Here is a 115,343-nt window from a genome sequence, read left to right as displayed (position 1 = left end):
AATCACGGATGCGATTAAATCGGCAGGTGCAGCTAAAAAGGCAGGTTCTTCACCAATCGTTGACGCACTTGGATATGGCCAATACGCAACACAAAAAGGTCTAAACTTAGTTTGCACACCCGGAAATGATGTGTTGGCCACCACCGGAATGGCAGGAGCAGGTGCAACAGTTCAATTGTTTACAACAGGTTTAGGAACACCCACAGGCAATCCAATTAGCCCGATGGTTAAGTTGTCAACGAACACACGGTTAGCAAATAAATTACCTGAAATCATTGATATCGATTGTGGACCAATCATCAGCGGTGAAAAAACGGTTGAAGAAATGGGTGAAGAGGTCTTGGAATATGTGATTAAACTGGCTTCCGGTGAGATTACGACGAAAGCGATGGATTTGGGACAGGATGATTTTATGTTCTGGAGAAGAGGAGTATCGCTTTAGAGGTAAGAGGTGAGAGGTAAGAGGTAAGAGGTAAGAGGTAAGAGGTAAGAAAAAATAATTGCTAGTGACTAGTGACTAGCGACTTAAAATATAAACTATGCTATTTTCATTAAAAGGTAAAAAAGTAGTTGTCACCGGCGGATGCTCGGGTATTGGTAAATCCATTGCCTTAACATTCTTCCAACAAGGTGCGGAGGTAAATGTAATAGATTTACACAAACCAGCTGAACCATTGCCTGATAAAATCAACTTCCATCAAGCAGATATTACAGACCTTGAAATGGTGGAGCAAATAGCGATGCGTTTGACCTCAATCGATATCTTGGTCAATAATGCGGGTATTCCTCAAATTGGAAATTTGGAGAAAACGAGCCCTGCCGACTTCCAGCGTATTTTTGATGTTAATGTAAAGGGCGCTTATCATTGCATGTATGCCTTTATCCCCAACATGGTGAAACAAAAGTCGGGGGTTATTTTGAATATGGCATCTGTAGCGGCATCCGTAGGGATTCCTGATCGTTTTGGATACTCCATGACCAAAGGGGCGATTAAATCTATGACGCAATCCGTTGCGAAAGATTATATCAATCAAGGCATTCGTTGCAATTGCATATCACCTGGACGCGTCCATACGCCATTTGTAGATGGATTTATTGCTAAAAACTATCCCGACAATCAAGCAGAAATGTTTGAAAAATTATCAAAAACACAGCCATTAGGTCGCATGGCTAAACCTGATGAAATTGCCAATTTAGCCTTATATTTATGCTCTGATGAAGCCGCATTCATCACAGGATGTGATTATCCAATCGACGGTGGATTCATTTATCTAAACAATTAAAACCTATGAAAACGAATATTTTAAGCATCATTTGTTTAATCAGCATGAGCCTAAGCTCATACACAACACTTGAAAATCCTACACGTATCGTGTTTTTTGGTGATTCAATCACACAAGCTGGAGTTAACAAAACAGGTTACATTACCAAAATGGCTGAAATGCTCGGCGCACAAGGCCTAGCCAGTAAATACGAACTTATCGGAGCGGGTATTGGCGGCAATAAAATCTATGATTTATACCTTCGTCACGAAGAAGATGTCATTGCTAAAAAACCTAATATTGTCATCATCTATGTAGGAATTAATGACGTATGGCATAAGACATCCTCACGGACAGGTACAGATGCCGACAAGTTTGAAAGGTTCTATAACGCTTTAATTAAGCGACTACAAAATGCTAATATTCAGGTAGTTATATGTACTCCAACGGTCATTGGCGAGAAGTTCGATGCAACAAATGAGAATGACGGTGACCTAAATGCGTATTCAAATATCATTCGGAAAATTGCCACAGATAATCAATGTAAATTGATTGATTTACGTAAGGCATTCTTAAGCTACGAGGAGAAAAACAACATTGAAAATAAGGCTTCAGGCATATTAACAACAGATCGCGTACACCTAAATGAAGCAGGTAACCAGTTTTTAGCTGAGACCATGTGGGAAACAATCAAAAAATTATAGTCGATGCAATTAGTAAGAATAGGAGAATTTGAACAAGAAAAACCAGCGGTTCTTATCGATGGTCGCTATTTAGACGTTTCAGCACATGTTCAAGATTACAATGAGGCATTTTTTGCAGCAGATGGTTTAACCAAACTAGCCAATATAGTCGCTTCAACAGATTTACCTAAAATCAAATCACCAGAGCGAATTGGTTCATGTGTCGCCCGTCCATCCAAAATCATTTGCGTGGGATTGAACTATGCAGATCATGCGCGTGAAACAGGTGCAGAAATTCCAACGGAGCCGATACTTTTCTTTAAGTCAACAACTGCACTAAGTGGTCCATTTGATCCTGTAGTTATTCCGAAGGGTTCAACCAAAACAGATTGGGAAGTGGAATTAGCCATCGTTATTGGCAAAAAAGCCCAATATGTTTCAGAAAAAGAGGCTTATGATTATGTAGCTGGTTATTGTTTACATAATGATTATTCAGAGCGCGAATACCAATTAGAACGCGGTGGCAACTGGTCCAAAGGAAAGGGATGTGACACATTTGCCCCTTTAGGACCTGTCTTAGTGACAAAAGATGAAATAAAAGATGTGCATAATTTATCCATGTGGCTCGATGTAAATGGGAAGCGTTTTCAAACATCAAACACAGATCAATTAATCTTCAACGTACCTCAGGTAGTTTCTTATATTTCTCAATTCATGACACTTTTACCAGGTGATGTGATTTCTACGGGGACACCACATGGGGTAGGATTAGGTTTCAAACCACCCATTTATTTACAACCTGGTGACGTAGTAACACTAGGAATGGATGGACTAGGAGAACAAAAACAGACAGCCGTAGCTTATTCATTATGATTGATTCCCATCAGCATTTCTGGAACTATGATGAAGAACGAGACGCCTGGATAACACCAGAAATGTCCGTAATTCGTGCTGATTTCTATCCTGATGAAGAAACATTTCGATCAAAAGGAATACAAAGTTGTGTCGCAGTCCAAGCTGCATCGTCTGAAGAAGAAACGTTATTTCTCCTGGCTTTAGCAGAACAATCCGATTTTATTCGCGGAGTAGTAGGCTGGGTGGATTTGCAACAACCCAATATTGAAGACCGACTTGCCTATTTCTCACAATTTGAAACAATAAAAGGTTTTCGCCATATCATTCAAGGTGAAAAAGATTCTGATTTTCTAAAGAGACCCGCATTTTTAAAAGGTATTCGAGCGCTAGATGCCTTCGATTATACCTATGATTTACTGATTTTACCACATCAGTTGCATTCAGGCATTAATTTTTGTCAAAGTCTTGAACAGAAAATTGTTTTAGACCATTTGGCAAAACCACCGATTAAATCGGGAGATTTAAACGCTTGGAAAAAAGAATTACAAGCATTTAAATCATTAGATCATGTGTCTGCCAAAATATCTGGTTTGGTGACCGAAGCCAATTGGCAACATTGGACCAAGGATCAAATGAAAGAAGTGATAGATACGGCATTAGCTGTATTTGGACCAGATCGATTGATGTTTGGTACTGATTACCCTGTAGTTAAAGTCGCCGCTGAATTAGATACGTGGATAGACGTTTACACGTCACAAATTCAATCACTAAGCAAGTCGGAGCAGGAAAAAATAAATCAATCAAATTGCATCAACTTTTACGCATTAGACTAATATGAATCTAGGACTCAAAGAAAAAGTAATCATTGTAACCGGTGGCGCAAAGGGGATTGGCGCGGGAATCAGCCAAGCCTTAGGCTTAGAATCTGCCATGGTTGTTATTGTAGGCCGAAGCGAAGCTGACAACCAAGCATGCATCAACATCATCCAAGCCACAGGAGGACAAGCTTTTTCATTTGTAGCTGAACTAACTCGACCGGAGGAATGTACGCGCGTGGTAAAAGAGATAGTAAACATGTTTGGACGCATTGATGGATTGGTAAATAATGCAGGCGTAAATGATGGGGTAGGACTCAAAAATGGCACATATGAGCGCTTTATGCAGTCATTGCATGCCAATCTAGTTCATTATTATCTGCTGGCGCAAGCTTGTTTACCCTACCTGAAACAATCCAAAGGTGCTATCGTAAATATCGGTTCCAAAACTGCAGAAACAGGACAAGGAGGAACATCCGCTTACGCTGCTGCAAATGGTGGAAGAAACGCTTTGACACGCGAATGGGCTGTAGAATTATTGCCATTTAATATTCGAGTTAATTCGGTGATCGTTGCTGAATGCTATACGCCACTATATGAAAAGTGGATTCAAACCTTGCCAAACCCGAAAGAAAAATTAGCAGAAATTGAATCAAAGATTCCTTTAGGCCAACGAATGACTACCGCTGATGAATTGGGAGCTATGGTTGCTTTCTTATTATCACCTAAATCAAGTCACACCACAGGTCAATTAATCCATGTGGACGGAGGATATGTTCACTTAGATCGGGCACTATGATTCAAGAACGTAATTTAGTCAGCCCAGGATTACTCGTAGATCCCAAAATCGTGCAGGCCAATATAGCTTGGATTTTGAATCAAGTGGATAATAATCCACATCGACTAAGACCGCATATAAAAACACATAAAACGCGGGAAGTAAACCAAATGCTTTTGGCAGCGGGGATTTACAAATTCAAAGCAGCAACCATCGCTGAAGCTGAATTATTAGCCCTAGATGAAGCACCAGATGTGTTGTTATCCATGCAACCCACAGGTACAACGCTCACCCGATTCATTGAACTTCAAAAAAAGTACCCCAAAACCTCATTTTCATGCCTTTTAGACGACCGAGTACCTGCAACGCAGTTGGCAGAAATCTCGGAAAACCAAAAAGTCTTCGTCGACTTAAACATGGGTATGAATCGAACAGGCATTCGTCCCGAAGCGGCATTACTACTCATTCGACATATTCAAAGTTTGTCTTCGCTGCAGTTAGTGGGACTTCACGCGTATGATGGTCACATTCGTGATGTAAATATCGAAGACCGCAAAAAACATGTGGAGAAGGATTTTGAGCACTTTTATGACTTAGTAAACCATTTGGATTCCAATTTAGAATTGGTCGTAGGAGGAACTCCTAGTTTTTTAGTGCATCATCAGAATCCAAAATTTGTTTGTAGTCCAGGTACATTTGTATTCTTTGATACGGGGTATGCAAAATTGTATCCCCAAGAAAGCGTTCAATTAGCCGTACAAATAATTGGCAGAATTATATCTAAGCCAACCAACCACACCATTTGCATCGATGTAGGACATAAATCAGTTGCCCCTGAAAATTCGATTGAAAATCGGCTTACCTTCATCAACCATCCTGAATGGAAATTACTTAGTCAAAGTGAAGAACACGGCATTGTGGAAGTGGGAGATAACTCAAGCTATGCCATCGGAGAAGTAATTCGCATGTATCCATACCATATTTGCCCCACAGTAGCTTTGCACCAATCATTGCAAGTAACCGACGGATCCACTTGGAAGGTATTAGCACGTGACCGTAAAATAACTATTTAAGATGTTTATAGTTGACGCACATCTAGATTTAAGCATGAATGCTTTAGAATGGAATCGAGATTTACGATCCTCCATTCAAGAAATCAATGACCGCGAAAGACATTTAAGTGATAAACCAGACAGAGGATTAGCCACTGTATCATTAGAAGAATTACGCAAAGGCAACATCGGATTAATTGTGGCCACACAAATTGCAAGGTTTGTCGACCGCAACTCTTCACTACCTGGATGGCATTCACCCGAACAAGCTTGGGCACAAACACAAGGCCAATTAGCATATTACAAAGCATTAGAGCGCAGTAATGATCTGCGTCCGATCCGGAATCTTCCTGAATTATATACGCAATTAGCGACGTGGCCAACCGATCAACATACCATTGGATATATCCTAAGTTTAGAAGGGGCGGATTCAATCGTGTCTTTAGAATATTTGGAAATCGCTCATGAAGCAGGGTTACGAGCCTTAGGGCCAGCACATTACGGACCCGGTAGATATGCACAAGGAACAAATGCAACCGGAGGTATGGGTCCAAAAGGGCGTGAATTACTGCAAAAAATGCAGGAATTGAACATTATTCTAGATGCCACGCACTTATGTGATGATAGTTTTGACGAAGCGATGGAACACTTTGACGGCCATGTGTGGGCGAGTCATCATAATTGTCGGGCCCTGGTAGATCATAACCGTCAATTCTCAGATGCTCAATTCAAGGAATTGATTCGTCGGGGAGCGGTCATTGGAATGCCATTGGACGCTTGGATGATGGTACCCAATTGGGAACGCGGAAAATCAACCCCAAAATCTATGGGAGTGACATTAAACACCATGATTGACCATTTAAGCCATATTTGTGATTTGGCAGGAAACACAAATCATGTGGGAATGGGTACTGATTTAGATGGAGGATTTGGCAAGGAACAATGTCCGCATGATTTAGAGACGATTGCCGACTTGCAAAAAATTCCCGATTTATTGTCTAAGCGAGGTTTTTCGGAAGATGATATCAAAAAAATCTGCCACCAAAACTGGTTGAATTTTTTAGAAAAAGCGTGGGCTTAATGTTTCGGTGCAGGACTGATGGAAGTCCAACCGCCATCCACGATTAAGGTTTGGCCGGTAATATGTTTGGCTTGATCTGATAAGAAAAATAGGGTGGCAGCAGCAATGTCAGAAACCTCAGCCGCCTTTCCTAAAGGGGTAATTTCCGTCCAATCTGATTGATATTCAGCATTCTTCAAGGTACGTTCGGTAATCGTTGCTCCCGGTGAAACCGAATTAATCCGAATTTGGAAAGGCGATAAATCGATCACTAAATTCTTCACCAACTGATTTAAAGCGGCTTTCGTCATGCCATAGGCAGCTAAATCTGGGTGAGCTTGATGACCCGTAACAGATGACATCACCACAATAGAACCCGCAATCTGCTTTTTACGAAAATGTTGCGCAAGAGATTGAATGAGAAAAAAAGTACCCACCAGATTCACTTGTAAGATTTGTTCCATGGAAGCACGCTGGTATGACCAAAAATCACCAAACGTGGTAATTCCAGCATTACATACGACACCAGCTAATTCATGTGTAGATTGATCTAACACGTGATTTAATTCGATTAGAAACTCTTCTGAACTTGCATCCGCATGAATACACACATGATTATGTAATCCTAAATCATTCAAATGCTGGGTTGTAGCAGCCATGACGTTTGAATCTATTTCATTCCAAACAACATAATGACCATTCGATAAGAGTTGTTTTACTAACTCAAATCCGATTCCTTGCCCAGCACCTGTGATGACGTATAATTTCATTAATGTGAATCTCGCGTGACAACTGACCCTGAACCACCCTTTAAAAAGTCAAAATCCGCACCTTTATCAGGTTGTTCAATATGATCAATGAATAAACTTACATAACCACGCGGATGGGTAGGAGGCACTAACGGTTGAGCTAACTTTCGTGCAGCTAATTCTTCCGCAGAAACTTCCCAATTGATCGACCGATTTTCCACATCTAAAGAAATGTAATCACCATTTTGAACCCAATTCAAAGGTCCTCCAGCCGCAGATTCAGGGGAAACATGTAGGACAACTGTCCCAAAACCCGTACCACTCATACGCCCGTCAGAAATACGCACCATATCTTTGACACCTTTTTCCAAAAGCTTTTTCGGAATACCCATATTGCCCACTTCTGCCATCCCAGGGTAACCTTTCAACCCTACATTTTTTAAAACCATCACCGAAGATTCATCGATATCCAAGTCTGGTAAATCAATTCGTGCGTGATAATCCTCAATATTTTCAAAAACAACCGCTTTTCCACGATGCTTGAACAATTCAGGAGAAGCAGCAGAAGGTTTCAACACAGCACCTTGAGGCGCTAAATTTCCACGTACAACGGCAATTCCAGAATCTGGTTTGAATGGTTCTGCAAATGACGAAATAATCGTAGGGTCATAAATAGGCGTATCCGTAATATTTTCACCAATGGTCTTGCCATTAACCGTAATGCTTGAGGTATGCAAATGTTCCTTCATTTGATTCATTAACGCCGGCAAACCACCCGCGTAATACAAATCTTCCATGAAATGCTCCCCAGAAGGCTGAATATTAGCCAATAAAGGAATGTTTAAAGAGAACTTATCAAAATCATCTAAGTGTAAATCAACACCAATACGCCCAGCAATCGCTAATAAGTGAATGACGAAATTAGTCGAACCACCTGTGGCTGCATTTACGCGAATCGCATTTTCAAAAGCTTGACGCGTTAATACCTTGGACATCTTTAAATCCTCGTTGACCATCTCGACAATTCGCCGACCAGAATGCTGCGCCAATACCTTACGACGTACGTCAGCTGCAGGAATTGCCGCATTCTGAGGTAAACTCAAACCCAAAGCTTCCACCATTGTAGCCATCGTAGAAGCCGTACCCATCACCGCACAATGTCCGGGAGTACGTGCCATACAAGCTTCCGCTTCAATAAATTCCTTTTGAGATAATTCACCTAGTTTATAGGCTTCAGCAAAACGCCACACATCCGATGTTCCGATTTCCTTGCCTTTAAATTTACCTTTCATCATTGGTCCACCTGAGATCACCAATGTAGGTAAATCGACACTAGATGCACCCATCACAAGGGAAGGAGTCGTTTTATCACAACCACACATCAGCACAACACCATCCACTGGGTTTGCGCGAATAGACTCTTCTACGTCCATACTTGCCAAATTGCGATACAACATGGCAGTGGGCTTAATCAACGTTTCACCCAATGACATAACCGGAAATTCCACTGGAAATCCGCCTGCCTCAATAACTCCTTTCTTAACAAACTCAGCTAATTCTCTAAAATGTGCATTACATGGAGTCAATTCAGACCACGTATTACAAATACCAATTACCGGCTTCCCTTGAAAATAATCATCAGGTATTCCTTGGTTTTTCATCCAAGCACGGTAGATAAAGCCATCTTTTCCAGTTTTTCCAAACCATTGTTGGGAACGCAATTTCGAATTACTCATAAGTTATGTTTTCTAGGTCTAAGGTCTTTTTCAAAATAAAACTTTGGTCTTTGCCAAAGGAATAAAAGCATGCCCGATATCCATTACCAAAATCCGCATAAGGATCATTTGCATACTTTACTAATCGTACTAAACTATTCTTTTCAAAATACAGCGAATCTCCACCTACATACCCAAAGGCTTGTCGGCCCTTTAAAGTTGGGAAAGAAATCTCACGTACATGTCCTGAACCATATTCAAAAGCCAAAATTTGAGTTCTTTTACTTGCATTTTGACCATAAATCCAAAATTCAGGCAACTGATTTCCATTTAAATCCGAAGCTAAAATTTGCTTCGCTGGCCATGCCAACTTTTTCGAAAATATCAGTTGGCTACTCTTATAAACTTGAAAAACATTCGAATCTACCTTGGCTTCAAAATCTTCAATAAACGCATTAATGACAGTGGGCTCCGCAGCGAATGTTGCGCTGGAATCTGGTAGAGATTGCTGCCTTAATGAATCAGCAAAGCCACTGGCCATTAAATTATCTTCGAGACTTACCTCGGCGCTTGACTGCTGATCATGCGCAGCGATATACCAAAAGAGAAACCCTAATGCTGCTAAAAGACCAAGAAAAAGTAGGCTTTTAAGCATGCGCATGTACAACTTGTTGAATAATTGAAATGGCTTTTTCTAACTGCACACGCGGACAAGCAAAGTTTAAACGAATAAAATCTCCTCCTTTAAATTGTTCTCCCCGCAACACATGCAATCCAGCATCGAATAAACGCTTCTGAAAATCACCATGTAGTTTTGCATCGTAGCCGATCCAAGCTAAATAAGTTGCTTCTAAGGGCAACATAGTCAAACCAGGAAGACTATTGACTGATGCTAAAAGTAAGTCATGATTAGTCCGCAAATAGGGCAGCAGTGATTCCATCCAATCTGATGACATCGTTAATGAGGTCTCCATCACCTCAATACTATGCCGTGTAAGCATAGGAAAAAAGCCAAAGGTCTTTTTAGTAAACGCATCGCGAATATTTTTATCAGGGATAATTGCAACAGCACCACCTAAACCAGCTGTGTTATATGCCTTAGAAGTCGCAAAGAAATTAATATCACTGGCGATACATAGATGTTTAGTTTGTGAACTAATCTGCAAATCAGCATGAATTTCATCAGAGACAATCAGGCAATCATATTGGGCACATAAGGTACGAATCCGCTCAATTTCATGCGCATTAAATACCGTACCCCCTGGATTATGTGGGTTACAAAACAGAAATACTTTGGGCCCTTTTTTTAGTGCTATTTCAAACGCTTCGAAATCATAGGTCCAGCGATTCCCCTCTTGAACCATAGGAAACGTGATTAAAGGTCGATCGACCCAGCCAGCCACTAAATGAAATGGATGATATACCGGAACGGCAGTTAATATTCCATCCTCAGGAGTCGTAAACGCCGCACAAGCAGCAGCAATGCCAGGAACGATACCCGGTATCCAAACTTGCCAGTCTAATGAGGTATCCCAACCGTAATCCTGTCTGATTTTAGCTTGCATCGCCACTTTAAGGGATTCTGGGACAATCGCATAACCCAAAACGGCATGATCAGTGATTCGATTTAACGTAGCTAAAATTTCATCCGCGACGGGAAAATCCATATCAGCTACTGGCATAGGTAACATCCCCGAAGCAGGGTAGGTTACATTATCCCATTTAAAACTACTTGTATGGGTACGATCAATGACCTGATCAAAGTTGTATTTTTTCATTCCTTAAAAATAGGTCTAAATGCCGAAACACCAATAAATTGTCTGTGCGTTTTCAAGTATTCACCTAAGGTCTGTTGACTGACCATCACACGTTTATATTCCTGTGATGCATGCAGCAGATATACTTTTCCGTCTTTTCGATAGATCATACCGGTATGCAAAAAATCAATCGCAGGATTTTTAGAAACTAATCCCACCAAATCTCCAGATTTTAATAAAGGCAATAAACGATCAATTAAGGCATTAGGCGTATAATAAAAATCGTTATGAGCCAATTGAGTTTCTCTTGAACGAAGCAAAGTAAGATTGATTTGTCCTGGCTGCTTAGAAGCTAAGTAATTACTTAAAAATGAAAATGATTTAGGTAATTTCTGAAGCATATCACGTGTACCTAGCAAAGGATAACCCAGTTGCCGCATGGCATCCGAAAAGTAATGGTATCGTTTTTCGTATTGAACAGAATCACCTGCGTAGCGAAAATGCACCAAAGATTTTCGATATACAGACTCATCGCCAGCAGCATGTGCTAAGGCCAACGAATTTTCAATAAATGTCACACAATCAAAGGATGTTAAATCAGCAACGAGTTCTTCAGGATTGGAACCAGACAAGGCATTAGCTCGATAAGGCTTACCTAGAAACTGTAAACCTATTCGAGTCAAATCATGATTACTTCGGGTTTCTTGAATAGCCAAACGTAAAGCAGGAGTGACTTGACCCAAAGCTGAATAAAAACTACAAAGAAAAAAGAGGACTATTTTTCGCGAATCCATAATACACTGATTGCGCCCGCGATAAAAAATACACCTGCCATAACAATCGCATAGATCGCATTTCCATTATAAAAATACTTCACAATAGAACCTCCAATGATGCCATTGACAATCTGTGGAACCGTGATAAAGAAATTGAAAATCCCCATGTATACACCCATTTTTGACATGGGAATCGAACCGGCCAACAAAGCATAGGGCATCGCTAAGATACTTGCCCACGCCATACCCACACCCACCATACTTAAAATCAGCATTTGAGGATCTTGAATAAAATAGATTGAGATCAAACCAATGCCACCAGCAGTTAACGAAAAAGCATGGGTAGCTTTATTCCCTAAGAAAGCGGCAATACGAGGCAAAAAGGCAGCATAAATAGCCGACACCCCACTGTAAACCCCGAAAATAATACCTACCCAGTTGGCCGCATCCTGATATCCAGCAGACTGATGATCATTTAATTCCAATCCATACACATGATGTGCAATGGCAGGAGTTGAAAAAACCCACATCGAAAACAAACCAAACCAAGAGAAAAACTGAACTACACCCAACTGACGCATGGTCGTGGGCATTTCCTTTATATACCGAAATACAGAAACGAGGGTATCCTCTTTTCCTTCCGACTCAAAACCCATAGCCTCACGCTCCTCAGGAGAATATTCCTTCGTACCTACAATCGTCCAAATAATGGCAGCTATGAAGACAAAAGCACCTACGTAAAATGAGAAACGCACATTATCTGGAATTTGACCTGGCTCTGCCAATTTCGCAACGCCCATCCATTCGCCTAAAATATAAGGTAACCATGAACCTACAACGGCACCAATTCCAATTAAAAATGTCTGAATCGAGAAACCAAGTGTATTTTGTTCCTCTGGTAAATTATCCGCTACTAAAGCCCGGAAAGGTTCCATAGCCACATTAAATGAAGCATCCATCATCATCAAAATACCTGCTCCCACAATCATAGGAGGCAGATATCCCGCTAAAGCACCTGCATGCGGAAAAAATAAAAGCGCAGAGGCCGCCAGAATGGCACCCGTAAGAAAGAAAGGTTTACGACGTCCCAAGCCATTCCAGGTACGATCCGAGTAAAAACCAATGATTGGTTGAATCAACATACCCGTTAGCGGAGCGGCCAACCAAAACCATGATAATTGTTCGACATCCGCGCCAAAACTTTGTAAGATCCGAGAGGCATTTCCGTTTTGTAAAGCAAAGCCAAATTGAATGCCTAAAAAGCCAACACTCATATTAAAAATCTGACCTAAGGATAAGCGTGGTTTTGTTAATTTTTTCATGGTTTATAAATTAAATATCAACGAGCTATTCGCCGGAATATAAATCTTGTTTCCTGTTAATCGAGGCGCATCCGAGGTACTCGGCGGTGTAAAATAGGTGTTTTTGGCTAATTTGGCTGATTTTACCTGCATCATATCTAGCGCTAATTGAGGTAATTGAATCGTAAACTCATGCCCTTGCTTTGCATCAAAATTTGTCACGATTAACAATTTTTCTTTGGCAGTATAGCGTAAATATGAATACACATGTTTGGCATCATACCCAGCATCCTGCGCATATTGTAAATCAAAAAAAGCGCCCTGCTGTATTGCATCCGAAGTATGTACCAGCTTAAATAACTGTTTGTAAAATTGATCAATCTCCTTCTCCGCCGAACTCAATAAGCCACCATCAAATTTCCCTCCGTTCATCCAACGCTGATGCGTCTCCACACGCCAGAAATCAAACATTGAACTTCGATCATCTGCTTCATTATATCCTTCAATCTCATTCGCTTTTTCACCAAATTCTTGACCCATGTAAATCATTAATGGACCATCATGTAAGGTTGAAGTCACAACCATTCCAGGGATAGTTGACCAAAAATTATTCGCTGCAAACGCAGGTGTATTCAAGCGATGTTCATCATGATTTTCCAAAAACCTTAGCATGTGTTTCGCAAAATCACCTGATTCATTTTGCCAAACCCGCGTTATGTCCGCTGTTGTTGCTTCTGGCTTTTCTTGCATCAAGCGACGAATCCCATCGTATAAACCCACTTTATCATATAAATAATCGAATCCCCCTTTAAAAATATAGTCTTTGTATAAGTTGGGTTGATAAATCTCAGCGATGAAAACCACTTGTTTATGTTTGTTTTTAATCTTCGGAATCGCATAAGACCAAAACTCAACGGGCACCATCTCCGCCATATCACATCGAAATCCATCTACACCTAAATCTGCCCAATAATTCAAAACTTGAACCATTTTTACCCATGTATCGGGAATAGGGTCAAAATGCGTTGTATTTCCATGCTGGAAATCTACCCCATAATTTAACTTCACTGTTTCAAACCAATCGTTAATCGAAGGCTGTGAATTAAATACATTATTTCCGGAAACCTTAGCTGGGATTTCCGTGTAAGGAATCGTTACTTGTACTGGAGGATGAACGCCCTCTGGCACTGAAAATTGAGTTCCTGGCAAATAATAGAAATTATTGTTGGCTGCAAATGAAACTTGATTGTTATCACGCGTACCAAAATCCTCAATACCCGCAGGCTTTTGATCGGAATGATATTGCCTTGCCAAGTGATTTGGCACAAAATCAATGACTAGTTTGATGCCGGTTTCATGGAAGCGGGCCAACATACCCTTGAATTCATCCATACGTTTCGCAGGGTTCTCGGCTAAAAATGGATTCACATCATAGTAATCCTTGATGGCGAAAGGGGAACCTGCCCGACCTTTCACAACAGATGGATGATCTAAGGGCGAACCAAATGCTGTCAAATCCTCCATGGTGGCATGTTCAATCAAACCCGTGGCATACACATGCGTAATACCTTTTGCTTTAAGCGCCTTTAATGCTTTCGTAGAAACATTCTTGAATTTAGTCACTCCATTTTGTTGGGCCGACCCATTACGTACCAAATTTGTATTAGTATTCCCCCACAGGTGAAACATCATTTGATACACAATAAATTTAGAGGAGGAATTCGTAGCGTTAGGCATAGTAGATTGGGAATTCAAATTAGGCGATAGGCCAAAGCAGGCCAAAAACAAAAATAAAAAACGGGTAAATCGTAGCATATCGTAAAATAAACAGCCTAGCACAGCAGAAATAGCTTTCTTGGCATAAGTAAATGTAATAATTTTGAACATTCAAATAAACAGATTTTCATAAAATATCACCCAAAATGACTTACAAGGCATGCCTATTTGATTTAGATGGCGTATTAGTTGACACAGCCATTTATCATTTTCAAGCGTGGAAAAACTTAGGTACTAAGTTTGGCTATGCGTTAACAGAAGAGCAAAATGAACTATTGAAGGGCGTATCACGCGTTGAGTCATTGAACCGAATTTTAACTTGGGCAAATTATTCCGCCACAGAGGATCAAAAATCAACTTGGTTAATTGAAAAGAATGAAAATTACTTGGACTTAATTTCGAATATGAATCCAAGTGAAATATTACCTGGTGTATTGGATTTCTTAAATCAAATCAAACAAGCAGGCTATAAAATCGCATTAGGTTCCGCCAGCAAGAATGCTGAAATCATTTTATCCAAAACGGGTCTTATTGAATGGTTTGATTTAATCATTGACGGAAATAAGGTCACGAAGAGTAAACCAGATCCTGAGGTATTCTTAAAAGGAGCAAGTGGTTTAGGTATCTTACCTACCGAATGCATCGTTTTCGAAGATGCACAAGCCGGCGTAGAAGCTGCCAAAGCTGGAAATATGCGTGCTATTGGAATAGGAGATGTGGAGATGTTGCGTCAGGCCGACAAAGTAATTCCCAATTTTGTAGGCATTCAAGCATCCGAATTATTACAATTTTAAGAAACACACTAGCACAGAATTTACAAAAAGCGACATTCGTTTAATTTTGCACGGATTACCTAATAACCCTGAGTTTACATGAAACAATATTTAAAACTCGATGAATGGAAAATCATCGAAGACAAGTTTAATCCTGAGTTCAACGAAATAACAGAATCAATCTTTTCACTAGGAAACGGCCGCATGGGCCAGCGCGGTTCTTTTGAAGAAACATACACAGGGAAAACACTTCAAGGTAATTACGTAGCCGGTGTCTATTATCCGGACAAAACACGCGTAGGTTGGTGGAAAAATGGGTATCCCGAATATTTCGCTAAAGTACTTAATGCCGCCAATTGGAATGGCCTAGAAATTACCATTGACGGAGAACTAGTAGATCTACACACGAGTACAATAAATTCCTTCTACCGTGAATTAAACATGAAAGAAGGATTCATTTTACGCCAATGTGACATTACATTAGCTTCAGGAAAATCAATATCAATTGAATCCATTCGATTAAATAGCATGGCTGATGATGAATCAGGTGTTATTTCGTATCAAATAATCCCACTTAATTTTTCAGCCACAATCTCAATCAAAGCATTCGTTGACGGTGATATAAAAAATAAGGATTCGAACTACGATGAAAAATTTTGGGATGAAGTAAAAGTAGGTGCGAGTGATCATACTTCATTCGTTTGGTCCAAAACGAAGAAAACAGGATTCGAAGTTTTCACAGGTCAGAAAATTGAATTAGCTGTCAATGGACAAAAGCAAGCAATTAACGCAAAGACTGAAACGAAAGAAAAGTATAGTTCGTTAAGCTATTTAGTGCCAACAGCACAAGGTGAAAAATTAAGCATTACCAAATTTGCTGTCAACTTAAGTTCTGAAAATCACCCAGCTGCAACCTTAGAATCTCGTGGAATTGACTACCTAAACCGCATTTGCACCAAAGGATTCGATACCATGAAAAAAGAACAAGCCGAAGCTTGGGAAGCGAAATGGGCGATTAATGATGTGATTATAAAAGGAGACGTGTCGGCCCAACAAGGCATCCGATTTAACATATTCCAGTTGAATCAAACATATACAGGAGCAGATGATCGCTTAAATATTGGCCCAAAAGGATTTACAGGTGAAAAATATGGTGGATCCACCTATTGGGACACAGAAGCTTATTGTATTCCGTTCTATTTAGCTACAGCACCCCAAAATGTATCCAAAAATCTATTAATCTACCGTTGGAAACAATTAGATCGCGCGATCGAAAACGCAGGAAAACTTGGTTTTAATCAAGGAGCGGCCTTATATCCGATGGTTACGATGAATGGTGAGGAATGCCATAATGAGTGGGAAATCACATTTGAAGAAATTCACCGAAATGGGGCTATCGCTTACGCAATTAAGGATTATGTAGATTACACAAACGACCGTAAGCATTTAGTTGACTATGGTTGGGAAGTATTAATCGGCATTTCACGTTTTTGGGCACAGCGCGTGAACTGGTCAGAGAACCAACAAAAATATGTGATGTTAGGCGTAACGGGTCCCAATGAATATGAGAACAACGTAAACAACAATTGGTACACAAACTATTTCGCTGTTTGGTGCTTGAAATATACATTGGCTGTATTGCAGGAAATCAAATCAAATTTCCCAGAAGCCGCCCAAGAGAAACTAGCCAAAACAAATTTCAGGCACGAGGAAATTGCTCAATTTGAACATATCATTCAAAACATGTACTTCCCGCGTAATGAACAAAAGGGGATATTCTTACAGCAAGATGGATTCTTGGATAAAGTAATTGCACCTGTAGATGCTATTCCATCTGGTCAAAGACCAATCAATCAAAACTGGTCGTGGGATCGCATTCTACGTTCTTGCTACATTAAGCAAGCTGATGTATTGCAAGGCATGTATTTCTTTGAGACTGATTTCAGCAAAGAAGAAATTGAGCGTAATTACAATTTCTATGAACCTTTAACTGTTCATGAGTCATCATTGAGTCCATGTGTGCACAATATTCTAGCTGCAAAATTGGGTAAAGAAGACAAATCGTATGAATTCTATACCCGTGCTGCTCGATTAGATTTAGATGATTACAACAATGACACAGAAGATGGTTGCCACATCACCAGTATGGCAGGTACCTGGATGTCCATTGTGAAAGGATTTGGTGGCATGATGCTGGTGAATAACCAGTTAAGTTTTAATCCATTCCTTCCAAGTCAATGGGAAGAATATGCATTTAAGATCAATTTTAGATCAAACCAACTAGCGATTCGGATACTGAATAAAGGAGTTGAAATTACCAACTTATCAGCTAATCCAATCACACTAATGGTCAAAGGTAGTTCGTATACGATACCTGGAGAAAGTACAAAAGTTATCTAACTAAAAGGCCAAGAATTTCTTCTTGGCCTTTTGATTAAAACTAAGTCAATACTGCTATCCAAACAAAATAAGAAAATGTTGACAAAATTTACATGTTTTAAAGCCTTAAAAGTTACCATAAAGGCGACCTAAATGACGATTTAGAGGAATTAATCTTGATTTGTGACAATTTGGCATAAAGTGTCATGTTTGAATAGGGTGGCATTATCCTTGTGTAAAAGGGTGAAAATTAAATTAAATAATCATGGGAAAAATTATTGGAATTGACTTAGGTACCACCAACTCATGTGTGGCGGTTATGGAAGGGAATGAGGCTGTTGTTATCGCTAATTCAGAAGGTAGAAGAACGACACCCTCCATTGTAGCATTTTTAGAAAATGGAGAACGTAAAGTGGGTGATCCTGCCAAAAGACAAGCCATTACAAATCCTCAGAATACGATTTCATCTGTGAAGCGTTTCATGGGTAAAAAATATTCAGAAGTAAGTTCAGAGTTAAAAACAATCTCATATCAAGTTGAGCAAGGAAATAACGACACGCCTCGCGTGCGTATTGGTGATCGTTTGTATACACCTCAAGAAATTTCAGCTCAAATTTTAACAAAGATGAAGCAAACAGCAGAGGACTATTTAGGTCAAACTGTTACGGAAGCTGTCATTACGGTTCCTGCCTATTTTAATGATGCAGAACGTCAAGCAACAAAAGAAGCTGGCCAAATCGCTGGTTTAGAGGTAAAACGTATCATCAATGAGCCTACAGCTGCTGCATTAGCTTATGGCGTAGACAAAGGTGGTAAGGATATGAAAATTGCCGTATTTGACTTAGGTGGCGGTACTTTTGACGTGTCTGTGTTAGAATTAGGTGATGGTGTATTTGAAGTTAAATCAACTGATGGTGATACACATTTAGGTGGTGATGACTTTGATCAGGTAATTATCAACTGGTTAGCGGAAGAATTTATTTCGGATGAAAACATCGATTTGCGTAAAGATCCAATGGCTCTTCAGCGTTTGAAAGAAGCTGCAGAAAAAGCTAAAATCGAATTGAGTTCAAGTGCATCTACTGAAATCAACCTGCCATACATCATGCCAGTTGACGGTATTCCAAAACACTTAGTTCGTTCATTATCCAAAGCGAAATTTGAGCAATTAGCAGATAGTTTAATCCAACGTACCTTAGAGCCTTGTAAACGAGCAATGAAAAATGCTGGTTATACAAATGCTGATATAGATGAAGTAATCTTAGTAGGTGGATCGACTCGTATTCCGCGTATTCAAGAAGAAGTAGAGAAATTCTTTGGCAAGAAACCTTCTAAAGGAGTTAATCCAGATGAGGTTGTTGCGATTGGTGCTGCGATTCAAGGTGGTGTATTAACAGGAGAGGTGAAGGACGTTTTATTACTTGACGTTACTCCACTATCATTGGGAATCGAAACAATGGGTGGTGTATTCACGAAATTGATTGAATCGAACACAACAATTCCTACGAAGAAATCTGAGACATTCTCGACGGCTGCGGATAACCAACCATCCGTAGAACTTAACGTGTTACAAGGTGAGCGTCCGATGGCGAAAGATAACCGTTCATTAGGCCGTTTCCACTTAGATGGTTTGCCACCAGCACAACGTGGTGTACCTCAAATCGAAGTTACATTTGATATCGATGCGAATGGTATCCTTAACGTTTCTGCCAAAGATAAAGGAACTGGTAAAGAGCAAAAAATCCGTATCGAAGCATCTAGTGGTTTGACAGATGAGGATATCGAGAAAATGCGTAACGAGGCGAAAGCGAACGAAGCATCGGATAAATTAGAAAAAGAAAAAGTAGAAAAAATCAATCAAGCAGATGCGTTGATTTTCCAATCTGACAAGCAATTGAAGGAATACGGTGAGAAATTATCGGAAGGAAATAAAACAGCAATCGAAGGTGCTTTGGCAGAATTGAGAGTGGCACACGCTTCTCAAGATTTAGCGGGTATCGATGCTGGATTAGAGAAATTAAATACCGCTTGGACGGCAGCTTCGCAAGAAATGTACGCTGCAGGTGCAACAGAAGGAGGAGAAGGAGCACAACCTACAGATACTGCCGCTGATGGTGGCGCTGAAGATGTTGCCTTCGAAGAGGTTAAATAAACCACCTTCGCTAAAATCAAAAGCCCGATCCTACACAGATCGGGCTTTTTTTATGTCAAATACCTCTTACTTCTTACCTCTCACCTCTATTTAACAATTCCATCCCACAAACGCTTCCGCACTTGTAAAGACTCAATGGCGGCCTGTGTGGCTCTAGCCCATTTATCAGTATCATCACCACATAATTCCTCCATCATACGATAGGCTAATTGGCTATGATGGTCTCCATCCACTTCGATATGACGCTCTAAATAATAAACCAAGGTTTCAATTTTAGCCGGTGCATCTTGTTTTAATTGGTCCACAATGAGTTGGAACATACCTGGAATCAAATCTTCCCGACCAAAGGTAAAAATGGCAGCCACTTCCTCAATGGGTCTATTTTGTATCGATTCGAAGGTAAACGTTAGAAAGTCACGTACAGAATTAGGAATATCTAGTGAAGGCAATAAGGCTAGGACATCCGTAATAGATTGACACTTAGTCAATTCCTTTAAAGCTGGTAAAACATCTATACCTAATTCACGCATCGCGCGAACATATAATTCAAAATGACTCGTGTATTGACCATGTTGGTCTACATCCGACTCTTCGCCCAAGACAATTTCATTAATCAAAAAACGGACTTCAGGAGTTCCCTTAGGTACCCAAGGCTGATCAACCGAGGTTAGTTCTTTTTGAAGTTTCTTGACCAAAGACATAAAGTCCCAAACCGCAAACACATGATGCTGCATGAAATTGGCTAGTTCAGTAGGAGACTGAATGTAACTATTGATTGAATGTGTTAATAAAGCTTGTTGGTGCGGCTCAATCGCCTTTTTAAGTGCTACTAGGGAATTCATAAATGTATACTACCTTTTTTATGTTTTAATGATTGGCCATTTCGACCATTTTTTACTGCTAAAATCTCAGATACGATCGAAATCGCAATTTCATCAGGACCTTCTGCGCCAATATCTAATCCAATTGGACTTGACAATAAATTAACTTGAAGCGTTGGAATTTGTTTTAAGATTCGATCCATTCGTTTATTCGGACCTAAAATACCTACATAAGACCACTTATCTACCGCATACTGGTTGCTTAAAAATTCAACATCCCGATCAAAATCATGTGACATCAGCACAAGGCAGTCCGTATTTCGTACGAGTAAATCATCGTTCCAATCGTAACATGCCTGGACTGAATCACGAACGCTTGGATTCATTTTTAGTTTATTGCCAACCCAGTGAACCTCCCATGCCAATTGCTGACATAGTTGGATTAAACTGATGGCGTCAAATTGATTGCCAACAATCCAAATGCGTGTATTGGCCGGAATTTGTTCAACAAAGATCTGTTTATTTCCTTCCTGCGTAAATGATCCACTTGTATCTGCTACTGCTTGAATGGAAAAGTTTGAACCTTCCCACGTACTCTGTAGCGTATGTGCCAGTCCTGAATCTAAACAAATATGTAATTGCTCAGCAACTTGTTCTACGTGTGCTCGAATAGGATCAATAATAATTTCAATTAATCCCTGACAGCCTAATCCGATGCCCAACTGAAATGGATCATCCTCACGGGTATCATACGTAATATTCTTAATGGTTTGTTGGCGCATCGCCAATTGCGCTTTCTTCAACAAATCACCTTCTAGACAGCCGCCACTAATTCCGCCCCACCAATTTCCATTTTCGTCAATGAGCATCCGAGCACCTGGTCGGCGATAAGCCGAACCTTCCACAAAAACCACGGTAGCTAACGCAAATGATTCTCCTGAGTTTAATAAGCGCTTTAATTGGCCAAGAATTTGAATTAACTCTTTCATATTCAATTCAACTTTTCATGTAAATAGGAAATCAGAAAATCAACATCTTGTGAGGTCGTACCTAATCCCATGGAGATCCGCAAAGTGGCTAAAGCTTCTGCATCAGACAATCCAATCGATTTTAACACATGTGACGGTAAATGCGTTTTGGCATTACACGCGGCACCATTCGAGATGGCTACATTGGGAATACTTTGAAACAAGGTTTCCCAGTCTGTTTCAGGTAACGAAATGCTGAGTATATGAGGAACAGTAGATGCACGCGATACATTCAATTTCCAGTGCGCGGGAATAGCTTTCTCTATACGTGATTTGTACTCCGCTAATGTTTGTGCATGAGACAAGAGTTCAGGAATCAGTTGAAAGGATGCTGCTAAACCTACGATTTGTGGGACGGCCAATGTACCACTACGCATTCCCCGTTCTTGGTCACCACCGAATACCAATGGTTGAATCTGAACTCCCGGTTGGACGATTAACGCACCTATACCTTTCGGCCCATAAACTTTATGTCCTGATACACTCATCAAATGAGGCAAATCCTTGCCTTGAAGGTCTATTTTTCCAATAGCCTGGGTAGCATCTGCATGAAAAATAAGTTGATGAGCATCCGCTAATGCGCGTATTGCTTCATAATCTGTAATCGTGCCCAGCTCATTATTCACAAGCATAAGTGAAATTAAAACGGTATCGGATTGTATCGCAGCCTTGACGTCCTCTACATCGATTATACCGGCTTCATTGGGAGTTACATAAGTAACTGACCAACCGAGCGACTCCATGTGTTGGCATACCGCCAAAACCGCCTTGTGCTCCAAGGTAGACGTAATCATATGACCCGGCTTTCTCCCAGACAAAAAACCTTGAATACCTAAATTGTTGGATTCAGTCGCTCCAGAGGTAAATAAAATACTTGATGCAGGTAAATTGAAATACTTCGCGATGGATGCGCGCGACTTTTGAATTGCTTCTTCGGCTACCCAACCATAATAATGCTGATTAGAACCTGCATTACCGAAATCCTCCGTAAAATAGGGGAGCATATCGTTAAGCACCGCTGGATGAACAGGGGTGGTCGCGGCATAATCAAAATAGATGGGCTTTTGCAACGTTACCAGATTAGGCAACAAAGATAAGGGATAAAAAAAAAGTCCCGAATAAATCGGGACTTTTCATTTGGCTTACGCTAATTTCTTAACGACTGCTTTGAATGCTTCTGGGTGATTCATCGCTAAGTCAGCTAAAACTTTACGATTTAAAGTCATTCCAGATTTATTGTATTTGCCCATGAACGCAGAATAAGACATTCCTTCAGTGCGAACAGCTGCATTGATACGTTGGATCCAAAGTCCGCGAAAATCTCTTTTCTTAACTTTACGATCGCGGTATGCATATTGCAAACCTTTCTCTACTTTGTTTTTGGCTACAGTCCAAACGTTTTTACCGCGACCATAGAATCCTTTCGCTAACTTAAGGATTTTCTTTCTTCTAGCTCTTGAGGCTACGTGATTGACACTTCTTGGCATAATTTTTTGTTTTTTGAAATGAGGCGAATCTCTCGATTACTTTAGCCTACTTTCTGGTTTAACAATAACTGATTTAGTTGATTATAGACCTAGCATTAAGCTAACGCGATCCATATCAGCTGGTGAAACTAAAGTAGCGTGAACTAAATTACGCTTTTGTTTCGTTGTTTTTTTAGTAAGGATATGGCTGTGAAAAGCGTGTTTACGCTTAATCTTACCAGTTCCCGTTACTTTGAAACGCTTCTTCGCTCCAGAGTTGGTTTTAATTTTTGGCATTCTTTAATTGATTAGACATGTAAAAATTGGAACGCAAAAGTAATAAAATTACCTCTACATTCCACGCATATTAAAAATTATTTCTTTGCTGCTTTTGGGGAAAAAATAATACTCATCCGTTTTCCTTCTAACTTCGGCATATCGTCAGGCTTGCCAATATCCTCTAGACCTTTGGCAAAATTCAATAACAACATTTCACCGCGCTCTTTAAAAACGATGGTACGACCTACGAAATGTACGTATGCCTTCACTTTAGCACCTTCTTTTAGGAAGTTAACCGCATGCTTTAACTTGAAGTTAAAATCATGCTCATCTGTATTCGGACCGAAACGGATTTCCTTGATGACTGTTTTAGTGGCATTAGCCTTAATCTCCTTCTGCTTTTTCTTTTGATCATACTTGAATTTCGCATAATCAATTACTTTACAAACAGGAGGGACAGCTTTAGGTGATATTTCAACCAAATCTAAATTTTGAGATTCTGCGATCTCTAAAGCCTTCGCGAACGGATAAACACCAATCTCGATATTCTCACCCACTAATCGAACCTCTTCAACACCACGAATCAACTGATTTATGCGGTAAGGTTCTTCTTCTCTTTTATTTCCTCTGTAATTGTTGTTGGGGCGTAAAGCCATAAATTATAATTTGTTAAAATAAAAATCACTTCGAAGCTAATTTAAAAACCCCATAATTGCAAACAAATGACACTCAAGGGCTTAAATTATCAATTATTCTAGTTGGAATACGACTGTTGGTTTATTTCCTCACCAGCCAATGCCATAAACGCATCCAAGGACATCATACCTAAATCTCCTTCACCTTTTTTGCGAATGCTCACCATACCATCTGCTTGCTCTTTTTCACCCACAATGATCATAAATGGCACTTTTCCAACTTCTGCATCGCGAATCTTACGTCCCATCTTTTCATTCCGATGATCTACATAACCACGTAAATCTGCTTCTTGAAGACGCAAATAGATTTCATTGGCATAATCTTCATACTTCTCCGAAATAGGCAAGACTGCTAACTGATCTGGCGATAACCATAATGGGAAATTACCCGCCGTATTCTCAATCAAAATTGCAATAAATCGCTCTAATGAGCCAAAAGGTGCCCGGTGAATCATCACGGGACGGTGTTTCAAATTATCCGATCCCGTAAATTCCAATTCGAAACGCTGCGGCAATTGATAATCTACCTGAATCGTTCCGAGCTGCCATTTACGACCCAGCGCATCACGCACCATAAAGTCTAATTTAGGACCGTAAAATGCGGCTTCTCCATATTCTACCACAGTAGGCAATCCTTTATCTTTGGCTGAACGAATAATCGCATTTTCTGCACGATCCCAATCCTCATCATTTCCAATGTATTTCTCCCGATTCTCACGATCGCGCAAGGAAACTTGAGCAGAATATTCCGTGAATCCCAAGGCCTTAAATACATATAGTACCAGGTCAATTACCTTCATGAACTCTTCTTCTACTTGATCAGGCCGACAAAATATGTGGGCATCATCTTGCGTAAATCCACGCACACGTGTTAATCCATGTAATTCACCCGACTGCTCATAGCGATAAACCGTACCAAACTCAGCTAAACGCAAAGGCAAATCCTTGTACGAACGTGGCTTCGTTTTATATATCTCGCAGTGATGCGGACAGTTCATTGGCTTCAACAAATACTCTTCACCCTCATCAGGCGTATGAATTGCTTGAAACGAATCCTTACCGTATTTGGCATAGTGACCTGAAGTCACATATAATTCTTTACTTCCAATATGTGGGGTTACGACAGGGGAGTAGCCCGCGCGAACTTGTGCACGTTTCAAGAAATTCTCCAAACGCTCACGTAAAATAGTTCCTTTAGGTAACCACAATGGCAATCCCATGCCCACTTTCTCCGAAAATGCGAATAACTCTAATTCTTTACCTAATTTCCGATGATCCCTACGCTTCGCTTCCTCCAATAAGAATAAATACTCTTCCAATTCCTTTGCCTTAGGAAACGTAATGGCATAAATACGCGTCATCTGCTTACGCTTTTCGTCTCCACGCCAATACGCCCCAGCAACGCTTAATAACTTTACAGACTTAATAAATCCAGTCGACGGAATGTGCGGACCTCGACATAAATCTGTAAAGTTACCCTGGGTATAAAAAGTGATTTTACCATCCTCTAAACCCTCAAGCAACTCTAATTTATATTCATCATTCTTTTCTTTGAAATAAGCAATGGCATCCGATTTAGCCACCGATTTGCGCGCATAGCTACTTTTCTGACGCGCTAACTCCACCATCTTATCCTCAATCGCCTTAAAGTCATCCGAACCAAATTCCTGATCCCCTAAATCAATATCATAATAAAAACCATTCTCAATCGCTGGTCCAATACCGAATTTCGTCCCCGGATAAATTGCCTCAATTGCCTCAGCCATTAAGTGTGCTGATGAATGCCAAAACGTCTTTTTCCCTTCTGTATCATTCCAGGTCAACAATTGTAAAGCCACATCATGGGTAATTGCTGTATCAGCATCCACGACATCACCATCAATTTTAGCAGCTAATACATTGCGGGCTAATCCTTCAGATATGGACAATGCCACATCCATAGGAGTGATTCCTTGTTCAAACTCACGAACCTGACCGTCAGGAAAAGATATCTTAATCATAGAAAAAATTTTTGCAAAGGTACAAATTTAGCGGCAATCTTAACAGCGCTTAATCGCTTTTTTGTGCGGTTGAATCGACTAAAATCGTGGTACTATCTAGGCGCTTACCCAGTAATCGATCACGCAATTGAATAAATCGCAAGTCTGAAACAAATTGCTTTTGCCCAGAATCTAACATAGCGATACTCTTTGATTTTTGGCCCATATTTAAATACACAAGCGCTTGACTAAATAGCGCATCTCGATAGAGACCAGATTGAGTAGGGATTTGAGCTAAGTAAACAAGTGCTTGTTTGTTATTGCCCAACCGTGTGTAAAACTCTCCTAGCTCTAACATAATGGCTGGATTTTGCGGTAATTGGCGAAAAACATTTAAATAAACCTTTTCAGCACGATCATATTGATGTAACTGAACCAAAAAGCGCCCCCAATTTAAGAGCAAATAAGGGTCTAATGGATATTTTTTCAACTCAGCCAAAATCAAATTTTGATAATTCAATTGGGACATTCGCGGCATGTGATACCTAAAAAATGCATCACTTAAATGGCTATGCGTAAGGTCTTTACGTTGAATGGATTGCATGGCCCATAAACTATCACCACGTACCATCTTTTGCAGATAAGACAGATATGGTTTTTCCGCCACTGCTACGCCCATACTTTCTGCTTGGCGTAAATAGGTAGCCGCAATTCGCTTCGAATGTGAGGCTAAATAAATTTCACTTAATGTCAAATACATCGCAGATGAATTATATCCCGATGACTCCAGCGCTTTTGCTTCTTCCAGCGCTTGCGCGTACCAACCTAAATGACTCTTAATCTGAGCAGAAACCAACAAATAATCCACATCACCCGGACTCTTGGCTAGCGCGCGCTTAATGTCATTTTCCGCGTGCAAATAATCACGCAAATCCAAATACGCTTTAGCTCGTAAAAAGTATAAATGAGCATCATCACTATCTCGCAAAAGTTGGGTGATGTAAGAAACCACTAAACCAGGACGTTGTAGTTGGCTATACGCTGATTTGGGCGGAATAACTTCGCCTCGTTGATCTGCTGATGGACCACAAGCAAAAAGCCAAGAAGAACAAATAACGATTAAAAACCGATATCGAGTACCAACGGATACCATGCAAAGTTTTTTGTTTGTGGTAAATAAACTCCTCGAACGCCAAACTCAAACTCTTGAGAAAAACGCATCAAATGTACTTGAAATGACAAATCTACGCCGATTGATTGATAATCACGTGTTAGGGCCTGAGATTTCTGGACAACTTTTCCCCGGCCACCATCAGCAAACAAATCCATATTGATACGCTTCAAATAAAGCCATCTACCCACATTGAAATCTGTTGACGCAACCGGAAACCGGTAATCTAAACTATAACTAAACATCTGATCAAACGAGGCATAGCTAAATCCTCTCGGAAAATACAGATTACTGCCAAAGCGGTAATTACCCTTAGATTCTTGTTGGTAACCAGTCCGAACACTAAATCCGTGATGCTTCAACAACCCAGGGAAGAAGAGCTTCGATTGAATGGACCATATTTCTGCCTGTAAAGATTGAGCAAAAGGCGTTGAGTTAAATCGGCCTACTACCTGAATACCCCATTTCGATTGTAAATCGCGGTAAGTCCGATTAAACAATTTTGAATACGAAATCTGATAATTGACAGAAGTATAGGTCCCATTAAAGGCCTCTGAAATATATCGACGTTGCAAATCATAGCCAGCTACTTGAAGAAAGTCAACTTTCGAACCTATCTCAAGTGATTCCTGAAACACGGAACGGGTTAAATTGAATGGAATACGTACACCAAATGAATACTTGCTTTGCCGCCATTGATCAGAAACTAAGGCAAATTGATTATTCATTGCAGGTAGATTTAACTCCGTAAATCTATTTCCTGATTCATAATTAAAATCAATCACAGGGAAAAATCCCTGATAGGAAAGACGCGCAAAAGAATTCGCCACACGTTCATTTGCATTCCATTGATACCCAAAACTCGCCTGAAGGTTATTCAAAACATCTTTACTCACAATACCCATATCGATGGAATTACCTTGTGCACCCACTAACGGCCCCCAAGCGTATGGATTAAATATTCTCCACTTGGAAAATGTAGTTGTGGGATAGGTTGTGCTTGAATCTCCAGTAGAAACTTTAGTGGCTACATTCAACTGAAAAGATTTCTTTGCCGCCGTATCACCTTCGACAACGTGGTAACCTGAGGCGGTATACTGTGCATATGTCAACTTACCACCTTGAGAAACCCCAAAATAAGCTCCGTATGTATCCGATGTTAGGACATTCACTTGATTCGATTTAGGATCCACTCGAACCACCTGATCAATGCCATCCACAGGTAGATTAAATAAGATATGCTGACCGGCTAAATAGGGGTGAGACCCATTTAATGCACCTAATTGAACAGAATCACGTAAAATATTGTCTTTCCAATTCCAAACAACAATCGTTTTTGATTGACCCTTTTTGCGCACAAAAATAAAATCAGATTCACCCTGTAAACGCGGTTGAACAAACTGCTCACCAGGTTTAACAACTAACTGCGCAACCAACTCACGTGATTCACGATCAATAACCTGCAAAGAAGATGCGCCTGATAAACGGTAAACCAGCGCGCCTATGTACTTTGAATCTGCAGAAATACTTGGATTCGTTGCTTGGCCTAAAGAACCCCATTTGATTCGTTTACCTTGCAATAAATCATATAAGTAAAAAACCGTTTGGTTCTTTTGACCCCACCTTGGATGATACTGGTACTCTGACCAAACGACGAATTGTGACGAAGCCGCTAACATCGCATTATCAAAGTAAGGACCTAAATAAACGAGACGCCGCTCTTGTGAAGGCGTATGCAAGACCAACTGGGTATTGACATCAAATCCATTTTTTAACGCCACAAAAGAAGTGTCACTAACTGGTACAGGGTATAAATAATTCGTAAACCCAGGAGATTTGATTTTTTTCGCTTTCGCATTTGCTTGAAATCCCAAGCTTTCGCGCGAAAAAGCATCCACCGACTTACCTGTTAATTGTTTAACTGATCGGGAAAATGAGAAGGGTCTGGGTGCATTTAAAGTCTTTGACCATAATTGACCTATGACATCATGGCCATATTTCTCTTGCAAACGATACGTTAAATATTGGCCAAAAACATAATGATTGGGCACATATTCACGGTAGGACCGTCCCAACATTTTTGCATAGTTAGGTGCGCCATAGGTATCTAAATACGCACGAAGCGGCATTTGAAATTGCGGAATGACACTTCGGCCAAAACCGGTAACCCGAGTCTCTGTTTCAACCGCGTCTCCTTCCCACAGCCAATTAGGAATCATCAAGTTAGTATAGGCCGTCTGCCCATTACTGCCCCATAAATAATGAAGCCATTTAGAAATACCGGTGCGGCCTATTTCATTTTGATACATGTGACGCGACTCATGTACGGCTAATAAATTGATCCAATCATTGGTACCAATTAAACTAGGATCCTGTGGCGGCATCATAAAATATTCTGCCCTAGGAGCCGCTAGAGAGACAAAACCATTCGAAAGCATTCCTTGGTTCTGTAAAACAACTTTCCAAGGATGTAAGGAAACACCCATGCCTTGGCCAACTTGTGCAAGCGAACGATCTAATGAATTCGCCGTTACTTGAGCCAACGAATCTAGGCCTTCAGGGTAAATAATCTGCACAGGAAACCGCTGCAGTTTAAGTATTCTATGTCGAACCGAAAATGGATTTTGATCTAAAATGGAATAGGTCATCTGTGCCAAACTCAATTGGCCACAAACTAAAAGAATCAATAAGGTAAAACACCTTAGAACCATTTGAGAACCTGTTCAATAAGCCACTTTGTTTTCATCGTATATGGCGGATAAAAATACCGGAGTAAATTAGTCCGCTGAACTAAAACTGATTTGGCATGTGAAAATTCTAAGAACCCAAATTTACCACCCGACTTACCAATACCTGAATTATTTACGCCACCAAATGGCAATTCATCATGTCCAAACTGAATCAAGCAGTCATTAATTAGACATGAGCCTGACGATGTATTTTGTACAATAAAATCAGAGAAGACCTTATTTTGGCTAAACACATACAAGGCTAACGGCTTTTCTTCTTGACTTAAATAGCGCGTGATATCTGCTTCATGCTTAAATGTCATCACCGGTAGGATAGGACCAAAAATTTCCTCCTGCATGATTTGCATGTCATGGGTGCAATTAATTAAAATCGTCGGACTGATAAAACAAGTAGCCTCATCAAATTCCCCACCCGTCAATACTTTTGCGCCTTGAAGGATTGCGTCATCCACCAATGATTTAATTCGGGCAAAATGACGTTTATTGACAATGCGGGCATAATCTTTACTACCTGCGATATCTTTACCCACACCGTAGAAGTTGGCAATCGTCTGTTCCAACGCTTGCAAGAATTGGAAATTCACTTTCTCGTGGATATATAGGTAATCAGGTGCGATGCATGTTTGTCCATTATTTAGGAATTTTCCCCACGCTATTTTTTGAGCTGAAGCAACGATATCAGCAGATTCATCTACGATCGCCGGAGATTTTCCACCTAATTCCAAGGTTACCGAGCAAAGGTGTTTGGCAGCAGCCTCCATCACCTTCTTTCCAATCATCGGGCTACCTGTAAAAAATATATGATCAAATTTCTGCTCCAATAAATAACTGGCCACAGAAGCATCACCTTCAAATACAGCTACCTCAGAAGGGTCGAACAACGAGGTTAACATTTTCTTGATAAAAGCTGACGTATGCTCACTTAATTCAGAGGGCTTTAAGATCACGGCATTACCCGCTGCGATTGCATGAACTAAGGGATTTATAGCCAAATTGAATGGGTAATTCCAAGGAGCAATGATTAAACACATGCCTTTAGGCTCCAGCTGAATATGCCCTTGCGTTCCTAATAACATGAGCGGCGTACCTACTTTCTGAGGTTTCATCCAAGATTTAACATGCTTAATCATGTAATTAATCTCTTTTTTAACACCCAACAATTCAGCTATAATTACCTCTGAACTCGGCTTTTTAAAGTCGGCATACAACGCATCAAACAAATCTTGCTTGTGTGCCAACATATATGTCTCGATTGAACGAAGTTTCTCGATACGTGAAGCAGCACTTGCATTTTTTAATCGCTGCAAAGAAGCCTTTTGTAAGGCATAGGTTTCATTAATTTGCTGTTCCATAGATAGGAATTAAATGGTAAACAATGTGCGTAATTTATCTTCAATCAAATCAAAATATCCTTTATTTCCGGACGGTCTAAACCACGTATCACCAGCTACATACCATTTTCCATCTCCAGGATAAATAGCAAATTCCGTTTTAGGTTTCAATTCTTCCACACCCTTTTCAAAGACAAATTCCCCGATAAACAAAACGGACATCAATTCTTGTAATCCTTTCCAATCATCCGTAAACCGTAACGTCTCATGACCGTCTTTGGAATACCTAAAGCTCAAATCAAAAAAGGATAATTCTCCTTCTATTCGTACCCACATGCCATCTTCATCTGCAAATTGAAATCCTAAATAAAGCGGCATTTCTTTACCAGCTGTCTCCAAAATCGCTTGCATAAACTCCTGAATCAGCGTATCATCTAATTCCAATATAACAGGTAATGCTGTGGTCGTATCTGCTGCTTCCAACGTAATAAATGGTTCCTCATCACGTGGATTACATGAACCAGACTTAAACATACGGAAGGAATCTTCCAGGCGATTACGCCAAGCAATAGGCAAGGCACCTGTCCATTCAAAGCGATCCTCAATATTTAATCCTTCAGCGAGCAATTCCTCACGGGAAAAGTCGTCGCGGTCAATATATTGAATCGTGCATTTGACTGTAGGCGTATCCGTTAGAAAGGAATCAAATTCAAAAGCTGCCTCTAAATGATAGGGCGGAGGTACATTGTTAGGACTCTCATAGAACAACTGAAACTTCTTTTCTAATTTGGCTGGATTCATTTTTGCGCATTAAGGTACAAAGCTACGGATTTAAGTCGGTCCATTTTACCAGAACCCGTAGTTTCAAATTTAGAAAGATAAATCACCTCCTTAGGAATTTCCCATGATTCAAGCGAGGGTACTCGTAAACTATGCTCATCTATGACCGATGATCCCTCCATAAATAAAACTGCTTTCTGGCCTAAAGCGTCATCAGGCAAACTTCCTACAAAAAATGAACGATCTGGTAATAGATACCCAAGTGCTGTTTCAACTTTTTCTGCTTGAATTTTACGCCCTGCGGAGTTAATGACACGGTCTACACGTCCGAGTAGGCTAAAATGCGCATCATCTATTTGCTCAATAATATCATTCGTTTGTATCCATTGTTGCGATGTAGCAGCAGATTTAATGGATACACACCCATTTTCACCCACTTGATGTTTGACACCTGGTAACCAACTAAAATGAGCGGAATACGTGGGACAAAGCTGTTGAAACGCAACATGAGATACGGTCTCAGTCATTCCATAAGTCAAAAAAACAGGAAACTTAAATTCCGTTGTTTCGTCTAAAAGAGATGGACTTAAACCTGAACCTCCCAAAAGCACGCCTTTGGCATTGGAAAAAAAAGCAGCTAAATCTAGCTTGTCTTTCAACATGGCATGCCATTGATTTGGCACAAATGAGGCTAATTGGATAGATAACGGAGATATTCCTTGCAATGGATTGACGGATGGCTCTACTAAAACAAGCGATAAATCTAATTCCAGCGCTCGTACGAGTACCATGGCTCCGGCGATGTAATGAACAGGCAGGCAAAGCAAAGCCACATCTTGGGGATTTAAATGAAGCCAAGCTCCGGTCAAACGGGCAGAAGCAATCATAGCTTCTCTTGGAATCAGAATGGGTTTGGGTGAACCTGTAGAACCAGATGTCATGAACTCAAAATGCGTCACTCCATCTTTCCACTTTTGACAAAAGTCAAACACCTGTCTTTCGAAATCAGAGGCAGGTGTAGGGTAATCTGGAGCAAGCGGGGAGAAAAGAAGCATAATTCAATAAATCATTCCAAAAATAGCCAAACATTCTCTAATTTCGTGAGTTAAATAAAGGTTAATCAGTTTAACCTTGTGTACATGAGCGAAGATCCATTTGTAAATCCCATTAATCCTGATAAAGTTGCCCAAAATCCGGGCTTGTTGCCCTACGCGCACACAGCGGGTGGCGCCGTCATCAAACCGGAAGACACAGGCAAAACGAGAGGAAGATCCATCTTAGCGATGCGTCAGCAGACGGACCGACAAATGAATCAATTATACGAGCAGATGGAGGTTTTGGCGAAGCAGGCCAAAATGATTGCTGATCGAAAAGAAATTTCAGAGCGTATTTATGACGCCGCCATGGGTTTCGAACCCATCATTAGTGAAACATACTACATGTATGAAAAGGAGGATGGAAGTGACTTACTTTCATTAGTTGCCCCGCACGAATGGGGCCGTTCCTTTAAATATAGCCGCTATTTAGCCAAAGTGATTTTACTCGCAGACCATACGTGGGATGTAACTTATAACGAAGAACCGACCAAACATGATGATTTCTAATTTTCCATGGAAACCAATTAAGGAGTACAAAGAGATTTTGTTCCAACAATACAATGGGATTGCTAAAATTTCCATCAATCGTCCGCACAAACACAACGCCTTCACACCATTGACGGTTCAAGAGATGTCGGAGGCCATGGAACTTGCTAGACAAGATACCTCTGTTGGGGTGATTATATTGACAGGAGAAGGCGGAAAAGCCTTTTGTTCGGGTGGAGATCAAAGTGTCCGTGGAGATGGGGGATATGTAGGAGAAGATTATGTACCTCGATTAAATGTACTTGATTTACAACGTCAAATTCGTACCATTCCTAAGCCTGTTGTGGCTATGGTGGCCGGATGGGCTATCGGAGGCGGACATGTATTGCATGTGATTTGTGATTTATCTATTGCTGCTGAAAATGCTCGTTTTGGTCAAACAGGTCCTAATGTGGGATCATTTGATGGCGGATTTGGCGCTTCTTATTTAGCGCGTGTGGTAGGACAGAAAAAGGCCCGTGAAATTTGGTTTCTGTGCGATCAATATGATGCACAAGATGCATTGCAAATGGGATTGGTCAATAAAGTTGTCCCCTTAGAGGAGTTGGAAAATACGACCGTTGCCTGGTGTGAAAAAATATTAGAAAAGAGCCCATTAGCGCTTCGTATGTTAAAATCAGCCTTCAATGCTGAATTAGATGGTCAAGCAGGTATTCAAGAATTAGCTGGAAATGCGACTTTATTATATTATTTATCTGATGAAGCCAAAGAAGGTAAAAATGCCTTTTTAGAAAAACGCAAACCTGATTTTTCAAAATTTCCTAAATTCCCATAAACATGAATTATTGGTTAGTTAAATCAGAACCATTCAAATATTCTTGGGATGATTTCGTTAAAGAAGGGAAATCTGTTTGGGATGGGGTGCGTAATTACCAGGCACGCAATAACCTGAAAGCCATGCAAACGGGTGATTGGGTGTTTTTTTACCACTCAAACGAAGGTATGGAAGTAGTAGGTTTGGCTGAAATTTCAAAAGAATTTTACCAAGACCCTACCACAGAAGACCCTCGCTGGGTAGTTGTCGAATTAAAACCTATCAAAAAATTAGCCAAGACGGTAACGTTAAAGGCCATGAAATCGGATGAGAGGTTAAGTAATTTGGCATTAATTAAACAATCGCGTTTATCCGTTACGCCCGTTTTAAAAGCAGAATTTGACATTATTTTAAGCCTAGCCGAATAAATTATGAAAAGGTTAATCTTGCTTTTATTGATGCTTTGTGGCCAATTAAGTTTGGCTCAGCGAATAGAAATTCCCCAATTAAACAGCAATGTTAATAATTTTACAATTCCTATCGGGGAACAAGGAGTGGTGCTCCTAAGTCAATTAAACAATCAAGATTTTAACATTCGAAAATTAAATACGAATCTAGAGCAAACCTGGTCGGCGAATGCAGCCGTTGAAGCTTCGCAAGATTATGTAACACACAGTTACGATGGTAAAAACTTATTTTTACTCTTCAGTCGCTTTAAAAGCAATTCATACATCATTTTTCGCGTCAATACGTTAAGTGGCAAAATTGAAAAGTTCCAAATTATATCCGTTGACCGAATTGAAATATCCAATTTCAAAGCATTCAATGCCTCTTTATTCATCGGTGGTGTCGTAAATAGCCAAGCCGTCATTCTTTTTACCAATCTGAACGAAAAGAAAACACGCATTCTTCCTTCAGTTGTCAAGGGAGAAGCTGAAATTCAATCCATGGATTTGGATACGGCATTCCAACAGGTAAACGTCACCTATTCAGTTGGCAAAAAAGCAAAGGATTATCAATTGTTGATTCGCTCATTTGATGAAGACGGGAATCTATTGGGATCGGTTCAGATGAAGCCAACCGAGGAATTTGCCATGATGAATGGAAAATTAAGCCAAATGAATGATTCATTGCAAATCGTTGTCGGCACTTACGGTCACAAAAATACCATTGGATCATCCAAAGGACCTAGTTCACAAGGATTCTATTTTCAATCATTCATCGATGGCGAATTACAACACACGAATTTTCAGTCATTCACTAAATTCACCAATTTCTTTGAGTTCTTAAGTCCAAAACAACAAGAGCGGCAGGCGAAAAAAATCAAAGAAAAAGCAGCCAAAGGCGAAGAACTACGTTTGGATTACCGCTTGTTGATGCATGAGGTCATTCGAAAAGGTGATCATTACATCGTCGTGGCTGAATCATTTTACCCAGATTACAAATACAATAATATGGGCCTTTATGGACCGGGAATGCTAAATATGGGAGGATTCAATAATTTCTATTCACCATGGAGCATGTTGTATAATCCGTACCGCTGGGGATATGGGTACTATGGATTATACTCGCCATTTTCGAGTTACTACAGTCCATGGGGATATCGAGGGTACAACTTTTATGGCAGTAATCAGCAGTTTGACGGATGGGTGTATACGCATGCAATTGTCGCTGAATTAGATGAAAATGGACATGTGCTTTGGGATCATTCCATTCCATTAAATGACACCAAAGAAGAGAAGTTAACGCAAAAAATAAAAACCTCAGTTGTGGGTGATCAAGTCACACTTTCATATAGTAAGGATAACCAAATTATCAGTAAAATAATTAGTCAGTCCGGAACCGTTGAACAAGAGCGGATAATCAATATAGAAACTGAAAATGAGGCAGACCGGGTGCGAAAATCATCCAAAGTAGATCTTAATTACTGGTACGGTCCTTATTTCATTGCCCATGGTACGCAATCCATCAATAATAATGAAGATGGAAAAAGAGACGTATTTTTTATCAACAAGATTCAATTCAATCCCTAAATTTTGGAAAACAAACAAGCCGCTATTGCCATCGAAACGCCCGAATTTTGGGGTAAAAGTTATGAGTTAATTGATTCAGGTAATTTTGAAAAGCTTGAGCAGTTTGGAGATTTTTGTGTGAGAAGACCTGAACCTCAGGCACTTTGGACGAAATCATTATCTGAAGAATTCTGGACAGTTAAGGCAAATGCACACTTCAAAAAGGAAAAAGGGAGCACAGAACGAGGCGTTTGGGATATCAAAAAAGGAGTACCCGATAAATGGTTTATTCCTTACACATCTAAAAATCTTAATTTAAATTTCAAAATAAGCCTTTCATCCTTCAAGCATGTTGGCCTATTTCCTGAGCAAGCATCCAATTGGGAATTCTTAGCCAAGCATATTCCATTACTCAAGACTCCCAAACCCAAGTTGCTGAATCTATTCGCGTATACAGGCGGGGCGAGTTTGGTATGCCGACAAATGGGTGCGGATGTAACGCACGTAGATTCGGTCAAGCCCGTATTGTCTTGGGCCCGTGAAAACATGGAGGTTTCTAAGCTTGATTCGATTCGTTGGATGGCGGAAGATGCTTTAAAATTTGTCAAGCGTGAAGCTCGCAGAGGTAATATTTACCAAGGTGTCTTGTTAGATCCACCCGCTTATGGTCGTGGTCCAGATGGAGAAAAGTGGGTATTAGAAGAGCAAATAGATGATTTATTGCGCTCCGTTAAAGAGATTTTAGATCCCAAAGAGCATATTTTGCTTACAAACGTGTATTCCTTAGGTTTCTCTACGCTTGTAGTTGAAAATCTGGTCAATGGCATATTTAATGTCCCGTCAACTGCGGAGTCAGGTGAATTGTACTTAAATGACCAATACGACAAAAAACTCCCATTGGGAGTTTTCCATCGATATTTATATCAGTCTTAGTTTTTCGGATAAATGACTCCTTTTGCAGCTAGGAGTGTGTTTTTCATAAGAGAAACGATGGTCATCGGACCAACACCTTTAGGTACTGGTGTCAGATAAGAACAGATTGGGAAGACCGAATCAAAATCCACGTCACCTTTCAAAGCAAAACCTGATTTTTTGCTAGCATCTTCTACGCGCGTCAAACCTACGTCAATAACCACGGCGCCTGGTTTAACATGTGCAGCGGTGATAAACTCTGGCTTACCTAATGCTGCAATCAATATATCTGCTTGTTTGCACATCTCCTCCAAATTAGGCGTCCGTGAATGCGTTAACGTCACCGTACAGTTTCCTTGCGGATGATTACGTTGCATTAGGATGGACATAGGTAAACCGACGATTTGGCTACGGCCAACTACCACACAGTGTTTACCTGCTGTTTCAATGTTGTAATAGGCCAATAAATCCAACACTCCTTGTGGAGTAGCCGAAATATAGGCTGGTAAACCCTTAGCCATTCGACCGATGTTAATTGGATGAAAACCATCCACATCTTTTGACGGGTGTATCGTTTCCATGACACGATCTGGGTTAATATGATTGGGCAATGGCAACTGAACAATTAAGCCATCCATTTCAGGATTATCATTTACTTCCTGAACAGCCTTTAATAATTCTGCTTCCGTGATTGTCGGATCAAAACGCAATAGGGTAGATGCAAAACCCAATTCACCACATGACTTTACTTTGTTTGCCACGTAGGTCTCTGATGCTCCGTTATCACCCACTAAAATCGCTACTAAATGTGGTGCACGTTTCCCAGATGATACTAACGCGTTAACTTCTTCTGCAATGGCCGATTTCATGGATTCGGCAACCATTTTACCATCAATAATCTGGCTCATAGCTACTTATTTTTTTCTAGTCGTCTTTTTAGGAGCAGGGGCTGCATCACCCAAGGCGATGCAATCTTCAAGCGTTAAGGAAGCTGGATCTTGGTCTTTAGGAATTTTCACGTTGCGCTTCCCAATTTGGATATAAGGTCCATACATACCATTAACCACCTTAATTGCCGCATTTTCAGGGAATTCTTTGATGAATTTGTTGGCTTCCGCATTTCGTTTAGCCAAAATCAATTCAATCGCACGTTCCTGAGTCAAAGAAGTTAAATTATCTGTCTTTCCTAAAGAGACGTATTTTCCGTTATGTTTAACATAAGGTCCAAAACGACCTTTTCCTGTTTCAATTAATTGATCTTCAAAATAACCTAAACCGGCAGATTCAGCTGCAACTTGTGCGGCTTTCATAACCAAAATAGCTTGGTCTAATTCGATCGTGAATGGATCATTTGGCTCAGGAAGACTGATAAACTTACCATCAAACTTAATATAAGGTCCTAATTTCCCAGCACCAATAACCACCGGCTTATCCTCTAAAATCCCGATTTCACGAGGTAGTTTTGGTCGGGCCAACAATGCAATGGCTTGTTCTAAACTTAATGTGGCAATAGATTGATTCTTAGCTAGGTTAGCGAAAACAGGTTTATCTTCTTCACCAGATTCGCCCAATTGAACGAATGGTCCAAACTTGCCTAAACGAACGGATATTTTTTTGCCTGATTCTGGATCAACGCCTAATTCGCGGCCACCGCCCACAGAACTACGGGAAATGGATTTACTATCTTCAATTGTTTTGTGAAAAGAACCATAGAAATCCTTCATCAGTTTCACCCAAGGTAATTTACCTTTGGCAATGTTGTCGAATTCATCTTCCATTTCAGCTGTAAATGTAAAATCGACAACATCCTGGAAATTCTCTACTAGAAAATCAGTGACTAACGTACCGATGTGTGTCGGGAAAAGCTTGGCTTTTTCAGTCCCTACAATCTCAGTCGCATTGACACCTGAAATCTCATCATTTTTTAACGTCCATGTTTGAAATGCACGCTCACGACCAGCACGATCTTCTTTTTCAACATAAGCACGTTTAATGATCGTCGAGATAGTAGGAGCATAGGTAGACGGTCGGCCTATACCTTTCTCTTCCAAAGCTTTCACTAAACTAGCTTCAGTATAGCGTGGTGAAGGACGCGTGAAACGCTCTTGTGCTTTTAATTCATCTAAAGCTAAAACTTGACCAATAGCTAATGGAGGCAACATATCTTTGTTTTCCTCATCATCGTCATCGTCTTTACCTTCTAAATATGCCTTCAGAAAACCTTCAAAAGCAATAACTTCACCTTGGGCCACTAAAATTTCGGAAGCCGTAGATATTTCAATTTGCGCGGTCGTACGCTCTAAAAGCGCATCAGCCATTTGTGAAGCGATGGCGCGTTTCCAAATTAACTCATATAATTTACGTTCCCGAGAATCTCCACCTAAGGTACTTAACGCAAAATCCGTTGGCCGAATAGCCTCGTGAGCTTCTTGTGCACTATCAGATTTAGTTTTAAACTGCCTAGCATGATGAAACTTTTCGCCATAAGCGTTTTCAATCGCTACTTTCGCTTTATCGCGTGCTTCCTGAGATAACATGGTTGAGTCCGTACGCATGTACGAGATTCGACCCGATTCGTATAGTTTCTGTGCAATAGACATCGTTGTCGCTACTGCGTAGCCTAATTTACGCGAGGCCTCTTGTTGGAGCGTGGATGTAGTAAACGGCGGAGCCGGTGTCTTCTTCGCTGGTTTAGTCTCTAAATTCTTAATAGAGAATTGCGCGCCCACACACTTTTTGAGGAATTCCAATGCTTCTCCTTCTGTAGCAAATGCCTTAGAAAGTTCCGCCTTTAATACTTTTTTACCTGGTAGGTCAAACAGGGCAGCTACCTTAAAGGAAGCAGCCGCTTCATGTTTTTCTATTTCGCGCTCGCGATCTACGATTAATCGTACGGCAACTGATTGAACTCGACCTGCAGACAGTCCTTTCTGAACTTTAGACCATAAAACGGGAGATAATTCAAACCCAATTAAACGGTCCATAATACGACGCGCTTGTTGGGCATTCACTAAATCCATGTCAATTTCACGCGGTTGCTCAATTGCCTTTAGGATCGCAGTTTTCGTGATTTCACGAAAAACAATTCGTTTCGTATTGTCTTTTAAATTCAACGCTTCTTTTAAGTGCCATGAAATGGCTTCTCCCTCACGGTCGTCGTCCGTTGCTAACCAAACTTCATCAGATGATTTAGCTAAACTTTTTAACTCTGAAATCACTTTCGTTTTATCAGGAGATACAACGTATGTCGGATGAAAATCGTGTTCAATATCGATGGCTTTATCACCTTTGGTAGGTAAATCCCGCACATGACCGAAGGAAGATTTGACGATGAAATCTTTACCCAAATAACCTTCTATCGTTTTTGCTTTAGCAGGGGACTCAACAATGACCAAATTTTTTGCCATTAGATATAATTTACAAGTTGAATTTTAGAAAAGATTTCAAATATAGAACCTTAAAATGTATTTGTACACAATTCGAGCGAAAGCACTAAAAAAAAACGCTAAAATTATATTTTGGATGACTATTTGTGCGAATTGCTCCTTTAACAAAAACGAAAATGACCAAAAAATAGGCTTCATATCCATTAGATTGCCTATTGAATAAAATGCAGCGCGGGAGAAAATCCAAAAAAAGATAATTATTATAATAAAAAATAAAACTAAGCAAATCAGGTAGTCAAAATTGGCAATTTTGCTTTGAAACTATTAATTTTGCGAGCAATTTCTTATATAAAAACTATTAACATGGCCTTTGACATTGAAATGATTAAAGCTGTTTACGATAAAATGCCTGCTCGCATTGCTGCAGCACGTGCTTTAACGGGAAAGCCGCTTACGTTAACTGAAAAAATCCTATACAGCCATCTTTGGGAAGGAACACCTTCTACGGCACATGAACGTGGTAATTCCTATGTAGATTTTGCTCCGGATCGCGTTGCTATGCAAGATGCGACTGCTCAAATGGCTTTATTGCAATTTATGCAGGCTGGTCGGCCTCAAGTAGCAGTTCCGTCAACGGTTCATTGCGATCACTTAATTGAAGCTAAAGTTGCTTCAAAAACGGATTTAGCTGTTGCAGTAGATAAAAATAAAGAAGTTTACGATTTCTTGTCATCGGTTTCTGACAAATACGGTATTGGTTTCTGGAAGCCAGGTGCGGGTATTATTCACCAAGTAGTATTGGAGAATTACGCGTTTCCAGGTGGAATGATGATCGGTACAGATTCACATACAGTAAATGCAGGTGGTTTGGGTATGATCGCGATCGGCGTGGGTGGAGCAGATGCATGTGATGTGATGGCTGGTTTAGCTTGGGAGTTGAAATTCCCGAAATTAATCGGTGTTAAATTAACAGGTAAATTAAACGGCTGGACTGCTCCAAAAGACGTAATCTTAAAGGTAGCTGGTATTTTAACAGTTAAAGGTGGTACAGGCTGTGTAGTTGAATACTTCGGCGAAGGCGCTACTTCGATGTCATGTACAGGTAAAGGTACCATCTGTAACATGGGTGCTGAAATCGGCGCAACCACATCTACTTTTGGATATGATGATTCGATGGCACGTTATTTACAGTCCACGGGTCGTGCGGATGTTGCTGCTATGGCAGATCAAGTACGCGAGCATTTAACAGCTGATCCTGAAGTTTACGCAAACCCTGAGAAATATTTTGATCAAGTAATCGAGATCGATTTAGATACATTAGAACCACATTTGAATGGTCCTTTCACTCCAGATTTGGCTACGCCAATTTCTAAAATGAAAGAAATGGCTGAGAAAAACGGTTGGCCTACGAAAGTGGAAGTTGGCCTAATCGGTTCATGTACCAACTCATCTTACGAAGATATCGCGCGTGCTGCTTCCTTAGCGAAGCAAGTGGCTGCCAAAGGATTAAAAACAAAAGCTCAATTCACGATCACACCTGGTTCTGAATTAGTACGTTATACAATCGAGCGTGACGGTTTCATTGATACATTCAATACGATTGGTGCGACTGTATTCTCGAATGCTTGTGGACCATGTATTGGTCAATGGGCACGTCCAGGAGCTGAAAAAGGTGAGAAGAACACCATCGTTCACTCATTCAACAGAAATTTCGCGAAGCGTGCGGATGGTAATCCAAACACATTTGCATTTGTAGCATCACCAGAAATGGTTACTGCCTTAGCCATTGCGGGTGACTTAACGTTCAATCCATTAACGGATACGTTGACAAACGAAAAAGGAGAACAAGTTAAATTAGATGCTCCTTCAGGAGATGAATTGCCGAAATTAGGTTTTGCCGCAGAAGATGCAGGATATCAAGCTCCAGCTGCAGACGGTTCTGGTGTGCAAGTTAAAGTTTCGCCAACTTCAGATCGTTTACAATTATTAGATCCATTCGCTGCTTGGGAAGGAACTGATATTTCTGGTTTGAAATTATTGATTAAGGCCAAAGGAAAATGTACAACGGATCATATCTCCATGGCAGGTCCTTGGTTGAAATACCGCGGTCACTTAGATAATATTTCAAATAACATGTTGATTGGTGCTGTGAACTTCTTTAACGAGAAGACAGACAATGTAAAAAATCAATTAACAGGTGAATATGGTCCGGTACCGGCAACCCAACGGGCATACAAAGCAGCTGGTGTGGGTACGATTGTGGTAGGAGATACTAACTACGGTGAAGGATCTTCGCGTGAGCATGCGGCTATGGAACCACGTCACTTAGGTGTTCGTGCGGTATTGGTGAAGTCATTTGCCCGTATTCATGAGACCAACTTGAAAAAACAAGGTATGCTTGCATTAACATTCACTAATGAAGCAGACTATGACAAGATTCAAGAAAATGACAGTATCAATATTGTTGGCCTAGGCTCATTTGCACCTGGAAAAACATTAACGATTGAATTAGTTCACGCAGATGGTTCGAAAGATAGCTTTGCTGTGAATCACACATACAATGAACAACAGATTGAATGGTTCAAAGCAGGTGGTGCATTGAATATTATTCGTGCTTCTGTAAAATAGATTTGATATAAGGCGCAGAATTACTAATTTTGCGCCTTAATTTTTATAATTAAGCCCTTTTTTAACACACACATGGCAGCGATTAACGCAGTTAAAATATTTTCTGGATCAGCGTCGAATTATTTGGCAAAGGATATTGCCAAATATTATGGTAAAGATTTAGGAGCAGTAACGACTTTAAAATTCTCAGACGGTGAAATGTCACCGAGTTTTGATGAGTCTGTGCGTGGGTGTGATGTATTTATTATTCAGTCTACATTTCCAACGGCGGATAATTTAATGGAGTTATTATTGATGATTGATGCAGCTAGAAGAGCATCAGCACATTATGTAACGGCTGTTATTCCTTATTTCGGGTATTCACGTCAAGATCGTAAAGATCGTCCACGTGTAGGGATTGGGGCTAAATTGATTGGAAATTTATTGACTGCCGCGGGTGCTGATCGTTTAATGACGATTGACTTACATGCTGGTCAAATTCAAGGATTCATGGATTTCCCTGTAGACCACTTAGAAGGCAATGCCATCTTTGTTCCTTATTTGAAATCATTGAATTTAGAAAATATCATTTTTGCTTCTCCAGACGTAGGAGGAGTGGTACGTACCCGCAACATGGCCAAATTCTTTAATGCGGAAATGGTTATTTGCGATAAGCACCGAAAACGTGCTAATGAAATTGCATCGATGCAATTAATTGGTGATGTAAAAGGCGCAGATGTCGTTCTTGTTGACGATTTAATTGACACCGGAGGTACTTTATGTAAAGCCGCTCAGTTAATCATGGATAAGGGGGCAAACTCAGTTCGCGCGGTGGTTACACACCCCGTATTATCAGGAAAAGCGTATGAAAATATCGCTAATTCAGTTTTGACTGAATTATTGGTAACAGACACGATTCCACAAAAAAATACGTGCGACAAAATAAAGGTATTATCGGTAGCTGAACTATTTGCTAAAGCTATTGGTCGTATCCGTGATCACGAATCTATCAGTTCATTATTTATTAAATATTAATTTTAACCGTTTTCAGGGGATAGCCCATGTGCGAAAGACTGGAAACACTAACAAAAACAAAATGAAAAAGTTAGAAATTGTAGGATACAAGAGATCTACATTAGGAACGAAAGGTTCTAAAGATTTACGTTTAGAAGCATTAGCTCCATGTGTTCTTTACGGTGGTAAAGAGCAAGTACACTTCGCTGTACCGATGATCCTTTTCCGCGAATTATTATATTCAGCAGATGTATACGAAGTAGAATTAAACATCGAAGGTGATATTCACCGTGCTATTTTGCAAGATGCGCAGTTCCACCCAGTAAACGAGATGATCTTACACGTTGACTTTTTAGAAATCGATTCTAAGAAGCCAATTAAAATTGAAGTACCTATCAAAATCGTAGGTAACTCTCCAGGTGTAATTAAAGGGGGTAAAATGGTGCAAAAATTACGTAAAGTTTCTTTACGTGGTTTAGTAGCTAACATTCCTGATTTTGTTACAGCTGATATTTCAGGTTTAGACTTAGGTCAAACTGTTAAAGTAAACAAGTTAGTAGTTGAAGGTTGTGAGATTTTAAATCCAATGTCCAACCCAGTAGCGACAATCGATATCCCAAGAGCATTAAGAGGTAAATTAACTGCTTAATCTTTTTAGGAAAGAACGATAGATCAAAAAAGCCTGACAAATTTGTCAGGCTTTTTTATGTGCTATAAATAAAAAGGCCTCAATTGCTTGAGGCCTTTAAATAGAATTATTTCAGTTCTTAGCGTTTAGCCATCACCTTCACAATTGGAGCTTTCTCCAAGTGTGATGCATGACCTGCCGACTTCCCTACGTGGATGTAAGGGGCAATCACTAAAGAAACAATAGACATCAATTTAATTAAGATGTTCATCGATGGACCTGATGTATCTTTGAATGGATCACCTACTGTGTCACCCGTAACGGCTGCTTTGTGCGGTTCAGAACCTTTCTTGAATGTTTGGCCATCAATTAACACGCCTTTCTCAAATGATTTCTTAGCGTTATCCCAAGCACCACCAGCGTTTGATTGGAAAATACCCATCAATACACCTGATACCGTAACACCAGCTAATAAACCGCCTAATACTTCTGGTCCCATGGTGAAGCCAACAAGTACTGGAACTGTTAATGCAATAGCTCCTGGTAAAATCATCTGACGAATGGAAGCTTCAGTAGAAATAGCTACACATTTTTCATATTCAGGCTTCGCTTTATATTCCATGATACCTGGAATTTCGCGGAACTGACGACGTACTTCATTCACCATTTCCATCGCCGCTTTACCAACCGCAGAAATACATAATGCAGAGAAAATAAATGGAATCATACCACCCACAAATAAACCAGCTAATACATCAGCCTTATAAATGTCAATCTGCGTAATTCCTGAGATACCTACGAAAGCAGCAAATAGAGCTAACGATGTTAAGGCAGCCGATGCAATCGCAAAACCTTTACCAGTAGCAGCTGTTGTATTTCCTACTGCATCCAAATTATCAGTACGCTCACGTACTTCAGAAGGCAATTGAGACATCTCAGCAATACCACCTGCATTATCCGCAATTGGACCAAACGCGTCAATCGCTAATTGCATAGCTGTTGTTGCCATCATACCTGCTGCAGCAATAGATACACCATAAATTCCAGCAAAGTGATAAGAAGCAATAATACCAGCTGCTAAAACCAAAATAGGCAATACCGTAGACTCCATACCTACAGCTAATCCACCAATAATATTCGTTGCATGTCCTGTTCCAGATTTCTGAACAATTGAATCAACTGGACGCTTACCCATTGCTGTGTAGTACTCCGTAATGATTGACATCAATGTACCTACGATCAAGCCTACGATAATTGCATAAAATACATCCATCGAAGAGAATGTAGTTCCACGTAGTGTTAAGCTCTCAGGTAAGATGTTTGTAACCAAGAAGTATGAAGTAACAAACGTGATAGCGATAGAAGTATAATTTCCTAAGTTCAAAGCATTTTGAACTGAATCCGTTTCCTTAGAGATACGTACAAAAAAGGTAGATACTAAAGAAGCTAGTAAACCCACACCAGCAATTAACATAGGTAATAAAACAGGAGAGAAGCCACCATAGTTGTCAGAAACCTCAATTTCTTGCCCTAATACCATCGTAGCCAAAATTGTCGCTACATACGAACCAAATAAATCGGCACCCATACCAGCCACATCACCTACGTTATCACCAACGTTATCAGCAATAGTTGCAGGATTACGTACATCATCCTCAGGGATACCTGCTTCTACTTTACCTACTAAATCAGCACCCACATCAGCTGCTTTCGTATAAATACCACCACCCACACGTGCAAACAAGGCAATTGACTCAGCACCTAATGAGAAACCAGCTAATACTTCGATAGCCGTTTTCATTTCCACAGATGTTAATGCTTGACCTTGTGCAAAAATTTGATAGAAAGCGATGAATAAACCACCTAAACCTAAAATAGCTAAACCAGCCACACCCATACCCATGACAGAACCACCGGTAAAAGAAACATTTAATGCTTTAGCTAATGATGTACGAGCAGCTTCTGCCGTTCTAACATTTGCCTTTGTGGCAACAATCATACCGATGTATCCTGCAGTTGCAGAGAAAATTGCACCAATTAAAAATGCAACGGCAATTAAAGGGGAAGAGTGAATTGGATTTTCAACTGTACCTGTTTGAGTTCCTAACCAAGCGAGTAATAAAGCAGTCGGAATAGCAAAATAAGCTAAGATTTTCCATTCTGCTTTTAAAAATGCAATGGCTCCATCAGCTATGTAACCGGATAACTCCTGCATTTTTTCATTCCCGGCATCTTGCTTGGATACCCAACTAAATTTCCATGCTGTGTAAAGCAATCCCACCAAACCAAAAGCAGGAACTAAGTAAACAATTTGATTCATAAAGTTTAATTTAGATTATATCAAAAAAATTTAGCACAATTTAGGTAAAAAGGTGCAAATAAACAATTAGAATGGCAATCTGACTAGAACTTTCCATTTTTCAGGAACGACATTCCCCATCGGGTAGACTAAATCAATACCAAAAATTCTTCCAATACCAGAAAGCCCATAAGTAAGCTCTTGGTAATGAATGGTTTGAGCATTCAAAGAAGTCTGAAGGTAAGAGTAACCTACTTTTTCTTTCAGGCCATATAGTGATAGAAAGGCATTTTGAGTAAAGATAAATTTTCTAGGCTCCCATGATAAAAAGGCCTTGAAATGACCTCCAGGATTTGAAAGCGCATAATAGGGCAGGGCTAAAAAGCTATTCTCACCATTGGAAATATTAATCTCATTTCCTTTAAAATGTTGGTAATCTAAAATCAAGGATGGCTTCTGAATAAAATGAGCAGCAGTAAGGCGGTAGTTAAATTCTCCCCAATTAGCTAAAGATATCGACTGAGAAACTTGAAAGGATACTTTTGAAAATGGATTATCCCCTAAAGCCTGTTCGTAACCACCCGAAATGGTAGGTCCTACTTCGTTCGATAATCTCCGAGAACCATTATAACGTCTCCACGTAGCAAATGGTTGATAACGTACAAATACATACGCATAAGCCTGCTTACTTGTCACAAAAGGTAATCCATTAGATGCAAAACGGCGTTCCTTAAAGAATAAACCATGCTCCTCCGCATTTACTAAACTAGTTCGAGACCTTAATTCCAAATCCGTACTTACTCTCCATTTAGCATTCAATTGTAATGCATAAGAACCTTTAATAAAATCCTTTTGATATAGCCTCAAATAATTTTGTGATAAGAATAAGGCATAGTATCGATTAATATTGGCGGAAATGGGCTCTGCCGAATTGATTTGCTCCATGGTGGAACCGCCAGAAAGACTAAACCGTTGTCGATTCTCATCCCAATTACGTACGAAACGTACAGATCCATTCAACGCTTTTCTAGAAAAAGCATAACGAATATCAAATCCAGTTTCCCAGTAATCAGATAATTTATTGGTAAACCGATAATCTAACCCACGACCTAGATGGTATCCATCAACCGCATTATATCCTGACTGAATCCCACTCAATGTCAAACGAGCTCCTAATCCTTGCTGACCATACGTGTAGGTTCTAGCATTCACAATATCTCCAAATCGGAAACGAGGCAATGAGTTAACCGAATCCTTTAAACGTTTTTTCTCGTCTTGTACAGATAAACTATCAGCTTCTTTGTATCCTTTTACCTCAGCTTCTGTTAAAGGAACCTGACGTTCTGCTTCCCAATATTCCTCTTTTTTTATAGAGGCCGACGAATCAACTGTGATGGTATAATCAGAACTAAACTCTTCACTCTTCACTTCTTTCTTCTCTTCCTTATCTATTTCTTTCAGTACTTTCTTTAGCTTTTTACGCGTCAGCTCTTTTCCTAAAGCCAATTTAGGAGCTGATATTTTTTCTTTATTTATTTCTTTTGCCCAGTCCTTATGCAAGCGTTCCTCAATAATCGTTGGCTTGACAACAAAAGCAGGATTAACTTTAATAGAATACTCTTTAACCTGCGTGATATACCGGAAATTCGCCCCGAATCCCATCGCATCAAAATTTATATTCACGTCATAATTAACAGGCATCCAAACTCCTTTAAACAAGGCATTTTGTTGTTGAAACGTGTAATAACCCTGTGAATTTCGAAATGCTAAACTGAAGGAATAGATACTCCAAGTATCTTCTACAATTGAAAGTGTACCTTCAAACAAATCATTCGATCTTGACTTAGGTTTCACTTGAACCTTCGAAACCGTTTGTCCATTTAACTGAAAACTACCCAAATAGGCGAAATTGTAAAAAGAAAACGCAGATGGTGAAATCGGGGAGATCAATGAGCCCCAAACCTTCGGCAAATAAAAATTCGTTTGCGTAATTCGTAAATTGGGAGCTCCCGAATTCTTTATTACAGCAGGTAGATTATTTCGATTTGAAAGTACTTTTTCATCTAATTTATTGGGCCGCGTATAAGTAATCTGATTTATTCCCTCTAATACATAGGTCGATCCCACTTTAATTCCAGCCTCTTTTTCCAACTGTTTACCCACGAGCGCATTCATCACTTTAGATATGGAGGTGATTTTGCCCGCTCCTTTAACATATCCTTTAGCCGAATACCGATCAATTTCCTTTAAATGAAATGGGGCCATGGATATCATCCTGCGCATTATTCCAATCGCAGGATCCTCCTTCAAACCACCTACATTGACATCTTGAAGCGTAACTGCTTCTTCGGTTAGAACAACATCAAGCGACACGTTTCCTGAAATCGTGACTTTATGTGGTTTCGGTGTGTGACCAAGAAACCTGAAAACTACTTCATGCTCACCTTTGGGTAATTGGATAGCATATTTAGCATCTTCATTCGCTAATGTCCCTTTATTCAAGTTGGTAACCCAAATCGTAGCAAAAGGTAAAATTTCTCCATTTTTGTTCTTAACTACACCTGATAATGTTTGACTTAGAACCCAAGAAGATGTAAACAAAATAAGCAATAATGTAATTAGCGGTTTTTTCATGATGCAATACAAAGGAAAATCAGGCAAAACACCATACCAGAAACTGATAATTTGATAAAAGGCTGTAAATTTGGAAGAATGGGACTTACTCACCGACAACTTTTTCAAAAATACGTAGCGCCAACCTCGGATGCACCACTGGCGCTAGAAATTGTATCCGCGGAACATATCTATTTAACAGATTGTTTCGGCAAAAAATACATTGATTTAATTTCAGGAATAGCTGTTTCCAATGTTGGACATCGCAATCCCGCGGTTGTACAAGCCATCAAAGATCAAGTAGATAAATACATGCACCTGATGGTGTATGGGGAGTATATTCAAAGTCCTCAAGTATTGTTAGCCGAAGCTCTCGTTCATTCAACAGAAACCCAACACCTAAATCAAGTATATTTTACGAATTCCGGGACAGAGGCACTCGAAGGTGCAATGAAGTTAGCCAAGCGATATACCCGAAAAACCGAATTTATATCTTGCTTAAATGCTTACCACGGTGCCACACAAGGTGCATTATCCTTAGCCGGGGACGAAAATTTTAAAAATAGCTTTAGGCCACTCTTGCCTGATATCAAACATATCAGACATGGAAATATGGATGACTTAGCTCATATTACGACAAAAACCGCAGCTATTGTTATTGAAATCGTAGCCGGTGAAGCAGGAGTGAAGCAAGCCACAAAATCTTATTTTAAAGCGTTACGTGCAAAATGTACCCAAACAGGTTGCTTGCTAATCATCGATGAAATCCAAACGGGTTTTGGGCGTACGGGCACTTTTTGGGCATATCAGGCCATGGACATTCAACCTGATATTCTTTTAACAGCCAAAGGAATGGGCGGAGGAATGCCAATTGGAGCATTTATAGCCAATGAAAACCTGATGCGCACATTTTCATTTAATCCCGTCTTAGGACACATAACCACGTTTGGAGGTCACCCCGTTTCCTGCGCAGCTTCATTAGCCAACATTACATATATTAAAGAAGCGAATTTATTGGCCAGTGTTCCTGCAAAATCCGACTTGTTTAAGAAACTATTAATTCATCCGATTATTCAAGAAGTAAGGGGAGTGGGACTCATGATCGCCGTCGAAATGAAGGACTTTAATACCGTTAAGGCCGTAATTGATACCTGCATAGGAAATGGACTCATCACAGATTGGTTCCTATTCTGTGATAATGCCCTTCGAATTGCTCCACCTCTGGTTATCACAGAAGATGAAATAAAAATGGCTTGCAACATATTGTTACAAGCCATGGACAAGGTCTATAAAAGATAATTAAGCGTGCTTTAATAAAGTTTCTGACAAAACAGACTTTGGAATATTTCCACCTACTAAACGCTCAACCATTTCACCATTTTTGAATACCATTAACGTAGGAATCGAACGTATGCCTAATGAAGCTGGTACGGCTGAATTAGCGTCAACATTCATTTTAGCTACAATCGCTTGACCCTCCACTTCTCCTGCTAATTCTTCAACAACAGGTCCAATCATTTTACATGGTCCACACCACTCAGCCCAAAAATCAACTAATACGGGTGTTGATGTTCCAATCAATTCTTTAAAGTTGGCATCTGTTGCCTCTACATATTTTCCCATTTGCTAGATTATTTTAAAATTCAAAATTAAAACATTTCAGGTATAAGATTAAGTTCCCTTTCAATAATTTATGAAATTAATTTGAAGGTAACATTTTCTAAGTCAGTCAATTCAGCAATCAAAGGCTTACCGATCCGAATTTGCATCTTACGAGACAGGAAATCCATCTGTAATTTCTCTGCTTCATCAAAAACCTCCACCACTAACTTTTTCGTGCCTTTATTACGTTCGAGTACATCATGCAAATTATCCATTAAGGCAGGATTTAAATAGCGTAAATCTAAGATAAGCTTCAATTCCTTCGTTCTTTCTTCTAGAATCTCTGAAAGCAATTCGATGGATTGAATCTTAAATACCATTTGCTCCATGTAGCGATTTTTTTGTTGGTATGACCCTTGAATATACAACATCCGGTCTTGACCTATAAATCGCTCAAATTCAATGTAATCTTTACCAAACAATGCAAATTCATAATTACCTGAATAATCTTCCAAGGTGAAAATCATGAATTGGTTTCCATTCGCAGAGGTGCGTACGTTTACTTTAGAAACAATTCCAGCGATAGATTGTACCGCATTCGGACGCGAATCCAATAAAGTCGTATTTGAATTCGTAAAATTTTGAATCTCCACACGATACTCATCCAACGGGTGACCGGAAATATAAACACCTACAACCTCTTTTTCATTTCGAAGTTGCTCCATCACAGACCAAGGCTCAGATACGGGAATCTTAGGTTTAACAATATCATTACCAGTTCCTGCTCCCAGTTCACCAAATAGCGACTGCGTAGCTTCCGCTTTTAATTCAGCCATACGAGAAGCATAGCGAACAATCTTTTCAATAAACGTCGTATTCTCGTTATCCAAGGCAAAATAATGCGCGCGCTGCACTTCGGGGAAACAATCAAATGCTCCTGCAAGCGCCAATGATTCTAAACTCTTTTTATTAACCTGACGCACATTAATCCGCGATACAAAATCAAAAATATCTTTATACTCGCCTCGTAGATTGCGCTCTTCAACAATCGCATCGACCGCAGCCTCACCAACGCCCTTAATCGCGCCTAGACCAAAACGTATTTGACCTTTTTTATTTACCGCAAATGAGCGCGATGACTCATTCACATCAGGAACAAGTAAAGTCAAGCCCATGCGTTTGCACTCATCCATGAAAAACGTAATCTTTTCAATATTCCCTAATGAATTTGAAAGAACCGCCGACATATATTCAGACGGATAATTAGCTTTTAGGTAACCCGTTTGATAGGCTACTAAACCGTAACATGTTGAATGGGATTTATTAAAGGCATATTGAGCAAATGCTTCCCAGTCGGTCCAAATCTTTTCCAACTTATCAGAAGGGTGATTATTCACTTGACCACCTTCCATGAATTTACCTTTCATTTTGTCAATCGTCGCCTTATCCTTTTTTCCCATGGCCTTACGAAGCACATCGGCATCACCTTTGGAGAAATTGGCCAATTTCTGCGATAATAACATTACTTGCTCCTGATAAACAGTAATTCCATACGTGTCCTTTAAATACTCCTCCATTTCAGGAACATCGTATTCAATCTTTTCACGGCCATGTTTACGCGCAATGTAATTGGGAATATAAACCATAGGTCCTGGACGGAACAAGGCATTCATTGCAATTAAATCAGAAAACTGATCGGGCTTTAAATCCCTTAAGTGTTTCTGCATACCAGGCGATTCAAATTGGAAAGTCCCATTTGTTTCCGCTCGTTGGTACAATTCATAAGTCAATCGGTCATCCAAAGGCAAATCATCCAAAACAATCGTTTCCCCATGATTCTGCTTAATCAATCGAACCGCCTCTTTCAAAATGGATAAGGTCTTTAAACCCAAAAAGTCCATTTTAATTACGCCTGCATTTTCAATAACTGAACCATCATATTGCGTAATCAATAAACTAACATCTTTAGATGATGCCACAGGCAAAATATCTGTCAAATCAGATGGAGCAATGATAATCCCAGCCGCATGTATACCCGTTCCACGAACGGAACCCTCCAGTACCAATGCATTTTCAATTACTTCCGCAGGTAATCCACCTGCCTCTTTAATTTGTCGTAATTGTTTAACCTGTTCAATCTCATCGGAATTCAAGCCCTCTTTATCGGCCAAACTCTTATCCCCATTTAATGGCGCATTAAATATACGTTCTAAGGTGATTTTGGGCTTTTCTGGAACCAATTTAGCTAACGCATTTGACTCAGATAATGGCAGATCCAACACCCTAGCTACATCTTTTATCGACATCTTGGCTGCCATCGTACCATAGGTCGCAATGTGCGCCACCTGATTTTTGCCGTATTTATCTACAACATAATCAATTACTTTTTGGCGGCCTTCATCATCAAAGTCCGTATCAATATCGGGTAATGACTTACGATCAGGATTTAAAAAACGCTCAAAAAGCAGATTATACTTGATCGGATCAATATTGGTAATTCCCAAACAATAGGCTACCACTGACCCTGCCGCCGAACCACGACCAGGACCCACATAAACCCCTAAATCACGCCCAGCTTGAATAAAATCGGCAACAATCAAGAAATAACCGGCAAAACCCATGGTCTTAATTGTATATAACTCGAACCGAATGCGCTCCTCAACAACCTGGTCTATGTCGACATACCTCTTTTTCGCACCCTCCATAGTTAGATGCTCCAAATAATCATCTTGATTAAGGAATTCGGTCGGAATCTGGAAGTTGGGCAACATCACATCCTTTGTCAACTTCAACGTTTCGACTTTGCCAACAATCTCATTGGTGTTATCAATGGCCTCAGGGACATGCGACCATAATTGGGTCATTTCTTCCGTTGTCTTGAAATAAAACTGATCATTGTAAAAAGCAAAACGCTTTCCCTTCATGTCAAAATCACCTTCAATGTCTTTGTAAGTTGGTGTAGCTTGCTTTTCTCCCGTATTGATACACAAAAGAATATCATGGGCATTGGAATCTTTTTGATCCAGATAATGGGAATCGTTTGATGCGATAACTTTGACATTATACTTCTTAGCAAACTTTAACAAAACCTCGTTAACTGTCTGTTGTTCAGGTATATAATGATTTTGAACTTCGATATAATAATCTTCGCCAAATAGATCCAGCCACCACTTAAATTCCTTTTCTGCTGCTTCTTCACCATCACGTAAAATGGCCTGCGGAACAGATGCGCCCAAACAACAAGTTGTCGCAATTAAACCCTTATGATATTTTAAAACGAGCTCCTTATCAATGCGAGGATACTTGGAATACATACCTTCCATAAATCCAAGCGAACATAATTTGACTAGGTTTTGATATCCTTCTGGATTCTTAGCTAGAAATAATTGATGGTAGCGCTTATCCTTGTCAATCTTCGTAAATGCCTGTTTATGACGATCTTTTACCAGATAAAATTCGCAACCCACAATTGGCTTAACACCTTGTTTCCCAGCTTCCGCCACAAACTGAAACACCCCAAACATATTTCCATGGTCTGTAATCGCAACAGCTGGCATATTGTCCTCCTTTGCTTTTTTAAACATCGAAGAAATCTTTGATGCGCCATCGAGCAAAGAAAATTGAGAGTGATTATGTAAATGCGAAAACTGCATAAAATATTAAGCTTTTAAAAAGGGTTCTTTATCAAAAAATGTGGCATTCAAGAAATCCAAAAATGGTTTTAGTTGCATGGCGGACAACATTAACTTCGAGGTGAAATCTGGTGAGACAATATCTTTGTCTGAAAAATGATGCCAATAAAACAATTGCTTACGTCGTAAATAAACCTCATCAGCTGGATCTGGATCAAAACCTTTGGGGATTTTTTTTAATAAATCACCTTCAGCTTGACCAAAAAGCTCTACAAATGACGCTGCTTCAACGATACCTCGAAGTGTTGCTCCATTATAATCTACTTCTTGGCGGTAAGCAGCTAGCTGTTCAGGTGTGGGATTATACATTCCCCCACCTAAAAATGATTTACCACCGGGCTCGATATGCAAATAATAATCCATGTAACCAGACTTACGACCACCTTCAGAGAAACTCGCCGAAAACCAAGTTTTATACGGATCTTTATTTTTGGAAAAACGAACGTCGCGGTAAAGGCTATAGGAACAGTGTTTCTTCAATACACCATCCATATTTTCAAAGGCGGAAAATTCCTGAATCAATTGTTCAATCAATCCATCAAATAAGGCCTTTTCTGATTCATAACTAGCTTTATGCTCAGCAAACCACTCGCGTGAATTATGCTGTTTCAATTCCGATAAAAAAGCTAAAAGGCTAGGGGAGATAGACATGAATCATTGCACTAAAATAGAAACGAAATTAGCGATTCTTTCCCAAAATAAATTGGGAGAATTGATTGAATTTAATGATTTTTGTGAAATTTATTAAAATAGTCATTATGCGCATTTTAACAGGGATTCAGTCCTCAGGTAAACCACATTTAGGAAATATTTTAGGCGCTATTCTGCCTGCCATAGAACTTTCTAAAAAACCGGGCAACGAATCTTTTTTGTTTATCGCTGATTTACATACTCTGACAAGTTTACGTGATGGGGAACAAATTCGATCCAATACATTGTCCATTGCGGCAGCGTGGTTGGCTTTCGGTTTTGACACCGATAAAAATTACTTCTACCGTCAATCCAAATTAGCAGCATATCATACGGAATTAATGTGGTACTTAAACTGCATTACACCATTTCCCATGCTTGCAAACGCGCATAGTTTTAAGGATAAATCTGCCCAAATGGCGCAAGTAAATGCCGGACTTTTCACCTATCCTGTTTTACAAGCTGCCGACATCTTATTATATGATGCCGAACTCATTCCAGTAGGAAAGGATCAACGCCAGCATATTGAAATGACGCGCGACATTGCGGGAACATTTAATCGCATGGCACAAAAAGACATCTTTGTAATTCCTGAGGCAGCTATTAATGAATCTGTCATGACAATCCCAGGGGTTGACGGCAACAAAATGAGTAAATCCCTGAATAACTACATTGATATTTTTTTACCAGAAAAAGACCTGTTAAAGCAAATCAAAAAAATCGAATCCGATTCAACTCCTTTGGAAGATCCCAAAGATCCAGCTACAGACATTACGTTTAAACTGTTTAGCTTGTTGGCCTCACCCGAAGAAACAGCTGAAATGCATGCCAACTACATCCAAGGAGGATATGGATATGGTCATGCGAAACAAGCTTTGCACGAAATGATGTTGCGTTATTTCAAAGATGCACGTGAGAAATTTGACTTTTATATTAACAATCCTGATGTGATTGAAGAAAAACTAGCCGAAGGGGAACGTAAAGTTGAACCTATAGCTAAACAAACCTTGGGACGAGCTCGGGAACACTTTAAATTTTAAACGATGTTTCCAGCATGGGATGAAAACTTGTTCAGGTTAATCAATGAATGGCATAGCAATTCAGCGGATCTAATCATGCAATTTTTGTCCGACAAATATGTGTGGATTCCATTGTACGCCTTTCTTATTTGGAAATTGTTTCAGCATAATCGGAAATCAATCAAGGCAAGTGTTTTTTATTTAGTACTAACGATTGTTTGGGCGGACCAAATTTCTTCTTCCATATTAAAACCACTTGTTAAACGACTTCGACCAAGTCATGTACCGGAATTCCAATCATGGATACATATGCCGAACGGACCAGGTGGACTTTATGGATTTTGTTCATCTCATGCAGCAAATGCATTTGCAGTTGCGGTGGGGTTCTATTTACTGACTCGAAATAAACCTTTAGGTATAGCATTGCTAATTTGGGCCAGCCTCATAGCGTATAGTCGAATCTATTTAGGTGTCCATTATCCGTTAGATGTCATCACAGGTGCAGTAATCGGCACAACAGGAGCGGTCATTCTGAAACTATTCGTTTACGACAAACTAGTTAAGAACTGATACGTATTGACACCATCTGCAAAATCGTCCAAAGCAGGGTTTTGCGCTTGGCCAAACGGAATGTAGTCTGAGCCTACGACGCACTGAATCTTTTCAACACTACTTGCTAACCAATCAGTAAGCTCACGTTCACCAGCATATCGGTGCACGTGTAAAACGCCAACAGGGGAGACTAGGGCATCGTTTTCGGTGACAATCAGATTACCTAAATCAAAGTGTGGAATTTGATTCAGCAGATATAATGTTTTGTGATACTGGTAATTATTGGAATACTTCGTATGGTCTAAAACCCAATCTTCTAATGTCAATACATCAAACAAAGGGAGTAAATCCATTGAATCAGGAACAGCTATTGTTGACACATTCCGACAACCTAATCCATAATACATAAATATATCAGTAGCCAATTGCTTAAAATCATCAGCACTTTCATTTCCTGAAAGCACAGCTACGGAACTTCTATTTTTACGAATAAGATGGGGTATTTTAGCAAAGTAATTCACAAAATATCCGGAAGAAAAATCTGATCCAGTGGCGATAACCGCATCTGCGCCCGACATACGCTCTTGAATCTCTACGTTTAAATCAGAATCAAATGAATTTATTAATTCGATATACATCGTCATTAAAGACCGATCTTGCGAACTTAACTTAACAATGGCCTGGTGTCCACTCGCCACGGTCATGAGCAGATCATGCATACCTACGGCCGGCAGGTTTCCAGGCAATATCAAACCTACTTTTTTAGGCTTATCTTGTACAGGAGCTCCATATTGATCGAAAAAATTCTCCCAACGCGATGCTTTTAAAAATTGTTCTGCTATTGCCTCCATCGCATTACGAATAAGCAAATCAGAAAACCATGCATTTTCATTTTTAGCTTTTTCTATAAATAATTCTATTTTTTCCTGATTAGATGTATCAGAAAAGTATGCTTTAAGAAATGAAACTAGGTTAATAAAACGTTCTTTCTTCATATTAGGAGACCCATTTATATAAAAATGGAAGTACAAAGTTCTTAAAAAACATGAATAGTCATTATAAAATATTTACTATTCAAAATTACTTGCGTAAATTGCACAAAATTTTTAATACTTGTTATGGCAATTATCATCACTGACGAATGTATTAACTGTGGAGCATGCGAACCCGAATGCCCTAATACAGCCATTTATGAAGGAGGAGTAGAGTGGACTTGGGCTGGCGGAACAGCTTTAACTGAAGTGGAATTAGAAGATGGATCATCTATGGATGCTAAATCACCTGTTGACCCGATTTCAGAAGAGTTCTACTATATAGTACCCGATAAGTGTACTGAATGTACTGGATTTCATGAGGAGCCACAATGTGCAGCGGTTTGTCCAGTTGATTGCTGTGTACCAGATCCAGATCACGTCGAGGATAAAGATACTTTAGAAGCTAAGAAAGCTTGGTTACATGCAGAAGCATAACTGAAACATATTCATATAGAAAAAGCCCATCAATAGATGGGCTTTTTTTTTGCCCTTATCACATAAATATTTAGGAAATAGCATTTTTCATATATTAAAATTTGAGGTTTATATTTTTACTTATTTTTATTAATTTTTTGTAAATTCAACAAAAACAGGTTTAATTTTTAACCTACTTTTTATCTTTATCTGATTTTTTTACAATTATTAGTTAATTTTTGTTCGAATTTATTTGGATAATACAATTTATTGGACAACCTTTGAAATGTAGTCAAGCATTTATAAACACTTAAACAATCGCACACATGAAAAAATCTATCCTAACAGCATTTTTTGCAGCTCTAGCATTTTGTGGATTTTCCCAAGAAAAAGAAGCGGAAGCTCCTAAGTTTTCCTTCTCGGGTTACATTGATTCATATTACATGCTAAATTTCAATAATCCATCATCACGTAGCAACTTAGGTTCTTCTGGATACGAGCGTGCGTTTGATCAAAAATCGAATCAATTTTCATTGGGACTCGTGCAAACCAAATTCGGCTATGCTACTAAAAATGCAGATGTAGTCGTTGACTTAACATTTGGACCTAATGCAGATTTAGGTCAATATGGCAATTTAGTAGGGCCATTAGGAAAAGGAAGCACCTCGTTAGCAATCAAGCAAGCATATTTCAACTGGAAGGCTTCGGATAAATTAACATTCACGATGGGTCAATTCGGAACACATATTGGATACGAGGTAATTGACGCTCCGGTAAACTACAACTATTCACTTTCTAATTTATTCAACAATGGTCCTTTTTATCACATCGGTGCGAAAGCGAATTATTCATTCAGCGACAAATTTTCTGCCATGGTTGGATTGGTCAACAATGTGGATAATTTAAATGACAACAATGCATCTAAAGGATTCATTTATCAAGTATTTACATCTCCAGCTGCTGGTTGGAACGTATATGTGAATGGAATATCTTCCAATGAATCAGCTCCATTAGCGAGCGGAAAAGATGACACAGGTAGTTATAACCTGTTAGACTTAACAACATCTTATCAAATTACACCTAAGTATTTGGTTGGCCTAAACGCAGCATACGGATCACAGACAGGTGATTTTCAAGGAGGCGGAAGTGTTGGTGATAGCAAAACATGGGGTGGAGTAGCCTTATATTCTAACTATGCCTTTACTGACAATTTCAGCTTAGGTGGCCGTTATGAGGTATTCGACAACACTTCAGGTGCTCGTGCATTACGTGCAGCAGATGGTTCGGGAACAGATGTAAATTCATTCACTTTAACTGGAACATTTACAGCAGCGGATGGTCACTTATTAATCAAACCAGAATTACGCACTGATTCATATAAGACAGAGCAATTTGTAGACGGTGATGGTAAAGCCCAAAACTCTCAAACTACATTAGCTATGCACTTTATTTATAAATTTTAATCCTTAACTAAATTTTCAATCATTTTAAACGTACGAACATGACAACACAAAAACCAACTTGGATCCCGCTACTTGTTTTAATCGCCGTAGCCGTACTTGCACTTTTTACAACATCAGTACCAGGCGTCATGCCTACAGAGGGACTTGACACAGGTGATACTGCCTGGATGATTGTTGCATCTGGTCTAGTTTTATTGATGACACCTGGATTAGCTTATTTTTATGGTGGTATGGTCAATCATAAAAACGTTATTTCAACGATGTTGCAATCATTTATTGCCATGGGGGTAATTTCGGTTATCTGGATTGTTTTTGGATTTAGTTTGGCATTTGGCGACTCATTAGGTGGCTGGATTGGAGATCCAAGAACATTCTTTATGTTCAATAATGTATTCGATCACAAATTATCATTGGGATCAACGGACCAACTAAAGTTTACGATTCCATTCGCATTATTCGCATTTTTCCAAATGAAGTTTGCAGTTATTACACCAGCGCTTATTTCAGGTGCTTTGGCAGAACGTATTAACTTCCGTGCATTCGTTTTATTCATGGTATTGTTCTGTGTCGTGGTTTATGCACCATTAGCACACTGGACATGGCATCCAGATGGATTCTTATTCAATTTAGGAGTTCTTGATTTCGCTGGCGGAACGGTTGTACACATGTCGGCAGGATGGGCTGCATTAGCGGGAGCTTTGTATTTACGTCGTCGTAAGTCTCATATTGAATCTAACATCTTGCCTCCAGCTAACATTCCTTACGTATTATTAGGAACAGGTTTATTATGGTTCGGATGGTTTGGATTTAATGCAGGTTCTGCAGTAGGTGCCAATGGATTGGCTGTAACAGCTTTCGCTACTACGCACGTGGCAGCAGCAGCAGCAGGTTTATCATGGATCTTATTTGATGTAACTCGTGGCAAAAAAGTTTCTGCCTTAGGATTTTGTATCGGTGCGGTTGTTGGCCTTGTAGCTATCACTCCAGCATCTGGATTTGTAACGGTTCCGGTTGCCATCTTCATTGGCGTAGTAGCGGCAATTGTCTCAAACATTGCAGCACACTGGAGAGCAAGCTCAAACCTAGATGATACATTAGATGTATTTCCTTGCCACGGCTTAGGTGGTATGGTTGGCATGTTAATGACCGGTATTTTCGCAACATCAGCAGTTAATGCTGCGGTAGCTGAAAATGGTTTATTCTACGGAGAGACTGCTTTATTCTTTAAACACTTATTGGCCTTAGCAATTGTTTCTGCCTTTGCATTTGGCTTGTCTTATATCTTATTAATCGTAACAGATAAAATTATCCCACTACGTGTTAATGAAGAAGAAGAAAGATTAGGATTGGATATTTCGCAACACGATGAGTCGTTGGCCGAATAATCTAACACAACAAAGCCGCAAGTAATGGTTCTTGTGGTTTTGTTTCAATCAAAAAGCCGGAAACTTTTAGTTTCTGGCTTTTTTGTTGTGATAGGTGAGAGGTGAGAAGTGAGAGGTAAGAGGTAACCGACGACTGACGACTAGCGACTAACAACTATTAACACTTCCCCTTTTACATCACCTGTTTCCATAATATCCTTATAACGAACTGGTTGTATCGTATTGATTTGCAATGGATCGTACGGAGCAGATACCCGCACGTAATTTTCAGAAAAACCTTCCATAAATCCAGCATTACTTGATTCCTCAAATAAAACAGATCCCGAATTTCCTATTTGACCTGCATAAAAAGCATGTCGTTTTTTTTCTGAAAGAATATGAAGCATTTTAGATCTTTCTGATTTTTGCATGTTGTCCACCTTGGGCTGAATGTCAACTGCAAAGGTATTGGCACGTTCCGAGTATGGAAAAACATGTAAATACGAAATATCTAATGAATTTAGAAATTCATAGGTCTCCAAAAACAATTCAGGGGTTTCTCCAGGGTGGCCAACGATCACGTCGACACCAATACAGGCATCTGGCATTACGGCACGAATACGGGAAACTCGGTCCACATAAAGCTCTCGCTGATAACGACGCTTCATCAATCGAAGCACTGCATTGGATCCAGATTGCAAGGGGATATGAAAATGTGGAACAAAGCGCGTAGAAGTAGCTAAGAATTCAATCAATTCGGGTGTTAATAAATTAGGCTCTATACTAGAAATTCGAAAACGATCAATGGTGGCTTGCTCTTCAATCGTACGAACCAAATCGAAAAATGTTTCCACGCGCTTACCTTGCTGAATACCAAAATCTCCAATATTAACCCCCGTCAGAACAACTTCTTTTACTCCATTCGCGGCAATTTCTTCAATCAAGCCAAGTACTTTTTCTATGCTATCAGAGCGTGATTGTCCGCGAGCTAATGGTATCGTACAATATGAGCAAGGATAATCACATCCATCTTGAACTTTCAAAAACGTTCGAGTACGATCATTGACACTATAGGATGCATGATAATCCAAATCATACCGTATTTCCGTGGCAATCAATTTAGGTAAATCTTCAGATGACCGATCTAAATAGGGCGGAAGCAATGCGGGCATTTGAAACTTCTCATTAGCCCCAAGCACTAAATCAACTCCCGGAATTGAAGCGATTTCCTCTGGTTTTAATTGGGCATAACAACCAATGATAACAACTGTAGAAGCGGGATTTATCTTCTTTGCCTCTCGGACAACCTTTTTGCATTTTTTATCTGCTTGCTCGGTTACACTACAGGTATTAATAACGAATAAATCTGGCGTATCTTGAAAGTCGGCCCGAACAAAACCCAAAGGCTCCAGGGACCGTGCAATCGAACTCGATTCGGCAAAATTTAACTTACAACCTAGTGTATAAAATGCAACTTTACTCATAGACTAATTTCAGCCTGCAATTTAAAACAAAAATGGCGGGAATCCCCGCCATTTTCAATCATAAAAGTATATAAATGCAAGATTAAAAGAAATTATAATTTAGCTGTTTTCACCGTTTTGATGATACGAGCAGCTACTTTATATGGATCTGCGGCTGAATTTGGACGACGATCTTCTAACCAACCTTTCCATCCTTTTTCAACAACAGCGATTGGAATACGAATTGAAGCTCCACGATCCGAAACTCCATAAGAGAAATCGTGAATCGAAGCAGTTTCATGCTTACCAGTCAAACGCATGTGATTATCGGCACCATACACTTCAATATGTTCCTTAACAAATGGAGCGAATGCTTGACAGATTACATCATACGTATCTTTTTTACCTGCAGTACGCAAGGCTGTATTTGAGAAATTTGCGTGCATACCTGATCCATTCCAGTCTAATTCGCCTAATGGCTTACAGTGCCAATTAACAGCTACACCGTATTTCTCACCTAAACGCTCTAAAATATAACGGCCTAACCAAATTTCATCACCAGCTTGTTTCGCACCTTTAGCAAACATCTGGAATTCCCATTGTCCTGCAGCTACTTCAGCATTAATACCTTCAATATTTAAGCCAGCATCAATACATAAATCTAAATGCTCTTCAATAATCTCACGTCCATAAGCATTTTTAGCCCCCACTGAACAGTAATATGGTCCCTGTGGCTCTGGGTAACCATTCGACGGGAAACCTAGTGGTTTATTGGTCTCTGGATCCCAAAGGAAATATTCCTGCTCAAAACCAAACCAGAAATCATTATCATCATCTTCAATCGTGGCACGACCATTAGACTCATGCGGTGTTCCATCAGCATTCAATACCTCACACATAACCAAATATCCATCACGACGTGCTGGATCAGGGCAAACATATACAGGTTTTAATAAACAGTCAGATGAACCTCCTTCTGCTTGCTGAGTAGATGAACCATCAAAAGACCACATATCAAGATCTTCCAATTTACCGCTAAAATTGTTCTCAATTTTAGTCTTAGAACGCAAACTCTGGGTTGGCTTGTAACCGTCCAACCAAATGTACTCTAATTTAGATTTAGCCATGATTTTATACTTATAATGATAATAAAAATACTTTTTTGCGATTTATTGATACAAATTTAATCCAGATTTTGAAAAAAACAACAGAAAATTTGCCAAAAACACAAAAAACATAACCATTATTCTGAAAATCTGCAAAAATTCAAACTAATACCTACGTTAGTGCAATTTTTAAATATCTAGGATATACGTTTAAATAGTTCGGACATTTTGGCTATTTTTATAAATCTAATTTTCAACGACAAAAAATGGCTATAACTCGATTTAAAGCACTTGAATTAGCTCAAATGCGCGCAGGTACTCCTGTTAAATTACCAACTGAAAAAGTAAGCGATTACTACGGCAGTATGACATTTAGTGATGAAGTCATGCGCTCTTTATTATCTCCAGAGGCTTATTTGAAAATCAATACAGCTATCCAAACAGGTTCAAAAATTGATCGTGATGCTGCAGACGAAGTAGCTGCCGCCATGAAATCATGGGCCATTTCAAAAGGAGCAACTCACTATACGCACTGGTTTCAACCACTTACAGGTACAACCGCAGAAAAGCATGATTCATTTTTTGATATCGACCTAAGTAATGGGAAGGCCGTTGAAAAATTTAAAGGATCTGCATTGGTCCAACAAGAACCAGATGCTTCATCTTTTCCTAATGGAGGAATTAGATCCACGTTCGAAGCACGTGGGTATACAGGCTGGGATCCTTCATCGCCTGCATTCATCATGGAAAATGCAGCAGGAACGGCCACATTGTGTATTCCTTCTGTTTTTGTATCCTACACAGGTGAAGCATTAGATTACAAAACTCCACTTTTAAAGTCGATTGAGTTAATTGACAAAGCATCAACAGCCGTTGTAAAAGAATTTTTTAGCCGAGATGTAAGTAAAGTCATTCCAACGCTTGGTGCAGAACAAGAATATTTTCTGGTAGATGAAGCATTATTTAATGCACGCCCAGATTTAGTTATGTCAGGTAGAACTGTTTTTGGTCACGCGCCAGCAAAAGGGCAGCAATTAGAAGATCATTATTTTGGCTCTATTCCTAATCGGGCCAATTCATTTATGGTTGACTTCGAAATTGAAGCGCTTAAATTAGGTATGCCAGTTCGTACGCGCCATAATGAAGTTGCACCAGCTCAATTCGAGGTGGCGCCAACTTTCGAAGAAGCCAATTTAGCATGCGATCATAATGCCTTGTTAATGGATCTAATGAATAAGGTTGCTTCAAAACACAAATTGAAGGTCTTATTTCATGAAAAACCGTTTGCAGGCATCAATGGCTCAGGAAAGCATAATAATTGGGCACTAGCAACAGACACTGGAGTGAATTTATTAGCTCCTTCATCCAAACCAAAAGAAAATTTACGTTTCCTTACCTTTTTTGTCAATACATTAAAGGCTGTGCACGATCGAGCAGATTTACTTCGTGCTTCTATTGCTTCAGCAGGTAATGAACATAGGCTCGGAGCGAATGAAGCGCCACCTGCAATTGTATCCGTATTTTTGGGATCTACCATGAGCCAAGTTTTGGATGACTTGGAAAACATGAGTGACATTGATGATATCACACTAGAAAAAGGAGATAATGTATACCTAAAGTTAGGTATCAATAAAATCCCATCGTTGATTCTAGATAACACGGATCGTAACAGAACGTCTCCTTTTGCCTTCACAGGTAACAAATTCGAATTTCGTGCGGTAGGTTCTTCTGCCAATTCAGCTGCACCGATGACCGTGCTAAATACCATCGTTGCTGATCAGTTAATTAAGTTCCGCAAAGAGGTTGAGGCAGTCCTAGAAAAAGGCGTAAAGAAAGAACTTGCGATCATGGAAGTACTTAAGCGCTATGTCAAAGAGTCGAAAAAGATTCGTTTTGAAGGAAACGGATATTCTGACGAATGGGTAGTTGAGGCAGAAAAACGTGGTCTATCTAACTTAAAGACTACACCAGAGGCTTTGGCAGTATACGCTCGTCCAGAATCCATTGAACTTTTCACTAAGCATGGAATCTACTCCAAAGAGGAAATGCACGCGCGCCATGAAATTGAGCTTGAAAACTATGTCAAGAAAATTCAAATCGAATCGCGTGTTATTGGAGATATGGCCATTAATCATATTGTGTCGACTTCATTAAAGTATCAAACACAATTAGTAGAAAATGTGAAAGGACAGAAGGAAATTGGCATTGACCCGCAGTATTATGCGCCAACTGTTGAAATGATTAAAAAAATCTCCGAATACACGTCATCTATCGTTAGACTACAAAGCGAAATGACTGAAGCACGCAAGGAGGCAAATAATGTAGAAGGTTTAGAGGAAAGAGCGACCATTTATGGTACCAAAGTAAAAGGTTACTTTGAGGAAATCCGTTACTCTGTTGACAAACTCGAACTTATCGTTGATGATGACGAGTGGCCTCTACCAAAATACCGTGAACTTTTATTAATTAAATAAATATGCCAAATACAACTAATCCAGGCTTTTCAATTGAGGAAATCCAAAATTTAAAAAGCCTGTGTGCGCAGGAAAATAGATCATTTGTTTACATAGATGATGAAAATTTACCCATTGGCAATGATAAAGAAATGGTCCACATTCAATTTGTGGGCCATTACGATAAGCAAGAAGTAATTTACGACGCTATTTTGTGTACGTTACAATTGCATTATTCTAGTGCTGTTTATGAAGCAGCAGAGAAAGAAGTCATGCAACATTTTCCACTATATGTACCCATTGAAAACAGAGATGAATCCTATGTTGAAAATGAAGCATTTGAAGAAGAAGTTGAAGTGATGATTCTGGAGATCATTGATGAGCTCGAGGAAAATGATGAAGTCAAAGTAAGTGAATACATTGAAATCGATGAAAATTTTGAATTTGGCGTAGGACTAGATGTCGCACTTTATGTACCCGCATTCGAAATTGACGTAATTGAAAAATTTATTACTGATTTCAATGGTGGCACGTTATCATTAGATCCATCTCGATTCTCATTCCGTTCAGAAGACCCTGAATTTTAATGAGTAAGTATATTTTTTACGCACCTAATCCGACCAGTGAGAATCGACTCAGCGAAGAAGAGTCTTTTCACGCTAGTCGGGTTTTGCGTTTAAAATCAGGAGATCAAATTAATTTACTGGATGGACAGGGTGGAAGATATGCCGCTTTACTTGATCAGGTAGATTCGAAAAAAACCACATTCACGCAATTATCCTTGTTAGAGAAGCAAGCGATCATACCATACCAAATTCACATCTATGTGGCACCTACAAAACAAATGGAGCGCATGGAATGGATGGTAGAAAAGTGCTGTGAATTTGGCATCCATGGAATCCATTTTTTCCATTCGCGTAATTCAGAACGTAAAGAAATCAAACTAAACAGGCTAGAAAAAATAGCTGTTTCGGCCTTAAAACAGTCAAAAAACCTATACTTACCAGAAATTTCGCCGATTAAACCCTTGTCAACTTACATGGATTCACTTGTTGAATCCGCATCGACACAACGGCTATTCGCTCATATTTCTGATCCACCTGTAGAAAACTTATCAAAACAGTTAATACAGAATAAGAGTTATCATGTTTTAATAGGTCCGGAAGGAGATTTTACGCCAACAGAATCAGCAGATTTATTACGCGCGAACTGGACTCCATGTAGTCTGGGTAAATCAATTTTGCGAACAGAAACAGCTTGCATTGCAGCAACCATGGGAATTCACATGGTGCACGAATAAGTACAAATCTGATAAAAATCAGAAAAGAAATTGCCTTTAAAAGGATTTAAAGGAAAAATGATGTTTAAATTTGCACTGTAAAAATTAAAATTCTTTATGCAATTAGTACTTCCCGCATTTATCATTCACTGGTACATTTCGTTATTTAGTCAGACCTTTTTCCTACATCGTTATTCAGCGCACAAAATGTTCTTAATGAACAAATTTTGGGAGAAATTCTTTTACTTCTTAACCTATCTTTCACAAGGTTCTTCTTTCTTAAGTCCACGTGCTTACGCTATTCTTCACCGCATGCACCACGCTTTTTCAGACACGAAAAAAGATCCGCATTCGCCCATGTTCTCAAGTAATGTTTTTACGATGATGTGGAAGACAAAAGATATTTATAATGCCGTATTAAATCGCAAACAAACAATCGAGGATCGTTTTGAGCACGATTACCCCGTGTCAAAAACAATTGAAAAAATTGGAGACTCTTGGTTGTCACGTATCGGATGGGGCGTAGCTTATGCTTCACTGTATATTGTAGGGTTTGTATATTTCGATATGCATTGGGCATTTTTCTTTTTGTTACCCGTACATTTTTTAATGGGTCCAGTACATGGAGCAATTGTAAACTGGTCTGGACATAAATACGGATATCAAAATTATGATAACCATGATCACTCGAAAAATTCGCTTGTATTTGATGTCATTATGATGGGAGAGTTATTTCAAAATAACCACCATAAATTACCCAATCGAGTGAATTTCGCTACGAAATGGTTTGAATTCGATCCAACCTATCCCATGATCAAAATTTTAACTTGGCTTCGAATTATTCGTCCCAATGTAAAAGATCCAAATGCAAAGTTTTAACTAAGTAAAAAGGCCGTCACTAGACGGCCTTTTTTTATATTGTAAAATCTGCTTGAAACTTTTCTAGGTATTCTGCCACTCGTTTAAGAAATCCACCTCCCAAAGAACCATCCACAACGCGATGATCATACGAATGTGAAATAAACATTTTTTGACGTATTGCAATTTGATCTTCACCCGTTGGCCCAGTAATAACCGCAGGCTTCTTTTCAATAATACCAAAGGCCAATATTCCCACCTGTGGTTGTACAATAATTGGCGTACCCATCAAATTACCAAAACCACCTATATTGGATATGGTATAGGTGCCACCTTCTAAATCAGCCGGAGTCAATTTGTTTTTTCGTGCACGGGTCGATAAATCGTTTACCTTTTGCGTTAATTCAACTAAAGATAATTGATCGACATTGTGAATAACGGGAACGATTAAATTACCATTGGGCAAGGCAACTGCCATACCAATATTGATTTGCTGATGTTGAACAATATAATCGCCTTCTACAGAAATGTTAATTCCCGGGAAATCTTTTATTGCCTTAGCCGTAGCCATAAATAGGAGCGGAGTATAGGTAATCGGCTCCTTATAGGTATCCAAAAACTTCCCTTTTATCTGCTCACGCCACTGAACAATATTCGTCAAATCAGCTTCTAGAAATGAAGTTACGTGAGGTGAAATTCGCTTAGAATCAGACATACGCTCAGAAATCATTTTGCGCATTCGATCCATTTCGACCACCTCGTCACCTGGTAAACGCAAACCTGGACCTTGACTTAAGGTACCCGAAGCAATCATGCGCTTCGAATTCCGAACAGCGATGTAGTTCAACACATCTTTCTTCGTAACTCGGCCATCCATACCTGAACCACGTATTCCGCTTAATTCACGCTGAGAGACGCTTTCTTGTTGGCAAATCTGCTTAATCAACGGTGACACCCAAGGATTTGATTTTACCTCAGCACCATCAAAATTCCCTAAACTTAAATCTAGCAAAGCATTCAATTCTGGTTCTGGATGAAATACTTCTTCGCTTGAAAAGCCCTTTGATTCTACGACCAAATCTTCACTGGCGTCAATTAGACAAAAAGCTTTACCAATCGTGACAATTTGACCCTCAGGAACTAAAATTTGCTTCAAAATTCCAGCTATAGGAGATGGAACTTCCGTATCAATTTTATCTGTGGCAACTTCTAAAATGAATTCATCTGCTTCGACAAAATCACCAGGCTGTTTTAACCAAGTTAAAACAGTTGCCTCCATGATACTTTCGCCCATTTTAGGCATGATTATTTCTGTTAGCGCCATATCTATTCAGCCAAATCGTTTAGTAAAAATCTTCTCAATAAATTAATTGCGGTCAGAGACGTCAAATGTATATTCTGAACACGTGTTCCTCCTAAAGTTAATTTACGCGTAATAACACCTGTGGGATGAGCTAATGCAATCCAAATGGTTCCAACAGGTTTCTCCGGAGTGCCCCCAGCTGGACCCGCAATTCCAGATGTAGCTAATGAATATACACTGCCAGTCAAATCACGAACTCCGGTAGCCATGGCTCGAATACACGCTTCACTAACCGCACCATCATTACTCAATATTTGGGCAGAAACGCCTAATTGACTCATTTTTACATCATTTGCGTAGGCAAGTACCCCTCCTAAAAAATAGTCAGAACAACCTGCATGCTGCGTGAATTGAGACGCTAAATATCCTCCTGTACAACTTTCAGCGACTGAAAGAGTCGCATGTTTTGAAACCAATAATTTACCTACAACGTCCGCTAATTCATCCTTCTCATAACCAAACACATAGGATTTGATCAATGGCATAACCTGGGCAAATGCTTCAGAAATTTGCTGGTGTAGATTTTCAGCTGAATCTCCAAATCCTGTTAAGCGCAGTTTCACAATACCTAATGAAGGTAAATAGGCTAGCTTTAGGTGTGCAGGTAATTGCAATTCCCAGTCTTGAATTAAATCCGACAAATAAGACTCTCCAATCCCTACGGTCTTCACTACCTGATGTACAATAACGGGCAATTTAAAGTGATTAACCAAACGAGGTAAAACCTCCGTTTCCATAATCGACTTCATTTCAAAAGGAACTCCTGGCATCGAAACCCAGATTGTTTCCAATTCATCAAACCACATCGCAGGTGCTGTGCCTTGCTTATTAGGTATAAAAGTACATTTAGCGGGTAGCAATGCCTGATCACGATTTATATCGCTCAATTCCCGACCGCGCTTAGCAAAGAATTCAGTGACATCTTGCAAGGCCTGCGCATGATAAGCAAGCGTACAATCAAAAAAATCAGCCAGTATTTTTTTCGTTAAATCATCTTTTGTTGGCCCTAAACCACCCGTAATAAAAACCACATCCGCACGCTTTTGGGCTTCTTGCAATATCTGAACGATCTCATCTTTTTGATCCCCTACAGAAGATTTCCGCACGGTTTTGATGCCTAACTTATCAAGTTCAAGACTGATCCATTGGGTATTCGTGTCAAGAATTTGACCGTATAGAATCTCATCGCCAATGGTAATAATTTCTGCTCGAACCATTTAGTTTTCTTACTTTTGTACGAAAATACGATTTATTTGGTTTGGAATCACATCAAACAATCGAAAAACAAACGCCTGAAATGAAACATTCTGAAATCCATTTTGATATCAAACTTGACGAAAATAGTATCCCTGAACAAATCTCTTGGTCAGCCACAGATAACCCTAACGAAGGAATTGAGGAGACCAAAGCCATTTTAGTTGCCACATGGGATCCCTATCACAAAGGTACTCTAGCCTTACCTTTATGGACAAAGGATATGGAAATGCTTGACATGAAGCGCTTTTTCATTGAAATCATGGGAACTGTGGGTGATGCCGCTTTACAAGCAACGGGAGATACCGAGTTTGCATTTGAGGTAGAGCAGGTTTGTAAAAAGCTTTCTCAAAATTTGAAAAAAGAAATCACGGCTGCATCTAAGGGCCAATAATCTAAAAATATGCGTCTGCTCAAATCAATTTTCCTTTGTATCATTTTCGCCACGAACGTGCAGGCGCAAAAAGGAATAAACTTTATTAAATCGGCCAACTTACAAGCGGCGATCAATGCGGCTAAACAACAAAATAAGTTGCTATTTGTAGAGGCATATGAGCCCACTTGCCATGTGTGTAATTCATTTAAAGGGACATTTGCGCAGCCACAAGTAGGTGCATTGTATAATGCCAACTTTGTTAATTTTCAATTAGACGTACGCAAGCCTGAAAATTTAAAAGCATTACAACAGTTAAAAATCAACATTAACGCGACCCCTACATTTTTATTCTTTGATCCCAAAAGTATGAAATTGCTTCAAGCAAAAGCATTTGGCGAAAAGGAAAATACGATCATTAATGTGAACAGCATTGCCCAAAAAGCTTCTAATCCTGCTGAGCAAGCCACTAATTTCGCGAATAAATTCAAAGCCGGTGAACGCGGATTTGCCTTCTTACTAAACTACGCCCAAATAGCGCGTTTGACTGCAGATACGATGACCAATATCAAGATGGTCAACGAGCTGGTTAAAGTCATGCCGACCAACCAATATGTAAGTCAAAGTGCATTAAACATCATCCAAATGGTCATGATGAATAATAACAATGCGCTTTTTGATTATTACGTGAGTCACTTAACGCAATACAACCGGATAGCAGATCCCTCCTTGGTTAAAATGATTTATGAGAATATTTTTCAGATTGTCATGACCAGTTCTCAGGTCAATAAGCTATCAGCTGCTGAAATTGCAAAATTAAAAGATCAAATGGCGAAGACGGGAATCGATAAAGGTTCTATTGTGCGTCGAACCTGGATGGCTGAAAGTATTCTTTTATTCAAGCAAAAGAAGGCAATGGCGGCTATCAATGTCATCAACGAACTTATCGATGCACTACCAAGCGCACCTGGTCCGAAAGAATACCAATATTTATGTGATTTTGTCAAATCGAAAACGAAAGACAAAGCGGCTCTTAAATTTGCACAAACGAATTGGTGTAAATTTGGGCTACGTTAATTAGCGTAAAAACGCACGATAAAGCATAACAAGCACACAAAACAAAAACATAACGATCGATATCTTGTTGATCGTGTGCATCGTACGGATGTTAAAGTTTGTTGGCGCACCCGGTTTAGGCTTTTGAAAAACTCGAATGAAATAGGTGAATATTTCGCCAACTTTAAATTGTTCCTTTAATCTGCTCATAATTAATTCGTTATCTGTGGATCTCTCCAATTACCATCATCTTTAATTAACTGAATCAATTCATCCACCGCAGCATCTGCAGGAACTGATTTTTTCACTACTTCTTGGCCTCGATATAGGGCAATTTTATCTTTTCCAATACCTACATAGCCATAATCAGCATCTGCCATTTCGCCCGGACCATTTACAATACATCCCATGATACCAATTTTAATGCCTTTGAGATGATCTGTCACTTGGCGAATCTTAGCTGTCGTTTCTTGTAAATCAAACAAAGTTCGACCACATGAAGGACATGATATATATTCCGTTTTAGAGATACGCATGCGGCTGGCTTGCAAAACTCCAAAAGCCGTTGCATTTAATAATGCCTGCTTATCTAAAACATACGGCATGGAAAGCATAATACCATCTCCAAATCCATCGATAAATAATCCACCTGCGTCCGTAGGTGCAAATAATTGCAACTGATCCGCGTCCACATTGGAGTAAGCTAATTGAATAACAACTGGAATCTGAATATCATGCTGAATCAGTTCAAAAAAGAACCGACGAAGATCAGCCATTCGGTGCGCATTATCAGAATGTAAAATCAATACAACTCGCTCATTGGGCAATTGATTAATTAACTCGATATCGGAACAATCCATTGAAATGAAATTCATTTCTGGATGCTTAGGTAAGGCCGTATGATATTCCTCTAAACTAAATAGGGGAAAAACATGCATATCACCTTGCCATTGTGGGGCATTAACAATCTGCTTCAGCCCATTTGGCAACATAAAATCAATCGAGACATCCCCAGTGAAAATATAATCAGCCCCAAGATCATTCATAGCCCATTTGTCAGGTTCAGGCAGATAAAAGTGACCGATTGATTTTAAATCATCCATGCGAACCTCAGCCATTTGCGAGAAATCTGCCATGACCCTTGGAACTTGATGTCCACCGAAATTGCCAACTTCCCTCGTCGGCCGTCTATCATGCGCAAAAGGATTGATCGGGGAATCTAAACTTGGCATTTCAGCTTGAAATGGAGTAATTGGCGTACTAATGGAAGCACGTGACTGATAACGACGAGCAAGTTCCTGGGCAACTGGAATTTCAAATTCAGGATCCTCCGTTAATGAAACACGAATCGTATCACCTAATCCATCCTCTAATAAGGTACCAATCCCAACAGCCGATTTAATACGACCATCTTCTCCTTCACCAGCTTCTGTTACACCTAAATGCAATGGATAAGCCTTGAACTGACCATCAGCTAATTTCTTACTTAAGAGACGATATGCTTCCACCATGACTTGGGTGTTAGACGATTTCATCGAAAGTACAATGTTGTAATACTTTTCATCCTCACAAATACGCAAGAATTCCAAAGCAGATTCAACCATACCTAATGGTGTATCGCCGTACCGACTTAATATACGATCAGATAATGAACCATGATTCGTACCAATGCGCATCGCTGTGCCATATTCCTTACAAATATTGACCAGAGGCAAAAACTTATCGCGTATACGTTCTAATTCAGATTGATAGGACGCATCCGTATAATCAATCGTCTCAAATCGCTTTTTATCGGCATAATTGCCTGGATTAATCCGAACCTTTTCAACGATTCTTGCAGCCAATTCAGCCGCATTGGGGGTAAAGTGAATATCCGCAACAATAGGAGTGTTATACCCTCTAGCACGCAATCCCTTTCGAATATTTTCTAAATTTTGAGCTTCTTTGACAGAAGGAGCTGTGATACGAACTAATTCACAACCCGCATCAATCATCCGAATGGATTGTTCGATAGAACCTTGTGTATCCATCGTATCCACAGTTGTCATGGATTGGATTCGAATAGGAAAATCGGATCCTAAATATAAATCTCCAATCTGAACAGGTATGGTTTCTCTACGTTGATACGAAACAAGAGAACGTGCGTACTGATTGCCATCGGCAATTAAATGTGCATTAGGAGATTGAAATATTCGAGACATAAAACAAAATTACAAAGAAAAGCCCCAGCTATCAATGGAAAGATGGGGCGATTCTATATTATCTTTCTACTTACCAAGAACTCTTTTTATGACCAATTGTTGCATAATAAAGTATAAATAAGTAGCACGGAACCATAATCGCATAGGCTAATTGCGTATCACCTAGTGAGTCGGCAATCGATCCATACACCAAAGGAATCAAAGCTCCTCCTGAAATCATCATGATAATTAAGGCTGAACCAATCTTGGTAAACTTTCCTAAACCTTGAATGGCTAATGGCCACATAGCAGGCCACATAAGCGCATTCGCTAAACCTAATAATGCGATGCATAAAACAGATAAATATCCGTCTAATGCGACAGCGCCTACAGAGAAAACGATTCCTAAAATTGCCGAATAGTTTAATGCCTTCGATTGACTCAGGTATTTAGGAATGAAAAATATGCCTACGATGTAACCGGCCAACATACCATACAGGGTATAGCTAGTGAATGATTTAGCAATATCCATGCTGAAACCTTTAGAAACACCATAATTGATGATCGTATCCCCAGCCATGACCTCAACACCTACATACAAAAAGAAAGCAATAAGGCCCAAGACTAAATTAGGATATTCCCAAACGCTGGATTTCGTAGCACTCTTTTCTTCCTCCGTCTCTTCTGCTTCCACTTCTGGTAGCGTAGAAAAACGTACCCATAAAGCCAATGCAACTAAAATAGCCGTCATGATACCATAAGGCATAATAACCGTTTCAAGTTTAGCCGCACCTGCAGCAGATGATAAAAGCAATCCACCAAAAATAACTTGGCTTAAAATACCAGCTACTTTATTACAAATTCCCATAACAGAAATTCGCTGTGCCGCGCTCTCAGAAGGTCCCAAAATAGTCACATAAGGATTGGAAGCCGTCTGCAATAAGGCTAAGCCTGTTCCGATAACGAACAGTCCTAATAAAAATAAACTGTAATTCTCAGCTTTGGCAGCAGGTATAAACAATAAAGTTCCCGCAGCCATGGCTAATAAACCAAACGACATTCCATTTTTAAAGCCTGTTTTAGCCAATACCCAAGAGGAAGGGATTGCCATCACAAAATAGGAGATAAAGAAAGCAGAGGTAACTAATAAAGATTGAAAGTTATTCAGTTGGAACGCATCCTTAAAAAATGCAATAAGCACTGAGTTTACCCAGGTAACGAATCCGAATACAAAAAATAGTATTCCGATCATGATTAAAGGGCCATTAGATTGTTTAGTTTGTGTCATAGGTTTAGTATTGATCATTTAATGCAAAGATAGGTTTATTTGTTTTCCATTTTCCACGGGTAAAATCTGGTATTTGAATAGGAGCGGAGCCTTTTGCAATAGACTCCTCTGAAAGTGGTGAAATTGCCGACCACGCTGCTGCATCATATACGTCGATAGGTGGTGCCACTTTATTTTTAATGGATTCAATAAATGCGCGTAGAACAAAATAATCGATTCCGCCATGGCCCGCATTTTCAGCATCTGCTGCATGTGATTTCCAAAGTGGGTGATCGTATTTGTCTTGATATGGCTTAAAATCCTCCCAACGATGTTGTTTGGGAGAAACTCCCTCGAGGTAAATAGACTTATTATCTTCTGTCCAAATTCCTTTTGTTCCCTGTACGCGGAATCCCAATGAGTATGGGCGTGGTAAATTGGTATCGTGCGTAATTAAAATAGTTTCACCATTATGACACTTAATCATCGTTTGAACGACATCACCGCATTTGAAATTAACTTTTGCATTGGGATGATCTTTACCACCTTTCTCTTCGATATATTGATGTAAACCCATCGCAGGTGAAGCCATAGAGGTTAAATAGGCAAATTGATTTCCGCGATTAATGTTTAACATTTCAGCTACTGGCCCTAAACCATGGGTAGGATAGAGGTCTCCGTTTCGATCCACGGAATGTTGGGTCCGCCACTTGGCCTCAGAAAAACCTTTGGCACCAAATTCTACTCCACCTCCATATGCTTGCTTTCCATCATTGAATTTGACTTCACGCAGATCATGCTGGTAGCCGCATTGTACATGAGCAAGCGAGCCAAACATCCCTTGACGCACCATGTTAAGTGCTGCCATGACATCACGACGGTAACACACGTTCTCTAAAATCATGCAATGAGAACCTGTTTTCTCATACATGTTAACCAAATCCCAAGATTCCTGTAGAGTTACTGTGGCAGAAACTTCTACACCTGCATATTTTCCTTGCTTCATCACCTCTAGCGCCATAGGCACATGCCATTCCCACGGAGTAGCAATCACAACGCCATCGATATCTGAACGTTTGGCTAAATTTTCAAAATCATGATCGCCTTTTTGATAAACAACAGCAGGCTTTCGACCTTTAGCCGTAATCATTTTCTGCGCTTGTTGAATTGCATTGGGGTCTACATCGCAAATGGCAACAATTTCAACATCATCCCGATACAATGCCATTTCTAGGTGATTCCGGCCTCGAAGTCCGACGCCGATGAAACCTAATCGTACTTTTTCTAGTTGTATAGTCTGTGAGTGAGCTAAATGAGGCAAAAAAGCCGCGCCTGATGAATAAACGAGCGATTTAGCGATAAAATTCCTTCGCTTCATAGATTTGTTTAATAGGTTTTAGATGTTGGAATTGAAATTTAATCAAATTACTCTTGTAAATTTATACTTAAATTAAAAAAATGAACGACGCTCCTAAAGTAAGTATCTTCCGCAAAGAACATTTCAATGCTGCACATCGGTTACATAATGCTGGTTGGAGTGACGAGAAAAACAAGGAAATTTTTGGTTTATGTAATAATCCCAACTACCATGGGCATAATTATGAATTAATTATTCAGGTTACCGGAACAATTAATCCAGAAACAGGTTATGTCATCGATACAAAAGTTTTGTCGGACTTAGTACAACGCGAAGTGTGTAAGAAATTTGACCACCGCAACCTTAATTTAGATGTACCCGAGTTCGCCCAATTAAATCCTACAGCTGAAAATATCGCTATTGTGATTTATGGAAAACTTAGACCGCATATTGACACGACCTTAGATTTAAAAATTAAATTATATGAAACAGAAAGAAATTTCGTTGAATTCCCTGCTAATTGATACAGACCATTTCTTGTTGACAGACGAAGAAATTGGTGACAATCATGTAGCCACCTCGATCGAAACACCGATGAGGGAGGATGCTTTTGTTCTTTCTGATGCAGAAAAAATTGAAAAAGTAGCTGCTCACTTTCGTGAGATCATGCTAACATTAGGTTTAGACCTAACAGATGATTCACTTCGTGGAACACCGAAGCGTGTCGCCAAAATGTACATTGAAGAAATTTTCAGTGGTTTAAATCCGGCTAACGAGCCTAAGATTGCGCTATTTGAAAACAAATTTGGTTACAATGAAATGCTTATCGAGAAGAACATCAGTTTTTACTCGAATTGTGAGCATCATTTTGTTCCGATCATGGGCAAGACACACATTGCATACATCTCATCTGGACAAGTGATTGGTTTATCTAAGTTAAATCGCATCGTTCAGTATTTTGCAAAACGTCCTCAAGTACAGGAGCGCTTAACCATGCAAATCGCTAAATACCTTCAAAAGGTATTGAAAACGGAACATGTGGCTGTTTACATTGACGCTAAACATTTGTGCGTTTCTTCTAGAGGCGTTAAAGATGATGCTACATCCACCATTACATCATATTACGGTGGTAAATTTCAAGAAGATAATACCAAGCGAGAATTTTTAGACTCACTTCACAACTAAGTAATTTGGGAACTTATATCATTGTAGGCGCCAGTCATGGTATTGGCGCCGCTACGGCCGTTAAACTTTTACAAGCAGGACATCGCGTGATTAACATAGCGCGTTCAGCAGCAGAAAATTGCGAGAATCATGTTTGGGATGCAGCTACAGATGCAGCATTGCCAACCATCGATGGACCGATTGAGGGCATTGTATATAATCCTGGTAGTATAGTTTTAAAGCCTTTTCACCGACTAAGCCAAGCGGACTTCCAGTCGGACTTTCAAATCAATGTACTAGGCGCTGTAAAAGTCATTCAAACGTATCTTCCTAATCTAAAACAAAACGGATCAGGCTCGATCGTTCTTTTTAGCACCGTAGCTGTTCAAACGGGTATGGGATTTCATGCCTCAATTGCTAGTTCTAAAGGTGCGATTGAAGGTCTTACGCGATCGCTTGCCGCAGAATTATCAGCCTTACAAATACGTGTAAATGCCATTGCACCTTCATTAACAAATACACCACTGGCTGCGGCTTTGCTTAATTCTCCAGAAAAAATTGAGGCAAGTGGTAAACGTCATCCCTTAGGACGTGTAGGCGAATCCAAGGACATAGCAAATTTGACGTATTTCTTATTGGATCCAGAGAATTCGTGGATTACAGGTCAAATAATGGGCGTAGACGGAGGAATGGGCAAATTAAAACCAGCCTAAAGCGCGTAAAAGTGCTTTTGGTTTAATGCCATGTTGGTGGCGTTCCAATCGATTTTCTTGGTAAAATGAGCTTTGCGTATTGGACAGTCGTCTATTGCACAGTGTGAACAACAATCATCCAAACACGGATCTACGTGTACAAATATCTCAATTTCGGTGGGTAAGACTTCACTAATTTTGACTTCAAAGTCATGAATTTCATCATGCACACGGTTTAAATCCCAGTAACGTGGCAAGGTTAAATGGCAATCAATGTGTAAATCACCGCCATATTGCTGAATACGTAAATTGTGTAGGTCAATCCAAACAACCCGCCTGTGCTGCGTAATCCATTCAATTACTTTATTAAACACCGTAGGATTAGTTTCATCCATCAAAGCTGCTACTGCTTCTCGAATTAAACGAATACCTTGCCAGCACATCATCGCGGCGAATAACAAAGAAGCTAACGCATCCACCCAAAGCCATTGAGTTAAATACGTGACTGCCAAGGCAAAAACGATAAAAAAACCATTATAAGCATCTAATTTCAAATGTTTCCCATCAGCTACTAATGCCGGGGAGTGTGAATTTTTCCCTACTTGAACGAGGTAAAAACCCATGATGCCATTTAGCAAAGCGGAACCCAACGAAACATACATACTGAAATCTAAACGCTGTAAACTCGGCGTTGCAATTAAATGCTGAGACGCATGTAAGAAAATATAGGCCGCCGCAAGCAAAATCAAAACGCCCTCTAATCCCGAAGCGAAAAATTCAATTTTCCCATGACCATAGGGATGGTTTAAATCGCGAGGTAAAGAAGCCAAATAGATTGAATAATAGGCAAATGCCGCTGCAACAACATTAATGATGGACTCTAACGCATCCGTCAATATGGCTGTGGAACCACTTAGGTAATAGGCATAAAACTTTGCCGACATGATCAGCAAACTCAAGAAAAAGGAAAAAATAATTAGCCTTTGTTTCATGCGCGTAAATTGTCAACAAAGATAGTATTTTTGTTGGATGGAACAGGAATCAAACCCGTGGAAAACACTCCGTGAAGAAATACGATACGAAAACGATTGGATTCGTATCGAACATCATGATGTCATTAAACCCAACGGAGAACCCGGAATCTACGGCAAAGTCCATTTCAAAAATACAGCGATCGCTGTACTGCCTATCGACAGTGAAGGGAACACCTATTTAGTTGGCCAATACCGCTACACCATCCATGCCTATTCATGGGAATTGCCAGAGGGCGGTTGTCTAAATGAATTACCTCTTAAAGCAGCCAAACGCGAACTAAAAGAAGAAACAGGCCTAATTGCAGAAAAATGGACGTTTTTGGGGGAGCAGTACCTCTCAAATTCGGTTACGGATGAAAAATCGATGATGTATTTGGCAGAAAATTTATCCATAAAAGATTCTGAGCCCGAATCTACCGAGATACTACAAATCAAAAAAATCCCCGTTCAAGAGGCCATTCAAATGGCATTAAACGGGGAAATAAAAGATGTATTATCAGCAGCGACCTTAATGACTTACGCGTTAAAGTTCCCAGGTTTGCATCTCACGTAACTCATCATAATCAGTCAAATCATATTTGATAGGTACAATACTCACGTAATTGGCTGCTAGAGCATCCAAATCCGTATTATTCCCTTTGTCGAAATGCTCTATATCACCATCCATCCAATAGTAAGGCTGGCCGTATGGATCCTTGCGCTCTGCAAAACGCTCCCGATACACCGCATCTGCTTGTTTAACCACTTTGATTCCTTTGGGTGCCTCTGCCGACTTCTCCGGAAAATTAACATTTAATGTCAATCCTTTCGGTAGTCCATGCGTTAATACTTGTTGGCTTATTTTAATGATAAAATCATGACAATGACTGAAATCAGCATCCGCACGAAAATCACATAAGGAGAATCCAATGGCAGGAATTCCTTCCATGGCAGCTTCGATAGCGGCAGACATTGTACCTGAATATAAAACAGAAATCGAGGCGTTTGAACCATGGTTGATACCAGAAACAACCAAATCAATATTTCGATCCTTTAAAATCAAATGTTTTCCAATCTTGACGCAATCGGCTGGAGTTCCAGAACATTTATAGGATTTGACCTGAGGACCAAAATCAAACGTTTCTGTCACGCGTAGGGGAGTTCCCATGGTAATGGCATGTCCCATGCCAGATTGATGCGTGTCTGGTGCAATTACAACTACTTCACCCATTTCAGCCATAATCTCGGTTAAAACACGAATTCCTTTGGAAGAAATAGAATCATCATTGGCAATTAAAATAAGTGGCTTCATAGATTGTATATTTGTGCGCAATTTACAAATTTGCGCGCATTAAATTAGTCTATGCAATTCCGAAAAGCAGTCATTTCTGATATACCAGTCATCCAACAAATCGCTGAAAAAGCATGGCGTCCTACATACAGCCATATTTTATCCGAGGACCAAACGATTTATATGTTGGATATGATGTATGGAACGGAAGTTTTGATGAAGCAAATCAATTCACAAATAGCGTTTTATTTGGCCGTAGATGAAGATCTGGTGATTGGTTATTTCGCGATGGAAATTACGGAACCCAGTAAAATGAAATTGCACAAAATCTATCTTGATCCAGACCAAAAATCAAAAGGCGTAGGAAGTCAAATCATTGCGTTCATTAAAGAATTCGGATTCAAAGCAGGAGTGAAGCACATTGAATTAAATGTAAATAAATTCAATTCAGCTGTTCAATTTTACGAAAAAATGGGCTTCTTCCGAGCAAAAGAAATGGTCCTAGATATAGGTAATGGCTATGTTATGGACGATTATGTGATGCAATTGAATCTAGAGTCAGCTCAATAAGTTTTTGGATCTGACCTTCGGGGTCTTGTGAAAATTCATGCGTTTGGCGATTCGCTAAAATGGCATTAAGCGATATCATTTCATGACCCAAAGATGCTGCAAAGGCATAATATGCCGCTGTTTCCATTTCAATATTAGTGATCAAATGCCCATCAAATGCATGTGTCGCAATATCCTGCAAGAAATTGGGCAACATGGAATTCATTCGAACAGTTCTTCCTTGAGGCGCATAAAACCCAGGAGCTGTTAACGTAAATCCGTGCAACGGTATCATCTGAAATTGATCTACCAATTTTGAACTAGCCTGAGCGCCATATACAGGCAATGGATAATGAATCAACTCACACCAATCCCGCAATAGATCACTTGAAAGCATTTTATCAGATTCAAATCCATAAAACTGCGCCAAATTATCAAATCCAATGGCTGCCTCCGAAACTAAAAATGTATCTATAGGTATATCAGATTGTATACTCCCAGAAGTACCTATACGAATCAGATTCAAGGATTTTTTAACTGATTTTTCCAGACGTGTCTCAAAATCGATATTGACCAACGCATCCAATTCATTCAACACGATTTCCACGTTATCCGCACCAATACCACTGGATATTACACCCAAGCGCCGACCGCCTAGTTCCCCAAAATGGCTTACAAATTCACGTTTATGAATTTGGGTATCGATTCGATCGAAATATTGGGAAACTTTGGGAACCCGTTCAGGATCACCCACTAAGATCAATTGGTCAGGCAATTGATCCGGTCGAATCGCTAAATGATACGAACTACCGTCCGGATTAATGATTAAGTCAGTTGGTGAGAAATAGGTCATCCGCGAAATTATTGATAATTTCCGAAATCATTTCATTTATATGGTCAGCAACAAAGCAGAAATACATGCCGTAATTCTCCAACATTTAGAGGAACGCATGGAGCAAGGAAGAAAAGATTATTTGTTGGCCAAAGAATCCCGCGATTCCGATACAAAAAGTAGTGCCGGGGATAAATTTGAAACGGGTAGAGAAATGATGCAACGGGAAATGGATAAGATAAGTGCGAGTTTGGATATGCTAAAAGGCCAACTAGCCCAAATGAAGCGCATTGATATACACGAAAATCCAACGCGCGTGGGCCTAGGCAGTTTCATCGAAACGGATGCTGAAAACTATTATTTATCTGTGGGATTAGGCAAATTAAGCTGCTCAGGGACCCCATTTTATGCGATTTCAGCAGATTCACCCTTAGGTGAATTACTTGTTGGAAAACAAACCAATGAAATCATTGAATTAAGAGGAAGAAAAATAACTATAAAATCAATCTTATGAAAAATGCGCATTATCTGTATTTGCTTTTATCCATCGTAGGTGGTGGAATTACAGCCTATTTTGTCTTTGTAGGTATACAAGAAAATGGAGGAAACTTTGATGTCATTGCATTCTGCAAAAGTACCTGGACCATGGATCCTTATGCTAAAAGTTTGAGTTGTGATTTTTGGACGGGAGCCATCACGGGAACCTTTTTTATGTTGGTTGAAGGAATCCGCATCAAAATCAAATACCTTTACCTATACTTAGCAGCAACGGTATTGATAGGCTTCGCTTTTGCCTTTCCCTTATTTTTGTTTGTCAGACATCGTCAATTAGCCTAAATACATGGAAGAATATATTAATACATTTCCTGAAGCCACTCAGAAAATTTTACGTGAAGTGCGGGATGCCATTCGATCGGTTGTTCCAGAAGGAACGGAAGAGATTATGGCGTATGGAATGCCAACGTTCAAATACAAGAAAAATCTAGTTCACTTTGCCGCTTGGAATAATCATTTGGGATTCTACCCAACGCCTAAACCTTTGGTTGTTTTTCAGGAGCGATTGAATGCATTTGAAGGTTCGAAAGGAGCTGTAAAGTTTCCGTATCATTTACCGATGCCACTCGAATTGATCAAAGACATCACGCGTTTCCGCGTGGAAGAAGTCGATAAATAAAAAATGGCTCAAGATTGAGCCATTTTTTTCTTTTCAATTTTTTCATTTCTGCCAAAGGACTTGAACCCTAGCTCCGGCGAATAACCCACCGAATTTTTGGAATAATATCCTTTTTCATTGTAAGGACGCTTTCGCGGATGGTCTTTACAAGCTGTAGAACAAGCGCCCTCCATTTCTTTCAAGCAACTCGGACAAATAGCCAAATGCTCATTGCATTCAGGATTTGCACAGTTAACCATGTGATCAGATGATTCCTGACAAACAAAACAAGTGGAGATAACCTCCGGATTAACTGAATTAACTTGTGTGGCCACCCGGTTGTCAAATACGTAACAAGAACCATCAAAGTCTTCACCACCTTCCTCTAGACCATATTTAATTATCCCACCGTGCAATTGGTACACATTCTCAAACCCTTTTTCCAATAAATAAGCTGAAGCTTTTTCACACTTAATACCACCTGTACAATATGTAATTACCTTTTTCCCTTTCAAATGTTCAATCTCTTGCACATGATCTGGCAAATCACGCAAATTCTCCATGTCAAAGGTATACGCACCTTTAAATCGTCCCAATTCATGCTCGTAGTTTGAACGCATATCTACCAAGACAACATCGGGATCGTTTTTCAACATCTCCTTAAATTCCTTCGGTTTAAGATGTTTACCAGTCTTAATGCGTGGATTCACTGGTAAGTCGGAATGAACAATCTCTGCTTTAACACGCACATGAAGCTTGTTAAACGTATGTATATCGTGAGATTCAATTTTGAAATCAAAATCAGTACCGGCAAAAATTGGGTCATTTTCTAACCAACGCATGTAGGCGTCACAATCTGATTTTAGACCTGAAATCGTACCATTTAATCCTTCAGCTGCGACAATGACACGGCCGAGCAGATTATTTTCGATACAAAAAAGGTGGTGTTTGATGCGATACTCCTCCGGATTGGGAATAGGAGTATAGTTATAGTAAAGTAACACACTGTAAGGCTTCATCTTCAACATGATTTACAGATTAAACAAAAAATTTCGTGACGATGGGGAGATTCGAACTCCCATACCTAAAGCGGCACTACCACCTCAAAGTAGCGTGTCTACCAATTTCACCACATCGCCAAAAACGGTTAGCAAAATTACCAAATATTTACTTACTTGCCAACAATTCAAAAATTCAAATAATTCAATTAATGGCTTTAGAACTAAGCGGAAAACTAATCAAGAAATTACCTGAAGTTACAGGAACAGGTAAAAATGGTTCCAACTGGATCAAACAAGAGTTTGTCCTTGAAACACAAGATCAATATCCTAAAAAAGTTTGTATGTCGGTGTGGGGAGACAAAACCCAAGATCTAGCACCCGTACAAGAAGGAGAAATCGTTAAGGTTCAATTTAATGTTGAATCCCGCGAATATAACGAACGTTGGTACACTGAAATCCGTGCTTATCGTCTAGATCGCACAGGTTCAAGCCCAAGCGTTCCACCAAATGTAGAAGCTAGTCCAGCAGGCGGATATCAATTCCCTCCATTGGCTGCTGAAAGTGGTGACGATTTGCCTTTTTAAGTACAACTGATATTTTAAAGACTAATGCCTAAGGGGTACAACCTTGGGCATTTCTTTTTTTGATCAGACAACTGTTTCTACTTCACGTGCATCTTGCTGGTCGATTTTTACATTTAGTTCAACTGCATGAGATTTCTTTTTTTACTCGTACTAAGTAGCTTTTCGGCTTTTGGCCAAAATTCATTACACCTTCATCTTCAAGATACCAACAAAGAATCGCTTCCTTTTGCGACGATTCTATTAAAAAAAACCTCCGATTCAAGCTTAGTCAAAGGAATGAATACGGATGAAAATGGCGATTTGCGTGTGAGCAAACTACCAGTAGGAAAGTTTACCCTGACGATTCAGTCCACCGGATTAAAATCAATCAAATTAGACCTAGAAGAAATTTCGGCCGATAGCAAAATCGAATTAGGCATCATTACCTTAAGTCCGCTGAGCACTGAATTAGCGGAGGTTAAAGTCACAGCGACCAAACCATTCATTGAAAGGAAATTAGATAAGACAATTGTCAATGTGGAGAACTCCGCCATGGCTGCAGGAAATACTACCATGGAACTATTAGAACGTTCCCCAGGGGTGATTGTAGATAAAGATGGGAACATTTCACTACGCGGAAAATCAGGAGCCAAAGTGATGATTGATGGTAAAATTTCATATTTAACAGGAGCTGATTTAGCGAATTATCTTAAGAATTTACCCGCAGACCAAATATCACAATTAGAGATTATGGCCAATCCCTCCTCAAGTTATGATGCAGCGGGAACTGGAGGAATCATTAACATTAAGTTAAAGAAGAATTCAAACATCGGCCTGAATGGCTCCGCCAATGCAACCTTTGCTCAAGGTATATACGCCCGTGAGAGTGCAGGAGTAAATCTTAACTACCGGAAAAATGGCTGGAACTGGTTTGGGAATGGTTCTGTAGTGAATCGCACCCTGTTAGAAAGAAATAACTTAGTTCGAAATTTTAGGGCGCAAAATGAAGTTTGGGAAAATAGCTTTGCCTACAAAAACGAGAATCAAAGTACTCAACTCAAAGGTGGGGTTGACTGGTATTTCTCCAAAAAAACTACATTGGGCATCTTGGTTTCAGGCAATTTCAATCAATATACCTTACGGGATGGCTTGAATAAAACCACGCAAAATACGACAGCAGGCGATGCCCTTTTCCGTTTGAACACGATCAATAATGTAGGCAATCCCAGTCAGAATTATGCTGCTAATTTCAATGTAAAACATACGTATGATAGCACAGGAAGGGAATTGACGATTGACTTGGATTATGCGCGCTTTGCCGACAATAGTACATCGAATCTAAAATCTCAGTTTTTAACAGGTAATTTCAAACCTCTGCGTGTCGATTCTTTGTTGATTAATGATGCTAAATCATTCGTGGACCAATACTCTTTTAAACTAGATTACGTCATTCCATCATTCTTAAAATCTAAATGGGGAACTGGACTTAAATCTTCCTACGTACAAACGGATAACGATTTACGCTTTCAAGGAAAAAATGAAGGTGACGCACAGTTTAAGTTTTTAACAGGCCAAAGCAATCAATTCATTTACCGAGAGCAAATTCATGCAGCCTACCTAAATACGGAACGGGCTATCGGAAAATTTAGTTATCAGTTTGGCTTACGCGGTGAATGGACCGTAGCAGATGGCATTTCGGAAGCGTATACGTCAAACGTGAAAGATTCAACGTTCCATCGAGATTATGCACAGCTATTCCCTAGTGCATTTATTCAATATGACTATTCCCCCAAACATAGTTTTGGATTTAACTATTCTCGCCGCATCGACCGCCCCAATTATGGGGACCTAAATCCATTCGTATTCTTTCTAGATAATTACACGTTTAAAGTGGGTAATCCCATGCTGACGCCACAGCTCACAAATTCGATTGAATTAAGCCATACATTTTTAGGCGCTTTCAGCACGACATTCGGCTATAGCCATACGACAAACGTCATCACTGAAATATTAAAACAGGATACGGAAGCACGAATATCCTATCAAACCACGGCTAATATGGCTGAAAGGACGAATTATAGCTTAGGGTTTTCATTACCTATACCGATTAAGAAATGGTGGACGAGCAATACAGATATCTATTTCAATCGGGCAGAGCTAGAAGGTAAAGTTGAAAATGCAGCTTTAAGTCCGGCAAGAAACATGTTCTACATCAATACGAATCATATTTTCACATTACCAAAAGATTACCGATTTGAAATTGGCGGAAATTATTTCACGGGAGGTTTGGAAAGTGCCTTTATTTTTGGAGCAGGAGGAGCGCTTAATTTAGGTATTCAAAAAACAATGCTCAACAAACGAGGTGTTTTGCGTTTAAACGCACAAGACGTACTATTTACCTCGAATCCAAATGTATATATCAAATACGGCGACTTAGATATCGTCGTTCGACCACGTCAAGATTCGCGTGTCGTTCGTTTGAATTTCACTTACAGGTTTGGAAATATGGCCATAAAAGGAGCGAGGGTACGAGCCACCGGATTAGATGCCGAAAAATCTAGAGTAAAAACAAAATAGTATTTACTCCAAATAACCGAATTTCCCCTTTTCAAAATCCTCAAAAGCTTGCATAATTTCTTGTCGGCTATTCATCACAAACGGCCCATGTGCGGCGATCGGTTCACGAATCGGTTCGCCGCTAAGAATCAAAACCACAGATTCTTCAGTTGCCTCAATCTCAAATTGAGTTCCATCGGTATCAAACAAAACGAAATGATTTTCTGGGGCTAACTCAACACCATTCACTCGGATTTCTCCGTCGATGACCACTAAAGCCGTATTATATTCAGCAGGAAAATCAAAACTTGCTTTTCCTCCAGGACTCAATTTGGCATTCAACAAATTAACTGGTGTAAAGGTACTAGCTGCGCCTTGCGCAGTTTTATAAGAACCAGCTATCACTTCCACCTCGCCTAAATGAACAGGAACACGCGGAATCTGTTGGTTTTCGATGGCTTGGTACTTAGGTGCCGACATCTTATCCTTCGCCGGTAAATTAACCCAAAGCTGAACCATCTGAAAATCACCACCTGATTTACTAAATTCTTCTTCGTGGTATTCTTTATGCAATACACCTGAAGCGGCAGTCATCCATTGTACATCGCCTTCGCTAATAATACCTCCGCCACCTGCACTGTCATGATGCGCCACACGCCCTTTGTAAGCAATGGTTACCGTTTCAAATCCACGATGTGGATGTACACCTACGCCGCGCGGTGTATCTGAAGGATCGAAATGAAATTTGGCACCGTAATCCATCATGATAAATGGACTCATGCGCTGCATGTCTAAGCCTTGTCTACTTGGGATAAAATTATGCACCCGAAATCCATCACCTACAAAATGAGGTGGTCCAGGAGGGTAAATGGCTTGAATCGACTTGGTGGACATATTACAATGTTAAGGACATGGCTTGATGAACAATATCTGCTTCTATAAAAGTTTTGCCATAGGGTTCAAACCCCAAAGAAGCGTAAAGCGGCATGACGGTTTGTTGGGCATGCAAATAAAAATAATTTACCTCGGGATATGCCATTTGGGCCTCCTGAATTAAAAAACGCACTATTTCCGAGGCATACCCCTTACCGCGATACGGTGCCAAAGTGGCAATACGTTCAATCTTAATGCCTTTTTCTTTTTTGCGATAACGACCTGTGGCAACAGGTTGACCATCAACCCAATACAAATAATGAATCGCTACTGCGTCCAATTCATCAAATTCTTCTTTCGGTAAGCACTTTTGTTCCACAACGAAAACCTCCGTTCGAATCGCAAAAACAAGATCGATATCAGCAGGGGATAAGGCCTGCGTAATTTTATTTATCCTGCTTTCCATACGCTTCAATGATCTTGCGAACTAAGCGGTGACGCACAACGTCTGAGCCATCTAATTCAACAAATGAAATACCATGTATACCGGATAAAATACGTTCCGCTTCACCTAAACCGGACGTTTGATTCTTGGGTAAATCCACTTGCGATTTATCACCTGTAATGATTGTTTTTGACTGAATACCCATACGCGTCAAGAACATCTTCATTTGCATCGACGTGGTATTTTGTGCCTCATCTAGCAAAATAAAAGCTTTATTGAGGGTTCGACCACGCATATAGGCCAAAGGTGCAATTTCAATGGTCCGATTTTCCAAATAGAATTTCAACTTCTCCGCCGGGATCATATCGTCCAAGGCATCATAGATGGGACGTAAATAGGGATCGATTTTTTCCTTCAAATCACCCGGTAAAAAACCTAAATTTTCTCCAGCTTCTACCGCGGGACGCGTAATGATGATTTTTTTAACTTCTTTATTTTTCAATGCTTTGACAGCCAAAGCCACCGCTGTATAGGTTTTTCCTGTTCCAGCAGGTCCGATGGCAAAAACGATATCGTTTTCAATAGCAGCGTCTACGAGTTTCCGTTGGTTAGGCGTTTTGGCTTTAATCACAATCCCTTTGTTACCAAAAAGCAACACATCTTTATCCTCGACCCAAGGGGTAACGGTTTCTTCACCCGTTGGATTTAATACCGAATCAATGTAGGCCTTCATGTGAATTGCCGTAAACGTACTGTGTTTATTCAGGTGCTGAATGCATTGATTAACGATTGCTTCGACTAAGGCAATTTGATCATCTGAACCTCGAATGGTTAACTGATCTCCGCGAGAGATGATTTTCGTTTGTGGAAATGCGTCCACGAGTAATTGAAAATGTGCATTGGAAACTCCAAGAAACTCGATCAGGGAGATTTCGGACAAGGATATATTTTTCTCGATCAACTAGTTATGATTATGGCATGAATGAAAGTACTAAAATAGGGAAATCTTGAAATTTTATCCGATGATTTACATGTTAATTTTATATAAAATTTGTAAAATTGTAGTCTATGGATTCGAATACCCCCGCACAAATTTTCAATAAAGGACGACAAGGCTCTGGCAATGTTCGTTCAAATGCTCCGCAGCGCTTAAGTGATCTGGGATTAGGTAAATTACCACCCCAAGCGGTTGATTTGGAAGAAGCATTATTGGGTGCGTTGATGTTGGAAAAAGAACCATTGGCCAATGTCATTGAGTTACTTAAGCCAGATAGTTTTTACAAAGAATCGAATCAAAAGATATTCGGAGCCGTTCAGGCTTTGTTTCAAGCTTCGCAGCCGGTTGACTTGTTAACGGTCAACAACTACCTTAAAAGTACAGGAGATCTAGAAAAAGCGGGTGGTACCAGTTATTTGGCACAATTAACGTCACGTGTTAGTTCCACATCTAATGTTGAATTCCACGCGCGTATCATCATTGAGCAATACATTAAGCGTCAGTTAATTCAAATCTCTTCCGAAATCCAGCGATTATCTTACGAGGATACGACGGATGTGTTCCACATTTTAGATAAAATGGAACAAGAGCTTTTTACCATTGCGGAATCGAACATTCGTAAGAATTACGAGAGTATGTCCGACATCCTAAAGAAGGCTGTAGAGGAACTTGAGAAGAAGCAATTACAAAAAAGTGGCTTAACGGGGGTTCCATCTGGATTTACAGATTTGGATCGTTTGACTTCTGGCTGGCAAAAACAAGAATTAATTATCATCGCCGCGCGTCCAGGTATGGGTAAAACCGCCTTTGTCGTTTCGGCTTGTCGGAACGCTGCCGTTGATCATGGCCAAGCAGTTGCGCTATTCTCACTTGAGATGAGTGCGGTGCAATTGGTCAATCGTATTATATCCGCTGAAGCTGAAATTGAGGCAGAAAAAATTCGTCGGGGTAAATTAGAACCGCATGAATGGCAACAACTTCACACGAAGATCAAAGGCCTTTTTGAAGCCCCGATATTCGTTGATGATACGCCAGCCTTATCTATTTTGGAATTACGTGCCAAGTGTAGACGTTTAAAAGCCCAAAAAGACATTCAATTAATTGTCATCGATTACTTGCAGTTGATGACTGGTGATTCCTCTGGTAAAGGTGCCTCTGGAAACCGTGAACAAGAAATTGCACAGATTTCACGTGCATTGAAGCAATTAGCCAAAGAACTCGACGTTCCCGTAATTGCACTTTCACAGTTGAACCGTTCTACGGAAACGCGTGGAGGTAACAAGAAACCACAACTTTCTGACCTTCGTGAATCTGGAGCCATTGAGCAAGATGCCGATCAGGTTATGTTTATCTACCGTCCGGAATATTACGGCATCACAGCGGATGACCAAGGAAATTCCTTGGCTGGCATGGGAGAGATCATTATGGCCAAAAACCGTTCCGGTTCACTCGACAGTGTTTGGTTGAAATTCATCGGTAAATTCACGAAATATTGTGATTTAGACTTCCAGCCATTTGGTGGCGGTGAAGGAGGAGAGAACTTCAATTTAAGTGCGCTTGGCGATCAAACGTCGACCTTCGAACAAGGAAATTCTGATGCTGTCTTTAAAGGTAGTAAAATGAATTTACCACCAGAGGATTTTGATCCGTTGAATAGCCCATTTTAGAGGTGAGAGTTAAGAAGTAAGAAGTGAGAGTAGTTGTTACTTCTTACCTCTTACTTCTTACTTCTTACCTCTTACCTCTTACTTCTTAACTTTAACCTCACAATATTCTCCACATGATGTGTCTGTGGAAACATATCCACCGGATGTACCACATCTACTTCGTAAGCAACATCCAATAATGCCAAATCGCGCGCCTGCGTAGCCGGATTACAACTTACGTAAATAATCGTGTGAGGTTGTACCTCTAAAATCTGATTCACCACATCTAAATCCATACCCGCACGCGGAGGATCTGTAATTATGACATCTGGATTCCCATGAATCGCAATAAATTCACGCGTTAGTACCTTCTTCATGTCACCCGCAAAGAAGGTGGCATTCGTAATTCCATTCAAAGAAGCGTTGATTTTCGCGTCTTCGACGGCCATGTCGACATACTCGAGGCCAACAACCTTAGCTGCGTGTTTAGCGAGAAATAAACCAATCGTTCCAGTTCCCGTATACAAATCATAAACAACTTCATTACCCGTCAGGCCAGCGTACTCCCGGACTAATTGGTATAAATGAAGCGCTTGTTTAGCATTCGTTTGGAAGAACGATTTCGGACCGATTTGAAATTTCAAATCCTCCATTACTTCCAACATAAATGGTTTCCCATCATAACAAACCACCTCTAAATCATGGAACGTATCATTTCCTTTCTGATTGATAACATAATTCAATGAGGTGATCATGGGGAATGCCGACTTCAAATAGTTCATCACTAAATGAATCTCATCTTCAGTGGCATAAGCAAATTGCACCGTTACCATCAATTCGTCCGTCAGCGTATTGCGAATAATTAGGTTACGTAATGCACCTTCTTTTTGCATCTTCAACTCATAGAAAGAAATTCCATTCGCTTGAGCAAAATCACGCACACCATTCCGAATGGCATTGGATGGGTCTGGCTGTAGATAACAATGATCCACCGGTAAAATTTTATCGAAACGTCCTGGTACGTGAAAACCTAAGGCATTCATCGATCCCAAATCTTCTTTTCCTATTTCATCTTCCGTGAGCCAACGGGCCGAAGAAAAGGTAAATTCTAACTTATTCCGGTAATAATATTCCTCCGAGCTACCCAAAATAGGCTGAAATTCAGGCAATTTAACTTTAGCGATTCGAGTCAAATTATCTCGTACTTGACGTTCTTTAAAGGCAATTTGAGACGCATAGGAAACATGCTGCCACTTACAACCTCCACAAATTCCAAAATGTGCACAGGCAACTTCTGTCCGATGTTCGGATAAAGGTTGAATGTTAATGGCCTGCGCTTGCTTGAAACTCTTTTTTGATTTTAAAATGCGTAAATCCGCTATGTCGCCAGGGGCCACAGGACCCTGAACAAAAATGACTTCATCATTCACTTTGGCAATGCATTTAGCCTCTGCAGCAAAATCTAAAATAGCTATTTGCTCCAAAACCACCGGCACTTTCTTTTCCTTCTTCTTACTCATCTTTTGTAAATATGTGCAAAAATAAGGCTTTAAATGGTCAAGCCAACCAATTCCAGATAAAACCTTAACTTCGCATCGAAATAATCAGGTATGAAAAATAAGGTTGTCATCATCACAGGCGCTTCATCAGGAATTGGAAAAGCATTGGCTTTTGAATTTGGAAACCAAGGCGCCAAAATTGTTATTACCGGCCGCAATGAAGCTAATTTGCTACATGCCGCAGAAGAACTTCGTCATGCACACATTGAAGTAACATTAATCGTATGCGACAGTAGCTCGGAGGAGCAGACCAAAGCCATGATCCAACAAACCATTCAGACGTATGGACAGATCGATTTGCTAATCAATAATGCGGGTATATCGATGCGGTCTATGTTTGAAACGGTCAACTTGAACGTCTTGAAACAAGTGATGGACATTAATTTTTGGGGTACTGTGTATGCGTGTCACGCTGCTTTACCTTATTTAAAACAAACCAAGGGTGGAATCATCGGAATTTCATCCATTGCAGGATACCGAGGTTTACCGGTCAGAACTGGATATTCAGCCTCAAAATTTGCGATGAATGGCTTTCTCGAGGCATTACGCACTGAATTATTAGACACAGGTGTTCACGTATTAACTGCATGCCCTGGATTTACGGCTTCCAATATCCGAAGCGCATCGTTAGTTGGCGATGGTTCCCTCGCCGGAAGTTCCATGCGCGAAGAAGGCAAAATGATGTCGGCAGAAGAGGTCGCTCACGCGATCCGAAAAGCGTATCAAGCGCGCAAAAAAACATTGGTATTAACGTTCCAAGGTAAGCTTACAGTATTCTTAAATAAATGGATGAACGGCTGGCTAGACCGCATGGTCTACAATACCTTAAAAAAGGAGAAAGATAGTCCCTTAACATAAAAAGCCCTGCCAGATAAAATCTAGCAGGAGCTTACACCCATTAACTTACCACTCTATTAATATCAGTTGGCTAGGTAAAATAGCTAATTTCTTTAGGACTTAAATTCCGAATAAATGCCTCTTGCATTGATTCCAAATAAGGAATCGCGTATTCGAATTCCTGTATTAACTCCATAAAATAAGCCCGTTCAAAAACTAAAAACTCGGACAATTCAGTCGTCATGGCTGTACAGACATAACGTCCTTCGCTAAAAGCTTCGTCCAATCCAATGAAAACGTTTCGCTGGCTAATCGTTAATTTCTTGTCTTTCTCAGGCCATTGCATTTCCATGGAACCCCGATTTAAGTAAAAGACAAACTCCGCTTTTTGACCTTGTCGGAACAAAAACTCCGCTGGCAGATAATTGATCAAAATACCACTGGCGAGTATTTTCCGTTCCGTATCAATTAAAAGATCCTTTGTTATTTCCATTGCTGAACAAAAGTAGACGCATTCATTCAAGTGATTCATGATAATCATCAGTTTCCCATGTGCGATTTGTCACAAATTGCCTTCGAAAAAGCATTCATTTTTGTGTAAAATTTGGTGATATGTACGCAAGTGAAGTAGAAGAAATAGCCACCCTTACAGAAGAAACCTGTTTTCATTGCCATGAAATCTGTCCAGATGATATCATCCACTACGACGAAAAAGCGTTCTGCTGCCATGGATGTAAGCAGGTATATCAACTACTGAACGACAACGCGCTAGCGGAATATTATGTCTGTGATGTAAATCCAGGAAAAGCACCTTCGGCACAAAATTTTGAATTCCTCAACAATCCGCATTTTAACGATAAACTTATCAGTTTTTCAAGTCAAGGCGTTTCGAAAGTCAATTTTCATTTACCTGCCATACACTGCCGATCCTGCTTGTATTTACTTGAAAATCTTCAAAAATTAAATTCAGGAATCGTCAAAACAACCTTGAATTTTGGCAAAAAAGATCTGACAGTTTGGTTTCAAGAAGACCAGATTAACTTAGGTCAAATAGCCACTTTACTCGCTAGTTTAGGCTATGAACCCTTAATATCGTCAGATGAAGTTTCAACAGAAAAGCGAGAACAAGTAAATCATCAAACTCAGTTATTTATCAAATTAGGGATTGCTGGTTTTTGCGCAGGCAATGCCATGTTATTTAGTTTCCCTGAATATTTAGGCATCGAAGATGGATCACTCAAACAGCTCTTCGGGTATCTAAATATTGCATTAGGCAGTTTGGCTGTCTTTTACTCCGGATCAGATTATTTCAAAAACGTATGGGCCCATCTGAAACTGGGAAAAATGACGATTGAATTACCAATTTTAATCGGTATTCTCGTTGGCTACAGCCGCAGCGTTTACGAGGTATTTTCGCAAACGGGAGCTGGGTACATAGATTCGGTGTCGGGACTAATTTTCTTTTTGTTGATAGGGAAGTGGTTCCAACAAAAATCCTTCGATTTCCTATCATTTGAGCGTAATTACAAGTCATATTTCCCTTTGGTGATAAGCAAATTGGAAGGTGGAAAAGAAGTGAATTATCCGCTTAATGAAATCAAAATAGGTGATCGCTTAATCATACGCAATCAAGAAATCATTCCAGCTGATGCGGTACTTATTTCGGGTTCTAGCCAATTGGATTACAGTTTTGTCACAGGGGAGAGTGAAATGGTGCGAATTAATGCAGGGAATTCGATGTATGCTGGCGGCCGACATACCGGTGAGCGTATCGAAATTGAAATCAAAAAAGAGCTCAAGCAGAGTCATTTGACCCAATTATGGGAGCAGCAGGCCTTTAAAGATCCCTTACATAAAACTGAGAATTGGGAAAATTTTGCGAATCAAGTTGGCGTGTATTTTACAGTAGGCCTCCTTAGTCTAGCCATCCTCGTAGGCAGTTACTGGCTCTATACCGATCCAAGCCGGTGGTCCAATGCCGTCGTCAGCATTTTAGTTATTGGCTGCCCATGTGCATTAGCCATCTCATATCCATTTGCACTTGGTCATGGGATTCGTTGGCTTGCAAAAAGTAATTTTTTCATCAAGGACATCCAGGCCTTTGAGCGCATGGCTCAGGTAGATACCATTGTATTGGACAAAACGGGCACATTAACGTTACCGAGTACCCTAGAACCCATCGCAAAACTAACGAGGGAATTAAGCTCATCAGAATGGAGTGCACTTTATTCGTTGGCCTTACAATCCACCCATCCCATGTCGCGTCAATTCGTACGCTATGTGCCTGAAAAACAGCTAATTGTACCGTTAGAAAAATTTACTGAAAAAACGGGCAAAGGACTTGAAGCTGTCATTGAAGGAGTCGAATATCGTCTAGGAAATGCCAAATACACCGGACACAACGTACCTAAAGACAACGACTACATCCGGTCGGAATCGCAATTATATATTCAAATTGAAGGGATCTCTGTAGGATTTATTGAATTTCCCTGGGTTTATCGAGCTGGCATTGAAGTAATGATTCATCAGTTACAAGCCAAATACCAGGTGTTTTTGTTATCAGGAGATAAACAGGCCCATGCAGGAAGCATTTTGGACTGGTTTCCGGATCCGAGTACCTATCAATTTGAATGTAGCCCGATGGATAAAATGAACTTTATTCAATCCCTTCAAGAACAAGGGCATCGCGTGGCCATGATTGGTGACGGCTTAAATGATGCGGGAGCTTTAAGGCAAGCGCATGTAGGAATTGCAATTTCAGATGATCATCTACATTTCACGCCTGCGAGTGATGCGATTTTAAAAGGGGAGCAACTAGCTCAATTACCGAAATATTTAGCCTTCTCCGAGTTTGGCCTAAAATTGATCAAACTGAGTTTCCTTTTGTCCTTGGTCTATAATGCCATCGGATTAAGCTATGCAGTGCAAGGAAATCTATCACCTCTCATTGCAGCCGTTTTGATGCCTATAAATTCAATTAGTATGTTACTCATTGCGAATCTGGGCATGAGTTGGAAAGGACATGCACTAAAATCATAAAATGAATGACCAAAATTGACAGAAGTCATGTTTTTGCCGAGTGATAAACTTGAATTTTGGAATAAATAAACACCCATACCTATGGAAATCATATACGTAATGATCGCATTGAGTTTACTGATGGCCGTGGGCTTTTTATTAGCGTTTGTTTGGTCGGTTAAAAATGGCCAACAAGACGATTTGATTACACCAGCCATGCGCATATTAACAGAAGAAAAAACAAATAAACCTTTATGAGCACAAAGTCTACCACGCTAGAGCAATTCGCTTATGACAATACGATTGTTCGAAATTTCGCTATTGCGACAATCATCTGGGGAGTCGTAGGTATGCTGGTTGGCGTTATCATTGCCACCCAACTTTTCGAACCGATGGCGAATTTTACTCAATATGGAACTTTTGGACGTATTCGTCCGCTTCACACGAATGCGGTGATTTTTGCCTTTGTGGGGAATGCCATATTTGCAGGCGTTTATTACTCGCTTCAGCGCTTGTTGAAAGCCCGCATGTTTAGTGATATTTTATCTAGCTTCCATTTCTGGGGCTGGCAAAGCATCATTGTTGCTGCAGCCATCACACTACCTTTAGGGATTACCACGTCGCATGAATATGCAGAATTAGAATGGCCAATCGACATAGCCATAACCTTGGTTTGGGTGGCGTTTGGTGTGAATATGTTTGGTACCATATTTAAAAGACGTGAACGCCATTTGTATGTAGCGATTTGGTTTTACATCGCCACGTTTATCACGGTAGCCGTGTTGCATGTAACCAATTCCGTGCAATTACCTATTTCATTATTCAAATCCTATTATGTATATGCCGGCGTTCAAGATGCCCTAGTTCAGTGGTGGTACGGTCATAATGCGGTCGCATTTTTCTTAACGACTCCTTTCCTGGGATTAATGTATTACTTCCTGCCAAAGATGGCGAATCGTCCAGTGTACTCATACCGATTATCCATCTTGCACTTTTGGGCTTTAATTTTCATTTACATCTGGGCAGGCCCTCACCATTTATTATACTCCAGTTTACCGGATTGGGCACAATCACTAGGTGTTGTATTTTCAATCATGTTGATCGCTCCATCGTGGGGTGGGATGATTAATGGTTTATTAACCTTGCGTGGAGCTTGGGATCAGGTTCGTGAAAATACGATTTTGAAATTCATGGTAGTTGGCATTACCTGCTATGGTATGGCCACATTTGAGGGGCCCATGTTGAGTTTGAAAAATATCAATGCCATTGCGCACTTCACCGACTGGATTGTAGCGCATGTACATGTGGGAGCTTTAGGATGGAATGGTTTCTTAACGTTTGCGATGTTGTATTGGCTAGTACCACGCATTTTCCAAACAACCTTATTCTCTGAGAAATTAGTAAAAATACACTTCTGGATTGGGACGATTGGCATTGCATTTTATGCCATCCCGATGTACATCTCGGGATTTACGCAAGGTATGATGTGGAAGCAATTTACGGCAGAGGGGACTTTGCAGTATGGCAACTTCCTAGATACGACCTTGCAATTATTACCGATGCACATGATGCGTTCCATCGGAGGAACGCTCTATTTGATTGGTGCCATCTTAATGGCCTACAATTTATTCAAAACAATGGCTCAGGGAACTTTATTGGCCAATGAGGCAGCTGAAGCCGCACCCTTAGCGGTAACCGAAGAAGCTGAAAAAGGGGAACATTGGCACCGCTGGATCGAACGTAAACCAATCCAGTTGTTGGCCGGCTCCCTCATCATGATTTTGGTCGGTTCACTCGTTGAATTAATTCCGACGTTTATGGTCAAATCGAATGTACCTACCATAGAGGCAGTGAAACCATACACTTCGTTAGAATTAGAAGGACGCGATATTTACATTCGTGAAGGATGTGTCAATTGCCATTCGCAATTAGTACGTCCTTTCCGTAGTGAAACGGAACGCTATGGGGAATTCTCCAAATCAGGGGAATTCGTATATGACCATCCATTCTTGTGGGGATCGAAACGTACAGGTCCAGATTTGCATCGTGAAGGAGGTAAATATCCAGATTCATGGCATTATCACCATATGCGTGATCCGCAATCGATGTCTCCTGGATCAATCATGCCTGCGTATGATTGGCTTTATGAGCAAACATTAAATACAGATCTAACGCAAGAAAAATTAACAGCCATGAAAAAAATGGGTGTTCCATATTCTGATGCGGAAATTTCACATGCCGTGGCAGATTTGAAAATACAATCAAAAGTAATTCAAGAGCGATTGGCAGAGGAGAAAATCAAGGTATCGGCCAACAAAGAGATTATCGCTTTGATAGCCTATCTCCAAAGACTTGGTACAGACATCTCTAAAAAATAAAGCTATGTTCAAACAATTCATATCGAATATTCCTGGAGCTGATTCCTACATGATCTTCTCATTAATCACATTTATGGTCTTTTTCACGGCTGTGGGCATATATATGTTCTTGATAGATCGCAAACATATTGAGGAGATGAAACAATTACCCTTTGAAAAGGAAAAATAAAACGACGTATGATGACATTCAACTTTATCGAAATTTGGCTAGTTAGTTTAATCTTGTTGACAGGACTTGTCATCTTGATTGTGACACTACAGTTAAATGCGGCATTAAAAAAATTAGTCAAATCCCCGAATCAAACTGAAGAGGAAACCTTGACTTGGTGGCAAAAATTTACAGGACTCAAGCCACTAGAAGAGGAGCGAAATTTAATGATGGAGCATACCTATGATGGGATTGAAGAGTTGGATAATCCGACTCCACCCTGGTTTATGTATTTGTTCTATTCCACCATCATTTTCGGAGTTGTTTATGGATTTTATTATCATGTTTATGCTACAGACAATCTACAGGAAAACGAATACAAAACGGAAGTTGCACTAGCGGAAAAAGCACGAGAAGCTTACATGAAAAAATTCGCAAATTCAGTCAATGAAGACAATGTAACTGTGACTAATGTTGCCAAAGATTTAACAGAAGGAAAAACTATTTATACAACAAATTGCGTAGCTTGTCACGGAGATAAGGGCCAGGGAGGCGTAGGACCCAATTTAACGGATAAATTCTGGATTCATGGCGGAGGGATCAAAGACCTCTTCAAAACCATTACACATGGTATTCCGGAAAAAGGCATGATTGCTTGGGAAAAAACGTTAAATCCGATTCAAATCCAACAGGTCTCATCTTATGTATTAACCTTACAGGGAACCAACCCACCGGGGGCTAAGGAGCCTCAAGGTGAAGAATTTAAACCTTAAAAAAACTTAAAATCATGAGAAAGAACGTTGGAAAAATGGACCGCGTCGTACGCATTGCATTAGCAGTTGTGTTAATTATTTTGGCTTACGCTAAAATTATACCTGCAAACTTAACGATAGCTACGTATGTTGTTGCCGCTATCATTGCCATAACTGGCTTTGTAAGAATTTGCCCCTTATACAAAATGCTTCACAAAAGTACCGTCAGGGAAGAACCTCCACAGTTTAATTAACCCCAAAGGTCCGAGGAAATCGGACCTTAATTTTATGTCTCAATTCAATCTTGATAATGATGATTTCCGAAATCATCTATACAATCAATCCAAAGACGGTAAACGACTTTGGATTTATCCCGGACGTATTATCGGCAAATTGTATAAACTAAGAACCTATGTTGCCTATGTTCTTTTAACGTTATTATTTGGATTACCATGGATGAAGGTAAATGGCCAACCGATCTTCTTGTTTAATGTATTAGAACGCAAATTCATCTTTTGGGGTGTTCCATTTTTCCCACAAGATTTTCATTTAGTGGCTCTGGGTCTCGTGAGCTTTCTAATCTTCATTAGTTTGTTTACGGTCTTATTTGGGCGAATTTGGTGCGGATGGGCCTGCCCACAAACCATTTTTATGGAAATGCTATTCCGTAAAATTGAATACTGGATTGAAGGGGATGATAAGGCGCAGCGACGTTTAAACGAAAGCCCTTGGACCAATGAAAAAATCCTGAAAAAGAGCAGTAAACACACGCTGTTTTTCTTACTAGCTTTTGTTATCTCGAATACCTTTTTGATGTACATCATCGGAAAACAGGAGTGGCTAAAAATGATCAATGAAAATCCATATGATCATATGAAAGGCTTAGCTGCCATGTTGATTTTCACCGGGGTATTTTATTTCGTCTTCGCTCGATTCCGAGAAATGGTTTGTATCGTTGTTTGTCCCTATGGGCGATTACAAGGCGTTTTATTAGATAATAATTCGATACTGGTTCAATATGACCACAAACGTGGCGAACCTAGAGGTAAGGCAACCAAGACAGAAGAAAAAGGGGATTGCATTGATTGTCACTGGTGTGTACGCGTTTGTCCTACGGGAATCGATATTCGAAATGGTAGTAACCAACTAGAATGTATTGGTTGCACTTCTTGTATCGATGCTTGCGATGAAGTCATGGACAAAGTGCATAAACCCAAAGGCTTAATTCGATATGACTCCTTGAATGGAGTAAATACAGGCACCAAACTTAAATTCACCAAGCGCATTGCAGCCTATACTTCCGTCTTGATATTAATCATAAGCGTACTCGTATTTATGTTGGCAACCAGACGAAATTGGGAATCAACCTTATTACGTACTCCTGGAATGACGTATCAATATGACGAAAAAACGCAATTGGTTAGCAATTTATACCAATTGCGCATCTTAAATAAATCGATGAAAGCGCAAGGTTTCCAAGTTTCCGTAGATGCGCCACTAAAACTTGTTTGGGTAGGAAATCGAATCCAACAAGTACCAGCATTTCAAATGGCTCAAGGTGAATTTTTTATTCAAGCAGGTACTCTGTCATGGGAACCCGGTGAAAAAGTCCTTGTGAAGATTATTAGCGATGAAGGAAAAGAAGAAAATTTGAAAACTAGTTTTATACAACCCGATGAATAAATCAAGCAAAAAAGGCTTCCATTGGGGGCATGGAATCATCCTGACATTTGTACTATTTGGCGCATTTATGGCCTATTTCTATATCCATATGACGCATCAGGTCATTGAATTAGTAGGCGACAATTACTATGAAGATGGTCAAAAGTTTCAAAAAAAATTGGACTTGAAAAATCAAAAAGTCCCCACATCCGATACGCTTCATGTTCAATTTTTTGCTAAAAATAAGCTAATGCTCGTGCGGCTACCCATGGGAATACAGTCGGCACAAATACAATTCTTCCGACCGTCGAATGCCCAACAAGACAAAAGTCTGGTATGGACGTCTAAAGACGGTGAGGCCTGGACAATTCCAAGCGAATTCCTTACGAAAGGTCCCTGGAAATATTCTATTTCATGGAGCGTTAATGGGCATAATTATTTAAAAGAAGCTCGATTGCTGGCCAACTAAACATGGGTACCTGGTATTATGCTTTCTTGATTGGATTAGCGGGCAGCTGGCATTGCGCCATTATGTGCGGGCCTATATTGCAACAAATTCATGCCAAAGGATCAGCTTCATCACGCATGTATTTATATGGTTTGGGCCGGATTTTCATGTATGGAATTTTAGGATTCTCCGTGGCTGGTTTGGGATCCATCTGGTTATTCCCATCCTGGTGGCAAGTGTATTACGTAATTGCTGGAATCTTGATTGCGTTGATTCTAACGCGTAAAATAGGGGACAATGCGATCCAATTTCTGCATCAATATGTAGGGAAATATTTACATCAAATAGGTGCCAAACTAGGACCAATTGGATACTTTTTCTTAGGTATGAGTAATGGATTATTGCCTTGTGGACTCGTACTAGGCGGTTTAAGTATTGCTTTAATTCAGCCAAAACCTTGGTTAGGCGCATTAAGTATGTTGGCTTTCGGACTAGCCACACTGCCTGCCTTGCGATTTTCACTCTGGGGAATTAAATGGTTTGGAACTACCTCGCCTTGGCTCAAGTGGCTGGGCTGGGTTGTTGTCATCGCTTTATTATTTCGTGGAGCGTACGGAATGGGACTTGCACATTCAGCTTATTTGCGTCATGCCAAAATCACCCCGATCATTTGCCATCCCTTTTCGGAATCACTGAATCCTTAATATTTGAGGTTGGCCAATTTATCTGCTTGCAAAATCGTTAATTCTGCGCCTTTCACTTCAATCAAACCTTCTTTCTTGAAATCACTGAGCGTCCGAATAACGGATTCCGTGGCAGTACCTACGCGAGAAGCTAAATCTTCCCGAGAAAGCTTCATGACAACGGGGCCATCTTGATTAGTTCCATAGGTATTCACTAATTCCACCAAGGCTTGCGCTACCCGTTTACGCAGCGACTGATAGGCCATTGAGAATAAAATAGACTCATTTTTCAAGAGGTAATTTGTCAATGCCTTGCGGAAATAGATTTCCACGTGGATATTTTCCTTCATTTTCTCCATGAAGTCTTTGGAATAAACGCTTAGAACCGTAGCATCTTCAAGTGTTTCAGCTGATTCGCGGTAGGCTTGATTTTCAAGTAGATCCACAAAACCAAAAAAATCACCCGGCTTAACAAATGAAGTAATGAAATATTTGCCTTCACGATTCGTATGATAAGTTTTTACTTTTCCTTTGACCAAATAAAATAGGCGAGAAGGCGTATCGCCTTCATTATAAATCAATTGCTTTTTGGCGAGCTGCTGCTGTTTCTTATCGTTCGAGAACTTCTCAAAATCTAAAAAGTCAATGGCTTGTTGGGCCACCACCAAATCATCATGTGAATCCGTAATCGCCAAGTTATTTTGTTGTTTCTTCAATCTAGATTCAATAGCCCGCAACAATTCTACTTCTTGAAAAGGCTTAGTCAAATAATCATCAGCGCCCATTTCCATGCCTTTACGCATATCGGCGCGATCTGTTTTTGCAGTCAGAAAAATAAATGGGATGGTCGCTAATTCCGGTTGGTTCGCAAAAACTTGCAACACTCCAAACCCATCCAAATGTGGCATCATGATGTCACAAATCACTAGATTGGGTTTGACCAATTTGGCCATGCGGACACCTTCGATTCCGTCTGAGGCGGTGTCAACGGCATATCCGGAAAGTTCAAGCAGTTCCGCGGTGTTTTCACGTATATCTTGATTGTCTTCAATGATAAGTATTTTAGTGGTCATAGCTAAGCTAAATTAGGTAATAAGTACGTTAACGTGGTCCCTTGATCTAGTTGACTAGTCAAAGTTAATTTTCCTTGAATCAAACGGACATAGCGATCCATGATGTGTAAACCCAATCCTGTCCCTGGAATAATATTGGCGTTACCTCCCCGGAAGAATCGCTCAAACAAATGTTTTTGATCCTGTTCTGAGATTCCAATCCCTTGGTCGCAAATCGAAATTTCCATGGAATCTTCAAGCATTTTCACCTCTAGAAAAACATCCTTTTGTGAAAATTTAAGGGCATTAGACAAGCCATTCAATAATATCTTACGCAACATCGAGGTATCGGTACTAAAGTGTGCGGAAGGATCTGATAATGTCAAAACAATTTCTTGACCTGGCTTTTTCATCCCGGCAAGCAGCGAATTCAAATCATCAAAAAACTCGGAAACACGAAATAACTCGGGGCGCACTTCCACTTTCCCAGCTTCAAGTTTACCAGCAGACAAGAACTCCTCCAGAATTTCCGTCAGATGCGCCACCGAAGATTTAATGCGTTGAATATGTTGTTCCCGTTTGGGCTGTTGGTCTTCTGTCGTATACTTCTCAATGAGTGCTGCGGAAGACAAAATGGATGTTAGCGGTGTTCTAAATTCATGCGAAGCCATGGATACAAAACGTGTTTTGAGATCACCTAGCTCAATTTCTTTCTGTAAGGCATTTTCTAAATCATGGGTCTGATTTTCCAACTGCGCTAAGGTATTTTGAAGTGCTTGCGTACGTGTTCTGACCTCTTCTTCAAGCGACTCATTCAGTTGGTTAATCTCTTGATTCTTAAGAATCAATTCCATTTCCACTTTACGTTTCAAGGTGACATCACTGACAAAAGCGATATAGTACAACTGTTCATGCTCTTTGAAATGACTGAGAGATATTTCAATAGGGAAGAGGGATTCGTCTTTTCGTTTGGCCTTCAAATCTAATCCAGCACCCATGGGACGCGAAATAGGCTGATGATTTAACTTTTCCAAATGTCCTTCGTGCCGACCTTTTAAATGATGAGGGATCAGAATGGAAATGTTTTGACCTAACAATTCTGCTTCCGAATAGCCAAACAATCCCTGTGCATATTCATTTGACAAAATGATATTGAATTGGGAATTAGTAACCAAAATTCCAATGGCCGCTTCGTGGAAAATCGCTTCAAAGTGCTTGGGATTGGAAAAAATGGCGCTTGACATAAGATATGATTAGAACTTAAATTTAAACAATTAAAGGGGATAGGTCAACGTCAATTTAACTTATATCGTTTTTCCACATGCTTCAACACATCCGCTTTGTAAAATAAAACCTCCTTAAACTTACCATCCGCATAATCTTGCGACTGATCAAAAAAGTGAGGTGAGGTCGGATCGCCTTGTTGGCCGCCGGCCAACAACGAATATGCCTTTACTTTCGGGCCAAATTCAACCGCGCACACAAAGCTATTCCCATTCACACCATACCATTTTTTAGAACCTTGGAAAGGCCGACTCGTATACGAAGGGAGCTGACCCCACGCCGAAGACGTAAATGGAACCGCAATACTTGGTTTAGTGTCATCAAAAACAGGCAAGTTGGCAATACGCTGAAAACGATTCATTTCTCCCCAGGTGACATTCCACCGACCGAAATCCCGCATAACATCCGCATAGACAGCCTGCAATGCCTCCACAGTTTCAGCAGGAAGATGATTCGCAGCGTAATTTGTATAATTTCGTACTGGATCCGTTTGGCCACCAAAGACGAAAGGCTTCGGGATTTTAGGTAACAGTTTTAATCCCCAACGAACTGCTAAAGCTTGAGCAATCGATGAACTCCGCGCCTGATAATCCCAATGCCGTAAGGTATCCACTAAAGGACGTAAAGCCTCCACCGGTTGCGCATCAAAATCACGCACAAGGGCTGGAAGCAAAACTTGAAAAGCAGCTAAATTACGGTCATAACCTAATTTGATGAGCTCATGTAAATCCATTCGCTGCGCATCGCTAAACAAGCGCACCGCGTTTTTATCTCGAAAATTCTCTCCATCAGGTGCCATATATACCGGGAAATTAGCCCGCTTCGGACTAGAAGTACCCGATACAGTAAATGGGGTCGAATTGCAATTTTGGATCCAAGCAGTCTCCGGATTCACCACCTGAACAATTTCGTTTAAAGCATGTAAACCTTTCCAATCATTGGAAGATTTACTTCCATCTTGTACCAAACCCCAATCCACAGCAGGATCCCGCCGCGGAACATAATTGCCATGCCAGTACGCAATATTGCCTTGATTGTCGGCATAAACCGTATTATTCGATGTATTAGCTCGCATCTCCATCACCTTCGTATAATCAGCTAGTCCCTTTGTTTTCGTGCGCAACCAGCTCTGCTCCAAACTTTTTAATGATCGGTTAAAAGAACGAACTGAAATCCAGCGGCCATCCCGCGAAGCCATGACAGCACCCCGATGGGTATAATAAGCCTTTACGGTACGTGGATTAGATTCACCTTTCACGCGCAAGGAGATTTGCTTTTCCTTGATGTCCAACCAGCGACCATCCACTTGATATTGATATCCGGTACCATTTGCACGTGTCGTCTCTGCATACAAATCAGCCACATCCACTTCACTTGACGTGTGCATCCAGCCTCCATAAGGGTTAAATCCTTGATAGATAAAAAACTGTCCCCACGTAACGGCTCCATAAACGTTCATTCCAGCTTCACTATTCATGTGAACCTCTGGCCGAAAATAAAACGTAACGTGTGGATTAATGTAAAGGAGCGAGTGACCACTTTTGGATAGGGTTGGGCCAACCGCAAACCCATTCGAACCCGTCAATTTCTCATCGGGTCCATGTGCAAAAACTTGAGTAAATGCGACTGAAGAACGAATTTGATAGAATTTAGCGGCCTCCTCCGCTTGCACATCGCCAGTAGATATCGCGCCAATCGAACCATCTGTCCACAATAAAGGGTACCAAGGTTCAAAATGAGTCAATAAGGCAGGCTTCACTTTCGGATTTTTATATAAATAGTAATTGATACCATCTGCATAGGCTTGCAACAAGGTCTTCAACCAAGCCGGGCTTTTGGCATAATCCGCCTTCGCTTCTTCCGCGTCTATGATCAATCGGATATATAAATCATTTGCTAATTCGGATTCCCCTTTAATCTCCGACTTACGCCCTAACTTCTCAATGTAATTCATTTCCACACGAGAAAAATCATCTTCACATTGCGCATACAGTAGACCAAACACCGCATCCGCATCTGATTTGCCATATATATGGGGCACACCGTAGGTATCGCGGAAGATTTCGACACGAGATGCCTGGGATTTCCAACGGGCCTGATCGGCAGCAGATTGACTAAATAGGAGATGTGAAAGTAAAAGGAAACTAAGTACGTATTTGCTCATAAGGTAGTTGATTGAATTTCACTCGTTGAAAATTCGACAAAAGCCTGAAATTCTCCAACATAAACCTACAGAATCGTGCAAATAAATTCGGCATGTCTACTTATGTTTGTGTTTACGTTTAAACCTATCGATTTTGAAAAAATTTCTCTACCTGTTCTTACTGGTCTTACCTTACATTGCCTCCGCTCAAAATCGATATAAAGTTTCTGGACGCGTCCTGGAGATTGGCACACAAACACCCGTACCTTTTTCAAGCATTCGCATTCAAAAAATTAATTCCACGCAGGTAATTTCGGGAGGAATCACCGATGAGAAAGGGCAATTTTCATTCGACACCCCGTCAGGTGTATATGATGTTCTCATTGAGAGTATTGGATTTGAAGCAAAGAAGATAACCAATATTACGGTCGACAAGTCTACAGCCTTGGGAAATATCGAAGTAAAACCCAGCACCAAAACATTAGAAGAAGTAACAGTTAAAGGCCAAAAGGCCTCTGTTGAAATGGGTTTAGACCGCCGCATCTTTAATGTAGGAACTGATATTGCCAATAAAGGTGCGACTGCAGCCGAAATTTTAGGTAATCTACCCTCGATTCAAGTCAGTGGAGAAGGTGGGATTAGTTTACGCGGTAGCGATAATGTGCGTATTTTGATTGATGGAAAACCGTCAACGCTCGTTGGCATCAACGGATCCTCCGGCCTGAGCTCCTTACAAGGAAATCTAATCGACAAGGTAGAAGTCATCACAAATCCATCTGCTCGTTACGAAGCGGAGGGTATGGCTGGTATTATAAACATTGTCCTAAAGAAAAATCAGAACCAAGGGTTTAATGGGGCGATTGAGACAACGACGGGTTATCCGGAGAATTTTGGTGCGACGGCGATTGTCAACTACCGGAAAAATAAATTGAACTTCTTTTTAAACTATGGGCTATTCTACCGTCGCACGCCGGGAAGGGGAAATATATACCAGGAAGTGAATGCGAATGGGCAAACGAACTATTTGGAACAAACCTCTAGAAATAATGTCCGTGGAATGGTGAATAACATTCGGGGAGGAGCAGATTACTTTTTCAATGACAAGACGATTCTAACAGGGTCTTATATCTTTAGACGGACAGATGTGAAACGGATATCCGATTTCAATTACCGTGACTATAAATTGAGTAAGGCGAATTTATATAGCATTACAGATCGCCAACAGGTAGAATTGGAGGCTGAGCCAAATGCAGAATATGCCTTAACGTTTAAGAAAAGCTTTGCGAAGAAAGGGAAGGAGTTCTCGGCCGACTTACGGTATTTGGACTATTGGGAACGATCGGATCAAACGTATACGCAGGTTAGCAAGAAGGGCGATGGTTCTGCATTTCCGGAAAATGGTTTGGTTCAAAGGGCGTTAAATGATGAATATGAACGTCAATGGATACTTCAGGTAGATTATGCTAATCCAGTGGGAAAAGATGGAAAAATCGAAACCGGCTTACGCACAAGTTTTCGGGATATGACCAATGACTACTTGGTTACTGAGCAACAACCGAATGGTGCGTTTACGACTATGGCAGGATTAGATAACATCTTCGTATACCAAGAAAATATTACAGCGGCCTATGCGATCTACGGAAACAAAAAGAATCAATTTACGTATCAATTTGGCATAAGAGGGGAAAACACGGATATTCAAACGGAGTTACTCGAGACGAAAGAGAAGAACCCGCGTCAATATGCCAATCTATTCCCGAGTGCACATTTTAGTTATTTGATTTCCAAAGACAATTCATTGCAATTGGGTTACTCGCGCCGGGTTCGTAGACCTACCTATAACGACTTGAGTCCTTTCGTTACCTTATCGGATAACCGGAACTTCTTTTCGGGTAATCCAAATTTAAATCCAGAGTTTACGGACTCCTATGATTTGGGCCACTTAAAGTATTTTGAGCAGGGCAGTATTAGTTCTTCCATCTATTATCGAAATACAACGGGAAAGATTGACCGGATCCGTACGGTGGATGCCAATGGATTTTCGCGTACGTTACCAGAGAATTTTGCGAACCAACAGTCCATGGGACTAGAGGTAACGAGTTCGACGAATTTGACGAAGGCTTATAAGGCAGATATTAGCTTAAATGCTTTCCGGGCCATTACGGATGCGACAAATGTTAATGCCAATTACAAGAGCGATACCTACTCGTGGTTTGTGCGACATACCTCACGCATTAGGTTAAGTTCAGGGGTGGACGTTCAAATACGTGCCAATTACGAGGCTCCGCAACAAACTCCGCAAGGAACACGAGGAGAAATTGCTTGGATGGACCTTTCTACTTCTAGAGACATCATGAAGGGAAATGGAACATTGAGTCTAAATGTGTTAGACTTATTTAGTTCACGTATCAATCGGAGTGAAGCGATGGGAGAGGGATTCTATACAAAAAGTAGATTTCAAGGCCGATTGACCCAAGTGAACTTAACATTTAATTACCGATTTAAAACCACCAAACAAGCCGCAAAACAGCGACGCAGTATGATGGACGAAGAAAATTAATATATAGATTATGAAGAAAACGAGACTACTAACTGGGCCAATACTTGCCCTAGCCGTTTGGGGTTGTACAAGTTCCCTAGAAAAAGAAACGTATCAAGTCATCTTTGAGGATCAAGATCAGATAGCTGAACGGGCACAGGCTGCCAAGGAAAAATTACCCATAAAAATTACGCCGGGTATGACGATTACCCGCTGGGCATCGGACAGTTTAGCTCCGGACCCGGTAGCGATAGACATTGACGACCAAGGGGCTGTTTATTTGAATAGCACGAATCGAGGTAAGGTGTCTGAATTTGACATTCGTGGCCATCGGGATTGGATGACAGAATCCATCGGTTTCCAAACTGTTGAGGATCGCAGAGCATTTCTACATAAGACCTTTGCGCCAGAAAACTCGGATAAAAACGTGTGGCTACCAGACTTAAATGGAGATGGTATCCATGACTGGCATGACTTAACGGTTGAAAAAGATGAAATCTGGAAGTTAGAGGATAAAAACGGGGATGGCTTCGCAGATGTTGGAACGCGTATTTTGAACCAATTCAATCAGGAAGTAACAGATGTGGCGGGTGGCCTACTCGTACGTAAAAATGATGCATTTGTGGCCATTGGACCTGATTTATGGCGTTTAGACAATACACATAAGAAGGGTCTTTGGACCAATGCCAAATCTATCGCCACAGGTTTTGCGGTACATATTGGTTTTGGTGGACATGGGATGTCGAGTGTGATTGAAGGACCAGATGGGAAAATTTATTGGCAGATTGGAGATATTGGGGCGAACATTACGACCGTAGACGGACGCAATCTACCTAATCCAAATTCGGGTGTTTTGGTACGTTCGAATGCAGATGGAACCGATTTAGAGATTGTCGCTTCAGGTATTCGAAATACCCACGAATTTGTATTTGATCACTATGGAAATATTATCAGTTCAGATAATGATGGTGACCATCCAGGTGAAAGTGAGCGCTTAGTGCATATTGTGGAGGGGGCTGATATTGGTTGGCGTTCCAACTGGCAATATGGAAAGTACACGGATCCAAAGAACAATTTGTACAAAGTGTGGATGGATGAGAAATTGTACATTCCTCGTTGGGAAGGTCAAGCGGCCTACATTATTCCACCTATTCGCAATTACCACAATGGTCCTACGGGAATGATTTACAATCCAGGAACAGCGCTAGGTAAAAAGTGGCAGAACAAATTTTTCTTAGTTGAGTTCGTAGGAAATGCGAATAACTCACATATCTGGTCATTTGATTTAAAGCCTAAGGGCGCTTCATTTGATTTCAAGTCGGAAGTAGATGTGGTGAGTGGTATTTTACCTACGGGTATTCGATTTGGTCCAGAGGGAGCATTGTATGCGGCTGATTGGGTGACGGGTTGGGATATTAAGAACTATGGCCGTGTATGGAAATTGGATGTGGATGAAAAATCGAATGATTTAGCCGCGGAACGTGCACAGACGAAGGCGTATATTCAGATGGATTATGCCAAAGCGGGTGTTCCGCAATTAGCTAGCTTATTAGCTTATGGGGATATGCGTGTTCGCCAAAAAGCACAGTTTGAGTTAGTCGCACGGGGTCAAGCAGCTGAATTGTGGAAGGCGATTGAGCAAAAGGAAAACCAGTTTGCGCGTGTGCACGGCATTTGGGGAATTGGTCAATTGGCCGCCAAAAACAATGCCATCGCAGCTAATTTAGTTAATTATCTATCCGATGCTGATACTGAGATTCAGGCTCAGGCTTTAAAGGTGTTAGGGGATGTGCGCTATAAAGGTGCCGAAAAAGAGCTAATTGCGGCATTAGGTTCAACATCAGCTCGAGTACAATTCTTTGCGGCGCAAGCTTTGGGACGTACGGAAGCTGCTTCAGCCGTTCCGGGTTTATTGAAATTGATTGAGCAGAATAAGGATGAAGATGTGTACATCCGTCATGCGGCAGTGTTAGCTTTAAGTCGGATTGGACAAGTAGAGCCGATGGCCGCTTTGGCAACTTCTTCAAATCGTTCGCTACGCATTGCAGCGGTGTTAGTATTAAGACGTTTAGCGAGTCCAGAAGTGGCTCGTTTTTTAACGGATTCGGATATGTATATTGTGGCGGAAGCGGCACGAGCGATTCATGATGATTTGTCGATCCCTGCGGCTTTGCCTGCTTTGGCAACCACATTAAGTAATAATGCAATTACATCCGAAGTAATTATTCGTCGGGCAATTAATGCTTGCTTACGTGTGGGGACTGCGAAGGAAATAGATTTATTAGTTGCTTATGTACAGCGCACAGACATTCCGGATGCGATGCGTGCGGAAGCAATTGCGACATTGGGTACGTGGGGTGACCCGTCGGTGTTAGACCGCGTAGACGGTCGGCACAGAGGTAAGTTGGACCGCAACGCACAAGACGTCGTAGCTAAAATCCAACCAATCATTCCGTCGTTCATTCGCAGTAAAAATGTAGAGGTATTGAATGCAACGGGCCAATTAGTGGCAGAATTAGGAATTAAAGATTTAGCAGCTGAACAGACACAGTTGTTTTTGAATCACCCAGCTGCGAAAGTGCGTGGTGGTCAATTGACGTCTTTGATCAACTTAAAGGATACAAATTTGCCTTTATTGATTCAAAAAGGCATGGAAGATTCGGATCGTTCTGTGCGCAGTTTAGCGATGGGATCCTTGGATAAAATTGCGATTACAAAAGCACAGTTACCAGGTGTGGTTAATCCTATTTTTGAAAAAGGGTCAATGAATGAGCAGCAACAAGTTTTACAGAGTATGGCCAAGATGGATCCTGCCAATACAACGGATGTATTACAAGATTTAATTTCGCGCATGTTGCAGAGCAAATTACCTGCTGGAATTAAATTAGACTTGATGGAAGCGGTAGAAGCGACCAAAGAGGAAAAGTTGGTTGCGCAATTAGATGCATTGAAAACCAAAGGCTCGTTGACAGATGAGTTCAAAGAGGCCTTATTTGGTGGAAACATTCAAGCAGGTAATTTTATCTTTAACCGAAACCAAACAGCACAATGTGTTCGTTGTCACAATGTAGGTGGTGAGGGCGGAAACGTGGGCCCATCATTAAAGGGTATCGGAAGTAAGTTGACGCGTGAACAATTATTGCAAGCATTGATTGAGCCAAGTGCGCGAATCGCTCCGGGTTATGGTACTATTTCCTTGAAGTTGACCGATGGCCAAGAAGTGAGTGGATCCGTGATTTCAGAAACGGAACAAGAAATTCAGTTGAAGACAAGTGAAGCGGAGCCATTGCGAATTGCAGTGAGCCGTATCAAATCGCGTGAAAACTATCCTTCATCCATGCCTGCGATGGGATCGATGTTGAGTAAGCGTGAGATTCGTGATGTGGTTGAATACTTGACTTCGTTGAAGTAGTCATTGAGAATTACACGTTAAACATGGCCAAACCTAACCGGTTTGGCCATGTTTGTTCATGGGGATGAGGTAAATCAACTAATTAAAATTTCTTATGATAGCTTAGACAAAGTTTTATATAGCATGGCTTAGCTTATATCTACACGGATACGGTATTTTTGTACATCCAAATTCAGTACAAAACTCAGGTATACCCAATTGCTTGATACCCATTTCTAACCCATGACAAATCATAATTTAGATCCTAAGGATGGTTTTGCGGGCTTAAAAGAAAATTACATTCAGGATGCAAGTTCGGGATTCATTGTATTTTTATTGGCCTTACCCTTAAGTCTGGGAATTGCTAAGGCGTCAGAGTTTCCACCCATTATGGGATTAATCACTGCAATCATTGGCGGAATGGTCGTCAGTTTTTTTGCAGGTTCACGATTAACGATCAAAGGTCCAGCGGCAGGCCTAATTGTTATTGTTGCGGGTGCAGTCAATGAATTTGGCGGTGGAGAAACAGGATGGCAATTGGCTTTAGGTGCTTTGGTGATCGCAGGTTTGGTTCAAATCCTTTTTGGGGTATTTAAGCTTGGAAAACTGATGGATTTCTTTCCCTTAGCCGCAATACATGGCATGTTGGCATCGATCGGACTAATCATCATCGGAAAGCAAATTCCGGTTTTATTGGATGTTAATCCAGCATTAAGCCAAGGGAAAGATCCCATCGCGTTATTTGTTTCCATACCTGAATTTATATTGAATTGGGATCCCAAAG

General features: G+C 40.2%; 102 protein-coding genes and 1 tRNA gene (2 of these 103 running past the window's edge). 55 read left to right on the top strand and 48 right to left on the bottom strand.

Translation table 11 applies throughout. The annotated features are described in order from the left end of the window. From U0R10_RS03740 to U0R10_RS03705, 8 genes are all read left to right on the top strand, one after another. Positions 1–442 carry the final stretch of a UxaA family hydrolase gene (locus U0R10_RS03740; RefSeq protein ID WP_377982600.1) on the top strand. The gene continues 1,205 nt to the left of window position 1, outside the view, so the window shows 442 of its 1,647 coding nt (coding positions 1,206–1,647); the start codon falls outside the window, past its left edge; the stop codon is at positions 440–442. 97 nt (positions 443–539) lie between these two features. Beyond that, complete coding sequence (locus tag U0R10_RS03735) at positions 540–1,283, top strand: SDR family NAD(P)-dependent oxidoreductase (RefSeq protein WP_377982598.1); 744 nt, start codon at positions 540–542, stop codon at positions 1,281–1,283. 44 nt (positions 1,284–1,327) lie between these two features. Beyond that, positions 1,328–1,966: an SGNH/GDSL hydrolase family protein gene (locus U0R10_RS03730; protein WP_377983009.1), complete on the top strand. Its 639-nt coding sequence runs from the start codon at positions 1,328–1,330 to the stop codon at positions 1,964–1,966. A gap of 3 nt (positions 1,967–1,969) precedes the next feature. Continuing rightward, entirely contained in the window at positions 1,970–2,818 is an 849-nt protein-coding gene (locus tag U0R10_RS03725; RefSeq protein ID WP_377982596.1) for a fumarylacetoacetate hydrolase family protein, read from the top strand. Then, complete coding sequence (locus U0R10_RS03720) at positions 2,815–3,633, top strand: amidohydrolase family protein (protein ID WP_377982594.1); 819 nt, start codon at positions 2,815–2,817, stop codon at positions 3,631–3,633. The genes U0R10_RS03725 and U0R10_RS03720 overlap by 4 nt, the downstream gene beginning before the upstream one ends. A 1-nt stretch (position 3,634) precedes the next feature. Next, positions 3,635–4,414 (top strand): L-fucose dehydrogenase, encoded by a 780-nt coding sequence (locus tag U0R10_RS03715; RefSeq protein ID WP_377982592.1) that lies wholly within the window; start codon positions 3,635–3,637, stop codon positions 4,412–4,414. Continuing rightward, entirely contained in the window at positions 4,411–5,466 is a 1,056-nt protein-coding gene (locus U0R10_RS03710; protein WP_377982590.1) for an alanine racemase, read from the top strand. Before U0R10_RS03715 ends, U0R10_RS03710 begins: the two co-directional genes overlap by 4 nt. Position 5,467: 1 nt before the next feature. Next, entirely contained in the window at positions 5,468–6,526 is a 1,059-nt protein-coding gene (locus tag U0R10_RS03705) for a dipeptidase (RefSeq protein ID WP_377982588.1), read from the top strand. On the opposite strand, the gene U0R10_RS03700 is transcribed toward U0R10_RS03705, so the two are convergent. From U0R10_RS03700 to U0R10_RS03670, 7 genes are read right to left on the bottom strand one after another with little or no spacing between them, the layout of a single operon-like run. Further along, positions 6,523–7,275 (bottom strand): SDR family NAD(P)-dependent oxidoreductase, encoded by a 753-nt coding sequence (locus tag U0R10_RS03700; RefSeq protein WP_377982586.1) that lies wholly within the window; start codon positions 7,273–7,275, stop codon positions 6,523–6,525. The two genes, U0R10_RS03705 and U0R10_RS03700, sit on opposite strands and share 4 nt — an antisense overlap. Next, positions 7,275–8,990, bottom strand: coding sequence for an IlvD/Edd family dehydratase (locus U0R10_RS03695; protein WP_377982584.1), 1,716 nt, complete (start codon positions 8,988–8,990; stop codon positions 7,275–7,277). Before U0R10_RS03695 ends, U0R10_RS03700 begins: the two co-directional genes overlap by 1 nt. Then, the gene (locus U0R10_RS03690; RefSeq protein WP_377982583.1) at positions 8,983–9,630 is read right to left on the bottom strand and encodes a hypothetical protein; all 648 of its coding nucleotides are present in this window, start codon (positions 9,628–9,630) and stop codon (positions 8,983–8,985) included. Before U0R10_RS03690 ends, U0R10_RS03695 begins: the two co-directional genes overlap by 8 nt. Continuing rightward, positions 9,617–10,747, bottom strand: coding sequence for a MalY/PatB family protein (locus U0R10_RS03685; RefSeq protein WP_377982581.1), 1,131 nt, complete (start codon positions 10,745–10,747; stop codon positions 9,617–9,619). Before U0R10_RS03685 ends, U0R10_RS03690 begins: the two co-directional genes overlap by 14 nt. Beyond that, positions 10,744–11,520 (bottom strand): N-acetylmuramoyl-L-alanine amidase-like domain-containing protein, encoded by a 777-nt coding sequence (locus U0R10_RS03680; RefSeq protein WP_377982579.1) that lies wholly within the window; start codon positions 11,518–11,520, stop codon positions 10,744–10,746. The genes U0R10_RS03685 and U0R10_RS03680 overlap by 4 nt, the downstream gene beginning before the upstream one ends. Then, positions 11,502–12,824: an MFS transporter gene (locus U0R10_RS03675; protein WP_377982577.1), complete on the bottom strand. Its 1,323-nt coding sequence runs from the start codon at positions 12,822–12,824 to the stop codon at positions 11,502–11,504. Before U0R10_RS03675 ends, U0R10_RS03680 begins: the two co-directional genes overlap by 19 nt. A 3-nt stretch (positions 12,825–12,827) precedes the next feature. After that, the gene (locus U0R10_RS03670; protein WP_377982575.1) at positions 12,828–14,690 is read right to left on the bottom strand and encodes an alpha-amylase family glycosyl hydrolase; all 1,863 of its coding nucleotides are present in this window, start codon (positions 14,688–14,690) and stop codon (positions 12,828–12,830) included. A gap of 35 nt (positions 14,691–14,725) precedes the next feature. Between U0R10_RS03670 and pgmB the strand changes: the two genes are divergently transcribed. The 3 genes from pgmB to dnaK all read left to right on the top strand — a co-directional run bounded on the left by pgmB (position 14,726) and on the right by dnaK (position 19,883). Beyond that, complete coding sequence (pgmB, locus tag U0R10_RS03665; protein WP_377982573.1) at positions 14,726–15,373, top strand: beta-phosphoglucomutase; 648 nt, start codon at positions 14,726–14,728, stop codon at positions 15,371–15,373. Between the two features lie 78 nt (positions 15,374–15,451). After that, positions 15,452–17,752 carry a family 65 glycosyl hydrolase domain-containing protein gene (locus tag U0R10_RS03660; protein ID WP_377982572.1) on the top strand — a complete coding sequence of 767 codons (2,301 nt, stop codon included), beginning with the start codon at positions 15,452–15,454 and terminating at the stop codon, positions 17,750–17,752. Between the two features lie 244 nt (positions 17,753–17,996). After that, the gene (gene dnaK / locus U0R10_RS03655; protein ID WP_377982571.1) at positions 17,997–19,883 is read left to right on the top strand and encodes a molecular chaperone DnaK; all 1,887 of its coding nucleotides are present in this window, start codon (positions 17,997–17,999) and stop codon (positions 19,881–19,883) included. Between the two features lie 86 nt (positions 19,884–19,969). On the opposite strand, the gene U0R10_RS03650 is transcribed toward dnaK, so the two are convergent. From U0R10_RS03650 to U0R10_RS03595, 12 genes are all read right to left on the bottom strand, one after another. Further along, the gene (locus U0R10_RS03650; RefSeq protein WP_377982569.1) at positions 19,970–20,725 is read right to left on the bottom strand and encodes a DUF3050 domain-containing protein; all 756 of its coding nucleotides are present in this window, start codon (positions 20,723–20,725) and stop codon (positions 19,970–19,972) included. Then, positions 20,722–21,693 carry an XdhC family protein gene (locus U0R10_RS03645; protein WP_377982567.1) on the bottom strand — a complete coding sequence of 324 codons (972 nt, stop codon included), beginning with the start codon at positions 21,691–21,693 and terminating at the stop codon, positions 20,722–20,724. Before U0R10_RS03645 ends, U0R10_RS03650 begins: the two co-directional genes overlap by 4 nt. A gap of 2 nt (positions 21,694–21,695) precedes the next feature. Further along, the gene (locus tag U0R10_RS03640; protein ID WP_377982565.1) at positions 21,696–22,802 is read right to left on the bottom strand and encodes a cysteine desulfurase family protein; all 1,107 of its coding nucleotides are present in this window, start codon (positions 22,800–22,802) and stop codon (positions 21,696–21,698) included. Between the two features lie 72 nt (positions 22,803–22,874). Further along, positions 22,875–23,219 (bottom strand): 50S ribosomal protein L20, encoded by a 345-nt coding sequence (rplT, locus tag U0R10_RS03635; protein ID WP_377982564.1) that lies wholly within the window; start codon positions 23,217–23,219, stop codon positions 22,875–22,877. Between the two features lie 81 nt (positions 23,220–23,300). After that, positions 23,301–23,495 carry a 50S ribosomal protein L35 gene (gene rpmI / locus U0R10_RS03630; RefSeq protein WP_377982562.1) on the bottom strand — a complete coding sequence of 65 codons (195 nt, stop codon included), beginning with the start codon at positions 23,493–23,495 and terminating at the stop codon, positions 23,301–23,303. A gap of 77 nt (positions 23,496–23,572) precedes the next feature. After that, the gene (gene infC / locus U0R10_RS03625; protein ID WP_377982560.1) at positions 23,573–24,133 is read right to left on the bottom strand and encodes a translation initiation factor IF-3; all 561 of its coding nucleotides are present in this window, start codon (positions 24,131–24,133) and stop codon (positions 23,573–23,575) included. Between the two features lie 98 nt (positions 24,134–24,231). Further along, positions 24,232–26,172: a threonine--tRNA ligase gene (thrS, locus tag U0R10_RS03620; RefSeq protein WP_377982558.1), complete on the bottom strand. Its 1,941-nt coding sequence runs from the start codon at positions 26,170–26,172 to the stop codon at positions 24,232–24,234. 49 nt (positions 26,173–26,221) lie between these two features. Further along, complete coding sequence (locus U0R10_RS03615; RefSeq protein WP_377982556.1) at positions 26,222–27,304, bottom strand: tetratricopeptide repeat protein; 1,083 nt, start codon at positions 27,302–27,304, stop codon at positions 26,222–26,224. After that, positions 27,271–30,033, bottom strand: a complete 2,763-nt coding sequence (locus U0R10_RS03610) for a hypothetical protein (RefSeq protein WP_377982554.1) — start codon at positions 30,031–30,033, stop codon at positions 27,271–27,273. Before U0R10_RS03610 ends, U0R10_RS03615 begins: the two co-directional genes overlap by 34 nt. Further along, complete coding sequence (locus tag U0R10_RS03605; RefSeq protein ID WP_377982552.1) at positions 30,024–31,424, bottom strand: aldehyde dehydrogenase family protein; 1,401 nt, start codon at positions 31,422–31,424, stop codon at positions 30,024–30,026. Before U0R10_RS03605 ends, U0R10_RS03610 begins: the two co-directional genes overlap by 10 nt. Positions 31,425–31,433: 9 nt before the next feature. Next, on the bottom strand, positions 31,434–32,204 hold the full coding sequence (locus U0R10_RS03600; RefSeq protein ID WP_377982550.1) for a hypothetical protein: 771 nt from the start codon (positions 32,202–32,204) through the stop codon (positions 31,434–31,436). Next, positions 32,201–33,238 carry an AMP-binding protein gene (locus U0R10_RS03595; protein ID WP_377982548.1) on the bottom strand — a complete coding sequence of 346 codons (1,038 nt, stop codon included), beginning with the start codon at positions 33,236–33,238 and terminating at the stop codon, positions 32,201–32,203. Before U0R10_RS03595 ends, U0R10_RS03600 begins: the two co-directional genes overlap by 4 nt. Positions 33,239–33,322: 84 nt before the next feature. Between U0R10_RS03595 and U0R10_RS03590 the strand changes: the two genes are divergently transcribed. Genes U0R10_RS03590 through U0R10_RS03570 form a run of 5 tightly spaced genes read left to right on the top strand, consistent with a single transcriptional unit; the run spans position 33,323 to position 37,525 of the window. After that, a complete protein-coding gene (locus U0R10_RS03590; protein WP_377982546.1) occupies positions 33,323–33,787 on the top strand; it encodes a DUF2452 domain-containing protein in 465 nt (154 codons plus the stop codon). Continuing rightward, positions 33,777–34,601 carry a 1,4-dihydroxy-2-naphthoyl-CoA synthase gene (gene menB, locus U0R10_RS03585; protein ID WP_377983008.1) on the top strand — a complete coding sequence of 275 codons (825 nt, stop codon included), beginning with the start codon at positions 33,777–33,779 and terminating at the stop codon, positions 34,599–34,601. Before U0R10_RS03590 ends, menB begins: the two co-directional genes overlap by 11 nt. A gap of 2 nt (positions 34,602–34,603) precedes the next feature. Further along, entirely contained in the window at positions 34,604–35,008 is a 405-nt protein-coding gene (locus tag U0R10_RS03580) for an EVE domain-containing protein (protein WP_377982545.1), read from the top strand. A 3-nt stretch (positions 35,009–35,011) separates the two neighbouring features. Beyond that, positions 35,012–36,613, top strand: a complete 1,602-nt coding sequence (locus tag U0R10_RS03575; RefSeq protein WP_377982543.1) for a hypothetical protein — start codon at positions 35,012–35,014, stop codon at positions 36,611–36,613. A gap of 3 nt (positions 36,614–36,616) precedes the next feature. Then, positions 36,617–37,525, top strand: a complete 909-nt coding sequence (locus tag U0R10_RS03570; RefSeq protein WP_377982541.1) for a class I SAM-dependent methyltransferase — start codon at positions 36,617–36,619, stop codon at positions 37,523–37,525. Here U0R10_RS03570 and U0R10_RS03565 read toward each other — a convergent pair. Then, on the bottom strand, positions 37,522–38,412 hold the full coding sequence (locus U0R10_RS03565; RefSeq protein WP_377982539.1) for a bifunctional 5,10-methylenetetrahydrofolate dehydrogenase/5,10-methenyltetrahydrofolate cyclohydrolase: 891 nt from the start codon (positions 38,410–38,412) through the stop codon (positions 37,522–37,524). The two genes, U0R10_RS03570 and U0R10_RS03565, sit on opposite strands and share 4 nt — an antisense overlap. 6 nt (positions 38,413–38,418) lie before the next feature. Beyond that, positions 38,419–40,911: a type I DNA topoisomerase gene (topA, locus tag U0R10_RS03560; protein ID WP_377982537.1), complete on the bottom strand. Its 2,493-nt coding sequence runs from the start codon at positions 40,909–40,911 to the stop codon at positions 38,419–38,421. 342 nt (positions 40,912–41,253) lie between these two features. Between topA and U0R10_RS03555 the strand changes: the two genes are divergently transcribed. The 3 genes from U0R10_RS03555 to U0R10_RS03545 all read left to right on the top strand — a co-directional run bounded on the left by U0R10_RS03555 (position 41,254) and on the right by U0R10_RS03545 (position 45,160). After that, positions 41,254–43,518: an aconitate hydratase gene (locus tag U0R10_RS03555; RefSeq protein WP_377982535.1), complete on the top strand. Its 2,265-nt coding sequence runs from the start codon at positions 41,254–41,256 to the stop codon at positions 43,516–43,518. 72 nt (positions 43,519–43,590) lie between these two features. Continuing rightward, positions 43,591–44,532, top strand: a complete 942-nt coding sequence (locus tag U0R10_RS03550) for a ribose-phosphate pyrophosphokinase (RefSeq protein ID WP_377982533.1) — start codon at positions 43,591–43,593, stop codon at positions 44,530–44,532. A gap of 61 nt (positions 44,533–44,593) precedes the next feature. Beyond that, the gene (locus U0R10_RS03545) at positions 44,594–45,160 is read left to right on the top strand and encodes a 50S ribosomal protein L25/general stress protein Ctc (protein WP_377982531.1); all 567 of its coding nucleotides are present in this window, start codon (positions 44,594–44,596) and stop codon (positions 45,158–45,160) included. Positions 45,161–45,278: 118 nt separating this feature from the next. Here the strand turns inward: U0R10_RS03545 and U0R10_RS03540 are convergent, their stop codons facing one another. Continuing rightward, the gene (locus tag U0R10_RS03540; RefSeq protein WP_377982529.1) at positions 45,279–47,459 is read right to left on the bottom strand and encodes a sodium-translocating pyrophosphatase; all 2,181 of its coding nucleotides are present in this window, start codon (positions 47,457–47,459) and stop codon (positions 45,279–45,281) included. 66 nt (positions 47,460–47,525) lie between these two features. After that, positions 47,526–50,072, bottom strand: coding sequence for a DUF5686 and carboxypeptidase regulatory-like domain-containing protein (locus tag U0R10_RS03535; RefSeq protein ID WP_377982527.1), 2,547 nt, complete (start codon positions 50,070–50,072; stop codon positions 47,526–47,528). 78 nt (positions 50,073–50,150) lie between these two features. On the opposite strand from U0R10_RS03535, the gene U0R10_RS03530 reads away from it, so the two are divergent. Continuing rightward, complete coding sequence (locus tag U0R10_RS03530) at positions 50,151–51,350, top strand: aspartate aminotransferase family protein (RefSeq protein WP_377982526.1); 1,200 nt, start codon at positions 50,151–50,153, stop codon at positions 51,348–51,350. Here U0R10_RS03530 and trxA read toward each other — a convergent pair whose 3' ends face one another. The 3 genes from trxA to U0R10_RS03515 form a co-directional block, all read right to left on the bottom strand. Then, positions 51,351–51,674 (bottom strand): thioredoxin, encoded by a 324-nt coding sequence (gene trxA / locus U0R10_RS03525; RefSeq protein WP_377982524.1) that lies wholly within the window; start codon positions 51,672–51,674, stop codon positions 51,351–51,353. Positions 51,675–51,742: 68 nt separating this feature from the next. Further along, positions 51,743–55,306, bottom strand: coding sequence for a DNA polymerase III subunit alpha (gene dnaE / locus U0R10_RS03520; protein WP_377982522.1), 3,564 nt, complete (start codon positions 55,304–55,306; stop codon positions 51,743–51,745). Between the two features lie 6 nt (positions 55,307–55,312). Continuing rightward, positions 55,313–55,996 carry a DUF2461 domain-containing protein gene (locus U0R10_RS03515; RefSeq protein WP_377982520.1) on the bottom strand — a complete coding sequence of 228 codons (684 nt, stop codon included), beginning with the start codon at positions 55,994–55,996 and terminating at the stop codon, positions 55,313–55,315. A gap of 104 nt (positions 55,997–56,100) precedes the next feature. Between U0R10_RS03515 and trpS the strand changes: the two genes are divergently transcribed. Both trpS and U0R10_RS03505 read left to right on the top strand, forming a co-directional pair. After that, a complete protein-coding gene (gene trpS, locus U0R10_RS03510; RefSeq protein ID WP_377983007.1) occupies positions 56,101–57,075 on the top strand; it encodes a tryptophan--tRNA ligase in 975 nt (324 codons plus the stop codon). Positions 57,076–57,078: 3 nt separating this feature from the next. After that, on the top strand, positions 57,079–57,624 hold the full coding sequence (locus U0R10_RS03505; RefSeq protein ID WP_377982518.1) for a phosphatase PAP2 family protein: 546 nt from the start codon (positions 57,079–57,081) through the stop codon (positions 57,622–57,624). Here the strand turns inward: U0R10_RS03505 and U0R10_RS03500 are convergent. Then, positions 57,600–58,601 (bottom strand): acyl-CoA reductase, encoded by a 1,002-nt coding sequence (locus tag U0R10_RS03500; RefSeq protein ID WP_377982517.1) that lies wholly within the window; start codon positions 58,599–58,601, stop codon positions 57,600–57,602. The two genes, U0R10_RS03505 and U0R10_RS03500, sit on opposite strands and share 25 nt — an antisense overlap. Positions 58,602–58,724: 123 nt before the next feature. Between U0R10_RS03500 and U0R10_RS03495 the strand changes: the two genes are divergently transcribed. The 3 genes from U0R10_RS03495 (at position 58,725) to U0R10_RS03485 (ending at position 61,902) form a co-directional block, all read left to right on the top strand. Further along, positions 58,725–59,075: a 4Fe-4S dicluster domain-containing protein gene (locus tag U0R10_RS03495; RefSeq protein WP_377982515.1), complete on the top strand. Its 351-nt coding sequence runs from the start codon at positions 58,725–58,727 to the stop codon at positions 59,073–59,075. 305 nt (positions 59,076–59,380) lie between these two features. Further along, positions 59,381–60,517 carry a porin gene (locus tag U0R10_RS03490; RefSeq protein WP_377982513.1) on the top strand — a complete coding sequence of 379 codons (1,137 nt, stop codon included), beginning with the start codon at positions 59,381–59,383 and terminating at the stop codon, positions 60,515–60,517. Between the two features lie 38 nt (positions 60,518–60,555). Continuing rightward, complete coding sequence (locus U0R10_RS03485; RefSeq protein ID WP_377982511.1) at positions 60,556–61,902, top strand: ammonium transporter; 1,347 nt, start codon at positions 60,556–60,558, stop codon at positions 61,900–61,902. 140 nt (positions 61,903–62,042) lie between these two features. Here the strand turns inward: U0R10_RS03485 and mtaB are convergent, their stop codons facing one another. Both mtaB and U0R10_RS03475 read right to left on the bottom strand, forming a co-directional pair. Next, a complete protein-coding gene (gene mtaB, locus U0R10_RS03480) occupies positions 62,043–63,365 on the bottom strand; it encodes a tRNA (N(6)-L-threonylcarbamoyladenosine(37)-C(2))-methylthiotransferase MtaB (protein WP_377982509.1) in 1,323 nt (440 codons plus the stop codon). A gap of 92 nt (positions 63,366–63,457) precedes the next feature. Further along, on the bottom strand, positions 63,458–64,471 hold the full coding sequence (locus tag U0R10_RS03475; RefSeq protein WP_377982507.1) for a glutamine synthetase beta-grasp domain-containing protein: 1,014 nt from the start codon (positions 64,469–64,471) through the stop codon (positions 63,458–63,460). A 245-nt stretch (positions 64,472–64,716) separates the two neighbouring features. On the opposite strand from U0R10_RS03475, the gene U0R10_RS03470 reads away from it, so the two are divergent. The 4 genes from U0R10_RS03470 (at position 64,717) to U0R10_RS03455 (ending at position 69,061) form a co-directional block, all read left to right on the top strand. Further along, entirely contained in the window at positions 64,717–66,924 is a 2,208-nt protein-coding gene (locus U0R10_RS03470; RefSeq protein WP_377982505.1) for a glutamine synthetase III family protein, read from the top strand. Positions 66,925–66,926: 2 nt separating this feature from the next. Next, entirely contained in the window at positions 66,927–67,490 is a 564-nt protein-coding gene (locus tag U0R10_RS03465; RefSeq protein ID WP_377982503.1) for a hypothetical protein, read from the top strand. After that, entirely contained in the window at positions 67,490–68,203 is a 714-nt protein-coding gene (locus U0R10_RS03460) for an RsmE family RNA methyltransferase (RefSeq protein WP_377982501.1), read from the top strand. Before U0R10_RS03465 ends, U0R10_RS03460 begins: the two co-directional genes overlap by 1 nt. 96 nt (positions 68,204–68,299) lie before the next feature. Then, positions 68,300–69,061 (top strand): acyl-CoA desaturase, encoded by a 762-nt coding sequence (locus U0R10_RS03455; RefSeq protein WP_377982500.1) that lies wholly within the window; start codon positions 68,300–68,302, stop codon positions 69,059–69,061. A 34-nt stretch (positions 69,062–69,095) separates the two neighbouring features. On the opposite strand, the gene U0R10_RS03450 is transcribed toward U0R10_RS03455, so the two are convergent. Together U0R10_RS03450 and U0R10_RS03445 are read right to left on the bottom strand one after the other, a co-directional pair. Continuing rightward, entirely contained in the window at positions 69,096–70,364 is a 1,269-nt protein-coding gene (locus tag U0R10_RS03450) for a dihydrolipoamide acetyltransferase family protein (protein WP_377982498.1), read from the bottom strand. Between the two features lie 2 nt (positions 70,365–70,366). Further along, complete coding sequence (locus tag U0R10_RS03445) at positions 70,367–71,620, bottom strand: competence/damage-inducible protein A (RefSeq protein ID WP_377982496.1); 1,254 nt, start codon at positions 71,618–71,620, stop codon at positions 70,367–70,369. An 80-nt stretch (positions 71,621–71,700) separates the two neighbouring features. Between U0R10_RS03445 and gldC the strand changes: the two genes are divergently transcribed. Further along, positions 71,701–72,051 carry a gliding motility protein GldC gene (gene gldC / locus U0R10_RS03440; protein ID WP_377982494.1) on the top strand — a complete coding sequence of 117 codons (351 nt, stop codon included), beginning with the start codon at positions 71,701–71,703 and terminating at the stop codon, positions 72,049–72,051. Between the two features lie 9 nt (positions 72,052–72,060). Continuing rightward, positions 72,061–73,107 (top strand): thioredoxin family protein, encoded by a 1,047-nt coding sequence (locus U0R10_RS03435; protein WP_377982492.1) that lies wholly within the window; start codon positions 72,061–72,063, stop codon positions 73,105–73,107. On the opposite strand, the gene U0R10_RS03430 is transcribed toward U0R10_RS03435, so the two are convergent. The 4 genes from U0R10_RS03430 to U0R10_RS03415 form a co-directional block, all read right to left on the bottom strand. Next, positions 73,108–73,296: a DUF6728 family protein gene (locus tag U0R10_RS03430; protein WP_377982490.1), complete on the bottom strand. Its 189-nt coding sequence runs from the start codon at positions 73,294–73,296 to the stop codon at positions 73,108–73,110. 2 nt (positions 73,297–73,298) lie between these two features. Next, complete coding sequence (gene ispG, locus U0R10_RS03425; protein ID WP_377982489.1) at positions 73,299–75,287, bottom strand: (E)-4-hydroxy-3-methylbut-2-enyl-diphosphate synthase; 1,989 nt, start codon at positions 75,285–75,287, stop codon at positions 73,299–73,301. A gap of 70 nt (positions 75,288–75,357) precedes the next feature. Continuing rightward, entirely contained in the window at positions 75,358–76,554 is a 1,197-nt protein-coding gene (locus U0R10_RS03420) for a sugar MFS transporter (protein ID WP_377982487.1), read from the bottom strand. 4 nt (positions 76,555–76,558) lie between these two features. Further along, positions 76,559–77,911, bottom strand: coding sequence for a Gfo/Idh/MocA family protein (locus tag U0R10_RS03415; protein WP_377982485.1), 1,353 nt, complete (start codon positions 77,909–77,911; stop codon positions 76,559–76,561). 80 nt (positions 77,912–77,991) lie between these two features. Here U0R10_RS03415 and U0R10_RS03410 point away from each other — a divergent pair, with 80 nt between their 5' ends. From U0R10_RS03410 to U0R10_RS03400, 3 genes are read left to right on the top strand one after another with little or no spacing between them, the layout of a single operon-like run. Further along, complete coding sequence (locus tag U0R10_RS03410; RefSeq protein ID WP_377982483.1) at positions 77,992–78,414, top strand: 6-pyruvoyl trahydropterin synthase family protein; 423 nt, start codon at positions 77,992–77,994, stop codon at positions 78,412–78,414. Continuing rightward, a complete protein-coding gene (gene folE, locus U0R10_RS03405) occupies positions 78,374–79,075 on the top strand; it encodes a GTP cyclohydrolase I FolE (protein ID WP_377982481.1) in 702 nt (233 codons plus the stop codon). Before U0R10_RS03410 ends, folE begins: the two co-directional genes overlap by 41 nt. A 5-nt stretch (positions 79,076–79,080) precedes the next feature. Beyond that, the gene (locus U0R10_RS03400; RefSeq protein WP_377982480.1) at positions 79,081–79,767 is read left to right on the top strand and encodes an SDR family NAD(P)-dependent oxidoreductase; all 687 of its coding nucleotides are present in this window, start codon (positions 79,081–79,083) and stop codon (positions 79,765–79,767) included. Here U0R10_RS03400 and U0R10_RS03395 read toward each other — a convergent pair. After that, positions 79,764–80,738, bottom strand: coding sequence for a cation diffusion facilitator family transporter (locus U0R10_RS03395; RefSeq protein WP_377982478.1), 975 nt, complete (start codon positions 80,736–80,738; stop codon positions 79,764–79,766). The two genes, U0R10_RS03400 and U0R10_RS03395, sit on opposite strands and share 4 nt — an antisense overlap. A 37-nt stretch (positions 80,739–80,775) precedes the next feature. On the opposite strand from U0R10_RS03395, the gene U0R10_RS03390 reads away from it, so the two are divergent. Continuing rightward, entirely contained in the window at positions 80,776–81,333 is a 558-nt protein-coding gene (locus U0R10_RS03390; protein ID WP_377982477.1) for an NUDIX domain-containing protein, read from the top strand. On the opposite strand, the gene surE is transcribed toward U0R10_RS03390, so the two are convergent. After that, positions 81,304–82,071 carry a 5'/3'-nucleotidase SurE gene (gene surE, locus U0R10_RS03385; protein ID WP_377982475.1) on the bottom strand — a complete coding sequence of 256 codons (768 nt, stop codon included), beginning with the start codon at positions 82,069–82,071 and terminating at the stop codon, positions 81,304–81,306. The two genes, U0R10_RS03390 and surE, sit on opposite strands and share 30 nt — an antisense overlap. A gap of 51 nt (positions 82,072–82,122) precedes the next feature. Between surE and U0R10_RS03380 the strand changes: the two genes are divergently transcribed. Next, positions 82,123–82,620 carry a GNAT family N-acetyltransferase gene (locus tag U0R10_RS03380; protein ID WP_377982473.1) on the top strand — a complete coding sequence of 166 codons (498 nt, stop codon included), beginning with the start codon at positions 82,123–82,125 and terminating at the stop codon, positions 82,618–82,620. On the opposite strand, the gene U0R10_RS03375 is transcribed toward U0R10_RS03380, so the two are convergent. Further along, positions 82,574–83,452: a nucleoside phosphorylase gene (locus U0R10_RS03375; RefSeq protein WP_377982471.1), complete on the bottom strand. Its 879-nt coding sequence runs from the start codon at positions 83,450–83,452 to the stop codon at positions 82,574–82,576. The two genes, U0R10_RS03380 and U0R10_RS03375, sit on opposite strands and share 47 nt — an antisense overlap. A 40-nt stretch (positions 83,453–83,492) precedes the next feature. Between U0R10_RS03375 and U0R10_RS03370 the strand changes: the two genes are divergently transcribed. The 3 genes from U0R10_RS03370 to U0R10_RS03360 are packed head-to-tail and all read left to right on the top strand — an operon-like array spanning position 83,493 to position 84,605. Continuing rightward, positions 83,493–83,945 (top strand): hypothetical protein, encoded by a 453-nt coding sequence (locus U0R10_RS03370; protein ID WP_377982469.1) that lies wholly within the window; start codon positions 83,493–83,495, stop codon positions 83,943–83,945. Continuing rightward, a complete protein-coding gene (locus U0R10_RS03365; protein ID WP_377982468.1) occupies positions 83,942–84,268 on the top strand; it encodes a DUF2834 domain-containing protein in 327 nt (108 codons plus the stop codon). The genes U0R10_RS03370 and U0R10_RS03365 overlap by 4 nt, the downstream gene beginning before the upstream one ends. A 4-nt stretch (positions 84,269–84,272) precedes the next feature. Continuing rightward, positions 84,273–84,605 carry an iron chaperone gene (locus U0R10_RS03360; RefSeq protein WP_377982466.1) on the top strand — a complete coding sequence of 111 codons (333 nt, stop codon included), beginning with the start codon at positions 84,273–84,275 and terminating at the stop codon, positions 84,603–84,605. An 8-nt stretch (positions 84,606–84,613) separates the two neighbouring features. On the opposite strand, the gene trhO is transcribed toward U0R10_RS03360, so the two are convergent. Then, a complete protein-coding gene (gene trhO / locus U0R10_RS03355; protein WP_377983006.1) occupies positions 84,614–85,603 on the bottom strand; it encodes an oxygen-dependent tRNA uridine(34) hydroxylase TrhO in 990 nt (329 codons plus the stop codon). Between the two features lie 36 nt (positions 85,604–85,639). Beyond that, positions 85,640–85,723: transfer RNA gene (locus U0R10_RS03350), tRNA-Leu, on the bottom strand. Positions 85,724–85,794: 71 nt separating this feature from the next. Here U0R10_RS03350 and U0R10_RS03345 point away from each other — a divergent pair. Both U0R10_RS03345 and U0R10_RS03340 read left to right on the top strand, forming a co-directional pair. After that, positions 85,795–86,169, top strand: a complete 375-nt coding sequence (locus U0R10_RS03345; protein ID WP_377982465.1) for a DUF3127 domain-containing protein — start codon at positions 85,795–85,797, stop codon at positions 86,167–86,169. A 126-nt stretch (positions 86,170–86,295) separates the two neighbouring features. Then, positions 86,296–88,725 carry a TonB-dependent receptor gene (locus U0R10_RS03340; protein WP_377982463.1) on the top strand — a complete coding sequence of 810 codons (2,430 nt, stop codon included), beginning with the start codon at positions 86,296–86,298 and terminating at the stop codon, positions 88,723–88,725. Between the two features lie 3 nt (positions 88,726–88,728). Here U0R10_RS03340 and U0R10_RS03335 read toward each other — a convergent pair whose 3' ends face one another. Genes U0R10_RS03335 through U0R10_RS03325 form a run of 3 tightly spaced genes read right to left on the bottom strand, consistent with a single transcriptional unit; the run spans position 88,729 to position 90,983 of the window. Continuing rightward, positions 88,729–89,598 (bottom strand): pirin family protein, encoded by an 870-nt coding sequence (locus tag U0R10_RS03335; protein WP_377982461.1) that lies wholly within the window; start codon positions 89,596–89,598, stop codon positions 88,729–88,731. A gap of 1 nt (position 89,599) precedes the next feature. Next, on the bottom strand, positions 89,600–90,043 hold the full coding sequence (locus U0R10_RS03330) for a GNAT family N-acetyltransferase (RefSeq protein ID WP_377982459.1): 444 nt from the start codon (positions 90,041–90,043) through the stop codon (positions 89,600–89,602). Next, positions 90,024–90,983 (bottom strand): PhoH family protein, encoded by a 960-nt coding sequence (locus U0R10_RS03325; RefSeq protein WP_377982458.1) that lies wholly within the window; start codon positions 90,981–90,983, stop codon positions 90,024–90,026. The genes U0R10_RS03330 and U0R10_RS03325 overlap by 20 nt, the downstream gene beginning before the upstream one ends. Before the next feature lie 107 nt (positions 90,984–91,090). Between U0R10_RS03325 and dnaB the strand changes: the two genes are divergently transcribed. Then, on the top strand, positions 91,091–92,686 hold the full coding sequence (gene dnaB, locus U0R10_RS03320; RefSeq protein WP_377982456.1) for a replicative DNA helicase: 1,596 nt from the start codon (positions 91,091–91,093) through the stop codon (positions 92,684–92,686). 71 nt (positions 92,687–92,757) lie between these two features. Here dnaB and rlmD read toward each other — a convergent pair whose 3' ends face one another. Continuing rightward, positions 92,758–94,185, bottom strand: a complete 1,428-nt coding sequence (gene rlmD, locus U0R10_RS03315) for a 23S rRNA (uracil(1939)-C(5))-methyltransferase RlmD (protein WP_377982454.1) — start codon at positions 94,183–94,185, stop codon at positions 92,758–92,760. 90 nt (positions 94,186–94,275) lie between these two features. On the opposite strand from rlmD, the gene U0R10_RS03310 reads away from it, so the two are divergent. Continuing rightward, the gene (locus tag U0R10_RS03310; RefSeq protein ID WP_377982453.1) at positions 94,276–95,082 is read left to right on the top strand and encodes an SDR family oxidoreductase; all 807 of its coding nucleotides are present in this window, start codon (positions 94,276–94,278) and stop codon (positions 95,080–95,082) included. Positions 95,083–95,152: 70 nt separating this feature from the next. Here U0R10_RS03310 and U0R10_RS03305 read toward each other — a convergent pair whose 3' ends face one another. Beyond that, complete coding sequence (locus U0R10_RS03305; RefSeq protein ID WP_377982451.1) at positions 95,153–95,554, bottom strand: cyclic nucleotide-binding domain-containing protein; 402 nt, start codon at positions 95,552–95,554, stop codon at positions 95,153–95,155. Positions 95,555–95,673: 119 nt separating this feature from the next. Between U0R10_RS03305 and U0R10_RS03300 the strand changes: the two genes are divergently transcribed. The 9 genes from U0R10_RS03300 (at position 95,674) to U0R10_RS03260 (ending at position 104,171) form a co-directional block, all read left to right on the top strand. Further along, positions 95,674–98,100: a heavy metal translocating P-type ATPase gene (locus U0R10_RS03300; RefSeq protein ID WP_377982449.1), complete on the top strand. Its 2,427-nt coding sequence runs from the start codon at positions 95,674–95,676 to the stop codon at positions 98,098–98,100. Positions 98,101–98,181: 81 nt separating this feature from the next. After that, positions 98,182–98,337 (top strand): cbb3-type cytochrome oxidase assembly protein CcoS, encoded by a 156-nt coding sequence (gene ccoS, locus U0R10_RS03295; RefSeq protein ID WP_377982448.1) that lies wholly within the window; start codon positions 98,182–98,184, stop codon positions 98,335–98,337. After that, positions 98,334–100,457 (top strand): cytochrome-c oxidase, cbb3-type subunit I, encoded by a 2,124-nt coding sequence (ccoN, locus tag U0R10_RS03290; RefSeq protein ID WP_377982446.1) that lies wholly within the window; start codon positions 98,334–98,336, stop codon positions 100,455–100,457. The genes ccoS and ccoN overlap by 4 nt, the downstream gene beginning before the upstream one ends. A 4-nt stretch (positions 100,458–100,461) precedes the next feature. Continuing rightward, the gene (locus tag U0R10_RS03285; protein ID WP_377982444.1) at positions 100,462–100,626 is read left to right on the top strand and encodes a hypothetical protein; all 165 of its coding nucleotides are present in this window, start codon (positions 100,462–100,464) and stop codon (positions 100,624–100,626) included. Positions 100,627–100,634: 8 nt separating this feature from the next. Next, entirely contained in the window at positions 100,635–101,378 is a 744-nt protein-coding gene (locus U0R10_RS03280) for a cbb3-type cytochrome c oxidase N-terminal domain-containing protein (RefSeq protein ID WP_377982442.1), read from the top strand. A 14-nt stretch (positions 101,379–101,392) separates the two neighbouring features. Further along, complete coding sequence (locus U0R10_RS03275; protein ID WP_377982441.1) at positions 101,393–101,611, top strand: YgaP family membrane protein; 219 nt, start codon at positions 101,393–101,395, stop codon at positions 101,609–101,611. Between the two features lie 34 nt (positions 101,612–101,645). Next, positions 101,646–103,040 (top strand): cytochrome c oxidase accessory protein CcoG, encoded by a 1,395-nt coding sequence (ccoG, locus tag U0R10_RS03270; protein ID WP_377982439.1) that lies wholly within the window; start codon positions 101,646–101,648, stop codon positions 103,038–103,040. Then, positions 103,033–103,488 (top strand): FixH family protein, encoded by a 456-nt coding sequence (locus U0R10_RS03265; protein ID WP_377982437.1) that lies wholly within the window; start codon positions 103,033–103,035, stop codon positions 103,486–103,488. The genes ccoG and U0R10_RS03265 overlap by 8 nt, the downstream gene beginning before the upstream one ends. 2 nt (positions 103,489–103,490) lie before the next feature. Next, entirely contained in the window at positions 103,491–104,171 is a 681-nt protein-coding gene (locus U0R10_RS03260; RefSeq protein ID WP_377982435.1) for a sulfite exporter TauE/SafE family protein, read from the top strand. Here the strand turns inward: U0R10_RS03260 and U0R10_RS03255 are convergent. From U0R10_RS03255 to U0R10_RS03245, 3 genes are read right to left on the bottom strand one after another with little or no spacing between them, the layout of a single operon-like run. Next, positions 104,168–105,223 carry a response regulator gene (locus U0R10_RS03255; RefSeq protein ID WP_377982434.1) on the bottom strand — a complete coding sequence of 352 codons (1,056 nt, stop codon included), beginning with the start codon at positions 105,221–105,223 and terminating at the stop codon, positions 104,168–104,170. The genes U0R10_RS03260 and U0R10_RS03255 overlap by 4 nt on opposite strands. Positions 105,224–105,225: 2 nt before the next feature. Next, on the bottom strand, positions 105,226–106,446 hold the full coding sequence (locus U0R10_RS03250) for a PAS domain-containing sensor histidine kinase (protein WP_377982432.1): 1,221 nt from the start codon (positions 106,444–106,446) through the stop codon (positions 105,226–105,228). Positions 106,447–106,496: 50 nt separating this feature from the next. Beyond that, on the bottom strand, positions 106,497–108,650 hold the full coding sequence (locus U0R10_RS03245) for a penicillin acylase family protein (protein ID WP_377982430.1): 2,154 nt from the start codon (positions 108,648–108,650) through the stop codon (positions 106,497–106,499). Between the two features lie 133 nt (positions 108,651–108,783). Between U0R10_RS03245 and U0R10_RS03240 the strand changes: the two genes are divergently transcribed. The 3 genes from U0R10_RS03240 to U0R10_RS03230 form a co-directional block, all read left to right on the top strand. Next, positions 108,784–111,189: a TonB-dependent receptor gene (locus U0R10_RS03240; protein ID WP_377982428.1), complete on the top strand. Its 2,406-nt coding sequence runs from the start codon at positions 108,784–108,786 to the stop codon at positions 111,187–111,189. A gap of 10 nt (positions 111,190–111,199) precedes the next feature. Next, positions 111,200–114,580 (top strand): HEAT repeat domain-containing protein, encoded by a 3,381-nt coding sequence (locus U0R10_RS03235; protein WP_377982427.1) that lies wholly within the window; start codon positions 111,200–111,202, stop codon positions 114,578–114,580. A gap of 222 nt (positions 114,581–114,802) precedes the next feature. Beyond that, on the top strand, positions 114,803–115,343 hold the beginning of the coding sequence (locus U0R10_RS03230) for a SulP family inorganic anion transporter (RefSeq protein ID WP_377982425.1). 1,046 nt of this gene lie beyond the right edge of the window; the window shows 541 of its 1,587 coding nt (coding positions 1–541); it begins with the start codon at positions 114,803–114,805; its stop codon lies beyond the right edge, outside the window.

Source organism: Aquirufa avitistagni (assembly GCF_042715545.1).
GTDB classification, from domain to species: Bacteria; Bacteroidota; Bacteroidia; order Cytophagales; family Spirosomataceae; genus Aquirufa; species Aquirufa avitistagni.
The sequence above is the reverse complement of the archived record's forward strand: the minus strand, read 5'-3'. Positions and strand labels throughout refer to the sequence as shown.

Coding starts and splice junctions, on each gene's coding strand:
- U0R10_RS03415 (WP_377982485.1), bottom strand. CDS start 77,911: ATGAAGCGAAGGAATTTTATCGCTAAATCGCTCGTTTATTCATCAGGC.
- U0R10_RS03310 (WP_377982453.1), top strand. CDS start 94,276: ATGAAAAATAAGGTTGTCATCATCACAGGCGCTTCATCAGGAATTGGA.
- trhO (WP_377983006.1), bottom strand. CDS start 85,603: ATGAAGCCTTACAGTGTGTTACTTTACTATAACTATACTCCTATTCCC.
- U0R10_RS03475 (WP_377982507.1), bottom strand. CDS start 64,471: ATGGCTAAATCTAAATTAGAGTACATTTGGTTGGACGGTTACAAGCCA.
- pgmB (WP_377982573.1), top strand. CDS start 14,726: ATGACTTACAAGGCATGCCTATTTGATTTAGATGGCGTATTAGTTGAC.
- U0R10_RS03580 (WP_377982545.1), top strand. CDS start 34,604: ATGAATTATTGGTTAGTTAAATCAGAACCATTCAAATATTCTTGGGAT.
- U0R10_RS03730 (WP_377983009.1), top strand. CDS start 1,328: ATGAGCCTAAGCTCATACACAACACTTGAAAATCCTACACGTATCGTG.
- U0R10_RS03345 (WP_377982465.1), top strand. CDS start 85,795: ATGGCTTTAGAACTAAGCGGAAAACTAATCAAGAAATTACCTGAAGTT.
- U0R10_RS03395 (WP_377982478.1), bottom strand. CDS start 80,738: ATGAAACAAAGGCTAATTATTTTTTCCTTTTTCTTGAGTTTGCTGATC.
- U0R10_RS03590 (WP_377982546.1), top strand. CDS start 33,323: ATGAGCGAAGATCCATTTGTAAATCCCATTAATCCTGATAAAGTTGCC.
- U0R10_RS03390 (WP_377982477.1), top strand. CDS start 80,776: ATGGAACAGGAATCAAACCCGTGGAAAACACTCCGTGAAGAAATACGA.
- U0R10_RS03265 (WP_377982437.1), top strand. CDS start 103,033: ATGAATAAATCAAGCAAAAAAGGCTTCCATTGGGGGCATGGAATCATC.
- U0R10_RS03460 (WP_377982501.1), top strand. CDS start 67,490: ATGAGTAAGTATATTTTTTACGCACCTAATCCGACCAGTGAGAATCGA.
- U0R10_RS03330 (WP_377982459.1), bottom strand. CDS start 90,043: ATGGAAAGCAGGATAAATAAAATTACGCAGGCCTTATCCCCTGCTGAT.
- topA (WP_377982537.1), bottom strand. CDS start 40,911: ATGGCAAAAAATTTGGTCATTGTTGAGTCCCCTGCTAAAGCAAAAACG.
- U0R10_RS03260 (WP_377982435.1), top strand. CDS start 103,491: ATGGGTACCTGGTATTATGCTTTCTTGATTGGATTAGCGGGCAGCTGG.
- U0R10_RS03495 (WP_377982515.1), top strand. CDS start 58,725: ATGGCAATTATCATCACTGACGAATGTATTAACTGTGGAGCATGCGAA.
- U0R10_RS03735 (WP_377982598.1), top strand. CDS start 540: ATGCTATTTTCATTAAAAGGTAAAAAAGTAGTTGTCACCGGCGGATGC.
- infC (WP_377982560.1), bottom strand. CDS start 24,133: ATGGCTTTACGCCCCAACAACAATTACAGAGGAAATAAAAGAGAAGAA.
- U0R10_RS03715 (WP_377982592.1), top strand. CDS start 3,635: ATGAATCTAGGACTCAAAGAAAAAGTAATCATTGTAACCGGTGGCGCA.
- surE (WP_377982475.1), bottom strand. CDS start 82,071: ATGAAGCCACTTATTTTAATTGCCAATGATGATTCTATTTCTTCCAAA.
- U0R10_RS03530 (WP_377982526.1), top strand. CDS start 50,151: ATGGGACTTACTCACCGACAACTTTTTCAAAAATACGTAGCGCCAACC.
- U0R10_RS03255 (WP_377982434.1), bottom strand. CDS start 105,223: ATGACCACTAAAATACTTATCATTGAAGACAATCAAGATATACGTGAA.
- U0R10_RS03505 (WP_377982518.1), top strand. CDS start 57,079: ATGTTTCCAGCATGGGATGAAAACTTGTTCAGGTTAATCAATGAATGG.
- U0R10_RS03600 (WP_377982550.1), bottom strand. CDS start 32,204: ATGAATCCAGCCAAATTAGAAAAGAAGTTTCAGTTGTTCTATGAGAGT.
- U0R10_RS03445 (WP_377982496.1), bottom strand. CDS start 71,620: ATGGTTCGAGCAGAAATTATTACCATTGGCGATGAGATTCTATACGGT.
- U0R10_RS03235 (WP_377982427.1), top strand. CDS start 111,200: ATGAAGAAAACGAGACTACTAACTGGGCCAATACTTGCCCTAGCCGTT.
- dnaK (WP_377982571.1), top strand. CDS start 17,997: ATGGGAAAAATTATTGGAATTGACTTAGGTACCACCAACTCATGTGTG.
- menB (WP_377983008.1), top strand. CDS start 33,777: ATGATTTCTAATTTTCCATGGAAACCAATTAAGGAGTACAAAGAGATT.
- mtaB (WP_377982509.1), bottom strand. CDS start 63,365: ATGAGTAAAGTTGCATTTTATACACTAGGTTGTAAGTTAAATTTTGCC.
- U0R10_RS03360 (WP_377982466.1), top strand. CDS start 84,273: ATGGAAGAATATATTAATACATTTCCTGAAGCCACTCAGAAAATTTTA.
- U0R10_RS03450 (WP_377982498.1), bottom strand. CDS start 70,364: ATGGCGCTAACAGAAATAATCATGCCTAAAATGGGCGAAAGTATCATG.
- U0R10_RS03725 (WP_377982596.1), top strand. CDS start 1,970: ATGCAATTAGTAAGAATAGGAGAATTTGAACAAGAAAAACCAGCGGTT.
- U0R10_RS03245 (WP_377982430.1), bottom strand. CDS start 108,650: ATGAGCAAATACGTACTTAGTTTCCTTTTACTTTCACATCTCCTATTT.
- U0R10_RS03650 (WP_377982569.1), bottom strand. CDS start 20,725: ATGAATTCCCTAGTAGCACTTAAAAAGGCGATTGAGCCGCACCAACAA.
- U0R10_RS03695 (WP_377982584.1), bottom strand. CDS start 8,990: ATGAGTAATTCGAAATTGCGTTCCCAACAATGGTTTGGAAAAACTGGA.
- U0R10_RS03470 (WP_377982505.1), top strand. CDS start 64,717: ATGGCTATAACTCGATTTAAAGCACTTGAATTAGCTCAAATGCGCGCA.
- U0R10_RS03595 (WP_377982548.1), bottom strand. CDS start 33,238: ATGCTTCTTTTCTCCCCGCTTGCTCCAGATTACCCTACACCTGCCTCT.
- U0R10_RS03555 (WP_377982535.1), top strand. CDS start 41,254: ATGGCCTTTGACATTGAAATGATTAAAGCTGTTTACGATAAAATGCCT.
- U0R10_RS03645 (WP_377982567.1), bottom strand. CDS start 21,693: ATGAAAGAGTTAATTCAAATTCTTGGCCAATTAAAGCGCTTATTAAAC.
- U0R10_RS03675 (WP_377982577.1), bottom strand. CDS start 12,824: ATGAAAAAATTAACAAAACCACGCTTATCCTTAGGTCAGATTTTTAAT.
- U0R10_RS03535 (WP_377982527.1), bottom strand. CDS start 50,072: ATGAAAAAACCGCTAATTACATTATTGCTTATTTTGTTTACATCTTCT.
- U0R10_RS03380 (WP_377982473.1), top strand. CDS start 82,123: ATGCAATTCCGAAAAGCAGTCATTTCTGATATACCAGTCATCCAACAA.
- U0R10_RS03275 (WP_377982441.1), top strand. CDS start 101,393: ATGAGAAAGAACGTTGGAAAAATGGACCGCGTCGTACGCATTGCATTA.
- U0R10_RS03720 (WP_377982594.1), top strand. CDS start 2,815: ATGATTGATTCCCATCAGCATTTCTGGAACTATGATGAAGAACGAGAC.
- folE (WP_377982481.1), top strand. CDS start 78,374: ATGAAACAGAAAGAAATTTCGTTGAATTCCCTGCTAATTGATACAGAC.
- U0R10_RS03465 (WP_377982503.1), top strand. CDS start 66,927: ATGCCAAATACAACTAATCCAGGCTTTTCAATTGAGGAAATCCAAAAT.
- U0R10_RS03575 (WP_377982543.1), top strand. CDS start 35,012: ATGAAAAGGTTAATCTTGCTTTTATTGATGCTTTGTGGCCAATTAAGT.
- ccoN (WP_377982446.1), top strand. CDS start 98,334: ATGAGCACAAAGTCTACCACGCTAGAGCAATTCGCTTATGACAATACG.
- U0R10_RS03700 (WP_377982586.1), bottom strand. CDS start 7,275: ATGAAATTATACGTCATCACAGGTGCTGGGCAAGGAATCGGATTTGAG.
- U0R10_RS03340 (WP_377982463.1), top strand. CDS start 86,296: ATGAGATTTCTTTTTTTACTCGTACTAAGTAGCTTTTCGGCTTTTGGC.
- U0R10_RS03610 (WP_377982554.1), bottom strand. CDS start 30,033: ATGGTTCTAAGGTGTTTTACCTTATTGATTCTTTTAGTTTGTGGCCAA.
- ispG (WP_377982489.1), bottom strand. CDS start 75,287: ATGTCTCGAATATTTCAATCTCCTAATGCACATTTAATTGCCGATGGC.
- U0R10_RS03500 (WP_377982517.1), bottom strand. CDS start 58,601: ATGAAGAAAGAACGTTTTATTAACCTAGTTTCATTTCTTAAAGCATAC.
- U0R10_RS03430 (WP_377982490.1), bottom strand. CDS start 73,296: ATGAGCAGATTAAAGGAACAATTTAAAGTTGGCGAAATATTCACCTAT.
- U0R10_RS03690 (WP_377982583.1), bottom strand. CDS start 9,630: ATGCGCATGCTTAAAAGCCTACTTTTTCTTGGTCTTTTAGCAGCATTA.
- U0R10_RS03605 (WP_377982552.1), bottom strand. CDS start 31,424: ATGGAACAGCAAATTAATGAAACCTATGCCTTACAAAAGGCTTCTTTG.
- U0R10_RS03485 (WP_377982511.1), top strand. CDS start 60,556: ATGACAACACAAAAACCAACTTGGATCCCGCTACTTGTTTTAATCGCC.
- U0R10_RS03250 (WP_377982432.1), bottom strand. CDS start 106,446: ATGTCAAGCGCCATTTTTTCCAATCCCAAGCACTTTGAAGCGATTTTC.
- U0R10_RS03670 (WP_377982575.1), bottom strand. CDS start 14,690: ATGTTCAAAATTATTACATTTACTTATGCCAAGAAAGCTATTTCTGCT.
- U0R10_RS03550 (WP_377982533.1), top strand. CDS start 43,591: ATGGCAGCGATTAACGCAGTTAAAATATTTTCTGGATCAGCGTCGAAT.
- U0R10_RS03435 (WP_377982492.1), top strand. CDS start 72,061: ATGCGTCTGCTCAAATCAATTTTCCTTTGTATCATTTTCGCCACGAAC.
- U0R10_RS03540 (WP_377982529.1), bottom strand. CDS start 47,459: ATGAATCAAATTGTTTACTTAGTTCCTGCTTTTGGTTTGGTGGGATTG.
- U0R10_RS03565 (WP_377982539.1), bottom strand. CDS start 38,412: ATGAGCCAGATTATTGATGGTAAAATGGTTGCCGAATCCATGAAATCG.
- dnaE (WP_377982522.1), bottom strand. CDS start 55,306: ATGCAGTTTTCGCATTTACATAATCACTCTCAATTTTCTTTGCTCGAT.
- ccoG (WP_377982439.1), top strand. CDS start 101,646: ATGTCTCAATTCAATCTTGATAATGATGATTTCCGAAATCATCTATAC.
- U0R10_RS03375 (WP_377982471.1), bottom strand. CDS start 83,452: ATGACCTATTTCTCACCAACTGACTTAATCATTAATCCGGACGGTAGT.
- U0R10_RS03300 (WP_377982449.1), top strand. CDS start 95,674: ATGTACGCAAGTGAAGTAGAAGAAATAGCCACCCTTACAGAAGAAACC.
- thrS (WP_377982558.1), bottom strand. CDS start 26,172: ATGATTAAGATATCTTTTCCTGACGGTCAGGTTCGTGAGTTTGAACAA.
- U0R10_RS03705 (WP_377982588.1), top strand. CDS start 5,468: ATGTTTATAGTTGACGCACATCTAGATTTAAGCATGAATGCTTTAGAA.
- U0R10_RS03285 (WP_377982444.1), top strand. CDS start 100,462: ATGTTCAAACAATTCATATCGAATATTCCTGGAGCTGATTCCTACATG.
- U0R10_RS03490 (WP_377982513.1), top strand. CDS start 59,381: ATGAAAAAATCTATCCTAACAGCATTTTTTGCAGCTCTAGCATTTTGT.
- U0R10_RS03455 (WP_377982500.1), top strand. CDS start 68,300: ATGCAATTAGTACTTCCCGCATTTATCATTCACTGGTACATTTCGTTA.
- U0R10_RS03370 (WP_377982469.1), top strand. CDS start 83,493: ATGGTCAGCAACAAAGCAGAAATACATGCCGTAATTCTCCAACATTTA.
- rplT (WP_377982564.1), bottom strand. CDS start 23,219: ATGCCAAGAAGTGTCAATCACGTAGCCTCAAGAGCTAGAAGAAAGAAA.
- U0R10_RS03280 (WP_377982442.1), top strand. CDS start 100,635: ATGATGACATTCAACTTTATCGAAATTTGGCTAGTTAGTTTAATCTTG.
- U0R10_RS03710 (WP_377982590.1), top strand. CDS start 4,411: ATGATTCAAGAACGTAATTTAGTCAGCCCAGGATTACTCGTAGATCCC.
- rpmI (WP_377982562.1), bottom strand. CDS start 23,495: ATGCCAAAAATTAAAACCAACTCTGGAGCGAAGAAGCGTTTCAAAGTA.
- trxA (WP_377982524.1), bottom strand. CDS start 51,674: ATGGGAAAATATGTAGAGGCAACAGATGCCAACTTTAAAGAATTGATT.
- U0R10_RS03410 (WP_377982483.1), top strand. CDS start 77,992: ATGAACGACGCTCCTAAAGTAAGTATCTTCCGCAAAGAACATTTCAAT.
- U0R10_RS03335 (WP_377982461.1), bottom strand. CDS start 89,598: ATGTCCACCAAGTCGATTCAAGCCATTTACCCTCCTGGACCACCTCAT.
- U0R10_RS03680 (WP_377982579.1), bottom strand. CDS start 11,520: ATGGATTCGCGAAAAATAGTCCTCTTTTTTCTTTGTAGTTTTTATTCA.
- U0R10_RS03660 (WP_377982572.1), top strand. CDS start 15,452: ATGAAACAATATTTAAAACTCGATGAATGGAAAATCATCGAAGACAAG.
- U0R10_RS03515 (WP_377982520.1), bottom strand. CDS start 55,996: ATGTCTATCTCCCCTAGCCTTTTAGCTTTTTTATCGGAATTGAAACAG.
- U0R10_RS03545 (WP_377982531.1), top strand. CDS start 44,594: ATGAAAAAGTTAGAAATTGTAGGATACAAGAGATCTACATTAGGAACG.
- rlmD (WP_377982454.1), bottom strand. CDS start 94,185: ATGAGTAAGAAGAAGGAAAAGAAAGTGCCGGTGGTTTTGGAGCAAATA.
- U0R10_RS03685 (WP_377982581.1), bottom strand. CDS start 10,747: ATGAAAAAATACAACTTTGATCAGGTCATTGATCGTACCCATACAAGT.
- U0R10_RS03365 (WP_377982468.1), top strand. CDS start 83,942: ATGAAAAATGCGCATTATCTGTATTTGCTTTTATCCATCGTAGGTGGT.
- ccoS (WP_377982448.1), top strand. CDS start 98,182: ATGGAAATCATATACGTAATGATCGCATTGAGTTTACTGATGGCCGTG.
- U0R10_RS03305 (WP_377982451.1), bottom strand. CDS start 95,554: ATGGAAATAACAAAGGATCTTTTAATTGATACGGAACGGAAAATACTC.
- gldC (WP_377982494.1), top strand. CDS start 71,701: ATGAAACATTCTGAAATCCATTTTGATATCAAACTTGACGAAAATAGT.
- dnaB (WP_377982456.1), top strand. CDS start 91,091: ATGGATTCGAATACCCCCGCACAAATTTTCAATAAAGGACGACAAGGC.
- U0R10_RS03615 (WP_377982556.1), bottom strand. CDS start 27,304: ATGGTATCCGTTGGTACTCGATATCGGTTTTTAATCGTTATTTGTTCT.
- U0R10_RS03420 (WP_377982487.1), bottom strand. CDS start 76,554: ATGACACAAACTAAACAATCTAATGGCCCTTTAATCATGATCGGAATA.